Origin of the sequence: Kitasatospora sp. NPDC057015, from assembly GCF_042673745.1 — a bacterium.
Lineage (GTDB): Bacteria > Actinomycetota > Actinomycetes > Streptomycetales > Streptomycetaceae > Kitasatospora.
Genome location: NZ_JBHUSG010000010.1, coordinates 2976 through 118318, shown reverse-complemented (window position 1 = coordinate 118318; position 115343 = coordinate 2976). Strand labels below are relative to the sequence as shown.

The window sequence follows — 115343 nt, the reverse complement described above, 5'->3', positions numbered from 1 at the left end:
GGGCAGACCCCGTACGGGACGAAGTGGTGCTCGGCCAGCCAGACGGCGTCCAGGCCCGCGCGTTCGGCCGCCACGGTGGCGCTGACGGTGCGCTCCAGCACCTCGCCGTGGGCCTGCCCGGGGAACTGCGCGGACAGCAGGAAGGCGCCGACCCGCAGGGCCTCGGTGGCCGACGGGTGGCTGCCGCCGCGCTCGGCCGCGGGCAGCGGTCCGGCGCCGGGCCGCTGCCCCCCGGCCCGGCCGGACGGCGGCGCGGCGCCGGCCGTGGTCGCGGCGGTCGGCCGGACACCGACGGGCGGCTGGGCCTCGGTGCGGGCGCTGGTCTGGGTCATGGACGGCCTCCTCGGGTGCGCGCAGGGTCTGCGGGCCCCGCCTTCTCACCTCGTGAGTAACCCATGTCATGTGCCAATGGCACGCAGAATCACCAATTTCGACGAAGAACGGGTGGATCTCCCCGGAAACACCGGAGCGCCGGGTGCAGCCGTGGTAAGGCCACGGAGGACCTGGCGCGGCCCTTGGACCGTCCGGCGAGTGGTGGGCGGCGTCGCGCCGCCCGGGCTCCCTCCCCCAGCCTTCGGCCGGGAGGCCCCCACGGACTGCGTCGTCGTCAGTCGTCGCGGCTCCGCGGCCACTCCGCCCGGGGGAGCCGCTCCTCGATCCGCCCACCACTCGCCGGACGCCCCTTACCCTGGAAGGGTTTCCGAGCCCCTGCAGAGAGGTCGCCCACCGTGTCTCCCCGCCGCAACCGGATCAGCAACGCCGACCCCGAGGAGTCCGGCCCCGGGCCGCTCGGCGGCTCCCTGCGGCGTACCGAGAGCTACCAGGGCGAGGAGTGGGTGGTGCAGACGGTGGCCGGCACCGCCGGGCGCTACTACCGCTGCCCGGGCTGCGACCAGGAGATCCCGCCGGGGGTCGGGCACGTGGTGGCCTGGCCGGAGTTCGGCGCCGGGGTGGACGACCGGCGGCACTGGCACCGGGCCTGCTGGGGCGCGCGCGAGCGGCGGGCCTCCAACATCCAGCGCGGGCGCGGCGCCCCCCGGTACTGAGGGCGCCGCGCCGGCCGCGGGCCGCCGGTACCGGGCGGGTGCGCCGGGTGCCGGCCGGTCCCGGGCCTTGCGGCCCGTCGGTCTCAGGCGTCCCGGTTCTTGAGCACCAGGGCGCCGCCGACCAGGGCCGCCAGGGTCCACACCAGGCAGATCAGGAAGCCGGCCCACGGCCCGTACGGCTGGCCGCCCTGCTCGTACACCAGCAGCATCCGGGAGCCCGCGTAGTCGGGGAAGTAGTGCGCCAGGGTCTTGACCTTCGGCACGGCCGAGAGGATCGGCGAGAGCAGGAAGAAGAACGGCACCAGCACGCCGAGGGCCAGCGTCTGGTTGTGCAGCATCGCGGTGACGCCGGCCGAGAAGAGGCAGAGCATCGTCAGGTAGAGGGCGGCGCCGATCACCGCGCGCAGCACGTGCGGTTCGCCCAGGCTGGTGGAGTGGTCGCCGAGCAGGGACTGGCCGAGGAAGAAGGTGACGAAGGCGGTCACCAGGGCCACCGCGAAGGCCAGCGCGCCGAGCACGACGGCCTTGCCGGTGAGCAGGGTGCCGCGCTGCGGCACGGCGGCCAGGGTCACCCGGATCATGCCGGTGCTGTACTCGTTGCCGACGGCCAGGACGCCGAAGACGATGATGGCGAGCTCGCCGAGCATGATGCCCGAGAACGAGGTGCCGGTGGCGTCGAAGGGGGTGTCGTCGCCCCGGGTGAACTCCTCGAAGTTGTTGTTGGTCAGCAGGGACAGCAGTGCGCCGAGGCCGACCGTGACCACGAAGGTCAGCGCCAGGGTCCAGATCGTCGAGCGGACGCTGCGGACCTTCGTCCACTCGGACCGCAGGATCGCGGGGAAGGACGCCATCTCAGTCACCCTCCTTGGGCTGCGTGCCGGGGGTCGGTGCGCCCTTCGCGGCCTGCCAGCCGGCGCCCCAGGCGCCCGGTGCGCCCGCCGCGTCCGTTCCCGGCCGTCCGGTGGACCCGCCGGCGTGGTACTCCACCGAGTCGGCGGTCATCTGCATGAAGGCCTCCTCCAGCGAGGCCTGCTGCGGGCTCAGCTCGTGCAGCACGACGCCGCTCGCGGCGGCGAGTTCACCGAGCTTGGCGAGGTCGCCGTCGACCACCTCGTACGAGCCCTCCGGCCCGCCCTCGACCCGGATGCCCGCGCTGTCGAGCGCGTCCAGCAGCCGCTCGGGCTGCGGGGTGCGCAGCCGGACGGCGGTGCGGGAGTTCTGCCGGATGAACTCGGGCATGGAGAGGTCGGCCAGCAGCCGGCCCCGGCCGATCACCACCAGGTGGTCGGCGGTCAGGGCCATCTCGCTCATCAGGTGGGAGGAGACGAAGACCGTCCGGCCCTCGGAGGCGAGGCGCTTCATCAGGTTGCGGATCCAGAGGATGCCCTCGGGGTCGAGGCCGTTGACGGGTTCGTCGAACATCACGATCTCGGGGTCGCCGAGCAGTGCCGAGGCGATGCCCAGCCGTTGGCCCATGCCCAGCGAGAAGCCGCGGGAGCGCTTGCGGGCGACGGAGGTGAGGCCGACGAGGTCCAGCACCTCGCTGACCCGGGCGGCCGGGATGCGGTTGCTCTGGGCCAGCCAGAGCAGGTGGTCGTGGGCGGTGCGGCCGGGGTGGACGGCCTTGGCCTCCAGCAGGGCTCCGATGTACTTCAGCGGCTCCTTCAGGTGCCCGTACCGCTTGCCGTCGATGGTGACGGTGCCGCCGGTCGGCCGGTCCAGGTCGAGGATCATGCGCATGGTGGTGGACTTGCCGGCGCCGTTGGGGCCGAGGAACCCGGTCACCACGCCCTGGGGCACCTGGAAGCTCAGGCGGTCGACGGCGAGCGTGTCGCCGTACCGCTTCGTCAGCTCGTGCAGCTCGATCATCTGTACTCCCTCACTCTCAGTCAGATTATGACAAATCAGACATAAGGGCGCATCGATCGCACCTGCCCGGTGTGCCGCTACGGTGGGCGTCATGAACCGGCTCCCCACCGCACTGGCCGTCCGCGAGAGCGGCACCGGCACCCCGCTCGTCCTGCTGCACGCCTTCCCGCTGGCCTCCTCGATGTGGAGCGCCCAGCTGGACGCACTGCCCGGCCTGACCGGCGACGAGGCCCGGGTCCTGGCCCCCGACCAGCGGGGCTTCGGCGGCACCGAACTGGGCACCGACGAGCCCTCGCTGGACCTGGTCGCGGACGACCTCGCCCTGCTGCTGGACGCGGCCGAGATCGAGCGCGCCGTGGTCGGCGGGCTCTCCATGGGCGGGTACGTGGCACTGGCCTTCGCCCGGCGCCACCCGGACCGGCTCGCCGGGCTGCTGCTGGCCGACACCAAGGCCACCGCGGACACCGACGCCGCCCGGGCCAACCGCGAGCGGATCGCCACCGTCGTCCTGGCCCGCGACAGCGTCCGGCTGCTGGCCGAGGAGCGGATGGAGGACACCCTGCTCGGCCCGGCCTCCGGCGGTCACGCCGAACGGGTCAGGGCGCTGATCGCCGAGGCGCCGCCGCAGGCCGTCGCCTGGGCCCAGCGCGCGATGGCCGCCCGGACCGACACCCTGGACGTGCTGTCCGCACTGCACGTCCCGGCGGCCGTGGTGGTCGGCGCGGCGGACACCGTCACCCCGCTCGCGGAGGCTCGGCTGATGGCCGACGCGCTCCCGGACGCCGAGCTGACCGTCATCCCCGACGCCGGACACCTCAGCGCGATCGAGGCGCCCTCCGCCTTCAACGCGGCCGTCCGGGCCCTGCTCGCCCGGGTGGCCCGGTGAGCGCCGGCGGCCCGGTGGGCGCGGAGGGGGCGGGCGGCGACAGCAGGGGCGGGGACCGGAGGGGCGGCGACATGCGGGACGGCGACGGCACGCGGGACGGCGGCGGCGAGAGCGGCAGAACGGGCGCCGAGCGGCCGCCCCGGGCCGGGGCGCCGAAGGACGAGGCCGGCTCCTGGGACTTCTCCGCGCTGGAGGTGTCGGGGCGGATGCCGGTCACCAACTGCGGCGACAAGCTGACCGAGCTGACCCTCGAACCGCTGGGCGAGGACTACTGGCTCAGGCCCGGCGAGACCTTCATCGTCACCTCGTACGGCGACCACGGCCTCGGGCACCCCTTCGAGGTGCAGTACTGGCCCGACTCCATCTCGGTCTGGTGCACCTCGTGGTTCGGGACGGTCTCCGACGACGACGGCAACCAGCTGAGCTGCGGACACCAGCGCCCGGACGGCGCGTACCCGATCTGAGGCCCGGCCTTCGGCTCCGGCCGCCGCCCCCGTCGCCCACCGGCCGCGGGGGCGGTGGCCGTTCGGCGGTGGCGGCCGTTCGGCGGTGGTGGGGTGCAGGCACCCCACCACCGCCGTCTACTCGGCGCCGCCGTCTACTCAGCGCCCGAAGGAGACCGTGCCGGCGGGCAGCACGTAGCGGTCCACCCGGGTCACGGCGTTGTTGGGCACCACGGCGCCGTTCTTGAAGCCGTCGACACCGAAGTCGTTGTCGTTGACGAGGAACAGCTCGGCCGTGCCGTGCCCGGCGGGGCGCAGCGCCACGCCCTCCAGCTTGCCGTTGTCCAGGCCCGCCGCGACGGCGTCGAAGACCAGCCGCTTGGTGCCCGGGACGACGCCGGTGGTCCCGGTCGGGGCGACCTCCAGGGAGGGCGTGGTGGCCGGGTCGTCCCAGACCGAGCCGAGCAGGTCGGTGGCCCTGCGCAGGTCGACCTCGAAGAACTTGGTGAAGGCGGTCGGGCGGGCGCCGTCGCGCTCCTCGACCAGCAGGCGGTCGGGGCCCAGCCAGCTGATCGCCGAGGTGGCCCAGCCGCCGTCGGTCGCCGAGTCGGCCTCGCGCACGTTGGCGAACTCGCCGGTGACGACGGGGGTGCGGTGGCCGATGTCGATCCGGAAGATCCGCTGCACCCGGGACTTCTTGGTGCTCTTGGCGTCGGGGTTCGACAGCGAGGTCTGCTGGGCGGCGTAGAGAGTGCGGCCGTCGGCGGAGACGGTCAGCCCCTCCAGGCCCTTGTTGTTCTTCTGCTTGGCCTCGACGGCCGGCAGGATCCGCAGCACCTCGACGCCCGGAGCCTGGTAGGACGAGCCGGCCGGCACCAGGACGCTCTGCAGCACGCCGCGCGCGGAGAAGTGCAGGATCGAGGAGCCGTACTCGCTGCTGACCCAGAACGAGCCGTCGTGGGCCCGGACCAGGCCCTCGCTGTCCAGACCGTACGGGTCGTTGGGCAGTTGCCGGCCGTCGGTGTCGATCGGGCGCTCGGCGGTCAGCGCGGCGGGCGGCAGGCCGGTCAGGAACCGGGTGCCGGTGACCGGGTCCCGCTGCCCCTTGGGGACCTGCAGCGGGATCCGCTTGAGGACGTCCACCGAGCCGTCCCTGCGGAGCTTGATCTTCAGGATCTGCGGGGTGTAGTCGGGCTTGAGGAAGACCTTGTCGGTGTCGGCCGCGGCGTCCGCGTTCGGCCCGCGGTCGGTCAGGGTCCAGAACACGGTGCCGGAGTCGTCGGCGGGGAAGAGGTCGCTGAAGCCGCCCAGCGAGAGGCCCCGGTCACCGCCGAGCGGGGCCGGGTCCCGGTAGGTCCAGGAGCCGTCGTGGACCGGGGCGGAGGTGGCGGCGTCGGCGACCGCGGGCGTCAGCGCGACGAGGGCGGCCGCGGCCAGGGGGAGAAGGCGGGAGATGCGCATGGGCCCACAGTCTCGACCCGGCTCCCGAGCGGCGGCCGGACTCCGGCTGACGGAGCGGTGTCCGCTCGGTGAACGCGGGGCCGGCCGGGGCCGGGCCGGCCGTGCTGCCGGCCACGGCGACCGTGTGCGGCGGACGGCCGACCGGTCGGGGGAGCGGAGAACACGGCGGGCCCGCCACCCCGAAGGGTGCGGGCCCGCCGGTACCGCGTCGGGCGGAGCGTCAGCGCGACTGCTGGGCCGGCACGCCCAGCGTGTCGTCGGCCGGCAGCGTGGCGGCGGCCACGGCCGCGCCGGTCAGCGTGGCGAGCATCTCGCGCACGTTGGTCAGCTGCGCGTTGATGCTGTCGCGGCGGTTGGTGAGCGCCGCCAGCTCGCGCTCGGACTCGCTGCGGATCCGGTCGGCCTTGGCGTTGGCGTCGGCCACGATGTCCTCGGACTGGCGCTGGGCCGTCTCCACCGTCTGGCGGGCGCGGCGCTCGGCGTCGGTGCGGAGCTTCTCGGCCTCCAGGCGCAGCTGCTCCGCCCGGTGCTCGATCTCGGCGAGGCGCTTCTCGGCCTTGGCCTGACGGGCCGCCAGGTCGCGCTCGGACTGCTCGCGGCGCTTGGCCAGGTTGGTCTCGAACTCCAGCGCGGCCTGGGCGGCCTTGGTGCGGGTGTCCTCGAAGAGGGCGTCCGCCTCCTCGCGCTTGGTCGCCGCGTCCTTGTTGGCCTCGTTGCGCAGCTGGGCGCTGTCGCTCTTGGCCTTGTCGACGATCCGCAGACCCTCGTCCTCGGCCTTGGCCTTGCGGTCCTTGGCGTAGTTCTCCGCCTCGGTGCGCACCTGCTGCGAGGCCGCCTCGGCCAGCTCGCGGTGCTGCTCGGCCGCGCGGTGCGCCTCGTTGCGCAGATCGGCGGCCTCCTCCTCGGCGAGACGGAGGATCTTCTCGACCCGGGCGCCGAGACCGGCGTACGAGGGCTCGGACTCGGTGACCGCGGCCTGGGCGCTCTGGGTCTCCAGGTGGAGCTCCTCGATGCGCTTCTCCAGGGCACCGATGCGGGTCAGGGCACTGTCACGGTCGGCCACCAGCTTGGTGATCCGCTCGTCGACCTGGGCACGCTCGTACCCACGGCGCACCAGGTCGAAGCCGTGAGGGGAGTGACTGTCGCTCATGGGTATTTGGGCTTCCTGTCGTCAAACCGCTGAGGTGGTTGAGGGAATCCTGACACGTTACCGGAGTGTCATCGGTGAAATGCCGATGCTTCGCGGACAATGACCGCTCAATCGGGTGGCGCGCCACCGGAGCGATTGCCACCCGAACGGGGAGCGCCCACTCCGGCGCCGGCCTTCGGCGCCGCTTCGCGGCCTCCGGAGCCGCTGTTCTTGCTGTTCGATCCCCCGTTGGCCGTACCCCCGCCGGCAGATCCGCCCGCGGTCGCCTGCGCGACTGGTGACGGTGCCTCGAAGGCCTCCAGGGCGGACAGCACGTCCTGGACCCTGGAGATCTCGGTATTGATGTCCTTGCGGCGCCGGACCAGTTCGTCCAGCTCGCGCCGACCGTCGTCGGTGACCCGCTTCGCCTCGGCGCGGGCCTCGGTCCGCAGCCGCTCGGCCTCCTCGGTCGCCAGCGCGATCTGCTCGTCCGCGCTCTCGTCGGCAGCCCGCAGGCGCTTCTCCGCCTCGGTGGACGCCGCCTCGATCCGCTCCTCGGCCTCCTCCTGGGCTTCCTTCAGCCTGGTCTGGGCCTTGGCGATCAGAGCCTCGGCCCGGTCCGTGGAGTCGGCGAGCTTCTGCTCGGCGCCCTTCAGCAGGCCCTCGGCCTTGCGGACCGCCGAGATCCGGACCTTGCTGGCCTCGGCCGAAGCCTCGGAGGCGAGTTCGGTGGCCCGCTCCTCGGCCGCGGCGACCAGGGCGGCCGCGCGCTCCTCCGCCTCGGCGACGGCCGCGACGGCCAGCTCCTCGGCCTCGGTCAGCTGCTCCTGGGCGGCCGTCACCAGTGCGTCGACCCGCTCGCCGGCCGACTTCATGGCCTGGGCGTTCTCCTTGCGGGCCCGCTCGTGCAGCGCCTCCACCTCGGAGTCGGTCCGCTCGCGCAGCTCCTCGGCGCGCTCGCGGATCGCGGTGGCGTCCCGGCGGGCCTCGGAGAGCAGCGCGTCGGCGTCGGCCCGGGCGCGCTCGACCTCGGCCTGACCGGCCGCCTCGCCGGCCGCCACCAGGCGGTCGGACTCCTTGCGGGCCGCCGCGACCATCGCGTCGGCCTGCTCCTCGGCGGCCGCGGTGGTGGCCAGGGCGGTGGTCCGGGCGTCCTCGCCGAGCGACTCGGCGTCCGCGAAGGCCTTCTCCAGGACGGACTTCGCCTGCTCGCGGGTGGACCGGTCGAACTGCTCCGCCTGGTCGCGGGTCTCGGTGTCGAACACCTCGGCCCGGGCCCGGGTCGAGCTGTCGTAGTCGTCCGCCAGCGAGCGGGTGGCGAGAGCGTACTCCTCCGCCTCGGCCCGCAGGCCGGCCGCGAGCTCCTCGGCCTCCGCCAGGGCGGTGCCGGCCCGCTCGTCGGCCTCCGCGACCGTCCGCCGGGCGAGCGCCTGCGATTCGGCGCGCTGCTGCTCGGCCAGCTCCTGGGCGCCGCGCAGTTCGGCCTGCGCCTCGGCGCGCAGCCGCTCGTCGTAGGCCTGCGCCTCGGCCCGCAGCCGGCCCAGCTCGGCCTCGGCGGCCTCGCGGTCGGCGGCGATCTCCCGCGCGGCCTTCTCGCGCAGCGCCCCGGTCTCGGCCGCGGCGGCGGCCCGCTGCTCGGCGCCGTCCCGCTCGGCGCTCTCGCGCAGGGCGGTGACGGCGCGGTCGGTCTCGGCGCGCAGTGCGGTGGTCTCGCGCTCGGCGATCTCGCGCAGTTCCGCGCTCTCCAGCGCGGCCAGCTCCCTGACGTCGCCGGCTTCGCGCTCGGCGGTCGCCCGCAGCTCGGCGACCTGCTGCGAGGCGGCCTCGTGCATGCCCGCGACCGACTGGCGCACCTCGGCGGCCGCGTCCTCGGCGGTGGCGACCAGCTCGGCTGCGGTGCGGGCGGCCTCGGCGGTCAGCTGCCCGGCCTCGGTGCGGGCCTGCTCCAGCTCGCTCCCGGCCTCGGCCCGCAGGGCTCCGGCGGCGGCCTCGGCCTCGGCGGTCAGCGCGGCCGCCCGCTCGCGGGCCTCGGTGAGGGCCTGCTCGGCGGCGGCCCGGGCCGCGTCGGCCTCGGCGGTCGCCTCCGCGGTCAGCGTCTCGGCCTGCTCCTTGGCCCGGGCGAGCGCCTGCTCGGCCTGCTCGCGCAGGGTGCGGGAGGCGTCCTCGGCCTTGGTGAGCTGCTCGACGGCGGCGCCGCGGGCGGCCTCCAGGGCCTGCTCCGCCTCGGTCCGCAGCCGGGTGGCCTCGGTCTCGGCGGCCTCCCGGACGGCGTCGGCCTCGGCGGCCGTGCGCTGCGCCAGTTCGGCGGCGACGGTCTCGGCCTGCTCGTGCGCGGCGTGCGCGGCGGCGAGCTGCTCGGCGGTGAGCTCGCGCTCGCGCTTCAGCCCGGCGGCGGCGTCCTCGTACGCACGACGGCTCTCCTCGCGGAGGGCTTCGGCGGCGGCCTCGGCCTCGGCGGTGAGTCGGGCCAGCTCGGCGTCGGTCTCGGTCCGCAGCCGCTGTGCCTGCTCCTCGGCGGCGGCCGTGACGGCCTGCGCGGCGCTCTCGGCGGCCTCCCGGACGGCGTCGGCGTCGGCGGTGGCGGAGCTGCGCACCCGCTGGTCGAACTCGGTTGCCTCACGGCGCAGTTCAGCGGTCTCGCGTTCGGCTGCGGCGCGGTTCTCGGCGGCGGCGGCCTTGGCCGCGGCCACCGCGTCCCGGTGCTGCTGCTGGGCGGTGGCGGCGAGCTTCTCGGCCTCGGCGCGGGCCCGGGTGAGCGTCTGCTCGGCGCGCCCCTGCATCTCGGCGGCGCGCTCCTTGGCCTGCTCGCGCAGCCGCTCGACCTCGCCGGCGGCGCCGGCCCGCAGCTCGTCGGCGTCGCTCTTGGCCCGGGTGAGGAGCTCCTCGGCGTTCTTCGCCGACTCCTCGATCTGGACCACGGCCTGCCGGCGGGCCTCGCCGCGCACCCGCTCCGCCTCGGCGGCGGCCTGGGCGCGCAGCTCCTCGGCCTCGGCGCGCAGCCGGGTGGCCTCGTCCTGCATCTGCTGCATCCGCTCGCGGATGCCGGCCGCGTCGTCCAGTGCGGCGTTCTGGGCCTGCTCGACGGCGGCCTTGCCCTGCTCGCGCAGCCGCTCCGCCTCGTCGGCGGCCGCGGTCAGGATCCGCTCGGCCTCGGCGGTGGCCTCGCCGCGGGCGGTCGCGGCGTCGCGGTCGGCCCGGCCGAGCACCTCCTCGGCCGTCCTGGCGGCCTTGGCGAGGTGCACGGTGGCGTCCTTGGCGCCCTCGGCCCGGCCCTGCTCGCGGGCCTCGTTGCGCAGCTGCTCGGCGCGGGCCTCGGCCTGGGCGCGCAGGTCGGCGGCGTCCCGTTCGGCGGCGGCGCGCAGGTCCGCGATGGCGGCCTCGGCCTCCTCGCGCAGCTGGGTCGCGACGCTCTCGGCGGTGGCCCGCAGGCGCTCGCTCTCCTCGGCGGCGGCGGCCTTGGCGGCGTCGGCCTCGGCCTTGGCGTTGGCCGCCTCGGCCTTGATCCGCTCGGTCTCCTTGGTGGCGTTGGCGACCATCCGGGCGATCTCGGCGCGGGCGGTCTGCGAGCGCTGCTCGCTGGCGGCCTCGCCGCCGGCCACCAGCCGCTCGACGGCGGCCTCGGCGTCGGCCTGGAGCTGCTCGGCGGCCTCCTCGGCCCGGGCGCGCAGCTCGGCGGCCTCCTGGCGGGCCCGCTCGGCCTCGGCGAGGGCTTCGGCGCGCAGCCGCTCTATCTCGGCCTGGGCGCGGGCGAGGGTCTCCTCGGCGCGGGCCTGGTCGGCGACGGCCTGCTGCTTGAGCCGGCCGATCTCGGCCTGGGCGGCGGCCAGCTGGTGCTCGGCCGCGGCCTGGGCGCCGGCCAGCTGCTGCTGGGCCTGGTTGGCGGCGGTGCCGCGCAGTTCCTCGGCCTGGGCACTGGCCTGCTGGGCCTGCTCGGAGGCGGCGCGCAGCAGGCGCTCGGCGTCGGTCTGGGCGCGGTGCAGGGCGGCTTCGGCGGCGGCCTGGGCCTCGCCGCGGGCGGCGTCGACGTCGGCGGCGGTCTGCGCGCGGGCCTGGTCGGAGAGGGCGGCGGCCTCGGCGCGGGCGGCGGCGACCAGCCGCTCGGCCTCGGCGCGGGACTCCTGCAGCAGGCGCTGGGCCTCCTGCTCGGTGCCGGCGCGGGTCTGCTCGGCCCAGGAGACGTTCTCGTTGACGTGGCGCTCGGCGCTGCGGCGCAGCTCGGAGAGTTCGGCGTCGAGCTGGCGACGGCGGTCGGCGAGTTCGGCCTCCAGCCGGGCGGTGCGGTCGGCGGCCTCGGCCATCAGGCGCTGGGTGGCCGCCTGGGACTCGCGCAGCTGCCGCTCGGCGTCCGCGCGCAGCTGCTGGGCCTGCATCTCGGCGTTCCGCAGGAGCTGCTCGGCCTGGCTGGAGACGGAGTCGAAGGCGCGCGGCTGCGCGAGCTGCCGCCGCGATTCGTGCAGCTTGGCCCGGAGTACCTCCACCTGGTAGGCGAGGTCCTCGGCATGCTCGACGGCCTTGTCCCGCTCCTTGCGAGTCCGATCCATGTCGGCCTCGAACTGGGAGAGGTGATCGTCAGCCTCGTAGCGGTCGTAGCCCCGCACTCCGCGGTCCCATCCATCTCCTGGTCGCGTCCTCGACCCGGCCGTCCGGCGACCCCGTACTGTCCGGGTGCCGGTTCGGCTGGTCCTTGCATCCGCGGCCGGTGGACGCCCCCTGTCCTGCTGGGACCGCCCGCCACGGTCGGAGTCCTGGCCGGTGGTACGCGGTGTTTCCGCGCTCCCCCGTCCGGGTGGACTCCTGGGCGAACTCTTGCCTTGTGGAGAATGGTGACAGATCCGGACTGCGACTGTTGAGCCGTGCCCGCGTTGTGGACTCCCCTGGCGACGCGACAGGCCGGTCTTGGACCGGCCTGACCCGCTTTCGGCCGTGCCCGTCGGACCTCGTCCTTCCGAGGCCTTCGCGCACCTGGGCATTGTAGTGGTCGCGAACCGGTGCGGAATGGCCACGTAGGGGTTTTCGGCGCCTCCGCCGACGTTACCCGCCGGTCACCCCACTCGGAGGGCGGCCGGATGGTAGGGCGGCCCGGGCCGGCCGCTGTCGCCCGGCCGCTGTCGCCCGGCGACGGTCCGGGTCGGGACGGGGTGGGGACCGGAGTCCGACCGGCGGCGGGCGCGGACCGGGCCCGGGGCGCCGCGGACCCGGGCCGTGGCCCTCGCGGCGCCCCCGGCGCGGTCCCGTTCGGTGGCCGACCGGGGCGCCGCTCAGGACCGGTCACCGGTCGTTCGGCGCCCCGTCAGTGGTCGGTGCCGGCCGAGGTGACCAGCTCGGTGAGGACGCCGCCGCAGTCCTTCGGGTGCAGGAAGGTGATCCGCGAGCCCATCGAGCCGATCCGCGGCTGGTCGTACAGCACCCGCACGCCCTTGTCGCGGATCTCGGCGGAGTCGCCGTCCACGTCGGCGGTGCCGAAGGCGATGTGGTGCACGCCCTCGCCGTTCTTGGCGAGCCACTTGGCGACGGTGGAGTCCTCGCGGGTGGGCTCCAGCAGCTGCAGGTAGGACGCGCCGCCGTCGCCGGTGTCGTTGATCTTCAGCATCGCCTCGCGCACCCCCTGCTCCTCGTTGACCTCGCTGTGGAACACCTCGAAGCCGTACGTGGAGCGGTAGAACTCGACGGTCTTGTCGAGGTCGAAGCAGGCGATGCCGATGTGGTCGATGCGGGTCAGCACTTCGGGCCTCCAGGGCTGGGCGGGCGGGCCGCCGGACAGGATGCCCTCAGTGCAGCGCATCCGGCGGGCGCACGCCAGGGCGGCGGGTGCGAGTCTGCTCACAGTGCGCCGACGCGTCGGCGCCGGCCCGGCCGCGACCGCTCCGGCCGGCGTCCGCGGCGATTCACCCGGACCCTCCTGACACGGTGTTGACTGGACAGTGCCAGTGCGCCTGATCACACCGCCGCTCCGGTGACGGTGGGCTCACGGGTAAGTACATTGAGCGCATCCTCACACCTGGCCACGACGTGCGAAGGGGCCCGTCCCATGACCAACACCACCTCTGTGATCGTCGCAGGCGCACGCACCCCGATGGGCCGCCTGCTCGGCTCGCTCAAGGGCTTCTCGGGCGCGGACCTCGGCGGCTTCGCGATCAAGGCCGCCGTGGAGCGGGCCGGCATCACCGGTGAGCAGGTCCAGTACGTGATCATGGGCCAGGTGCTGCAGGCCGGCGCCGGCCAGATCCCCGCGCGCCAGGCCGCCGTCAAGGCCGGCATCCCGCTGAACGTCCCGGCGCTGACCATCAACAAGGTCTGCCTCTCCGGTCTGGACGCCATCGCGCTCGCCGACCAGCTGATCCGCGCCGGCGAGTTCGACATCGTGGTGGCCGGCGGCCAGGAGTCCATGACCAACGCGCCGCACCTGCTGCCGAAGTCCCGCGAGGGCTACAAGTACGGCGCCATAGAGGTGCTCGACGCGATGGCCCACGACGGCCTCACCGACGCCTACGAGAACATCCCGATGGGCGAGTCGACCGAGAAGCACAACACCCGCCTCGGCATCCCGCGCGAGGTCCAGGACGAGATCGCCGCCCGCTCCCACCAGCGCGCCGCGGCCGCCCAGAAGAACGGCGTCTTCGAGGCCGAGATCGTCCCGGTGGAGATCCCGCAGCGCAAGGGCGAGCCGGTCGTCTTCAGCCAGGACGAGGGCATCCGCGCCGAGACCACCGTCGAGGGCCTGGCCAAGCTGCGGCCGGCCTTCACCCGGGACGGCACGATCACCGCCGGCACCTCCTCGCAGATCTCCGACGGCGCCGCCGCCGTGGTCGTGATGAGCAAGGCCAAGGCGGAGGAGCTGGGCCTGAGCTGGATCGCCGAGATCGGCGCCCACGGCAACGTGGCCGGCCCGGACAACTCGCTGCAGTCGCAGCCGTCCAACGCGATCCTGCACGCCGTCGCCAAGGAGGGCATCGCCGTCGCGGACCTCGACCTGATCGAGATCAACGAGGCCTTCGCCGCCGTCGCGCACCAGTCGATGAAGGACCTCGGCGTCACCGAGGAGAAGGTCAACGTCAACGGCGGCGCCATCGCCCTCGGCCACCCGATCGGCATGTCCGGCGCCCGCGTGGTGCTGCACCTCGCGCTGGAGCTCCAGCGGCGCGGCGGCGGCACCGGTGCCGCGGCGCTGTGCGGTGGCGGCGGCCAGGGTGACGCGCTGATCGTCCGCGTCCCCAGGGCCTGACGGGCCGGGATCACCTGACGTAGCCTCTGGGCTGCGAACCGCGGGCCCGCCCGAAGCGCCCACCGGCGCGGGGCGGGAGCGGTTCGCAGCCCACCCGTCTTCGGCGGCGAGAACCGCAGCCCGATCGAGGAGTGCCCTGATGGTCGATGTGCCGACACTGGTCGAGCAGGCCCGGGCGGGCCGCCCGCGCGCCGTGGCCCGGCTGATCTCGCTGGTCGAGAACGGCGCCCCCCAGCTGCGCGAGGTGATGGCCGCCCTCGCGCCCTACACGGGGCAGGCCTTCACGGTCGGGCTGACCGGCTCGCCCGGCGTCGGCAAGTCGACCTCGACCTCGGCGCTGGTCTCGGCCTACCGCCGGCTCGGCAAGCGGGTCGGGGTGCTGGCGGTGGACCCGTCCTCGCCGTTCTCCGGCGGCGCACTGCTCGGCGACCGGGTCCGGATGCAGGACCACGCGACCGACCCCGAGGTGTTCATCCGCTCGATGGCCACCCGCGGCCACCTCGGCGGGCTCTCCTGGACGGCCCCGCAGGCGCTGCGGGTGCTGGACGCGGCCGGCTGCGAGGTGATCCTGGTCGAGACCGTCGGGGTGGGGCAGTCCGAGGTGGAGATCGCCGCCCAGGCGGACACCACCGTCGTCCTGCTGGCCCCGGGCATGGGGGACGGCATCCAGGCGGCCAAGGCCGGGATCCTGGAGATCGGCGACCTCTTCGTGGTCAACAAGGCCGACCGGGACGGCGCGGACGCCACCGCCCGGGAGCTCAACCACATGCTCGGCCTCGGCGAGAGCCGTGAGCCGGGCGCCTGGCGGCCGCCGATCCTGAAGACCGTCGCGGCCCGCGGCGAGGGCGTGGACGAGGTCGTCGAGGCGCTGGAGAAGCACCGCGCCTGGCTGGAGGAGCACGGCGAACTGGCCGCCCGCCGGCGCCGGCGCGCCTCCGACGAGATCGAGGCGATCGCGCTGACCGCGCTGCGGGCCCGGATCGGCGACCTGCACGGCGACCGCCACCTGGACTCCCTCGCGGAGCGGGTGGCCGCCGGCGAACTGGACCCGTACGGCGCCGCCGACCAGCTGGTCGCGGGGCTCACCGGGGCCTGAGCGGCTGCCGGAGGCCCGTGCGGCCGGAGCTCGGGAGGGCTCTCCCGGCTGATCCGCCGTGTCCCGGACTCCCGGACTCCCGGAACACCGTGCATCTCGCCCACCCCCGCCGGGTCGGTCAGGCCCGTCCGCGCAGGTCGCGCAGGTGTTCGGCGACGGGGCCGAGGGCCGCGTACATGGCGTCGATCTGCTCGGGGGTGAAGCGGTCGATGAAGTGGCTGCGGACGCTGCGCACGTGGTCGGGCGCGACCTTCTGCATGGTCTCCCAGCCCGGCTCGGTGAGGTGGGCGTAGAGGCCGCGGCGGTCGCCCGGGCACTCCTGGCGCAGTACCAGGCCGGCCGTCTCCATCCGGGTGATCTGGTGCGAGAGGCGGCTCTTGGACTGCAGGGTGGCGGTGGCGAGGTCGGTCATCCGCATCCGCCGCTCGGGGGCCTCGGAGAGCACGACCAGGATCTCGTAGTCGTTGATCGCCAGGCCGTGCGGCTGGAGCTCGCGGCCGAGCTGGTAGTCGAGCAGCTTGCTGACCTCCAGGTGGGCACGCCAGAGCCGCTGCTCCCGGGCGGTGAGCCAGGGCGTCCCCTCCTCGGTGTCGGTGGACGGTGAGGAGGGGACGTCGGTGGCATGGGGGTTCTGCGTGTCCATGGGGACAGCATAGCCCGATTGGTTAAATGTTGTACAAAATTAGAGGCCGAACCGGCGTCCCAGGTCACCCAGGTTACCCAGGCCCGGGATGTTCACGTTGGGCAGCTGCTGGCCGCCGCCGTGCGCGCCCGGCTGCTGCGGCACGCCGCCCATCGGGACGCCCGCCTCCGCGTGCACCTGGCCCACCGAGCGGTCCGCCATCAGCGTCTCGGAGGACTGCAGCAGCACCTGGCCGGCCCCGATGAACTCGAACTGGTGCTCCTCGCCGGACGCCCCGCCCAGGCCGGTCAGCCGGCGCAGGCCGCCGATCAGCCCGTGCATGTAGGCCTCGTCGTAGTGGTGGCACGGCGCCGGGCAGTCCGCCCAGCCGACCAGGGCCTGCGGGTCCACCCGGATCGGCGGCTCGACGAAGTGCACCGGCCCGTTGGAGGCCGCCACGAACTTGCCGGTGCCGATCAGGGTCAGGAACCCCGGGATGATCGACTGCTTGAGCTGCAGGGTCGGCTCGAAGGCCAGCAGGTTCCCCGAGCGGACGGTGAGGTTGCCGTTCTCCAGGTCGTACGAGTTGAGGTCGAAGGCCCGGTCGGCCAGCAGCATCTTGCCGCGGCCCTCGGCGACCACCCAGTCCGAGGCGTGCAGCGGCGAGTTGAAGTGCCGCCCGAGCATCCGGTCGATCGCGCCCGCGCCGACGCCCTTGAAGTTGATGTCGCCGTAGTAGGCGATCATCTTCCCCTTCTGCAGGAAGTACGACCCGTTCAGGTCGACCGAGAAGGCGTACGGGTTGACGTTGTCGTTGGCCGGCAGGCTGTGCACGTCGTGCACCACCGGGCCGGAGCCGTCCTGCGCCTTGGGCAGCGGCGCCTGGGCCCCGCCGAACTGCTCCTGCGCGTAGTTCTGCTGGGGCTGCTGGGGCGGGTAGCCCTGCTGCGGGTAGCCCTGCGGAGGCGGCGGGGGGTAGCCCTGCGGGGGCGGCGGCGGGTACCCCTGCTGCCCGTAGCCGGGCGGCGGCGCGTTGTACCCGGGCTGGGTCGGCTGGCCGTAGGGCGACTGCCCGTACGGGTCGGGCTGGCCGTACGGCGGCTGCTGAGGCGGGTAGGACATCAGAGCTTCTCCTCGCTCGCCTGCACGTACACCATGCCGTGGCCGGACAGCTCCAGCTGGAACGCCTCGCCCGAGCCGCGTCCGACCATGTCGCGCCAGCCCAGCGCGGTGGACAGCTTGTTGCGGACGTCGCCGCGGTGCGCGACGTACGCCTGCGGGTCGACGTGGACGGGCTGGTTGGGGGTGATCGGCAGCTCGATGACGCCGCCGTGCGCCATCACGGCCACCGCGCCGCGGCCGTCCAGCTTGGTGGTGAACAGGCCCTGGCCGGTGACCTGGCCGCGGACCATGCCCATCACGCCGCCCTGCTGGCCCATGAACATGGTGGACTGCTGGAGCGAGCCCTCGAAGGCCAGCAGGCGGTCCGCCTCGACGTAGAGGGTGTCGCCGGTCAGGTCGATCACGTGGATGTTGTGGCCGCCGTGGCCGAACATCACGCTGCCGTGGCCCTCGACCGTCATCAGCGGGGTGTCCTCGTTGGCCACCCGTCGACCGATCATCGACATGACGCCGCCCTGGCCGCCGGTGAGGTTCGGCGTGAAGGTGACCTCGCCCCGGTAGGCGAGCATCGCGCCGCGCTGGCTGAAGACCCGCTGGCCGGGCACCATCTGTGCCTCGATCATCTTGTTGTTGATCTTCGTGAACGGCATCAGACGTCACCCCCGACGGTCAGCTTCTCGGACGGCTGGACGTAGACCAGGCCGTCGCCGGCGAACTCCACCTGGACGGCCTCGCCGCCGCCCTCGCCCATCAGCGTGGTCCAGCCCGCGCCGGACTTCAGGCTCCGGTTGAGATTGCCGGTGTGCGCGACGTACGCGCCCGGGTCCACCCGCAGCGGCATGCCCTGGGAGACCCGCAGGATGATCGCCGGACCCTTGGAGGTCACGGCGGCCCAGCCGTGCCCCTCGACCTTGGTGGTGAACAGGCCGTTGCCGGACGAGATTCCGTTGAGGCCGGTGAAGCTGGTTCCGGTGTGCAGGGTCGCCTCGGTGCACAGCAGGTTGTCCGACTCGACGTAGAGCGTCTCGCCGTTCAACCGCACCAGATTGATCTCGGTGGCCGCGTCGGCGAAGTAGCAGGTGCCCTGCCCCTTCGCCTCCATGACCACCATCTGCTCACCGGTGAGCCTGCGGGTGACCATGCCGCGTAGGCCGTCACCGCCACCGGACAGTTTTTTGAAGGCGATCTGGCCGGTGTAAGCGACCATCGAGCCGTTCTTGGCCTTGACGGCGTCGCCCGTCATGTCGACGGCGAGCACCTTGGATCCTTGGAGTCGAAACTGTGCCACCGGCTGAATGTAGCGGGCGGGGGCGCCCGGGTGGGAGTGGGCGGGGCGTTCTGGTACCCAGCTGCGACAAAGTCCGCGCCCCGGCCGCCCCCGCTCAGACGGCGGCCGTCGCCCCGTCGGGGACCGTCCCCGCCGCCTGCTCGACCTCCAGCAGCGAGGCCGAGTGCCGCTCCGCCTCGAAGGCCACCACCCCGCCGCGCAGTCCGAACAGCCGCTTGGAGAGGAGGATCCAGAGCACCGCCAGGATGTTCAGCAGCAGCGTGCCGACCTTCAGCGCGGAGACGTGCTCGGTGAGCTCGTACACCTCCAGCGGCAGGAAGGCGGCGGTGGCCACCACCGTGAGGTACTCGGCCCAGCGCCGGCCCAGCCAGAGCCCGACCGCCTCGACGATCTCCACCAGGGCGTAGACGACCAGCGCGAGCGCGACCACCAGCAGGGTCTTGTGCTCGTAGTCGAAGGTCCTGCGGATGGTGTCGACCACCGGGGAGTGTTCGAGGTCCCAGTGGAAGTGGTCGGTGACCGGCCGGAAGACGGTCAGGTTCTCGTCGAACAGCCGGCGCACCGAGTCCTGGCTGTTCGAGAACTTCCACACCGCCCAGGCCGCGACCACGATCAGCAGTCCGCGCAGGAACCGCTCGACCGCGAGGAAGCGCAGGATGAAGAGGTCCCGCAGGGCCTTGCCGCGCGGCACCAGCGGCGCCTCGTCGGCGGGCCCGGAGCCGTGCGGCTCGCCGAGCGCGAAGTCGCCGCAGCGCAGGCAGCGCCAGGCGTCGCCGACGGCGGTGGCGGTGTGCAGGCGCCGGCGCAGCTCGGGTTCGGTGGGCGCGTAGGTGATGTGCCCGCGCCGTGAGCACGTCCGTCGGTTCCAGTCCGGTCTGAACATCTGCGGTCCCCGTATCCGTCGCGGTCGGCCCTGTTCACGGGCCGTGCGGCAGCAGGATAGAGCCGCCGCGGGCCGGTCCGGCCGGGGCGTCCGGTTCTGTGGCGCGGCTGTGACGTCGGGCACGACGGGGGGTCCGGGCCCGGGTCGGGTGTAAGGCTCGGTGATAATGGACGACGGGCTTGTGAGTCGATTCACAAGAGTTGGTCCGCAGTGGCCGGCTCACCGGAGTCGGCCCGTCGGCCCGCACCCTCGCGCCCCCCGTCGCCCCCGCCGCAATGAGGTACCGATCGTGAAGACCAGCAGCGCCGTCCACCGCCTGCGCCTTGTCTCCGGGCCCGAGGGCCTCTCCTTCATCCTGCTGATGGTCTGCTCGGTGCTGAAGCGCACCACCAGCTTCAACGGCGTGCCGGTGATGGGGATGATCCACGGGATCCTCTTCGTCCTGTACGTGGTCTTCCTGATCCTGGCCTGGCAGCAGCAGAAGTGGGACCTGAAGCGCGGCGCCGTGCTGTTCGTGCTCTCGGTCCTGCCGACCGGCGGCTTCTTCGCGGAGCGGATGCTCGCCAAGGAGGAGCGCGGCGAGTACCCGCCCGCCCCCGCGGCCGACCGCGAGCCCGCCGCGGCCTGAACCGCGCGCGACATGTGACAGTGCCGGGCACCTTCCGCAGGTGCCCGGCACTGTCCGTTCGGGGGAGCGTCAGTTGACGTTGACGGCGCTCCAGGCCGCCGCCACCGCGTTGTACTCGGTGGAGGAGGCGCCGTACAGGTCGGTCGCCGCCTTCAGGCTCGCCGTGCGGGCGGCCTTGTAGTTGGTGGTGGAGGTGAAGTACACGGTCAGCGAGCGGTACCAGATCGCCGCGGCCTTGTTGCGGCCGATGCCGGTCACCGTGCTGCCGTTGGAGGTCGGGCTGTTGTAGCTGACGCCGTTGATGGTCTTCGCGCCGCTGCCCTCGGACAGCAGGTAGAAGAAGTGGTTGGCGACGCCCGAGGAGTAGTGGACGTCGAGGTTGCCCACCCCGGAGTACCAGGAGTCGGCGGACCCGCCGTCCTTGGAGGGCTTGTCCAGGTAGCGCAGCGGGGTGCCGTTCCCGTTGATGTTGATCTTCTCGCCGATGAGGTAGTCCGGCACGTCCGAGGGCAGGTTGGCGTACCACTCGACCAGGGTGCCGAAGATGTCCGAGGTCGCCTCGTTGAGGCCGCCGGACTCACCGGAGTAGTTCAGGCCGGCCGTCGCCGCGGTGACGCCGTGGCTCATCTCGTGCCCGGCCACGTCCAGCGCGGTCAGCGGGTGGGTGTTGCTGGCGCCGTCGCCGTACGTCATGCAGAAGCAGGAGTCGTCCCAGAAGGCGTTCACGTAGTTGTTGCCGTAGTGGACCCGGCTGTAGGCGCCGACACCGTTGTTCTTGATGCCGTTGCGGCCGAAGGTGTTCTTGTAGTAGTCCCAGGTCGCGGCCACGCCGTACTGGGCGTCCACGGCGGCCGACTGGCCGTTGGAGACCGTGCCGTCACCCCACGCGTTGTCGGCGTCGGTGTAGAGGGTGCCGGTGCCGGACGTCTTGTGCTTGAGGTCGGTGGTGTACTGGCCGCCGCGGGTGGCGTCCTTCAGCTGGTACGTCGAGCCGCTCAGCGTGGTGGTCAGCGGGACGGAGCCGACGAAGACGCCCTTGCCGGTGCCGCTCGCGGTCTGGATGTCCTCGTGGGTGGCGAGCACCTCGCCGCTGGCCGCGTCGGTGACCAGGGTCTGGCGGCTCGGGGTGCCGTCGGCCCGCACGCCCTCTACCACGGTCTGGTAGGCGAGACGCGGGTTGCCGGACGCGGCCCACACCACCAGCTTCGCGGCGCCGGCCTGGCCGACCTCCTTCAGCGGCTGCTCGTCCTTGTCGGCGGCGACGCCCACCGTGGCGGCGACGGCGCCGGCGGCCTGCGCGGAGGCCTTGTCGGCGGACAGCTTCGGGCTCAGGCTCGGCAGCGACAGCTGGCCCTCCACGGCCTTGTCGACCGAGGTCACCGAACCGTCGGCGCGCTGGTGCACGATCAGGTCGCCGCCGAGCACGGGCAGTCCGCCGAGGGTGCGCTCGTAGCGCAGGTGGCGGGCGCCGTCGGCGTCCACCACGGCGTCCTTGGCGACCAGCTGCTCCTGGCCGCCGAGCGTCAGGGCCTTGGCCAGCTGAACGGACTGGCCGTTCGCCAGGGCGATCAGGCTGGCGCGCTGCTGGGCGGCCTGGGCCTGCGGGGCGGGGACGGGGCCGGCCTGGGCCGTGGCGCTCACCTGGATGACACCGGTGAGCAGGGCGGTGGCGGAGAGTACGGCGCCGGCTGCGAGCTTTCGCTTCACGTACGGATTCCTTCCGGAGACAACCGCTTGTGCGCGGTCGCGCGCCTCGCTCCGGGGCACCGGGGTTAGTGCCTTGGGGCGGAACGGGCGCTGACGTGCTGCTCCGTGCGGTCATGCGGCGGCTGCCGCTGGGGTGGGCGGCAACTGTCGAAACGGGGCTGGCCAGAAGCATGACAATGCAGGACCTGAAATGACAGGTCTTGCTCAGCGAATGGCCACAGCTCGCCACCCGGCGGGGCCCCGTCGTGGCCGGTGGACGGCCCGCAACGGGTACCCGGAGGCGGGTTTCGCCCCTGATGGCGGCTCAGTCCCGCGGGTTCCGGGGAACCACTCCCGGCCGCTCCGCAGTTGGCGTCAGTTCACATCCTTGTAATGTCCCGGTATGTGCCTGAACGAGGGCTTGGCGAGATCTCGCCAAGCCCTCGGGCTTGTCCACCATCAGGGACGCCTGGTACTCCGCCCCGCCCCCGCCGGTACGGTAAGAACGTGGCCAAGCCCCTCGCACTCGACTTCGACCCGATCGCCCGCGCAGACGAGCTCTGGACCCGCCGCTGGGGCGGCGTCCCCTCGATGGCGGCGATCACCTCGGTCATGCGCGCCCATCAGATCCTGCTCGCCAGGGTCGACGCCGTGCTCAAGCCGTACGGGCTGACGTTCGCCCGCTACGAGGCGCTGGTGCTGCTCACCTTCAGCCGCACCGGCGAGCTCTCGCTCTCCAAGATCGGCGAGCGGTTGATGGTCCACCCGACCAGCGTCACCAACACCGTCGACCGCCTGGAGCGGGCCGGCCTGGTGGCCCGACGGCCCAATCCGCTGGACGGCCGCGGGGTGCTCGCCTCGATCACCGGTCGGGGGCGGCAGGTCGTCGAGGAGGCGACCCGCGAGCTGGTGGCGATGGAGTTCGGCATGGAGGACTACGACGCCGACCAGTGCCGGCAGGTGTTCGACCTGCTCCGGCCGCTGCGGGTGTCGGCGGGCGACTTCGTCGTGCCCGAGGAGCACGAGGGCCGGTAGGACCTGTCCGGCGGCTTCCCGCCCGAGGGGGCGCGGTCCGTCCGGGCGGAGCGCGGCCCGTGGGCCGGGCGCCCGCGGCGGCGGGGGCGCGCGCGGGGCGCGGCCGGGCGGCGGCTACCCTCGGGGGAGCGGTGCGCAGATCCGGACGTACCAACCGATCTTGCCAAGCGAGGCGATGAAGGAATGAAGGCGACCCCCCTGCTGGGCTGGTACCGGGTGCTGGCCGTGGCGACCGGCTGTGCGCTGCTGGTCTTCTGCGGGTTCATGGTGGCGAAGTACGGCTTCGACACCGGCGAGGACGTCACCACCTACGTGGCGATGCTCCACGGCTACCTCTACATCGGGTACTTCGTGGTCACCTTCCTGCTCGGCCAGAAGCTGAAGTGGCCGCTGGGCCGGCTGGTCTTCACGCTCGCGGCGGGCTGCATCCCGTTCGCCTCGTTCGTGGCCGAGCGGCGCGTGGTGCGCGAGGCGGCCGAGCAGGCCGCGCCCGCGGCGCCCCGGCAGCCCGCCGAGGTCTGACCGGACCGCCGGCACGCCGGCGTTCGGCGAAGGCGCCCCTTCCCTGGCGGGGAGGGGCGCCTTCGCGTGTGCCCGGCGCCTCTGCCCGGCGCCTTTGCGCGGGCGTGTGCCCGGCGCCTTCGTCCGGCGGCGCGCGTCCGACCGGGTACGCCCGGCCCTCCGCGGGCGACCGGCTCGTCCGCGGGGCCCTGCGACGTCCGGAACCTCGCGTTCCCGGCCGTCGCGTCGCAGGTCGGCGGGTGCTCCGCCCGAGGTCCGGCCACCTGGTGGGCGTGGTGCCATCGACAAGTACTAGGACATCCTAGTAAATTAGCAGGACGTCCTAACAGTTTCGCCGCCCCGACGCCGAGGCGGCCGCACGGAGCGGAGTTCGGCTCAATGGACGCCGAAGACATCGAGCGCGGCAGGCAGCGCTGGCAGCAGCGGTACGACAGTGCCCGCAAGCGTGACGCGGACTTCAGCACGCTCTCCGGCGACGAGGTCGCGCCGATGTACGGCCCGCCCGCGGGGCAGCCCTACGAGGGCTTCGAGCGGATCGGCTGGCCCGGGGAGTACCCCTACACCCGGGGCCTGCACGCCACCGGCTACCGCGGCCGGACGTGGACCATCCGCCAGTTCGCCGGCTTCGGCAACGCCGAGCAGACCAACGAGCGCTACCGGATGATCCTGGAGGCGGGCGGCGGCGGCCTCTCGGTCGCCTTCGACATGCCGACCCTGATGGGCTACGACTCCGACGACGCCAAGTCGCTCGGCGAGGTCGGCCACTGCGGTGTGGCCATCGACTCGGCCGCCGACATGGAGGTGCTCTTCAGGGGCATCCCGCTCGGCGAGGTCACCACCTCGATGACGATCAGCGGCCCGGCCGTGCCGATCTTCTGCATGTACCTGGTCGCCGCCGAGCGCCAGGGCGTCGACCCGGCGGTGCTCAACGGCACCCTGCAGACCGACATCTTCAAGGAGTACATCGCCCAGAAGGAGTGGCTCTTCGCCCCCGAGCCGCACCTGCGGCTGATCGGCGACCTGATGGCGTACTGCGCCGAGGGCATCCCCGCGTACAAGCCGCTGTCGGTCTCCGGCTACCACATCCGCGAGGCCGGGGCGACGGCCGCGCAGGAGCTCGCCTACACGCTGGCGGACGGCTTCGCGTACGTCGAGCTGGGCCTCTCGCGCGGGCTGGACGTGGACGTCTTCGCGCCCGGCCTGTCCTTCTTCTTCGACGCCCACCTGGACTTCTTCGAGGAGATCGCCAAGTTCCGCGCAGCCCGGCGGATCTGGGCCCGCTGGATGCGCGACCGCTTCGGCGCCAGGACCGACAAGGCGCAGTGGCTGCGGTTCCACACCCAGACCGCCGGCGTCTCGCTGACCGCCCAGCAGCCGTACAACAACGTGGTGCGGACCGCCGTCGAGGCGCTCTCGGCGGTGCTCGGCGGCACCAACTCGCTGCACACCAACGCCCTGGACGAGACCCTGGCGCTGCCCTCCGAGCAGGCCGCCGAGATCGCCCTGCGCACCCAGCAGGTGCTGATGGAGGAGACCGGCGTCGCCAACGTGGCCGACCCGCTCGGCGGTTCCTGGTACGTCGAGGCGCTGACCGACCGGATCGAGGCGCAGGCGGAGGAGATCTTCGCCCAGATCCTGCGCAAGGCGAGCCTGGCGAGGGGCGGGGAGCGGGCGAAGGGCGAGGACGAGCACGAGATCGGGCCGATCACCACCGGCATCCTGCGCGGCATCGAGGACGGCTGGTTCACCGGCGAGATCGCCGAGGCCGCCTTCGCGTACCAGCAGGCGGTGGAGAAGGGCGACAAGCGCGTCGTCGGCGTCAACTGCCACCCCAGGAGCGTCACCCCCGAGCTGGAGATCCTCCGGGTCAGCCACGAGGTGGAGCGCGAGCAGGTCCGGGTGCTGGGCGCCCGGCGGGCCGCGCGCGACGAGGCGGCCGTCAAGGCCGGGCTGGACGCGATGCTGGCCGCGGCCCGCTCCGGCGAGTCGATGATCCCGCCGATGCTGGACGCCGTCCGGGCCGAGGCGACGCTCGGGGAGATCTGCAACCTGCTGCGCGAGGAGTGGGGGACCTACCGGGAGACCGCCAGGTTCTGAGTTCCGCCACGGGACCTCCGTCACGGGAGTTCCACGACCGGCCCGGGTCGGCCCGCCTGCCGACCCGGGCTTCGGCGTGCCCGCGGCCGTACCCGCCCGTGCCGGCGCCCGGTGCGCCCGTGCCGCCCGGTCAGCCCTGCCCGGGTCAGCGCGGGTCGGTCAGCCCCGGTCGGTCAGCGCGGGCCGGTGCCGGTCAGGTGCGGGAAGGGTCCGAGCAGCAGGGTGGTGAAGCGCCGGATCCACTCGGGGGTGACCGGCTCGCCGCTGACCAGGATCCGGTGCTCGACGGTGCCGGCGACGGTGTCGAAGATGATGTCGATCTCCTCGGCCGCCGCCTCCTCGTCGAGGTCCGGGCCCAGTTCGCCGCGCGCCTGGGCGTAGGCCCGGCCCTGGCGGACGAGTTGCTTCTGCGGGTCGACGATGGCCTCGCGGATCCGTCGCCGCAGCAGCGGGTCGCGGGTGCCCTCGGCGAACAGGGCGAGCAGCGCGGCCTGGGTCTCCGGGCGGGCCAGCAGTTCGGCGAACTCCCGTACCACCGCCTCGATGTCGGCCTGGAGACTGCCCAGGTCGGCCAGCACCAGCTCGTCGAAGAGGGTGGCGACGGCATCGACCACCAGCTCGTTCTTCGAGGGCCACCGGCGGTACAGGGTGGTCTTGGCGACCCCGGCGCGGGTGGCGACGTGGCCCATGGTGAGCCCGCCCCAGCCGAGCTCGGCGAGGGTCTCGCGGGTGGCGTCCAGGATCGCCCGGTCGGCGGCGGCGCTGCGCGGGCGGCCCTTGGCCCGGATGGCGCTCTCGGGGGCGACGGCCGTCGCCGGCGCGGTGTCCTCGGGGGCGGTGGCCGCCGCCGCGGGGCCGGCCGCGGGCAAGGGGGTCTGGGCGGTGGACACCGGGCCTCCTTGCGTTCTACCAGTAAGTAACTTGGGTGGGGGTCGTAACGGTAGCGACTGATCCTCCCCGTCCGCAGCCGGGCGGGTGGCGAAAGTGGGGCAGCTCACGTCCCGCGTTGGTGAGATGGGCTTGCGGCGGGGGGCCTCGGTGCAGTTACGCTACGACTCGTAGCGATAAGAGTGACGACCGAGCGCCGACGCCCCTCTGCCGGGGGCTCTCGTGGGACGAGACGGCGCACGGTGCGGGTGGGGATCCGCACCGGAGGGGTTGGGTTTCACCGGGGGAGAGGTGTTCCCGCCCGGGCGGCTCGGGCCACGCGGACCAGCGCGGCACGACTTTCCCGGCGGATGGCGCCCGCCACCAGCACGGACGGGGGAGGATAGTGCCATGCAGCCACGGAATTCGCATCTGAACAGCTCCGCCCTGCGCGGTGCGGTCGACCTCGCCGCAGTGAAGGCGGCCGGTGAGGCCGCCCAGAAGGCCGAGCAGGCCCGGGCCGAGCGGGCCCGTCAGGCGGCGGCCGCCGAGGAGTCCGGGATCGCCCCGGCCGGCCCGGCCTACCCGCTCGTCATCGATGTCACCGAGGAGACCTTCGAGGCCGAGGTCGTCCAGCTCTCCTCCGAGGTCCCGGTGGTCATCGACTTCTGGTCCGGCCGCAGCGGGCTCAGCGCCCAGCTCAGCCCGGTCCTGGAGAGCCTGGTCGAGGAGTACGCCGGCCGGTTCGTGCTCGCCAGGGTCGACGTGGACGCCAGCCCCGTGATCGCCCAGCAGTTCGGCCTGCAGGCCATCCCGACCGTGATGGCCGTGGTGGCGGGCCAGCTGGTGCCGCTGTTCCAGGGCGCCGAGAGCGAGTCCAACATCCGCAAGGTGCTGGACCAGCTGATCCTGGTGGCCGAGCAGCGTTTCGGCGTGGTCGGCGGCGCGGGTGCGCCCGCCGCCGGCGAGCAGCAGCCGTTCGCCCCGGAGGACCCGGCGCTCGCCGCCGCGCACGACGCGCTGGACCGCGGCGACCTGGGCGGCGCGATCCAGGCCTACCAGAACGTGCTGCTCGACCAGCCCGGCAACACCGAGGCCAAGCTGGGCCTGGCCCAGGCGCAGCTGCTGCGCCGGGTGGAGGCCTTCGATCCGCAGGCCGTCCGGACGGCGGCCGCCGCCGATCCGAAGGACGTCGCGGCCCAGCTGGACGCGGCGGACCTCGACCTGGTGGGCGGGCACGTCGAGGACGCCTTCGGGCGCCTGGTGGACACCGTGGGCCGGACCTTCGGGGAGGACCGCGACCGGGCCCGGCTGCGCCTGCTGGAGCTGTTCGAGGTGATCGGCGCGGACGACCCGAGGGTGACGGCGGCGCGCGGCGCGCTGGCCCGGGTGCTGTTCTGACCTGGTGCTGACCCCCGGCCCGGGCGGCTCGGACCCCGGCTCCGGGGCGGATCCGGCGGTCCGACCCTGGCACGGTGGGTGACCTGCGGTGTCGCTGGCGATTTGGCGACATTCCGGTCACCGGCGCCCAGGTTTACCAAATCTTGACAACGCCCGTGGGCGGTCACCGATGGTGACCGCCCACGGGTGTTTCCTCGGTGTTTCTGGGGGATTTCCCCGGCACGAATCCTTCATTTCGTCACACTGGGTGCACGGCGGGTCAGAACCATGATCAACGTCTCCTGTTGTTGGATTACCCGTCAGTAACGAACCTCTTGTGCTTCGCCCGGGATTCGAGCACGATCGGCGACGCCTGGTCCCCACACTTCACCTCCCGGCAGCCGGCCGGCGAAGCGGAGCTCGGGATCCCCACCGGGCAAGCCGACGACTCCGGTCGCCGGCGGGGAGGGCAGGGGGGTATCCGCGGTCCCACGGCGGTTCCTGTCCTTCGTACGGCCGCGCAGCCCGCGCGGTCGCTGGTTGTCGCTCGGGGGTGATCGCCGATGTCGTCGGTCGTACCCGCCATCCCACAGGTGGCCGGTGCAGGAACGGGAGTGCCGTCACGCACGGCCGCACCCGGTCCCGACGGCACTCACGGCGCTCTCCGCTACCGAGGACGTAGCTCTCTCCCATCCCAGGCCACCGCCGGTGCGGCACGCACCGGGAGGTGCCGGAGATGTACGTCCTAGAAGGAGGACTCGCATGTCCCAGACTTATGGCAAGACCCGCTGGAAGCGCTTCGCCCTGGTGATGCTCCCGAGCCTGGCGGCCACCGGCGCCATCGGTGTCGGCCTGGCGAACAGCGCGCTGGCCGCGTCGTTCAGCATCTCCGGCCAGAGCTTCAAGGTCACCGCCGAGGAGCTGCACGGCGAGAAGTTCGCCCAGTTCGGCACGATCGACGTGCAGAAGAACAACACCACGGTGCCGGTCGCGGTCTCCGCGTTCGACAGCGCGACCATCAAGAAGATGTGCCAGTCGGTCGTCACCGACCCCAACATCATCCCGCTGCCGTTCAAGCTCCCGGTCATCACCCTGCGCCTGGAGGCGGGTGACAGCGCCGACCCGAAGAAGCAGGTCGTCGCCAGCAACCTGCTGATCGACCTGGACGAGCTGTACGCGGACGCCGAGTTCACCAACATCAACATCGGCCAGGACGCGTCCACCCTCACCGGCACGGCCACCAAGGACTGGAAGTCCGCCCTGGGCAGCGGCAAGCCCACCGGCGGCGTCGGCTTCGCCCAGGCCGCCGACAAGGCCGACCTGTACAACGTGAAGCAGCGTGCCTGGGCCACCTCGGCCGGCAACTTCAAGCTGAACGGTCTGAGCCTCAAGCTCTACACCGACAGCGGCCACGAGTGCTACTGAGCCGATGACCGCGGGCGCGCCTGACGGCGCGGCCGGGTAACAGGCCCGGCGGCCGGGAGCGGCGTGCACACGCCGCTCCCGGCCGCGTCATCGAGTGATTTCCTACCTCGTTCACATCATCGAGGAGCTGCATCATGTCCAGCGCAACGGCCGACACGTGGTCCGACGGCGAGAACCTCTTCACCCGGTTGCGGCTGCGGTTCCGTAGCTGGCGCCGCACCCGGCCGTTCTGGGCCGGGCTGCTGGCCATGATCGCCGGCGTTCCGATCATGTACCTCCCCTACGCACACCTGTCCCTCGGCGGCATGACGGTGGCGATGTCCACCACGGCCGGCGCGGGCTCACTGATCATCGGCATCCTGCTGATCGTGCTCGGCCTCACCGCCTGGTACCAGCCGGCCGTCCGGATCTTCGCGGGCGTGGCGACCACCCTGCTGACCCTGGTCTCCATCCCGGTCTCCAACCTCGCCGGTTTCGGCCTCGCGCTGATCCCGGGCCTGGTCGGCGGAGGCCTGATGGTCTCCTGGGCGCCGCTGAAGGAGCCGAAGGCCGTCGACCTGCCGGCCGCCGACGACGCGGCGGGCGAGACCCCGACCGCCGAGTACGCGACCACCGAGTACGCGACCACCGAGGCGCAGACCGCCGAGTACGCGACCGCCGAGGACGCCGCCGCGACGACGGCCCCCGTCGAGCAGGGCGCCGAGCAGGCGCCCGGGGCCAAGCACGCCAAGCCCGCCGAGCCCACCACCCGGGGCGGCATCCCCGCACAGGCCGGGGAACCGGAGGAGGCGCGGTGACCACGGAGGACCGCACGCAGGACCCGATCCCGGGGCAGCGCGCCGGAGCCCGGCACGCGGCCCCGCGGGTCTCGGCCCGCGGCCGGCTGCGCGGTCGCGCGCTCGCCATGGCCGCGGTGCCGACCGCCCTGCTGATGGGCGCCGTCTACACGCCGTCGATAGCCTCCGCCGACACCCCGGCGGGCAAGGCCTGCGCGAGCGCGCCGGACCTCGCCCCGGAGAGCCAGGCGCCGGAGCCGGCCCAGGACACCGTCCTGGCGGAGACGCCCGTCCCCAAGAACGAGATCACGCCGCTGCCCGGCCCGTCCCTGCCGGGCGCCGAGGCGCCCGCGACGCCCACCGCCCCGGCCCCGCAGGGCACCGCCACGCAGAGCCCCGCCGCCCTGCCGCCGGCCGCCAAGAGCGGCACCGCCACGGGCGGCCAGGTGGTCGGCGCGGCGTACGTGGTGCCGGTCGCGGGTGCGGCGGGCGCCCCGGCGGTGGCCCCCGCCGGTCTCATCGGCGACATCGTCGGCGGCATCGGCGATCTGCTGACCCCCGGCGGCAAGGCGTCGCCGTCCGCGTCCCCCTCTCCCTCGGCCTCGCCCGCCGCGGCCGCTCCGGCGGCCCGGGCCGCGGCGGCTCCCGCCCTGCCGGCGGCCGGCGCCGCGTCCACCGCCGCCGGTACGGCCTCGCCCGCCGCCAAGCCCACCGGCACGGCCGCGCCCAAGGCCGGCGCCGGCTCCAAGCCGGCGGCGAGCCCCACCGCGGGCGCCGCGAGCGCCTCGCCGAAGCCCACCGCCTCGCCGACCGCGAACCCGAACTGCGCCGTGGACACCAGCTCGGTGGCCGCCCGCGCGGCGGCCGGCGGTGACGTCGTCCCCGAGCAGAACTGGACGCTGCGCAGCAGCCGCCTGGGCCTGCACGGCGCCGTGTTCAACGGCGTGTACGACGTCCGGACGGTCACCGGTACCAAGCGCGTGCTGAAGTTCACCGTCTCCAGCGTCGACATCGAGAACCTCGACATGTCGACCCTGGAGGGCAACGGCAAGACCTTCCACGTCAAGGGCGGTCCCGGCACCACGTCGACGATGCGTAACGGCCCGGTCACCATGTACGTCGAGCGGCTCTCCGGCCACCTCTCGAAGCTGCTGGGCCTGCCGATCCCGATCGACCTGGGCGAGATCACCCTCACCCCGGACACCCTGCCGCGCTGGCTCTGGGACCTGATCGGCGCCGTCCCGATCCCGCTCGACATCGAGCTCACCAAGGTCGAGGCGGTCCAGGCCGGCCAGTTCCGGGGGACGCTCAAGATCCCGGGCATGCACCTCTACAAGGACGACGAGCCCTACACCAACTGACGGCTCCGCCCGCTCCGCGCGCAACCCCCAGGCCCGACCGGTCCGCCCGGTCGGGCCGGCGGCTTGTCCGGCCCTCGGCTCCGGCCCGTACGGCCCGTCCGCGGGCCGTACGGGGCCCGGCGGCGCCGCCCGGCCGGGGAAGGCCGGGGAACGCCGCAGGGCGGCCCCTCCGGTGTGGAGGAGCCGCCCTGCGGTGCGTGCGACGGGATCAGGCCTCGCCGCGCGTGCCCAGGTGGTGCACCTGGACCATGTTGGTGTTGCCGGGCACGCCGGGGGGCGAACCGGCGGTGACGATCACGGTGTCGCCCTCGCCGAGGTCGCCCATCCGGAGCAGCTCGCGGTCGACCTGGAGCACCATCTCGTCGGTCGAGCCGACCTGCTCGGTCACGTGCGACTCGACGCCCCAGCTCAGGGTGAGCTGGTTGCGGGTGGCGGCGTCCGGGGTGAACGCGACCACCGGGATCGGCGAGCGGTAGCGCGAGAGTCGGCGGGCGGTGTCACCGGACTTGGTGAACGCGACCAGCGACTTGGCGTTGAGGAAGTCGCCCAGCTCGCACGCGGCGCGGGCGATCGAGCCGCCCTGGGTGCGCGGCTTGCGGCCCGGGTTCAGCGGCTGCAGGCCCTGCTCCAGGAGCTGCTCCTCGGCGGTCTCGGCGATCCGGCTCATGGTGCGCACGGTCTCGACCGGGAACTTGCCGACGCTCGACTCGGCCGACAGCATGACCGCGTCGGCGCCGTCCAGGATGGCGTTGGCGACGTCCGAGGCCTCGGCGCGGGTCGGGCGCGAGGCGTGGATCATCGACTCCATCATCTGGGTCGCGACGATGACCGGCTTCGCGTTGCGGCGGGCCAGGGTGATCAGCTGCTTCTGCACCAGCGGCACCCGCTCCAGCGGGTACTCGACGGCGAGGTCGCCACGGGCCACCATGATCGCGTCGAAGGCGAGGACGATCTCCTCCATTGCCTCGACGGCCTGCGGCTTCTCGATCTTGGCGATGACCGGGACGCGGATGCCGACCTCGTCCATCACCTTGTGCACGTCGTCGATGTCCGCGGCGTTGCGGACGAAGGACAGCGCGACCATGTCGACGCCCAGCTCCAGCGCGAAGCGCAGGTCGTCCTTGTCCTTCTCGGACAGGGCGGGGACGTTGACGGCGGCACCGGGGAGGTTGATCCCCTTGTTGTTCGAGAGCACGCCGCCCTCGACGACGACGGTCTTCACGCGGGGGCCGTCGACGCTGACGACCTCCAGGGCGATGACGCCGTCGTTGATCAGGACCGGGTCGCCGGGCTTCACGTCGCCGGGCAGGCCCTTGTAGGTGGTACCGCAGATGTGCTGGTCACCGGGGACGTCCTCGGTGGTGATGGTGAACTCGTCGCCGTTGTCGACGGTCACCGGTCCGTTGGCGAAGGTCGCCAGCCGGATCTTCGGACCCTGCAGGTCGGCGAGGATGCCGATCGGGCGTCCGATGTCCTCGGACACCTGGCGGACCTTGCGGTACCGCTCCTCGTGCTCCGGGTGGGAGCCGTGGCTCATGTTGAGTCGGGCGACGTTCATGCCCGCCTCGACGATGGCCTTCAGCTGTTCGTAGGAGTCCGTCGCCGGACCCAGGGTGCAGACAATTTTCGCTCGGCGCATATGGGTCAGTCTATCCGTTCGTGTTATGGGGGCATTCGGCCCGAATGATGAGGGATCGCCAACGAAGCATTCCGAGGGGTGGGACGCGGCGTGGACCGGCCGCCTTCTCACGCCTCCGAGTGCACCAGTGCGAAGGTCTGCCGGGCGATCTCCAACTCCTCGTCGGTGGGCACCACGGCCACGGTCACCCGGGGGGTCCCCCCGGCGCGCAGGAACTCCGGCGAGATCACCCGCGGCCGGTCCGAGCGGACGGAGTTCAGTGCCGGGTCCACCTCGATGCCCAGGGCCTCCAGCCCGGCGGTCGCCGCGGCCCGCACCGGCGCGGCGTTCTCGCCCACGCCGGCGGTGAACGCGATCGCGTCCACCCGGCCGAGCACCGCGTAGTACGCGCCGATGTACTTGCGCAGCCGGTGGACGTACACCTGGAACGCCAGCCGCGCGTCGGCGTCGCCCTCGTCCGCGCGGCGCATGATCTCGCGCATGTCGTTGTCGCCGCACAGGCCGAGCAGGCCGCTGCGGCGGTTCAGCAGGTCGTCGATCTCGTCGATCGACAGGCCGCCGACCCGGTGCAGGTGGAAGACCACGCCCGGATCGACGTCGCCGGACCGGGTGCCCATCACCAGGCCCTCCAGCGGGGTGAGCCCCATGGAGGTCTCGACGCACCTGCCGCCGGCCACCGCCGAGGCGGAGCCGCCGTTGCCCAGGTGCAGCACGATCACGTTGACCTCGGCCGGGTCCCTGCCGAGCAGCCGGGCGGTCTCCCGCGAGACGTACTGGTGGGAGGTGCCGTGGAAGCCGTAGCGGCGGACCCGGTGCTCGTCGGCCACCCGCCGGTCGATCGCGTAGCGGGCCGCGTGCTCGGGCATCCCGGTGTGGAACGCGGTGTCGAAGACGGCCACCTGCGGCAGGTCGGGGCGCAGCGCGCGGGCCACCTCGATGCCGGTGATGTTCGCCGGGTTGTGCAGCGGCGCGACCGGGATCAGCCGGCGGATCTCGGCCAGCACCTCGTCGGTGATCACGGTCGGCTCGGTGAACCGCTGCCCGCCGTGCACCACCCGGTGGCCGATCGCGGCGAGCTCGGGGGAGTCCAGCGCGAGGCCGTCGGCGGCGAGCTCCTCGGCGACCGCCTTCAGCGCGGCGCCGTGGTCGGGGAAGGCCTGCGGGGACTCGCGCCGCTCCCCGCCGAGCGGGGTGTGCACGAGCCGGCCGCCCGCCTCGCCGATCCGCTCGACCAGACCGGTGGCCCGGCGGGAGCCGTCGAGCATGTCGATCAGCTGGTACTTCACCGAGGAGGAGCCCGCGTTCAGCACGAGGACCCGGGTGCCTTCGCTCAACTCTGCTGCGCTCCTTCGGGGTTGTCCATGGTCTGGCCGGTCTGCGCCTGGATCGCGGTGATCGCCACGGTGATGACGATGTCCTCGACGAGCGCACCGCGCGAGAGGTCGTTGATGGGCTTGCGCAGGCCCTGCAGCACCGGGCCGACCGCCACGGCGCCGGCCGAGCGCTGGACGGCCTTGTAGGTGTTGTTGCCGGTGTTGAGGTCCGGGAAGATCAGGACCGTCGCGTGCCCGGCCACCGGGGAGCCCGGCAGCTTGGTGGCCGCGACGCGGGCGTCCACCGCCGCGTCGTACTGGATCGGCCCCTCGACCAGCAGGTCCGGACGCAGCTCGCGGACCAGGTCGGTGGCCTTGCGGACCTTGTCCACGTCGGCGCCGGAGCCCGAGGTGCCGGTGGAGTAGGAGAGCATCGCCACCCGCGGCTCGACGCCGAACTGGGCGGCCGTCCCGGCGGACTGGATCGCGATGTCGGCGAGCTGCTGGGCGTCCGGGTCGGGGTTGACCGCGCAGTCGCCGTACACCAGCACCTTGTCCGCCAGGCACATGAAGAAGACCGAGGAGACGATCGCGGCGCCCGGGGAGGTCTTGATCACCTCGAAGGCGGGCCGGATGGTCGCCGCGGTGGAGTGCGCGGCGCCGGAGACCATGCCGTCGGCGATGCCCTCCTGGACCATCAGGGTGCCGAAGTACGAGACGTCGGTGACCACGTCCAGGGCCAGCTCCACCGTCATGCCCTTGTGGGCGCGCAGCTTCGTGTAGAGCTCGGCGAACTGCTGGCGCAGCGGGCTGGTGGCCGGGTCGACGATCCGCAGCCGGGCGCGGTCCGCGGCGCCCCCGGTCGGCAGGTCCAGGCCGAGCGAGGCGGCCCTGCGGCGGATCGCGTCGGGCTCGCCGAGCAGGGTCAGGTCGCAGATGTTGCGGCGCAGCAGCACCTCCGCGGCGCGCAGCACCCGCTCCTCGGTGCCTTCGGGAAGGACGACGTGCCGGCGGTCGGAGCGGGCCCGCTCCAGCAGCTCGTGCTCGAACATCATCGGGGTGACCCGCTCGGAGCGGCTCAGCTCGATCCGCCGGGTGAGCTCGGCGGTGTCCACGTGCAGTTCGAACAGTCCGAGGGCGATCGCGGCCTTGCGCGGGCCGGCCGTGGTGAGCCGGCCCTCCAGGTGGGTCAGCGCGGCGGCGGTGAGCCAGCTGCCCTCGGGGACCACCGCGACCGGCGTGCCGGGGGCGAGCCGGGCGGCCAGGGCCATCACGTTCGGGCCGGGGTGCTGGCCGAGGGTGAGCAGGACGCCGGCGATCGGCGGGGCGCCCGCGGCGTGCGCGGCCAGCGAGCCGATCACCAGGTCGGCGCGGTCCCCGGGGGTGACGACCAGGGCGCCCTCGGTCAGCGCGGTGAGGAAGGTCGGCAGCATGGCGCCGCCGAAGACGAAGCCGCGGACGTCCCGGGCCAGGCCGGCGGCGTCGCCGAGCAGCAGCTCCGCGCCGGTGGCCTCGACCAGCTGGGCGACCGTCGGCGCGGCCAGCGCGGGCTCCTCGGGGATCACGTACGCCGGGATCGGCAGCTTCTCGCCGAGGGCCTGGAGGACCGGCTCCACGGCGGCCGGGTCGACCCGGTTGGCGATCATCGCCAGGGTGGCGCAGCCCAGGTCGCGGTACGCGCGGTAGGCGTTGCGGACCTCGGCCACCACGGCCTGCGGGCTCTCGGAGTGGCCGCCGACCACCGGGAGCACGGCGGCGCCGAACTCGTTGGCGAGCCGGGCGTTGAAGGCCAGCTCGTCGGGGATGTTGGTGTCGGCGAAGTCGGTGCCCAGCACCAGGACGGCCTGGCACTCGCGCTCCAGCGCCCGGAACCGCTCCACCAGGGCGCCGACCAGTTCGTCCTGCCCCTGGGCGGCCTGCAGGGCGGCGGCCTGTTCGTAGGTGAGGCCGTACATCTCGTCGGCGGGCAGGTCCAGCCGGTACCGGTCGCGGAGCAGCTCGACCACGTGGTCACCGCCGGTCCCGCCGGGCGTCCGCGGGTGCACCAGCGGGCGGAAGACGCCGACGCGGTCCACCTGACGGGTGAGCAGTTCCATGACCCCGAGTTCGACGGCCTGCCGGCCGTCTCCCCGGTCGATCCCGGTCACGTACACGCTGCGCGCCACGCGGATGCCTCCGATTCCCACACACTCAGATGGTCATATTGACCCTACCTTCGCATTTGGGACGCGCGTTTGCACTCAGGTGAATTCCCGGGGCCGGGGCCGGGCCCGGAGTCTCAGTGATAGAGGTCGGCGCCGACCAGTTCGACCTGTACGACGGCCTCGCCGGGCGAGATCCGGACCTGCACCGTCCGGTCGTCCAGCAGCCAGCCGTGCGGGTGCTGGAGGCATCCGCCGGGGCCCGGGGTCCAGCCCCGGCCGGCGAGCCCGGCCCGCAGCCGCTCGGCGGCCTCCGCGGGTGACTGGCCGGCGGGCGCGGCGAGGGCCAGCGTCCGGCTGCAGCCGCCGAGCGCGCAGCCGGGGGAGGTGCCGCTGTCCGAGGCGATCCGCAGGCCGGGAGGCAGCGGCAGTTCGGCGAGGCTCGGGTAGTACGGCTCGCCGAGGAACATCGTCCAGGCCGTCACGCCGGCGGCGGCCGCCAGGGTGTGGGCGGCCAGGGCCGCCGCCACCGCTCCGGCCCGGCTGCCGTACGCGGATCTCGGCCGCGGCCCGCGCAGCCGGCGCTCGTTCAGGGCGCCCGCCGCGATCACCGCCGCCGCCGCGACCGGGTAGCCGGCGTGCGCCTCGACCGCGGCCCGGCTGAAGAACAGGTCGTGGTCCAGGGCCAGCAGGGCGGCCGCGAGGCCGGCCAGCACGACCCCGACGGCCGCCCCGACGAGGCGGGTGCGGGCCAGCAGTGCCCAGCAGAGCGGCGGCGTCAGGGCGAACAGCCAGAGCAGCAGGACGAACACGACAGCGCCCCCCCGCACTGTTGACGATCAGTCTCGCAACCCTAGGGCCGGGCCGGTCCGCACACAACGGCCGCGGCCGGGCGGAGCGGTCCTGGCCGGGCGGTCGTGGCCCGCGGCCGGACGCACCGCAGCACCGGGACGTCGGGCGTCCCGGTGCTGCCTGCAGTCCTGCCTGCGGTGTGGTGCGGTGCTGCCTGCGGGTGCGGTGCGTTGCGTTGCGCGTGCGGTGCGCGCGCGGTCAGGCCGGGCGCAGCCAGACGGTGGCCAGCGGCGGCAGGACGAGCTCCGCGCTGCGGTCCTGGCCGTTCCAGGAGACCTTCTCGGCCTTCACCGGGCTGGAGTTGGCGATGCCGCTGCCGCCGTACGCCTCGGCGTCGGTGTTGAGGACCTCCTCCCAGAGCTGCTCCGCGCCGCCCAGGGCGGGCAGGCCGACCCGGTAGGCGTGGCGCACCACGGGGGAGAAGTTGCAGACGGCCACCAGCGGCGTGCCGTCGGCCGCGTACCGGACGAAGGAGAGCAGGTTGTCCTCGGCGGCGCCGCCGTCCAGCCAGCGGAACCCGTCGGGGGTGGTGTCCTGCTCCCACAGGGCGGGGGCGTCCAGGTACTCCCGGTTGAGGTCGCGCACCAGCTCGCGCACGCCGCGGTGGTCGGCGGCGGCCGGCCAGTCGTCGGCGAGCACCCACCACTGCGGGCCGTGCTCGTGGTCCCATTCGGCGCCCTGCGCGAACTCCTGCCCCATGAAGAGCAGTTGCTTGCCCGGGTGGGCCCACATGAAGCCCAGGTAGGCGCGGTGGTTGGCACGCTGCTGCCACCAGTCGCCCGGCATCTTGGAGACGAGTGCCTGCTTGCCGTGCACCACCTCGTCGTGCGAGATCGGCAGGACGTAGTTCTCCGAGTACGCGTAGACCATCGAGAAGGTGATCTCGTTGTGGTGGTACTTGCGGTGCACCGGCTCCTTGGAGATGTACACCAGCGAGTCGTGCATCCAGCCCATGTTCCACTTCAGGCCGAAGCCGAGGCCCCCGCTGTCGGTGGGCCGGGTGACGCCGTCCCAGGCGGTGGACTCCTCGGCGATGGTGATCACGCCCGGGCAGCGCCGGTAGACGGTGGCGTTCATCTCCTGGAGGAAGGCCGCGGCGTCGAGGTTCTCCCGGCCGCCGTACTGGTTCGGGGTCCAGGCGCCGCCCTCGCGGGAGTAGTCGAGGTAGAGCATCGAGGCGACGGCGTCGACCCGCAGGCCGTCGATGTGGAACTCCTCGCACCAGTACACCGCGTTGGCGACCAGGAAGTTGCGGACCTCGGTGCGGCCGTAGTCGAACTCCAGCGTGCCCCAGTCCGGGTGCTCGGCGCGCAGCGGGTCGGCGGGCTCGTAGAGCGGCTCGCCGTCGAAGCGGGCGAGCGCGAAGTCGTCCTTGGGGAAGTGCGCGGGCACCCAGTCGACGATCACGCCGATCCCGTGCCGGTGCAGGGTGTCGACCAGGTACCGGAAGTCGTCCGGGCTGCCGAGCCGGGCGGTCGGCGCGTAGAAGCCGGAGACCTGGTAGCCCCAGGAGCCGCCGAAGGGGTGCTCCATCACCGGCATGAACTCCACGTGGGTGAAGTTCAACTCCTTGAGATAGCCGGGGAGTTCCTCGGCGATCTCGCGGTAGCCGGTGAGGTCGGGCCGCCAGGAGGCCAGGTGCAGCTCGTACACCGACATCGGCGCGCGGTGGTGCACGGACCGGGCCCGGCGGGCCATCCAGTCGGCGTCCTCCCAGACGTGGGTGGAGGAGGTGACGACGGAGGCGGTGCCGGGCGGGCACTGGGTGGCGCGGGCCAGCGGGTCGGCCTTGTCGAGGATGCGGCCGTCCCGGGTGCGGATCTCGTACTTGTAGTGGGTGCCCTCGGCCAGGCCCGGGACGAACAGCTCCCAGATGCCGGAGGAGCCGAGCGAGCGCATCGGGTGGCCGGTGCCGTCCCAGTGGTTGAAGTCGCCGATCAGCCGCACGCCGGCGGCGTTCGGCGCCCAGACGGCGAAGGCGGTGCCCTCGACGCCGTCCACGGTGCGCAGGTGCGAGCCGAGTGCCCGCCAGAGCTGCTCGTGGCGGCCCTCGGAGATCAGGTGCAGGTCGAGCTCGCCGAGGGTCGGGCGGGCGCGGTAGCCGTCGTACTGCGGCAGCGGCCCGCCGCCGGGGTAGGTGACCAGCAGCCGGTGCCCGGCCAGGGTGGCGCTGTTCGGGCCGCTGCCCGGCAGCAGGCCGGTGAAGAGGCCGCTCTGCTGGTGGGTCAGTTCGGCCGGGCCCTGGGCGGTCTCGACCACCACCCGCTCGGCGAAGGGGCGCAGCACCCGGATCGCGGTGCCGCCGTTGGTGGGGTGGGCGCCCAGCAGGGCGTGCGGGTCGTGGTGCGCGCCCGAGACCAGCCGGTCGACCTCGGACGGCGGCAGCGGGGCCTCCGGCAGGCGCAGCGCGCCCGCCGGCGTGGCTGCCGTGGTGGCCGTCGTGGTGGCGACGCGGGCCGCGCGGGGGCCGGCGGCCCGGCCGGCGACGGCCGTGTCCCCGGGGGCGGCCGGGGCCGGGGCCGTGCGGGCGCGGTCGGTCGGGCCGGTGCGGGCGGCGCCGGAGTCGGCAGCGGTCGGGGCGGCCGGGGCGGCGTGCTCCGGCTCGGCCCGCCGGGGCACCACGGGCTCTCGCCTCGGTGAGTCCTTGCCCGCGAGGAAGGTCGCGGGCACGGCGGGGGTGGTGGTGCGGCCTGGCAGGTCGAGCGGAGTCACGACGGGGTCCTCCTGCGGGGTCGGTGGAGCCGGTGGAGCGGGGTCCTGTGGACGGGGTGGGGCGGGGTCAGACGGTCAGCGCCAGCCGGTTGATGGCGGCGAGCGGGATGGGCAGCCAGCTGGGCCGGTGCCGGGCCTCGTACACCACCTCGTACACCGCCTTGTCGATCTCCAGTGCGCGCATCAGCTCCGGGGAGGCCGCCGGGTCGGTGCCGCCGCCGGCCGTGTACCCCGCGCAGTACGCCGTCCGGTTGCGGGCGGCCCAGGCCGCCGCGAGGTGGGCCAGCTCCGGGTCGACCGGGCCGCCCGCGAGCAGGTGCGCGGCGGCGTAGTCGAAGGAGCGCAGCATCGCCGCCACGTCCCGCAGGGCGGTCTGCGGCTCCCGGCGCTCGGCCACCGACTTGGCGGGCTCGCCCTCGAAGTCCAGCAGCACCCAGCCCTGCGGCGTGCGCATCGCCTGACCGAGGTGCAGGTCGCCGTGGATCCGCTGGACGGGCAGGCCGTCCGGGTGGGCGTCGGCGAGCTGCTGGAAGGCGCCCCGCAGCGCGGAGCGGTAGCGCAGCAGTCCGGGCACGGCCGAGACGGCGCTGTCCAGCCGGTCGGCCATCGCGGTGGCCAGCTGCCGGGTCTGGGTGCGGTCCAGGCGTGCCACCGGCATCGAGCGGGCGAGCACCCGGTGCACCTCGGCGGTGGCCCGGCCGAGCCGGTGCGCCTCGATCGCGAAGTTGCCGGGGGACGGGTCGCCCTTGAGCCGCCCGACCTGGTCCAGGGCGAGCTCCCAGCCGTCCTCGGCGTCCGGCAGGTAGCGCTGGAGCAGGCCGAGGGTGGCCGGCTCGGCGCGCTCCAGCCGGCTCTCGAACCAGGCGGCCACCCGCGGGATGCGGGTGGATCCGGCGCGGGAGAGGGCGAGCGAGAGTTCGAGGTCCGGGTTGGTGCCGGGGCTGATCCGGCGGAACAGCTTGAGGATCAGCGAGGTCCCGTAGATCACCGAGCTGTTGCTCTGCTCGGCGGTGCTGGCCCGGCCCGGCAGGTTGGCGGGCAGGCCGGGCCCGGGGGTGCGGCGGAAGGACAGCGAGCCGAAGCGGTCGCCGGTGGCCAGGTGCTCCAGCAGCCGGCCGGTCAGCTCCGGGTCGTGCACCGCGTCGTAGAGCACGGCGCCGTCGTGCGGGCCCTGGTTGAGCCGGCCCAGCACGGCGCCCGGGCCGATGCCGACCGGCGCCTCCGAGCGGGTGCCGAGCAGCAGCTGGTAGATGTCGCCGTGGGGGCTGCCGCCGACGGCGGAGTGCTCGACCCGCAGCAGCAGGTGCAGCAGCGAGGGGTCGCCAACCTGGAGCGGGGTGCCGACCACCGGGGTGAGGCCGGTGATCGCACGGCCCTTCCCGGCGTACCAGCGCTGGGTGGGGAGCCAATCGGCGATCAGCGGCAGCGCTGCGTGGATCAGCTCGCTGACTCCCAGGGCGGTCCTGCGTACCCCGGGGCTCCGCGGTCCGGCCGGCACGGCCGTGCCGGTAGGGGTGTCGCGGTGCACATGGGCTTGAGACCGGGAGGTTTCGGACATGACTCCCTTTCCCCGGAAGCGGGCCGACTGCCCGACGGGTCTGGCCGGGCCCGTCAGTCTTCCGGATTTCGGCGGCGCGGCGGCGGAGGCACGCGAGCGGGGCTCGGGTGTCACGCCATAGTGTGGTGGGCCGTTGGGCTGTTCTCCGTACGTGGTGGTGCAGGCGCAGTCGGGGGGCGCGGGCGCGAAGTCCCGCGCGCCCCGAAGCGCTTGGGCCCGGGGGCCCGGAGGGAACCGTTACTTCAGACCCGGGGGGCGCGCCCCGTCGGGGCGGGGCGGCTTGCGGAGCTGGAACCAGTAGAAGCCGTGGCCTGCGAGGGTGAGCAGGTACGGCCACTCGCCGATCGAGGGGAAGCGCACCCCGCCGATCAGCTCGACCGGGTACCGGCCCCCGTACCGGCGGAGGTCCAACTCGGTCGGCTGCGCGAACCGCGAGAAGTTGTTCACGCACATGACCAGGTCGCCCTCGTACTCACGTACGAAGGCCAGGACGGCCGGGTTGCTGGAGGGGAGCTCGGTGTACGTGCCGAGGCCGAACGCGGGGTTGAGCTTGCGGATTTCGATCATGCGCCGCGTCCAGTGCAGCAGCGAACTCGAACTGCTCTGCTGCGCTTCGACGTTGGTCACCTGGTATCCGTAGACCGGATCCATGATGGGCGGCAGACTGAGCCTGCCCGGGTCGGCGGAGGAGAAACCCGCGTTCCGGTCGGGCGTCCACTGCATGGGAGTGCGCACGCCGTCACGGTCGCCCAGCCAGATGTTGTCGCCCATGCCGATCTCGTCCCCGTAGTACAGCACCGGGGAGCCGGGAAGTGAGAGCAGCAGGGCCGTGAAGAGCTCGATCTGGTTTCGGTCGTTCTCCAGCAGCGGGGCCAGGCGCCGGCGGATGCCCACGTTGGCACGCATCCGCGGGTCCTTGGCGTACTCCGCGTACATGTAGTCGCGCTCCTCGTCGGTGACCATCTCCAGGGTCAGCTCGTCGTGGTTGCGCAGGAAGATGCCCCACTGGCAGTTGCCGGGGATGGTCGGCGTCTTGGCGAGGATCTCCGAGACCGGGTAGCGGGACTCCCGCCGCACCGCCATGAAGATCCGCGGCATCACCGGGAAGTGGAACGCCATGTGGCACTCGTCGCCGCCGGAGGAGAAGTCGCCGAAGTAGTCGACCACGTCCTCGGGCCACTGGTTGGCCTCGGCGAGCAGCACGGTGTCCGGGTAGTCCGCGTCGATCTCCTTGCGGACCCGCTGGAGGAACTCGTGGGTCTCCGGGAGGTTCTCGCAGTTGGTGCCCTTCCGGGCGAACAGGTACGGCACGGCGTCGAGCCGGAACCCGTCGATCCCGAGGTCCAGCCAGAACCGGAGCCCCGCGATCATCTCCTCCTGCACCCGCGGGTTGTCGTAGTTGAGGTCCGGCTGGTGCGAGAAGAACCGGTGCCAGAAGTACTGCTTGCGGACCGGGTCGTAGGTCCAGTTCGAGGTCTCGGTGTCGACGAAGATGATCCGGGCGTCCGGGTACTGCTTGTCGTCGTCGGCCCACATGTAGAAGTCGCCGTACGGGCCGTCCGGGTCCTCCCGGGAGGCCTGGAACCACGGGTGCTGGTCGCTGGTGTGGTTCATCACGAAGTCGATGATCACGCGCATGCCGCGGGCGTGCGCGGCGTCCACGAACTCCATGAAGTCGGCCAGGTCGCCGAACTCGGGGAGCACCGCCTTGTAGTCGGCGACGTCGTAGCCGCCGTCACGCAGCGGCGAGGCGAAGAAGGGCGGCAGCCAGAGGCAGTCGACCCCCAGCCACTGCAGGTAGTCGAGTTTGGACGTGAGCCCCTTGAGGTCGCCGACGCCGTCGCCGTTGCTGTCCTGGAAGGACCGCACCAGGACCTCGTAGAACACCGCACGTTTGAACCACTCCGGGTCCAGGTCCTTCTTCGAGGTCTCGGCGAAGGTGTCGGGGACGGGCTCGTTCACTGTCACGCTGGGTTCCTCCGAACCGTGAGGAGGTGGGCCGGCTCCGCGGAGGGGTCGAGCCGGACGTAGTTGTGCCGGCCCCAGGTGAAGGCGGCGCCGGTGAGCTCGTCGTGGACGGTGTACGGGCCGTCGCCGTCGAGCGTGACGGTGGCCTCCTGGACGTGCTGCGGGTCCAGGTTGACCACGGTGATCACGCGATCGGTGAGGCCGTCCTCGGTGCTCGCGGTCTTGGAGAAGGCCAGCACCTGGTCGTTGTCCGTCGGGTGGAAGCGCAGGTCGCGCAGCTGCTGGAGGGCCGGGTGCCGCCGGCGCAGCCGGTTCAGCACCGTCAGCAGCGGGGCGAGGGTGTCGGCGCGGCTCCAGTCCCGCGGGCGCAGCTCGTACTTCTCCGAGTGCAGGTACTCCTCGGAGCCCGGCTCGGCCGGCTCGTTCTCGAACAGCTCGAAACCGGCGTACACGCCGTAGCTGGGGGACAGCGTGGCGGCCAGGACCGCCCGGATCGCGAAGGCGGCCCTGCCGCCGGTCTGCAGGTGCTCGGGCAGGATGTCCGGGGTGTTGGCGAAGAAGTTGGGCCGCATGTACGCGGCCGGCTCGCCGGACAGCTCGGTGAGGTACTCGGTGAGCTCCTGCTTGGTGGTGCGCCAGGTGAAGTAGGTGTAGGACTGGTGGAAGCCGACCTTGCCCAGGGTGTGCATCATGGCCGGCCGGGTGAACGCCTCGGCCAGGAACACCACGTCGGGGTCGGTGCGGGCGATCTCGCCGAGCACCTTCTCCCAGAACACCACCGGCTTGGTGTGCGGGTTGTCCACCCGGAAGATCCGCACCCCGTGGCCCATCCAGAACCGCAGGATGCGCAGGGTCTCCTTGACGATGCCGTCGAAGTCCTGGTCGAAGTTGACGGGGTAGATGTCCTGGTACTTCTTCGGCGGGTTCTCGGCGTAGGCGATGGTGCCGTCGACCCGGTGGGTGAACCACTCCGGGTGCTTGTTCACCCAGGGGTGGTCGGGGGAGCACTGGAGGGCGAAGTCCAGCGCCACCTCCAGGTGCAGGGCGGTGGCCTCGGCGACGAAGTGGTCGAAGTCCTCGATGGTGCCGAGGTCGGGGTGGACGGCGTCGTGGCCGCCCTCCGGCGAGCCGATGGCCCACGGGGAGCCGACGTCGTGCCGACCGGCCGTCAGGGTGTTGTCGGGGCCCTTGCGGAAGGCCCGGCCGATCGGGTGCACCGGCGGCAGGTACACCACGTCGAAGCCCATCGCGGCGACGGCCGGCAGGCGTTCGGCGGCGGTCCGCAGGGTGCCGGAGCGCGGCGGCTCGACCCCGGACGGGTCGACGACCGCGCCCTCCGAGCGGGGGAAGAACTCGTACCAGGAGCCGAACAGCGCCCGCTCGCGGTCCACCTGCAGGGGCATCGGCCGGGTGGAGCTGACCAGCTCGCGCAGCGGGTAGCGGGCCAGCAGCGCGGTCACGTCGGGGACGAGCGAGGCGGCCAGCCGGGACAGCGGCGGCAGACCGGGGTCGCGCAGCGCGTCCACGGCGGCCAGCACGTGCGAGCGGCCCTCCTTCTTGGGCACGCCCGCGGCGGCGCGCTCCAGCAGCTGCGCGCCCTCCTCCAGGACCAGCGCGGTGTCGATGCCGGCCGGCAGCTTCACCGCGGCGGCCTTGCGCCAGGTGGCCACCGGGTCGCTCCACGCCTCGACCAGGAAGGACCAGCGTCCGGCCGAGGTCGGGGTGACGCTGGCCCCCCAGCGGTCGGTGCCGGGAGCCAGCTCCCGCATCGGCGTCCAGGGGCCGCTGCGGCCGCGCGGGTCGCGCAGCACCACGTTGGCGTTGACGGCGTCGTGGCCCTCGCGGAACACGGTCGCGGTGACCTCGAAGGCCTCGCCGACCACCGCCTTGGCGGGCCTTCGGCCGGCGTCGACGAGGGGGCTGACGTCCAGGACGGGGATGCGGCCGATCACGGTGTCGCTCTCTGTCGTCTTGCGGGCGGAGGTCTTCCGGGTGGTGGTCTTCCGGGGCGTGCCCGCGCTCGGCGCGGTGCTCCGGGCGGTGCCGGCCCCGACGACGGTCCGCGCGACCGGCCGGCCCGGTGCGGCCGGGCCTTCGGCCGGTGCCGCCGCGCGGGCGGCGCGCTTGCGCGGGGCCGCGGGCCGGTCGTCCTCGGCCGCGGGTTCTCGGCCGGTGGCCGTCCGCCGGGGCCGGGGCGCCGCGGCGGCCCGGGGTTTGGGCATCGCCGGATCCGACTGGCCGTCGGGTTCCACCCGTTCGGCGGATTCCGCGAGTGCCGCGTCGAGTGTGTCGGCCACCGGTGTGGACTGGTCCCGCGTGTCGCCGTGCATGCCAAACTCCTGCCCGAGATCGGCGGCAGCTCCCGCCGGCCGGTCCGGGGCCAGGGGAGTACCGGGAGAACTACTGGGTGGGGGAGGTCGTGCCGAGACCGGAGCCTGCCCACGTCGCCGCACCCGGCAACCTGCCCGACTCCGGTCGTGCCGCGGCCGCGAGTCCGAGAGCCCGCGTGCGTCCCGGCGCGCGCCCCCCGGGCGCGCCCCAGTGCGACCCAACCCACCCGTGAACGAGCGGGGGCAGCACGAGGACACGCGCCGGAAACACGGCGAGGGCCGAATGGGCTAAGGAAGGTGAGGGTTTGTCGACGAGGAAGGATTCGGACGTGCTGCAGTCGGGGGGCGCCACCCGTCGCCGCACACCCCGCAGCATCAACGACCTTTGTTCATAGTGACACCGTCGACAAGACCTACGCAGCGGTAGCGCGTTACTTTCCGACCGTCCGGGGGGTATCTCGGCCAGCGGAAATCAAGCTGTTCCACAGTGTTCACGCACTGGTGGTGCGGGACTTGGAAAAGTGCGCCGCGCGCGCCCCCTGTGCAGTCCAATGCGCTGAATGCGATCTCATCAATAGGCCGAACGGATCACCAATAGGTCCGGTGACACACCCTCACACCCATTACCGGGTCTACGCTTCACGCCGTGAAGGCAATCCGCAGATTCACCGTCCGCACCGTCCTGCCCGAACAACTCCAGCCGTTGCACGAGCTCGCGCTCAACCTGCGCTGGTCATGGCATTCGGAGACCAGAGACCTCTTCCGCTCCGTCGACCCCGAGGTCTGGGCCGCCACCGGGGAGGACCCGGTACGCCTGCTCGGCGAGGTCCCGGCCGCCCGGCTCGCCGCCCTCGCCGCGGACCGGCGCTTCCTGCGCAGGCTCGGCGACCTCGCCGACGACCTGCGCGACTACCTGACCGGCACCCGCTGGTACCAGTCCGCCGAGGACGGCGGCCGGCTGCCCGCCGCGATCGCCTACTTCTCGCCCGAGTACGGCATCGCCGCCGCGCTGCCGCAGTACTCCGGCGGTCTCGGCATCCTGGCCGGCGACCACCTCAAGTCCGCCAGCGACCTCGGCGTGCCGCTGATCGGCGTCGGCCTCTTCTACCGGCACGGCTACTTCCGGCAGTCCCTCAGCCGCGACGGCTGGCAGCAGGAGCGCTACCCCCTGCTCGACCCCGACGAACTCGCCGTCAGCCTGCTCCGCGAGACCGACGGCACCCCGGTGCGGATCGACCTCGCCCTGCCGGCCGGCCGCACGCTCGCCGCGCACCTGTGGAAGGCCCAGGTCGGGCGGGTCCCGCTGCTGCTGCTCGACTCCGACATCGAGGCCAACTCGCCCGCCGAGCGCGATGTGACGGACCGCCTCTACGGCGGCGGCAGCGAGCACCGGCTGCTCCAGGAGATGCTGCTGGGCATCGGCGGCGTCCGCGCGGTCCGCGCCTACTGCCGGCTCACCGGGCACGCCGCCCCCGAGGTCTTCCACACCAACGAGGGCCACGCCGGCTTCCTCGGGGTGGAGCGGATCCGGGAGCTGGTCACCGCCGGCGAGAAGGGCGAGGAGGCCGCGGACGGCCTGGACTTCGCGGCGGCCCTGGAGGCCGTCCGGGCCGGGACGCTCTTCACCACGCACACGCCCGTCCCGGCCGGCATCGACCGCTTCGACCGCGAGCTGGTCGCCCGGCACTTCACCGGCGACGCCGCCCTGGCCGGGGTGCCGGTCGAGCAGGTGCTCGCGCTCGGCGCCGAGTCCTGGCGCGGCGGCGACCCGAAGCTCTTCAACATGGCCGCCATGGGCCTGCGGCTGGCCCAGCGCGCCAACGGCGTCTCCACCCTGCACGGCGCGGTCAGCCGGTCGATGTTCAACGGCCTCTGGCCGGGCTTCGACGAGGCCGAGGTGCCGATCGACTCCGTCACCAACGGCGTGCACGCGCCGACCTGGATCGACCCGGCGGTCGTCCGGCTCGGCGCCGCCGAGATCGGCTCCGAGCGGGCCGAGGACGCCATGACCGTCGGCGACACCAGGCGCTGGACGGGCCTGGAGCGGATCGGCAACTCCGAGATCTGGGAGCTGCGGCGGGCCCTGCGGGCCCAGCTCGTGGACGAGGCCCGGAGCCGGGTGCGCACCTCCTGGCGCCAGCGCGGGGCCGGCGACGCCGAGCTCGGCTGGGTCGGCGCCGTGCTCGACCCCGACGTGCTCACCATCGGCTTCGCCCGCCGGGTGCCCTCCTACAAGCGGCTCACCCTGATGCTCCGCGACCAGGAGCGGCTGCGCGCCCTGCTGCTGCACCCGACCCGCCCGGTCCAGATCGTGGTGGCCGGCAAGGCGCACCCGGCCGACGACGGCGGCAAGCGGCTGATCCAGCAGATGGTCGCCTTCGCCGACGACCCGGCGGTGCGCCACCGGATCGTCTTCCTGCCCGACTACGACATGGCCATGGCCCAGCGGCTCTACCCGGGCTGCGACGTCTGGCTGAACAACCCGCTCCGGCCGTTGGAGGCCTGCGGCACGTCGGGCATGAAGGCCGCGCTGAACGGCTGCCTCAACCTCTCCGTCCTCGACGGCTGGTGGGACGAGTGGTACGACGGCCAGAACGGCTGGGCGATCCCCACCGCCGACGGCGTCGGCAGCGTGCTGGACCCGGAGAGCGCCGAGGCCGAGCGCCGCGACGACATCGAGTCCGCCGCGCTCTACGACCTGATCGAGCACCAGGTGGCGGCGCGCTTCTACGACCGGGGCGCGGACGGGCTGCCGCACCGCTGGATCGCGATGGTCCGGCACACCCTGGTCACCCTCGGGCCCAAGGTGCTGGCCGGCCGGATGGTCCGGGAGTACGTGGAGCGGCTCTACGCGCCGGCGGCGCTGGCCCAGCGCGAGCTGGCGGAGCCCGCACCGGGCGGGGCCGGCTACGCCGGCGCCCGGGCGCTCGCCGCCTGGAAGGCCGGGGTCCGGCAGGCCTGGCCGGCCGTCCGGGTCGAGCACGTCGAGGCCGAGTGCCCGGACGAGGCGCAGGAGCTGGGCAGCGCGCTGTCCCTGCGGGTCCAGGTCTCGCTCGGCCCGCTGCAGCCGACCGACGTCGAGGTCCAGGTGGTCTCCGGCCGGGTGGACGAGTCGGACGGCATCTCGGACGCCGCGCTGCTCGCCCTCAAGCCGGCCGGCGGGCCCGACCTCGACGGGCGGACCCGCTACGAGGGCCGGCTCGAACTGAGCCGCACCGGCCCCTTCGGCTACACCGTCCGGGTGCTGCCGGCCCATCCGCTGCTGGCCTCCCCGGCCGAGCTGGGCCTGGTGGCGCTGCCGGCGGAGTCGGCCGGGATGGACGGGGGCCTGCTGCGCTGACCGCGCGGCCGGCCGCAACGACCGGAGGGCGCCGGGCCCCGAACGGGGGCCCGGCGCCCTCCGGCGCGTGCGGGGCGGATCGGACCGGCCGGCTCAGGGCCGGGTCGGACCCCGGTCGGCTCAGACCAGGCTGTCCCGCCAGGCCTGGTGCAGGTCGGCGAACCGGCCCGCCCCGCCGATCAGTTCCTCCGGCGTGCCGTCCTCCACGATCCGGCCCTGCTCCATCACCAGGACCCGGTCGGCGATCTCCACGGTGGAGAGCCGGTGGGCGATGATCACGGCCGTCCGGCCGGCCAGCACCGTCCGCATGGCGCGCTGCACGGCCTGCTCGCCCGGGACGTCCAGCGAGGACGTCGCCTCGTCCAGGATCAGCACCGCCGGGTCGGCGAGCAGCGCCCGGGCGAAGGCCACCAGCTGCCGCTGGCCCGCCGAGATCCGCCCGCCGCGCTTGCGCACGTCGGTGTCGAAGCCCTCGGGCAGCGCCGCCACGAACTCGTACGCGCCGATCTCCCGGGCCGCCCGCTCGACCTCCTCGCGGGTCGCCCCGGGCTTGCCGATGGCGATGTTCTCGGCGACCGTCCCGGAGAACAGGAAGGACTCCTGGGTGACCATCACCACCCCGCGCCGCAGGTCGGCGGTGGCGAGGTCGCGCAGGTCCACGCCGTCCAGGGTGATCCGGCCCTCGGTCGGGTCGTAGAACCGGGCCAGCAGCTTGGCCAGCGTCGACTTGCCGGCGCCGGTGGCGCCGACCACGGCCGTGGTCTGCCCGGCCGGGAGCACCAGGTCGAAGGCGGGCAGCACCTCCTTGCCCGTCCGGTACGCGAACCGGGTGCCGGTGAAGGCCACCTCCCGGCCGATCACCGGGCTGGCCGGCAGCGGCAGCGGAGTGCTCGGCTCGGCCACCGTCGGCTCGTGGGCCAGCAGGCCGGCGATCTTCTCCAGGGCGGCGGCCGCCGACTGGTAGCTGTTCAGGAACATCGCCAGCTGGTCGATCGGGTCGTACAGCCGGCGCAGGTAGAGCACGAAGCCGGTGAGCACGCCGAGCTCCAGGCTGCCGTCGGTGACCAGGAACGCGCCCAGCACCACGATCCCGGTGATCCAGACGTTGGCGGTCGTCCGGGACAGCCCGACGAAGCGGGCCAGCTCGCGGAAGCCGTCCGCCTGGGAGGCCGCCGCCCGGCCGTTGAGCACCCCGAAGGCCGCGTCGTTGGCGGCCTCCCGGCGGAAGGCCTGGACCGGGCGGATGCCGTTCATGGTCTCGGTGAACTTGACGATCAGGCTGGCCGTGGCGGTGCGCGAGCGGCGGTAGACCCGGCGCGAGCGCGCCTGGAAGGACCGCGTGATGAGGTACAGCGGCAGGATCGAGGCCAGTGACACCAGGCCCAGGCGCCAGTCCATCACCAGCAGCAGCACCGAGATGTAGAACACCGAGAGGAAGACCGTCAGCAGCTCCTGGAGGCCCTCGGAGAGCAGCTCTCGCAGGGCGTCCACGTCGCTGGTCGCCCGCGAGGTGATCCGGCCGGAGGTGTAGCGCTCGTGGAAGTCCAGGCTGAGCCGCTGGGCGTGCCGGAAGATCCGGCCGCGCAGCTCCAGCAGGATGTCCTGGTTGATCCGCGCGCTCAGCCGGATGAACGTCCGCTGCAGCACGGTGCTCAGCGCGGCGCAGCCCAGGTACGCGGAGATGACCGCGATCAGCGGGCCGCTGTCGTGGTCGCGCAGCGCCGGGACGGCCCGGTCCATGGTGATGGCCACCAGCAGCGGCCCGGCCTGCAGGGCGGCCTGCTGGACCAGGATGACCAGCATCGCCACGGTGATCCGGGCGCGGTGCGGGCCGAGCAGCGCGCCCAGCAGGGTGCGTGCCGCGCCGGGCGGGACGGGGATGTCCTCGTCCTCCACGGCCGACGGGAGCCGTTCGTCCTCCGGCGGCTCCGGCTGCTGCTGCGCCTCCTTCGCCGGTTCGACGGTGGTGGTGCTCATCGGGCGGGGCTCCCTTCCAGGACGGGGGCGGCCTCGCCCGACATGAGTTCGCGGTAGACGGCGCTGGACCGCAGCAGCTCCTGGTGCGTCCCGACGGCGGCGATCCGGCCGTCGGCCAGCACCGCGACCCGGTCGGCCAGCAGGACGGTGCTCGGCCGGTGCGCCACCACCAGGGCGGTGGTGGAGCCGAGCACCTCGCGCAGGGCCCGCTCGACCAGGGCCTCGGTGTGCACGTCCAGGGCGGACAGCGGGTCGTCCAGGACGAGGAAGGCCGGGTCGCCGACCACGGCCCTGGCCAGGGCCAGGCGCTGGCGCTGACCGCCCGACAGGCTGAGGCCCTGCTCGCCGACCTGGGTCTCGGTGCCGGCCGGGAGCAGCTCCACGAATCCGGCCTGGGCGGTGCCCAGCGCGCGGCGCAGCTGCTCCCGGGAGGCGTCGGGGGCGCCCATCAGCACGTTCTCCGCGACCGAGGCGGAGAACAGGGTGGGCTCCTCGAAGGCGACCGAGACCAGCTCGCGCAGCCGGTCCCGGGGGATGTCGCGGATGTCGCGGCCGTCCAGCGTGATGGTGCCGCCGGTGGCCTCGTACAGGCGGGGGAGCAGCGCCGTCAGGGTGGTCTTGCCGCTGCCGGTCGCGCCGACCAGGGCCATCGTCTCGCCGCGCCGCACGTGCAGGTCGATCCCGCACAGCAGGTCGGGGGTGTCGGCCGGCGCGTCCGGGTAGCGGAACCGCACGCCGGTGAGGCGGATGCCCTCGCCGTCCGCGGCGTTGTCGGCGGCGCTCCCGCCCTTGGCCGGGGTGTCCGCTCCGGCCGCGGGCGCGTCGGGCCCGGCCCCGCCCTCGGGCTCGTCCATGACCTCGAAGTAGCGGTCGGTGGCGGTCGCCGCCTCGTTCGCGTAGGCGAGCAGCCAGCCGAGCGACTCGACCGGCCAGCGCAGGGCGAGCGCGGTGGAGAGGAAGGCCACCAGGGTGCCGGTGGTCAGGTCGTCGTGGGCGACCAGGTAGGCGCCGACGGCGAGGGCGCAGCCGAGCGCCAGCTCCGGCAGGCCGACGATGACGGCCCACAGGTTGGCCAGCATGCCGGCCTTGTGGAGCTCGGTCTCGCGCAGCTCGTGGGTCTGGCGGCGGAACCGCTCGGCCATCGTCCGGTGCCGGCCGAAGGCCTTGAGGATCCGGATGCCGAGGACGGACTCCTCGATCACGGTGGCGAGGTCACCGGTCTGGTCCTGGGCGCGGCGGGCCGCCAGCGAGTAGCCGGACTCGAAGTGCCGGCTCAGCAGGATCAGCGGGATCGCGGGCAGCAGGGTGATCAGCGCCAGGCGCCAGTCCAGGACGAACATCACGGCGGTGCCGGCCGCGAACATCACCGAGTTGACGATCAGGAAGACCAGCGGGAAGGCCAGGAACAGCCGCATGGTGAACATGTCGGAGGTGGCCCGGGAGAGCAGCTGGCCGGAGGCCCAGCGGTCGTGGAAGGAGACCGGCAGCCGCTGGAGCTTGGCGTAGAGGTCGCCGCGCATGGCGGTCTCCAGGCCGGCCAGCGGGCCGGCCAGCACCACCCGTCTGGTGTAGAAGAGTCCGGCCTCGATCAGGCCGAGCACGAGCAGCAGCCCGGCGAGCGGCCAGAGGGCGGGCAGGTCGTGGTGGGCGATCGGGCCGTCCACGATCCGGCCGAGGACCAGCGGGACGATCAGCACGCTCAGGGTGGCGACGAGCGCCGCGCCGATGGAGGCGGCCAGCCGCCAGCGGATCACCCGCGCGTACGGCCACAGGCGCAGCAGGGACCGCACCGTCGACCTGTGCTCGGTCGCGGTGGCGGGTGTGCCGCGGGGGGTGGTTCCGGGCTCCGGTGCGGGTGGGTCCGGATCCTCCTGCTTCGGTCGGGGTGTCGACTGCGGCAGCGTGGTCTCTTGGTTCTCGGCCATCGCCGAGAGGATAAGTCGGTGCACCGTCATTTCTCACCAGGTTTTTTGCTCCTGTCGGCGAGAATCGGCCACGCGGTGGCCGGCCACGCGGCCGGGCGGTGCCGAGGCGGGGCCGCGCGCAGGCCGCGCCGCCCCGCCCGCGCCGCCCGGGCCCGGCACTGCGCCGCTGCCCGGCCGGGGCCGCCGCCCGGCCGGTACCGCGTCAGTGCGGCCGGCCGCCGTTGGCCGCCACCGGCAGCAGCCGCAGCAGGTGCAGCGAGCGGGCCGCCAGCGGCAGCGCCGCCGCCGCCGGGCGGTGGACACCGGGCGCGGCCGACTGGTCGGGCAGCGAGGTGTCCAGGACGCTCTCGTAGCCGGCCGTCCGCGGCCCGCCGGGGAGGGTGAAGGGGAGCTCGCGGTCCCCGGCGTTGAGCAGCAGCAGGAAGCTGTCGTCGCGCAGCGGCAGGCCGTGCTGGTCGCGCTCGGACATCGCCGCCCCCGAGAGCAGCATGCCGAGGCCGGTGGTGGGCGCGAACCAGTCCGCCTCGGTCATCTCCCGCCCGCGCGGGGTGAACCAGGCCAGGTCCGGCTGGCCGCCGGGGGCGGCGGCCCGGCCGGAGAAGAAGGCCCGCTGGCGCAGCACGGGGTGCCGGCGGCGCAGCCGTACGAGCCGGGCGGTGAGGTCGCGCAGCGAGCGCCAGCCGGGGTCGTCCAGCAGTGACCAGTCGAGCCAGCTGATCTCGTTGTCCTGGCAGTAGGCGTTGTTGTTGCCGCCCTGGGTGCGGCCGAGCTCGTCGCCGGCGGTGAGCATCGGGACGCCGGTGGAGAGCAGCAGGGTGGCCAGCAGGTTGCGCAGCTGGCGCCGGCGCAGTTCCTGGACCGCCGGGTCGTCGGTCTCGCCCTCGGTGCCGCAGTTCCAGGACCGGTTGTCGTTGGTGCCGTCCCGGTTGTCCTCGCCGTTGGCCCGGTTCTGCTTGTCCTGGTAGCTGACCAGGTCGCGCAGGGTGAAGCCGTCGTGGGCGGTGACGAAGTTGACGGAGGCGTAGGGGCGCCGGCCGCCGCGCTGGTAGAGGTCGGAGGAGCCGGAGAGCCGGTAGCCGAGCTCGCGCACGTCCGGGCGGGCGCCGCGCCAGAAGTCCCGGACGGTGTCGCGGTACTTGTCGTTCCACTCGGCCCACAGCGGCGGGAACCCGCCGACCTGGTAGCCGCCGGCGCCGACGTCCCAGGGCTCGGCGATCAGCTTGACCCGGCTGAGCACCGGGTCCTGGGAGACGGCGGCGAGGAAGGGGTGGTGCATCTCCACGCCGTCGCTGCCCCGGGCCAGCGCCGCCGCGAGGTCGAAGCGGAACCCGTCGACGCCCATCTCGGTGACCCAGTAGCGCAGCGAGTCGGTGATCAGCCGGACGGTCTGCGGCTGGCGGGTGTCGAGGGTGTTGCCGCAGCCGGTGTAGTCGGCGTAGCCGCGCCGGCGGTGCAGCGGCAGGCGGTAGTAGCCGGCGTTGTCGATGCCGCGCAGTGACAGGGTGGGGCCCAGCTCGCCGCCCTCGGCGGTGTGGTTGTAGACCACGTCGAGGATGACCTCGATGCCGGCCGCGTGCAGGGCCCGGACCATCCGCTTGAACTCGCCCACCTGCTGGCCGCGGCTGCCGGAGGCGCTGTAGCCGGCGTGCGGCGCGAAGTAGCCGATGCTGTTGTAGCCCCAGTAGTTGGTGAGCCCGCGGGACTGCAGGTGGTCCTCGTCGGCGAACTGGTGGACGGGCAGCAGCTCGACGGCGGTGACGCCGAGGCCGGTGAGGTGCTCGATCGCGGCGGGGTGGGCGAGGCCGGCGTAGGTGCCGCGCAGCTCGGGCGGGACGCCGGGGTGGCGCATGGTGAAGCCGCGGACGTGCACCTCGTAGAGCACGGTCTCGGCCCAGGGGGTCTTCGGCCGCTGGTCGTCGTACCAGTCGTCGTCGTCGTGCACGACCACGCCCTTGGGCACGTAGGGGGCGGAGTCGCGGTTGTCGCGGACGGTGTCGGCGACCTCGCGCTCGGGCCAGTCGCGGACCGACCCGCAGGTGGCGTCGTGGGCGGTGTAGCGGCCGTCGACGGCGCGGGCGTACGGGTCCAGCAGCAGTTTCGCCGGGTTCCAGCGGGCGCCGGTCCACGGGTCCCAGCGGCCGTGCACCCGGAAGCCGTAGCGGGTGCCGGGCAGCACGCCGGGCAGGTAGCCGTGCCAGGTCTGGAAGTCCTGCTCGGTGAGGCGGTGGCGGCTCTCCTGCCCGTCCTCGTCGAACAGGCAGAGGTCGACGGCCTCGGCGCCGGCGGCCCACAGCGCGAAGTTGGTGCCCCGGGCGCCTCGGGGGCCGGTCCGGAAGCGGGCGCCGAGCGGCTGCCAGCTGCCCGGCCAGGGGGTGTCGGGGCGGGCGGCCCCGGTCGGTTCCGCACGTGCTCCGGCCACGTCCCGGTCGGCGGCTCCGTCCGGTCGCGCGCCTGGTCCCAGCTCCTGCCAAGCCGTCATGGCCGCACCCTCCCAGCACGGGGCGTCCCGTACCCCCGTCCCACACTTGTTCCCTGATCGGATGCCGCTGTCACGTGGTGGATCGCCTCGTGACGGACCGTGATCGATCGTGCCACCTCCGGCGGCGCGGATGCGGCTTCCCGGCCGGGGTCCCTCGTTCGTGTCCGGCCGGTGGCGCGGTCGTTATGCCCGGTATCGGGGGATCGGCCCCTTAGGCTGGCGATCGGACGGTCGGTGAGGGTCCGTCAGTGGACCTCCGCCGGCCGACGGCGGCAGGCGGACGACGGACACAGCGGGAGGCCGGATGCGCCCCGGACTGCGGGTTTGGGCACGGCGGGCGGCGGTCTTCGGGCTGTTCCTGATCACCGGCTGCGACGGCAGCGGGCCGCTGGGCGGCGGGGACGCGCCGGCGCCGCCGCCCGCGTCGCGGCCGGCGATCCAGGTGACGCCGGGGGACGGCAGCCGCGAAATCCCCCCGGAGGGGCCGGTGCGGGTGACGGTGGCGCAGGGCGGGCGGCTGGAGTCCGTCCGGTTCCGGGACAACAAGGGGGCCGAGCTGCCCGGCACGGTGTCCGAGGACGGCGGCTCCTGGACCCCGGACGGCCTGCTCGCGGTGGGCGGCACCTACTCCCTGGACGCCTCGGCGGTGGACCGCGACGGCGCCCGGGCCACCCGGCACAGCGTGTTCAGCACGGTGGCCAGGGCGCGTACCTTCGTCGCCTTCTTCACCCCCGAGGACGGCAGCACGGTCGGTGTCGGCATGCCGGTGTCGCTGCGCTTCAGCCGCCCGATCGCGGACCGTGCGGCGGTGGAGCGGGCCGTCCGGGTCACCGCGGTGCCGGCGGTGCCGGTGGCCGCGCACTGGTTCGGCGACCAGCGGCTGGACTTCCGCCCGGAGCGGTACTGGGCGCCGGGGACGAAGGTCAGCCTCGCGCTGCGCTTCAAGGGCGTGGAGGGCGCGCCGGGCGAGCTCGGGACGCAGACCAAGGACGTCCGCTTCACCGTCGGCCGCTCCCAGATCAGCGTGGTGGACCTGGACGAGCACACCCTCACCGTCCGGCAGGGGTCGGCGGTGGTGCGGCGGCTGAAGATCTCCGGCGGCACCCCCGAGCACAGCACCTACCTCGGTGCGATGGTCGTCTCGGAGAAGTTCAAGGTCACCCGGATGAACTCGCAGACGGTCGGCCTCGGTGACGAGTACGACATCAAGGACGTCCCGCACGCGATGCGGCTGACCACCTCCGGCACCTTCATCCACGGCAACTACTGGGCGGACCCGGAGGTCTTCGGCAACGACAACACCAGCCACGGCTGCATCGGCCTGGCCGACGCCAAGGGCGGCGGGACGACCGAGACCCCGGCGGGCTGGCTGTTCGAGCACACCCTCACCGGGGACGTGATCGAGGTCCGCGGCTCCAGCGGGGAGGCGGTGCCGCCGCACAACGGGCTGAACGGCTGGAACCTCCCGTGGGCGCAGTGGCTGGCCGGGAGCGCGCTCCTCCCCGGCGGGCCGGCCACGCCGTCGCCGGTGCCCACGGCATCGTCCGGGCCGTCGCCGTCACCCTCGTACGCTCCCTCGTCCCCGCCCGCACCCGCGCCCACGTCCGCGCGCGGGTCGGGGCCCGCCGCGCCGGGTACGACCGGCGCGGGGGCCGCCCCGCGCGGTACGGCACCGGCCGCCGCACCGGCGGAAGGCGCGCCGGCGCTTCACTGAGGATGCACCGCGCGGGCACCGGCCTCCCGCCGAGGATTCACTCATCCTGCCCGGTTATCCTGCTCCTCGCCCCCGGGGCCGAGTAGGGAGAACATCCGCTCCCGGTGCAACCCTTCCGGGCACCAGCGCGTGTATTCAGGGTGGATACCGGGAGGGGAGAGACCGAGTGAAGCCGGTTCAGGCGGACAACGCCGCGATACGTAGGGCAGACCGCCGGGGGCGCCGCAGCGCCGTCGCGGTCATGATGGGCGGGGTGCTGCTGTTGGGCGCGGCCTGCTCGTCGAACGGCGGCGGGGGCACCGGCGGCAGTGCCGGCACCGCCGGCAACGACACCGCGGCGACCGGGGGTGCCAGCAGCGCCGCGTCCGCGCCGGCCACGGAGACCCCCAAGGTCTCGGCGGCGGTGCTGAACGTCGAGCCGAAGGACGGCGCCGTCGACGTCAACCCGACCAACGGCGTCAAGGTCGGCGTCACGGGCGGCAAGCTGACCGCGGTCGAGGTGACCGACAAGGACGGCAAGGCCGTACCGGGCGCGATCAGCGCGGACGGCCTGGGCTGGACGCCCTCCGCGCCGCTGACCGTGGGCATGGCGTACAAGGTGAACGTGCAGGCGGCCGACCCGGCCGGCCTGGTCTCCGCGTCCACCACGACCTTCACCACGCTCACCCCGGCGAAGACGGTCTCCACCAACGACAACATCGCCGACAACGGCACCTACGGTGTCGGCATGATCGTCTCGGTGAAGTTCAACAAGGCGATCAAGAACCAGGACGCCGTGGAGAAGGGCATCACCTTCGTCGCCAGCGACGGCACCACCGTCAAGGGCCACTGGTTCGGCAGCCAGCGGCTGGACTTCCGGCCGGAGAAGTACTGGAACCCCGGCACCAAGGTCACCATCAAGTACCGCCTCAAGAACGTCGAGGTCGCGCCCGGTGTCTACGGTGACGTGGACAAGGACGAGCCGTTCGTGATCGGCCGCTCGCAGGTCTCCACCGCCGACTCCGCCACGCACCAGATGACCGTGGTGCGCGACGGCAAGTCGACCGTCCTGCCGGTGACCCTGGGCGACGCCAAGAACCCGTCCTGGAACGGCACCATGGTGATCTCCAGCAAGGAGAAGGTCACCCGGATGAACTCCCAGACCGTCGGCCTGGGCGCGGAGTACGACATCCAGGACGTCCCGCACGCGATGCGGCTGACCGACTCCGGCACCTTCGTGCACGGCAACTACTGGGCCAACCCGTTCGGCAAGAGCAACGCCAGCCACGGCTGCGTCTCCATGCAGGACGTCCAGGGCGGCAGCGACACCTCGGTGGCGGGCAAGTTCTTCAACGACTCGATGATCGGCGACCCGGTCACGATCAAGAACTCCACCAGCGCCACCGTGAAGCCGGACAACGGCCTCAGCGGCTGGACGATGGACTACAAGAACTGGTAACCCCCCCTCCGCGACGACCGGCCCGGCTCCCTGCCCGCAGGGTGCCGGGCCGCTCGCGTTCCCGCTGGTAACGGTCGGGAGACGGCCGCAACTTTCCGCTCCCCGGACGCGTGTTCTCAGCTGGGTAACGAGGGAGGGAGTCGGCCGTGGAGTCGATACGCAGGCCCGTCGGGTCGATACGCAGGGCGTCGGCCGCCGTGGTGCTCGGCGGTCTGCTGGTGCTGACCACCGCGTGCGGGGGCGGCACGGGCGGTAAGCAGCCGCCCGCGGGGGCGGCCCTGGGCGGCGCCGGCGGGGGAGCCTCGGCTCCGGCCGGCGCGCGATCGGAACAGCCGCAGCCGAAGGTCTCCGCGGCCGTCCTGGACATCACCCCGAAGAACGGCGCCGAGGGCGTGGCGCCGGGAGCGCTGAAGGTCTCGGTGGCGGGCGGGAAGCTCACCACCGTCAAGGTCACCGACAAGGACGGCCGGGAGATACCGGGGGCGGCCACCGCCGACGGCGCGGCCTGGACCCCGAACGCTCCGCTGGCCGTCGGCACGGCGTACCGGGTCAGCGCGCAGGCCGCCGACGCCGCGGGGGTGCAGGCCACGGCGGAGAGCGGCTTCACCACGCTGACCCCGCAGCACGAGGCCGAGCCGTCGGACAACATCACCGACGGAGCCGCCTACGGGGTCGGGATGATCCTCTCGGTGGCCTTCGACAAGGACGTGCAGAACAAGGCCGAGGTGGCGAAGGGCATCACCTTCGAGACCGACAACGGCACCGTGGTCAAGGGCCACTGGTTCGGTGACCGCCGGCTCGACCTGCGCCCGGAGGCGTACTGGAAGCCCGGCACCAAGGTGACCGTGCACTACCGGCTGAAGAGCGTGGAGATCTCGCCCGGCGTCTACGGCGGGGTGGACCGCGACGAGCCGTTCACCATCGGCCGCTCGCAGGTCTCCACGGTGGACGCGAACACCCACGAGATGACCGTGGTGAGCGACGGCCAGACCTCCGTCATCCCGATCACCTCCGGCTCGCCCGAGCACCCGACCTGGAACGGGACGATGGTGATCTCGGCCAAGGAGGGCGTGGTCAACATGCGCTCCAGCACCCTGCCGGGGATGACCGGCGAGCCGTACGACCTGATGGTGCCGCACTCGATGCGGCTCACCGACACCGGCACCTACGTGCACGGCAACTACTGGGGCCACTCCTTCGGCGAGGACAACACCAGCCACGGCTGCGTCGGCCTGCAGGACGTGAAGGGCGGCGGATCCGGCACCGTGGCGGGGAAGTTCTACGACTCCTCGCTGGTCGGTGACGTGGTCACGGTGCAGAACTCCAAGCGCGGACAGGTGGAGCCGGACAACGGCCTCAGCGGCTGGAACCTGCCCTGGGGCTCCTGGTAGCGGACGGCGTACGGCGACCCTGCCGGGCACCCCTCGCGGGGTGCCCGGCAGTGCTGTTTCGGACGGTTGCTGTCGGCATATGCCTGCCGAATAGTGATTGTTTGCTCATTGTCCGTACGCGGCCGCATGCGTTCCGCAATGATGGGGCGCATGGCGGGATGGGGCGAAGCGGAACAGTCATCACATCCTGGGGCCGGTCTGCTGGGTGACGCCGCGTCGAACGACCGCCCCCTGGCGTTGGCGGCCTTGGAGCGGCTCGGCCCCGAGGAGCTCGAACAGGTCTACTTCGGGCGGATGTGCGAGCGGGACGGATCCGACGAGGTGGTGCTGCCCTCCCGGCCGCAGTCCGCGTCGGTGGCCCGGAGACTGGTCCTGTCCGTCCTGCAGTCCTGGGGCCTGCACCAGCTGCTGGAGGTCGGGGAGTTACTGGCCGGCGAGCTCGTCGCCAACGCCGTCCGGCACGCCGCCGGCCGCACCGTCGGCCTCCAGGTGCAGCGGCGGCCGGGCTGGCTGCGGGTGGAGGTCAGGGACTCCTCGCGGGCGCTGCCCTGCCGGATCGTGGCCGAGCCCGGCGGCGAGGCCGGCTACGGCCTGCTGCTGGTCGACGACCTCTCCGACCGCTGGGGGGCGGACCTGCTCCCGCGCGGCAAGGGCGTCTGGTTCGAGCTGAAGATCCGCGAGCGCGGCTGACGGCGTCGGCGGAAGCGTTCGTCCCATTCCGGAAAACACGCAGGGCCCCCGTCGCCGTGGTGCGGCGTGGAGGCCCGTGCAGGTCATCGCGCCGGTCAAGGGGGTGCGTACCGCGCGATGGGGACGGCCGCGCCAGGTCGGGGGCGGCCGTGGTTCGCGTCCGGGGCGTCGTCACGCCCCGGACTGCTTCGACTATCGCATGCGTCTCAGGATGTGAGCAAACCGGACAGCTTGGATTGGAAGGTTTGTAACCTAGTTCACCTTTGCTGCGCGCATGAATTCGCATGAAGGCCTTTGATTATTCACCTTGTCTGGGGTGGCTCGACGGTCGGTGGGCGGCTGCTCTTCCCCGGCGCGGTGGCGTGGTCCGTGCGGTCCGCGGAGGCGGTCCGGTGGGCCGGTCACCGCATGGGGTGCGTCGTCGGCCGGGGTGGGCCCGATCGCCCTCGGCGGGGTGGATCCGGACGGAGTGCAGGCGGCCGTCCATTCGGAGGGTGAGGGTGAGCGAGCCGTCCCGGACGAGGAATTCGCGGACCCGGTCGGCGGCCTCGCGCCGGGTGAGGAAGTACTCGAAGGCGTCGGACTGGTCTGCGCCGAGCGGGAGTTCGCGCAGCGAGCGCCAGAGCGCGGCGAGGGCGTCGGGGAGGTGCTGGAACCGGGCGGGGGCGGTCACGTCCTCGATCTCGACGGCGACGGCTCCGTCGGCGCTGGGGCCGGGGCAGGAGGTCACGCGGCGCTCCTGCGGGTGGCGGCGGGCGTACCGGCGGGCGCGACGCTGCACCAGACGGCCTTGCCGACGCCGCCCGTCCGGGCCTGGCAGCCCCAGCCGAGGTCGGTGGCCCGGCGGCCGGGGAGGCCGTCGGCGCCTCGACGCCTGGCGGGCCGGCCTGGGAACACTCCGGGCCGGCCTGCCACGGGCTGCGGCTACCGTTGGTCGGATTGCCTTGCGATCACCACTCGATGGCGCTGTCCTTTGCATCTCAGTTCAACTGCACGGCGGTTGGGCACAACACTGACCTGTTCGGTTCGGCCCGAGCAGCCGGAGCTGCATTCGCGTCGTGGACAAGTCGCCCGCCCGCTGTCGCGGTCAGGTGAAACGGCATCCTCGGCTCGCTCGGACCAGCCGTCGACGGTCGGAGCGATCGCTCGCTGCCGGGGCGCTTGACGGTGGCAGTGGCTATGTTCATGCCTTAGCCAGGTTGCCCCTGCTGGGAGTTGAAGGTGAGTGGCGTGACTTCGCTGCTGTTCGGAGTGTTTCCGGGAGTCCTCGGAGCTGGACTTGCCACCGTCCTCGCGTTGGCCGGCGCCACTTCCGGCGTGTTGGCGGGCCACGTTCGGCGGAAGGGCTTCTGGCTCGTCCGCCGTAGCGGGTTCCAGCAGCGGGCGCGTCGGCGCTCGGAGCAACTGTACGAGCAGGCGACCAGGGCCACCGATGCCGCCGGTGTGGCAGCCCCTGACCGATCCGTGCTGGTCCAACTCGACGCGTGGGCCCTTGCCGTGAAGGAACAGGTGCTGCTCGGTGTGCCGGTGGCGGTGCTGGCGTTCGCGGCGCTTGCCATGGGCGTTGCCGAGGCATTGGCTGCCGGTGTATCCGAGGCGGCATTCCTGTGGGCGGTACTGCCCGCGGTCGCGCTGGCCGTACTGTCCACCCTGCCCATGCGGCTGGACGACATAGCGCTTCGCCGTGGTCACAGCGCTGATCTCGTAGCTCTGGCGGCGATGCAACTCCTGGCAGCCTGCGACCAGCACCGTGAGCACCCCAGTCCTGAGTCGACCATCAGGCTGGATGACGGTGTCGGCCGATTGAGCAGTGCTTTGGGGATGTTCGCGCGATTCGGAGTGACACGCTCTGTTTCGCGGAGGCGTCGTCTGGTCGGGCAGGTGGCCGGGATGAGTGCCGAGCTGAACGAGGCCCTGGAAGCGGTGTATCGCGACCGCTCGCAACTCACGGTGCTGGTGGAGAAGGTCGCCCGTCTTCTCGCGTCGATGAAGGACCAGTGCATCCTGGCCCTGGTGAGTGAGGAGGTCGGACGGAGTCTGGAGCGGGACGAGGCGGAGGGAGTTTCCCCCTGGGGCTATGTCGCCGCGCACGTCATGTCATTCGGGATCGGATGCGGGTTGTTGGCCGTGGTGAGGTCGCTCGATCTCGGCAGCGAGTTGGTGACCGTCGTGGTGCTTCCGGTGGTGGTACTGCTCATGCAGATTCCGTACGGGTTGGTTCGCCGATCGGCGGGACTGCGGCGGCTGCCACGCTTCGCGCTGGGGACTGACCGCCCTGTGCCGGGTGAGCAGGCGACCGAAGCGACGGACTCGGCGATGTCCAGGAGTCCCAACGCCGGCTGAGGACGGTCCCGACCGGCACAGTGCTGCGACCGCTGTCGCTCGGCTGCAACCGCTGGCCGAATGTCCGACGGTGTCGGCCGCGCTCGCAAGCGGCCCGGACGGCGCCATGAAACCCGGCGTCCCGGGCCGCCGCTTGGCAGGCCCGGGACGCCGGATCTTCAGAACGGCCGGCAGGTCACGTTCGTGGAGTGGTCAGCACTCGATGACGTTGACCGCGAGTCCTCCGCGCGAGGTCTCCTTGTACTTGACCTTCATGTCGGCGCCGGTCTCCTTCATGGTCTTGATCGCCTTGTCGAGGGAGACGTGGTGGCGGCCGTCGCCGCGCAGTGCCATCCGGGCCGCCGTGATGGCCTTGACCGAGGCCATGCCGTTGCGCTCGATGCAGGGGATCTGGACCAGGCCGCCGACCGGGTCGCAGGTGAGGCCGAGGTTGTGCTCGATGCCGATCTCGGCGGCGTTCTCGACCTGCTCGGGGGAGCCGCCCAGCACCTCGGCGAGGCCGCCGGCCGCCATCGAGCAGGCGGAGCCGACCTCGCCCTGGCAGCCGACCTCGGCGCCGGAGATCGAGGCGTTCTCCTTGAAGAGCATGCCGATCGCGCCGGCCGCGAGCAGGAAGCGGACGATGCCGTCCTCGTCCGCGCCGGGGATGAAGTTCAGGAAGTAGTGCAGGACGGCGGGGATGATGCCGGCCGCGCCGTTGGTGGGCGCGGTGACCACGCGCTGTCCGGAGGCGTTCTCCTCGTTGACCGCCATCGCGTAGAGGGTCACCCACTCCATCGCGTTGGCGGGCCCTATGCCCTCGGCCCGCAGGGCGCGGGCGCCGCTGGCGGCCCGGCGGCGGACCTTCAGGCCGCCCGGCAGGATGCCCTCGCGGGACATGCCGGCGGCCACGCACTCCTGCATGACCCGCCAGATCTCCAGCAGGCCGGTGCGGATCTCGGCCTCGCTGCGCCAGGCCTTCTCGTTCTCCAGCATCAGGCCGGAGATCGACAGTCCGGTCTCCCGGGTGAGGCGCAGCAGCTCCTCGCCGGTGCGGAACGGGTAGCGCAGCACGGTGTCGTCCGGCTTCACGCGGTCCGCGCCGATGGCGTCCTCGTCGACCACGAAGCCGCCGCCGACCGAGTAGTAGGTCTTCTCCAGCACGGGTACGCCGTCGGCGTCGTACGCGGCCAGGGTCATGCCGTTGGCGTGGTACGGCAGCGAGCGGCGGCGGTGCAGGATCAGCTGGGTGTCGGTGTCGAAGGCGATCTGGTGGGCGTCGGCCAGGTCGTGGCCGAGCAGCCGCAGCTGCTTGGTCGCCTTGATCCGCTCCACGTCCAGGTCGGCCTGGTCGACGTCGACGGTCCGGGGGGAGTTGCCCTCCAGGCCGAGCAGGACGGCCTTGGGGGTGCCGTGGCCGTGGCCGGTCGCGCCGAGCGAGCCGAAGAGCTCCGCGCGGACGGCGGCGGTCTGGGCCAGCAGCCCCTCGGACTTCAGGCGGCGGGCGAACATCCGGGCGGCCCGCATCGGGCCGACGGTGTGGGAACTCGAAGGGCCGATGCCGATGGAGAAGAGGTCGAAGACGCTGATGGCCACGGGGGACGTCCTTGTCTGGTCTCGTGGAAGGACAAGCAGGTACACGGGTCGGGGCACCGCGCTCCACGTTCCAGTGTGCGCGGTGCCCCGGGGATTCGGGAGGCCGGCGGGTGTGTGCCGGCCTCCCGAGGGAGGAAGCGTCCTGCGGGGTCAGGCGGTCCCGCAGGGGTCGGGCGGGTGTTACAGGTTCGGGTACAGCGGGTACTTCGCGGCCAGCGCGCTGACGCGGGCCTTGAGGGCGGCGGCCTTGGCCTCGTCGAAGGTCGGCAGCAGCGTCTCGGCGATGACGTCGGCGACCTCGCGGAAGTCCTCGGCCTGGAAGCCGCGGGTGGCGAGCGCCGGGGTGCCGATCCGCAGGCCGGAGGTGACCATCGGCGGGCGCGGGTCGTTCGGGACGGCGTTGCGGTTGACCGTGATGCCGACCTCGTGGAGGCGGTCCTCGGCCTGCTGGCCGTCCAGCTCGCTGTGGCGCAGGTCCACCAGGACGAGGTGGACGTCGGTGCCGCCGGACAGGACGGAGACGCCGGCCGCGGTCGCGTCGTCCTTGAGGAGGCGCTCGGCGAGGATCTTGGCGCCGGCCAGGGTGCGCTGCTGGCGCTCCTTGAACTCCTCGGACGCGGCGACCTTGAAGGCGACGGCCTTGGCGGCGATGACGTGCTCCAGCGGGCCGCCCTGCTGGCCGGGGAAGACCGCGGAGTTGATCTTCTTGGCGTACTCGGCCTTGGAGAGGATCACGCCGCCGCGCGGGCCGCCGAGGGTCTTGTGGGTCGTGGTGGTCACCACGTCCGCGTACGGCACCGGGTTCGGGTGCAGGCCCGCGGCCACCAGGCCGGCGAAGTGCGCCATGTCGACCATGAGCAGGGCGCCGACCTCGTCCGCGATGCGGCGGAACGCGGCGAAGTCCAGCTGGCGCGGGTAGGCGGACCAGCCGGCGATGATCAGCTTGGGCTGGTGCTCCTTGGCGAGGCGCTCGACCTCGGCCATGTCGACCTGGTTGGTCTTCTCGTCCACGTGGTACGCGGCCACGTTGTAGAGCTTGCCGGAGAAGTTGATCTTCATGCCGTGGGTGAGGTGGCCGCCGTGGGCCAGGCTCAGGCCCAGGATGGTGTCGCCCGGCTGGATCAGCGCGAACATCGCGGCGGCGTTCGCCTGCGCACCGGAGTGCGGCTGCACGTTCGCGTGCTCGGCGCCGAACAGCGCCTTCACCCGGTCGATCGCGATCTGCTCGGCCACGTCGACGTGCTCGCAGCCGCCGTAGTAGCGACGGCCGGGGTAGCCCTCGGCGTACTTGTTGGTCAGCACCGAGCCCTGGGCCTCCATGACCGCCACCGGGGCGAAGTTCTCGGAGGCGATCATTTCCAGGGTGGTCTGCTGACGGTGCAGCTCCGCGTCGACCGCCGCGGCGATCTCCGGGTCGAGGGCGTGCAGGGACTGGTTGAGAACCGTCATGGTGTGGTCTTCCCGTCATGGGGCAGCCGCGCGCAGCTCGTCGGCCGCGGGGACGGCCGGGCGGCGGGCGGGAGCGGGCAAGGGGCCGGGCGGGGGCGGCCGCCGCGCTGCGGCCGCCCCGTCGGGGGACTCAGCCGCCGGTGAGGGCGGTGTACTCGTCGGCGCTCAGCAGGTCCTCGGGCTCACCGTCGAGCCGGACCTTGAACAGCCAGCCACCCTCGAAGGGGGCGGAGTTCACCAGGGCCGGCTCGTCGATGACGGCCTGGTTGACCTCGACGACCTCGCCGGTGGCGGGGGAGTACAGGTCGCTGACCGACTTGGTGGACTCAAGCTCGCCACAGGTCTCACCTGCGGTGACGGTGTCGCCGACCTCGGGCAGCTGCACGTAGACGATGTCACCGAGGGCGTCCGCCGCGTGGGCGGTGATGCCGATCGTCGAGACACCGCCCTCGGCGGCCGTCAGCCACTCGTGCTCCTTGCTGAACTGCAGGTGCTGGGGGTTGCTCATGGCGTCATTCTCCAGGATGGGAAGCAGTCGGTGGAAATGCGGGGTCGCCGGACCGGCCGGGCGACCCGGACAGGGGTGACGGTGGGTGACCGCGCTCACGCGGGCGGATGCCCGCGGCGGGGTCGGCGGGCGCGCCGGGCGCTAGCGGGCGCGCTTGTAGAACGGCAGCGCGACGACCTGGACGGGCTCCTGCTTGCCCCGCACGTCCACCGCCACGGTGGCGCCCGGCGTCGCGTGCGCCGCGTCCACGTACGCGATCGCGATCGGCTTGCCCAGCGTCGGCGACGGCGCACCCGAGGTGATCCGGCCGATCGCGGTGCCCTCGGCGTCCACCACGGCGTACTCCGCGCGCGGCACCCGCCGGCCCTCGGAGACCAGGCCGACCAGGACCCGCGGCGGGTTGGACTCGGCCTCGGCGGCCGCCTGCTCCAGCGCCTTGCGGCCCACGAACGCGCCGCCGTTCGTGGTCTTGTCGAAACGCACCACCCGGCCCAGGCCCGCGTCGAACGGGGTCAGGTCGGTGTTCAGCTCGTGCCCGTACAGCGGCATGCCCGCCTCCAGGCGCAGCGTGTCCCGGCAGGACAGGCCGCACGGGACCAGACCGGCGTCCCGGCCCGCCTCGGTCAGCGCGTTCCACAGGTGCTCGGCGTCGGCGGGGGCCGAGAAGATCTCGAAGCCGTCCTCGCCGGTGTAGCCCGTCCGGGCCAGCCAGACCTGCTTGCCGGCCACCGTCGCGGGCAGCAGCGCGTAGTACTTCAGCCCCGGCAGGTCCGCGTCCGTGACCGAGGCCAGGATGCCGTTCGCCTCCGGACCCTGCACGGCGATCAGCGCGTACGCGTCGCGGTCGTCGCGGACCACCGCGTCGAAGCCCTCGGCGCGGGCGGTCAGCGCGTCCAGCACCACCTGCGCGTTGGAGGCGTTCGCCACCACCATGTACTCGTCCTCGGCGGTCCGGTAGACGATCAGGTCGTCCAGGATCCCGCCGTCCTCGGCGCAGATCATCGTGTAGCGGGCGCGCAGCACGCCCAGCGCCGAGATGAAACCGACCAGCGCGTGGTCCAGCAGCTCGCCGGCCTGCGGGCCGGACACGGTGATCTCGCCCATGTGCGAGAGGTCGAACAGGCCGGCCTTCGTGCGGACGGCGAGGTGCTCCTCGCGCTCGCTGCCGTAGCGCAGCGGCATGTCCCAGCCGGCGAAGTCGGTCATGGTGGCGCCGAGGGCGCGGTGCAGCGCGTCGAGCGCGGTGAGACGGGGGGACGACATGGCCTGTACTCCTTGGGCTGGGCACTCAGGTGTGCGCACGCCGGACCGGCCCCGACGGGGACCCGACCCGCGCGCGGGCATGCGGCGGCTGGGTCTCCCCATCTGTCGTCACAACCTGAGAGCTTCACCGCGCACTGCCCTTGGGGACAGCATGGCGGCTTGCACCGTGGGTGGGCGCACGGCAGGGCCGTGTCCGCTTTCCAGATGTGCCTCGCCCGTGCGGTAGGGGTGCCTGAGAGATTCCGGGGAGGACTTGCTCCTTCGGCGCCGGCCGTACCCCCAGGGGCACTCCGGACTCTCCCGCGCGGGTTCGAGCGGCCTGTATGGAGTTGGCGCCCCGCCGAAGCACTCACGAGGACGGGCACATCATGGCATAGGTGGGGGGAGTTTCATCAGGCTGGCGGCCTCCCGCAGGTCACCGCGCAGTGGGGTGGCCCGTGCGCGAGGGGTGGCTCCGGCGGCCCGTGCGCGGAGGCTTTCGGTCCGTCCCGAGACGGTCCGACCCGCGACCCGGTCCGGCCGATAGGCTTGGTGGCCAGGCGAGAGATGGGGCGGTACAGGGGCGTATGGGTTACCCGGTGGAGGAGACGCAGGCGTGGGGCGAGCCCGGGGTGGCGCCGCCGGGCGGGAGCTGGCCGGCCAACGAGCTGGAGCAGGTGCTCTCCGCCGCGCTCGGTGACCCGGGGGCCACGCCGCGGGTGATCGAGGTGCTGGCGCGCAGCCAGGTGTGGATCCCGCTGCCGGCCGGCGCCGACCCGCAGGGGCAGTCGCTGGACCTGCCGACCATCGAACTGGCCGGCGCCCCGTACGTACCGGTGTTCTCCTCCCAGGAGCAGTTCCTCCAGCAGGCGCCGGGGCTGGCCTTCGCGGTCGCCCCGATGTGGGAGTTCGCGCGCGGGCTGCCGCTCGGGCTGGGCATCGCGGTCAACCCGGACGCGCCGGTGGGGATCCCGGTGCCCCCGGCGGGGGTCGCCGAGCTGCGGCGCGGGCCGCGCGAGGACCGCTGGGACGCTCCCGCGGAGGCCGCTGCCGGTGGCCGGGTGGCGCTGCGGGAGCCGGCCCCGGAGGAGGAGCCGTTCGCCTTCCTCGCCGCGGCCGGCGGCGAACTGTCCGCGCTGCCCGGAGTGCTGACGGCGCGTCGGGCGCTGGCGAGCGTGGAGGGCGAGCCGACCGTGCTCTTCGTCGGGGTCCAGCTCGACCCCGCCTGGCCCGCCGACGCGGCCGCGGTGAACGAGGCCCTCGGCCGGGCGCTCGGAACCGCGCCGCTGCCGGGCGGCGTCCACCTCGTGCTGCTCGACCTGGCGGACGACCCGGTGGTGGAGTGGCTGCTCACCCGGGTACAGCCGTTCTACACAAGGATGTGACCGGTGGAGTTGGGGCACGTCGGCATGGCGACTGTCCGCAGCGCCCCATAGGCTGCGTCCGGACATCCCGGGACGGACATCCCTGCCACACCGGCGGCGGCAGACGAGGAAGAGGACTCGAAGTGGGCGAGCGGGGCGAGCGCGCCGGCAGAAGGTGCGTGTTTCGCGTGACGGCCATCGAGGTGGGCGCATGAACGCGGCAGCCGGCGGCGGAGCACCGGGCCCCTGGGGGCCGCCGCTCGCGGCGCGCCCCGGGCCCGACCCGGGGGCGTTGGAACGCGCCCTGCGCGAGGTCGCGCCGGAGCGGTACGAGGCCTACGAGGGCATGCTGCGGGCGCTGGCCGAGGGCCAGGTCTGGATGCTGCTCTGGCACGGCTCGGCGGGGAGCCCGGACGCGCAGTACGGGAACATGGACGTCTCCGGGCACGGCTACGCGCCCGCCGTCACCTCGCCCGAGCAGCTCGCGGCCAGCGGCTGGGCCCGCGGCCACGAGGTGATCACCGGGCAGGAGATCGCCGCCTCGCTGTACCGCACCCGATGGGGCCTGTGGCTGAATCCGCACGCCCCCGGCGGCGGTGTCGGGGTGCCCTGGGCGGACCTGCGGCGGATCGCGGCGGGCCTGGACCGACTGCCGGCCGGGCCGCTGCAACTGAGTGAACCCCAGGTCCAGGCACCGCAGTTCTACGGGCTGCTGGAGCATCAGGCGCTGGAGGTGCGGGCGGTCCGCGCGCTGCGCCGGGCCTGGGTGCGCCCCGCGGTGGGGGAGCCGTACCTGGCGATCGGACTGGAACTGTACGACACCTCGCCGCCGGCCGTGGAGGCGGTGCGGGCCCTGATGCAGCGGGCGATCGCGGTGGCCCCGGAGGGGCTCGCGGTCTCGACGGTGGCGATGGCCGACGAGTACGACCCGGTGGCGATGTGGATGCGGGCCAACGCGCGCCCGTTCTTCGACCGCGAGGCGGCCGGCCGCCCGCCGGTGGCGCCGTACCCGCCCGTCCCGTACCAGCCGCAGGCCTCGTACCCGTACGGCACGCAGCAGCCGCCGGCGGGCCCCGGGTGGCCGCAGCAGCCGTGGCCGGGCTACCCGGGTCGCTGACCCGCCCGCCGCCGCGGACCGCGCCCCAGGGGGCCGCGGAGGCCTTCGCACGTCCGACCGGTCTGACCTCGGGTCAGGCCGGTTTCGGCGTTTTCCGGGGCCTCGGCGTCCACTTCTGTGAGAGATCTTGACATGCATGTAACAGCTGGGTGAAGAAGGCTATGCGTCCTCCCGGGGTGTGCATGCCGACAGATCACAGTTGGGCATCCTTCGGTTGTCAGGGCTGGCGCAAGCGCGTCCGGATGACACAGAGTTCTGCGCAATGCAGTGCACGCACGGTGCCCCACAAGGGTGAACGCGCACGCAGACCGCATGATCCGCGCGATGCCCAAACCCGCGCGGGTATCTGAGCACCCCCGTTCCGCTGTCTTCCGCACCGCCGTACCGCCGATCCGGCGACCAGCACCACCGCACCGTTGCAACACGCACCAGTAGCGCCACCCGCTCACGCAGTCCTGGCCCGGATCGGGCCGGAACACCTCGCGCGACCGGGCACCGTGGGCCGGCCACCGTCGGCGAGGGGACCGAACTGACTCATGACCACACCCATCGACACCACCGGATCAGCCGGCCCGGTCGAGACCGGACCGGCCGCCGCAGCGGCGCCGGCCAAGAAGATCGAAGGCCGTTCTCCGGGCCGAATCGCCTGGGACCGCCTCAAACGCGACAAGGTCGCCCTCGCGGGCGGCGTCGTGGTGGTGCTGCTGATCCTCGCCGCGATCTTCGCGCCCGTGCTCAGCTCGCTCTTCGGGCACCCGGTCGACGAACCGCACCCGGATCAGATCAACCCTGACCTGGGCCTTCCCAAGGGTGCATGGGGCGGCATGAGCGGGGACTTCCTGCTCGGTGTCGACCCGACCTTCGGACGCGACGTCTTCAGCCGCATCCTCTACGGCGCCCGGATCTCCCTCACCGTGGCCCTGCTCGCCGCCGCCGTCTCGGTGGTGATCGGCGTCGTGTTCGGCGCCGCGGCCGGCTACTTCGGCGGCTGGGTGGACTCCGCGATCAGCCGCGTGATGGACGTCCTGCTGGCCTTCCCCCAGCTGCTCTTCTCCATCGCCCTCGTCTCCGTGATGCCCAACGAGATCTTCGGTCTGAGCGGCAGCGGCGTCCGGATGGCGATCCTGGTTCTGGTGATCGGCTTCTTCGGCTGGCCCTACATCGGGCGCATCGTCAGAGGCCAGGCCCTGTCACTGCGCCACCGCGAGTTCGTCGACGCGGCCCGCAGCCTGGGCGCCGGCAGCGGGCACATCCTCTTCCGGGAGCTGCTGCCGAACCTCGTCGCCCCGATCCTCGTCTACGCGACGCTGATCATCCCGACCAACATCCTCAGCGAGGCGGCCCTCAGCTTCCTCGGTGCGGGCGTCAAGCCCCCGACGCCGTCCTGGGGCCAGATGCTGTCGGAGGCCACCAAGATCTACCAGGTGGACCCGACCTACATGGTCATCCCCGGCATCGCCATCTTCGTCACGGTGCTCGCCTTCAACCTCTTCGGTGACGGCCTGCGTGACGCGCTCGACCCCAAGGGCAACTAGCCCGCCAAGCCCCCCAGTCCAGGCAGGTCTCTCTCAGCCTGCCCCCTCGGCGGACCGTTCGTGCCCGCACATCACCAGGAGGATCAGTACCGATGAAGCGCAACAGGACACTGGCCGCAGCAGCCCTCGTGGCCGCGCTTGCCCTCACCACCTCCGCCTGTGGCGGGTCCAAGGGCGGCGGCACCAGCGACGACGCGGGCAAGGGCGCGTCCGCCGGTTTCAACGCGGCCGTGGACAAGGTGCTGAACGCCTCCGACAAGACGGGCGGCACGCTCAACCTCTGGACGAGCACCGACGCCGACTCGTTCGACCCGGCCCGCGGCTACTACGCCTGGGTCTGGAACATGCAGCGCTTCTACGCCCGCACCCTGCTCTCCTTCGACGGCAAGCCGGGCAAGGCCGGTCTGGAGCTCGTTCCCGACCTCGCCGCCGAGAAGCCGGTGGTGTCCGCGGACGGCAAGACCTACACCTTCAAGCTGAAGCAGGGGCTGAAGTACGAGGACGGCTCCGCGATCACCTCGAAGGACATCAAGTACGGCATCGAGCGCGTCTTCGCGCAGGACGTCATCTCCGGCGGCCCGACCTACCTGATCAACTCCCTCGACCAGGGCCAGGACTACACGGGCCCCTACACCGACACCGACCCGAACAAGCTGGGTCTGAAGACGGTCGAGACCCCGGACGACGGCACCATCGTCTTCCACCTGGCCAAGGCGGACTCCTCCTTCCCGTACCTGCTGGCGATGGGCACCGCCTCGCCCGTCCCGCAGAAGGCGGACACCGGCGCCAAGTACGGCGACAAGCCGCTCTCCTCGGGCCCGTACAAGTTCAAGAGCCTGGAGCCCGGCAAGAGCTACGAGCTGGTCCGCAACGACCAGTGGGACCCGAAGAGCGACCCGTTCCGCAAGGCGCTGCCGGACGCGATCAAGCTGACGGTCACCACCAACGCGGACGACATGGACTCCCGTCTGCTCGCCGGCACCGCCGACATCGACGCGGGCCAGACCGGCCTCTCGCAGGCCGCCCAGGTGAAGGTCCTCCAGGACGCGAAGCTGAAGGCGAACACGGACGACCCGTACAACGGCTTCATCCGCTTCATCGCGCTCAACCAGCAGGTCGCCCCCTTCGACAACATCCACTGCCGCAAGGCGGTCCTGTACGCGGCCGACACCACGGCCCTGCAGACGGCCCGCGGCGGCTCGGTGGCCGGCTCGCCGTTCGGCAGCATGCTGCCCCCGAACATCCTCGGCTCGGACGACTACGACCCGTTCGGCCTGACCAAGGGCAAGCCCGACCTGGAGAAGGCCAAGGCCGAGCTCAAGGAGTGCGGCAAGGCCGACGGCTTCACCACCACCATCGCCGTCCGTGGCAACAAGGCCAAGGAGGTCAACTCGGCCGTCGCGCTGCAGACCGCCCTCAAGGCCATCAACGTCACGGTGAACGTCGACCAGTACGACGGCAAGCTGCTCAGCTCCGTCGCCGGTGCGCCGGACGTCGTCCACAGCAAGGGCTACGGCCTGCTCGTCGTCGGCTGGGGCGCGGACTACCCGAACGGCGCCGGCTACATGCAGCCCCTGATGGACAGCCGCTTCATCGCCAAGAACGGCAACAACAACTACCCGGAGACCAACCTCCCCGAGGTGGACGCGCTGTTCGACGAGGCCGCCGCGCAGACCGACCCGGCGAAGGCCGCCGAGCTGTACAAGAAGATCAACCACACCGTCACCGACACCGCGGTGTACCTGCCGGTCGTCGCCGACAAGGCGCTCAACTACCGCAACCCGCGCCTGACCAACGTCTTCATCACCGACGCGTTCGGCATGGTGGACTTCCAGGCCCTGGGCACCTCCGACGGCAAGTGACCTGACCCGTCCGCACCCGTAGTTCGCAAAGCTAGCCCAGAAGGGCAGGTGAAGGTCCTCGCCCGGGCGGCGGTGTCCCCTACAGGGGAGCCGCCGCCCGGGGCGGGGCCCGACCGCAGTGCTCGTGTATCTCATTCGACGGCTCGTCAACGTCGTCGCCATGCTGCTGGTGGTCTCCGTGGTCACCTTCGGCATCTTCTTCATGGTGCCGAAACTGACCGGGACCGATCCGGCGCTGCTCTACGTCGGCAAGATCGCCGACAAGGTGGCCGTCGAGGGCATCCGTCACAAGATGGGCCTCGACAAGTCCATCCTCGAGCAGTACCTGCTCTTCCTGAAGGGCCTGTTCGTCGGGCGTGACTACAGCACGGGCGTGGACGTCACCCACTGCTCCGCGCCGTGCTTCGGCTACTCCTTCAAGACCGAGCAGGAGGTGTGGCCCGTCCTCCTCGACCGCCTGGGCGTCACCGCCTCCCTCGCCGCCGGCGCCTCCATCCTCTGGCTGGTGTTCGGTACCGCGACGGGCGTCGTCTCCGCCCTGCGCCGCCGCACCGTCATCGACCGGACGGTCATGATCACCGCCCTGGCCGGTGTGTCGCTGCCGATCTACTTCACCGGCATGCTCGCCAGCGCGGTCTTCGTCTACCAGCTCGGCTGGTTCCCGCACGACTACGTGAACCTGGGCGACGACCCGGTCGCCTGGATGCAGAACCTCGTGCTGCCGTGGATCACCCTGGCGTTCCTCTACGCCGCGACCTACGCCCGGCTCACCCGCGCCACCCTGCTGGAGGTGCTCGGCGAGGACTACATCCGGACCGCCCGCGCCAAGGGCCTGGGCGAGCGGACGGTCATCGGCAAGCACGCCATGCGCTCCACGCTCACGCCGATCCTGACCGTCTTCGGCATGGACCTCGGCGCCCTGATCGGCGGCGCGGTGCTGACCGAGTCGACGTTCAACTTCCGTGGCCTCGGCTACGAGGCGGTCGCCGCGGTCAGCTCCAGCGACCTGCCGGTGATCATGGGCGTGACGCTGTTCGCCGGCTTCTTCATCATCCTGGCCAACCTGCTGGTTGACGTGTTGTACGCCGTTGTCGATCCCCGGGTGAGGCTGGCATGAGCAAGACCCTGAACACCCCCGAGCAGGTGACCGCCGGGCCGAAGCCCTCGGGCTTCCTGTCCGTGCGCGACCTGCGCGTGCACTTCCCCACCGAGGACGGCCTGGTCAAGTCGGTCGACGGCCTGACCTTCGACCTGGAGAAGGGCAAGACCCTCGGCATCGTCGGCGAGTCCGGCTCCGGCAAGTCCGTCACGTCGCTCTCGATCATGGGTCTGCACCGCACCGGCACCAAGCGCGGCGCCCCGCAGATCTCCGGCGAGGTCTGGCTGGACGGCGAGGAGCTGATCGGCGCCGGCCCGGACCGGGTCCGGCAGCTGCGCGGCCAGAAGATGGCCATGATCTTCCAGGACCCGCTCACCGCGATGCACCCCTACTACACGGTGGGTGCGCAGATCGTTGAGGGCTACCGGGCGCACCACCCCGGCGCGAGCAAGAAGGAGGCGCGCAAGCGCGCCGTCGAGATGCTCGACCGGGTCGGCATCCCGCAGCCCGACAAGCGCGTCGACGCCTACCCGCACGAGTTCTCCGGCGGTATGCGCCAGCGCGCGATGATCGCGATGGCCCTGGTCAACGACCCGTCCCTGCTGATCGCCGACGAGCCCACCACCGCCCTGGACGTCACCGTCCAGGCGCAGATCCTGGACCTCATCCGCGACCTCCAGCAGGAGTTCGGCTCGGCCGTCATCATCATCACCCACGACCTCGGGGTGGTCGCCGAGCTCGCCGACGACATCCTGGTCATGTACGGCGGCAAGTGCATCGAGCGCGGGCCCGCCGACACCCTCTTCGACAGCCCCGAACACCCCTACACCTGGGGCCTGCTGGGCTCGATGCCGCGACTGGACCGCGAACTCCAGGACCGGCTGATCCCGGTCAAGGGCACCCCGCCCAGCCTGATCAACGTGCCCAGCGGCTGCGCCTTCCACCCGCGCTGCCCGTACGCCGGCCTCACCGGCGGACGGTCGACGACCGAGGTGCCCGTGCTCGCGGAGGCGGCCCCCGGCCACCACGCCGCCTGCCACATCCCGGCCGCCGAGCGGCACCGGATCTTCACCGACGAGATCGCGCCCCGGCTGTGAGCACGTACCACCCTTCAGGAGAGACTTCATGACGGACACTCAGGTAGCGGCGATCCCGTCACCGACGCCCGCGTCCGACCGCGAACCGCTGCTCAGGGTCACCGGGCTCACCAGGCACTTCCCGATCACCAAGGGCCTGCTGCGGCGCCAGGCCGGCGCCGTGCGGGCCGTCGACGGCATCGACTTCACCGTCAACGCCGGCGAGACCCTGGGCGTGGTCGGCGAGTCCGGCTGCGGCAAGTCCACGATGGGCCGTCTGGTCACCCGCCTCGACGAGCCGACCGCCGGCACCATCGAGTTCGAGGGCACCGACATCACGCACCTGGGCACCGGGGCGATGCGGCCGTTGCGCCGCGACATCCAGATGATCTTCCAGGACCCGTACTCCTCGCTGAACCCGAGGCACACGGTCGGCACCATCGTCGGCGCACCGTTCCGGCTCCAGAACGTGAAGAGCGAGGGCGGCACCAAGAAGGCCGTCCAGGAGCTCCTGGAGCTCTGCGGGCTCAGCCCCGAGCACTACAACCGGTACCCGCACGAGTTCTCCGGCGGCCAGCGCCAGCGCATCGGCATCGCCCGCGCCCTGGCCCTGCGACCGCGGATGATCGTGGCCGACGAGCCGGTCTCCGCCCTGGACGTCTCGATCCAGGCCCAGGTGGTGAACCTGCTGGACGACCTCCAGAAGGAGCTCGGGCTCACCTACCTGATCATCGCGCACGACCTCTCGGTGGTCCGGCACGTCTCGGACCGGGTCGCGGTCATGTATCTCGGCAAGATCGTCGAGATCGCCGACCGGGACTCCCTCTACAAGACGCCGATGCACCCCTACACCACGGCCCTGATGTCGGCCGTGCCGGTGCCCGACCCCCGGCGCAAGGAGCAGCGCGAGCGGATCCGCCTCACCGGCGACGTCCCCTCCCCGATCAACCCGCCCAGCGGCTGCCGGTTCCGCACCCGCTGCTGGAAGGCCCAGGACGTCTGCGCCACCCAGGAGCCGCCGCTGGTCGCGCTCAAGACCGGGCACCAGGTGGCCTGCCACTTCCCGGAGAACAGCCCCGAGCAGGCGAAGACGCTCGCGGGCGGCTGAACCGACCCGCCCGGCGGTCTCCGGGCGGGTGAAGGGCGGTGCGGCCCCGACCTCCCGGTCGGGGCCGCACCGCCTTCGCGCTTCGCGATGGGCGTCGCCGGGCGGGCTCAGTGCCGGGCGCTCAGCACGCAGAACTCGTTGCCCTCGGGGTCGGCGAGCACCGTCCAGGACTGCTCGCCCTGGCCCACGTCGGCGCGCCGGGCGCCCAGCGCCAGCAGGCGCTCCACCTCGGCGGCCTGTCCGGTCTCCGGGCGGAAGTCCAGGTGGAGGCGGTTCTTCACGACCCGGGGATCGTCCACGCGGATGAAGAGGAGGCTCGGCAGCCGGTCCGGAGCGGCCCGGATCTCGTACTCGTCGGGGTCGTCGTCCACGGTCACCCAGCCGAGTGCCTCGGCCCACCAACGTCCCAGCGTGACGGGGTCGTTCGCGTCGACCACCACTTGCTCCCAGTGCAGTGCCATGTCCCGCACCCTACTGTGCGGCGGCCCGGCCCCGGGGGAGCGGCGCCCCGGTCGGTGCGGCCCGCAACCGGCTGCCCCCGGCCGTCCGCCCGGCTGCTCCCGGCCGTCGGCGCGGCTGCTCCCGGCCGTCCGGGCGGCCGGCGCCGCGCGGGCATCCGGAGGCCCCCGGTCCGGATCGCGCCGGGCGCCGTGGAGACTGGTGCGGTGACCTCGCAGATCTTCCCCTCCGACGTGCAGCAGACCCTGGACCTGGTCGGCATCTTCGTCTTCGCCCTGTCCGGCGGCCTGCTGGCCGTGCGCAAGAACATGGACATCTTCGGCATCTGCGTACTGGCGGAGGTCACGGCGCTCGGCGGCGGGGTGATGCGCGACCTGGTGATCGGGGCGACGCCGGTGGCCGCGTTCACCAACCTCGGCTACTTCTCCACGCCGCTGGTGGCCGGGCTGGTGGTGTTCTTCCTGCACCCGCAGGTCGAGCGGATCAACCGCAGCGTGCAGACCCTGGACGCGCTCGGGCTCGGCCTGTTCTGCGTGACCGGCACCGTCAAGGCACACGACTACGGCCTCGACTCGGTGGCCTCGGTGGCGCTCGGGATGGTCACCGCCACCGGCGGCGGCGTGATGCGCGACATGCTGGCGCAGGAGATCCCCTCGCTGCTGCGCTGGGACCGCGAGATCTACGCCGTGCCGGCGCTGATCGGCTCCGCGATGGTGGCCGCGCTGATCGCCGCCGACGACCTCACCGCGGCCACCGGCACGACGGCCGCGCTCACCGCCTTCCTGCTGCGGATGTTCGCGCTCAGGTTCGGCTGGCGGGCACCTCGTGCTTGGCACCGCAACGGTTCTCGCACCAGCGAGGAGTAGGCGAGCCGCCGTACGCCAGCGAGATCGCCTCCACCGTGCAGAGCAGTTCCGGCAGCAGCCGGGTGAGCACGGTGGCGGGGGCGACGTCGGCGGGCGCCGAGATGGCGCACGCCGCGACCGCCCGGCCGCCGCTGCCGGAGATCGGCGCGGCCACGCTGGTGACGGCCTCCTTGTTCTCGCCCCGGTCCATCGCCCAGCCCAGCCGGCGGACGGCCGCCAGGTCGGCGAGCAGCTCCTCGGAGTGCGACCGGTCGCCGTGCGGGGTGCCGGCGGCCGCCCGCCCGGGGGAGCGGGCCTCGAACTCCCGGGTCACCGGCAGCGCCGTCAGCTGCTCCTCGGGCAGGTCCGCCAGCAGGACCCGGCCGAGCGCGGTCGCGCTGGCCGGTACCCGGCGCCCGATCCGCGAGGCGGGGCCGAGCCAGGAGCCGGGGCTGACGGGGTACCGGCTCTCCACCTTGTCCAGGTAGATCACCTCGCCGCCCTCCAGCACCGCCAGGTGCACGGTGTGGCCGTACCGCTCGTTGAGCGAGGCCAGGTACGGCGCCGCGACCTGGCGGACGTCGACCTCCTCCAGCGCCTGCTGGGCGAGCGAGATGAGCCGGCCGCCGAGCCGGTAGCGGTGGTCGGACTGGCGGTGCACGAAGCCGTGCGACTCCAGGGTGCGCAGCAGTCGCAGGGCCGTGGACTTGTGGACGTCGATGGAGCTCGCGGCCTGCTCCAGGGAGGTCGGGCCGTCGCCGAGCGAGGCGAGGATGGTCAGTGCGCGGTCGACCGACTGTGACATGGCGCCCCCCGGAGCGTCGTGCTGGGTTGAGTCGTGCTGGGTCGTGCTGAGTCGTACTGATCCGTGCCGAGTTGGGCTGCGGCGGGGCCTTGGGCGGCGTTCCGTCCGGGCGTCCCTCTGGACGCCCCTCCGGGCCTCCGTCCGGGCGTCGGCCCGGGCCTCCGGACGGACTGCGGAAGGAAGTTGGGCCCGGCGTCCGGTCGACGGCGAGGTCCCGGTCCGGGCCGGTTCCGGTTCGGTCCGGTTTGTTGCGCCAGGCTAACGACGCGTTGCAGAGGGTGCAATGGCCGAATCGTGACCCGGCCGCCTCTACAATCGACGGGTTATGCCATACCTGGACCATGCGGCGACTACGCCGATGCTGCCCGAGGCGATCGCCGCGATGACGGCGCACCTCGGTGTCGTCGGCAACGCCTCCTCCCTGCACGCCGCGGGCCGGCGCGCCCGCCGAGTGGTCGAGGAGTCCCGCGAGTCACTGGCGGAGGCGCTCGGCGCCCGGCCGAGCGAGATCGTCCTCACCGGCGGCGGCACCGAGTCCGACAACCTCGCGGTCAAGGGCCTCTACTGGGCCCGCCGCGGCGCCGACCCGGCCCGCGTCCGGGTGTTGAGCAGCCCGGTCGAGCACCACGCGGTGCTGGACGCCGTCCACTGGCTCGCCGAGCACGAGGGCGCCCGGGTCGAGTACCTGCCGGTCGACGGCTACGGCCGGGTGCACCCCGAGGCGCTGCGCGAGGCCATCGAGGCGGACCCGGACTCGGTGGCGCTGGTCACCGTCATGTGGGCCAACAACGAGGTGGGCACCGTCCAGCCGGTCGCCGAACTCGCCGCCGTCGCACGGGAGTACGGCATCCCGATGCACGCCGACGCGGTGCAGGCGCTCGGTCAGGTGCCGGTGTCCTTCGCCGAGTCGGGCCTCACCGCGCTGACCGTCACCGGCCACAAGATCGGCGGTCCGTACGGGATCGGCGCGCTGCTGCTGTCCCGCGGCGCGACGCCGGTACCGCTGCTGCACGGCGGCGGCCAGGAGCGGGACGTACGCTCCGGCACCCTGGACGCGCCCGCCGCGGCGGGCTTCGCCGCCGCCGCCCGGGTCGCCGTCGGGCGCCGGGCCGAGCACGCCGCGACCGTGGCCGCGCTGCGCGACGACCTGGTGGCCGCCGTGCTCACCGCCGTCCCCGACGCGCTGCTCAACGGCGACCCGGCCGCCGCGGGCCGGCTGCCGGCCAACGCGCACTTCTCCTTCCCCGGCTGCGAGGGCGACGCCCTGCTGATGCTGCTGGACGCCCAGGGCATCGAGTGCTCGACCGGCTCGGCCTGCTCGGCCGGGGTGCCGCAGCCCAGCCACGTCCTGCTGGCGATGGGCGTGGACCCGCTGCTGGCCCGCGCCTCGCTGCGGTTCTCGCTCGGCCACACCTCGATCCGGGCGGACGTCGAGGCGCTGGCCGAGGCGATCGGGCCGGCCGTGCTGCGGGCCCGCAACGCCGGCCTCGCGGCGGCGGCCCGCCGGTAGCCCGGGGCCGTCCCCGCGGGCCGGGGCGGGGCCGGGAGTGCCGGGGCGGGCCGCCCGGCGCCGGTGCCGGTAATCCCCGTCGGGGTACCGGGAGGCACCCCGTACTCTTGGAGGCATCATGACTGACTTCCCGGGTGCCCCCACTGGTCCGAGCCCGATCGACGCCGCGGGCGGCCGTCGCCTGCGCGTGCTGGCGGCGATGTCCGGCGGCGTCGACTCAGCGGTCGCCGCCGCCCGCGCCGTCGAGGCCGGCCACGAGGTGACCGGCGTGCACCTCGCGCTCTCCGCCAATCCGCAGTCCTTCCGGACCGGCGCCCGCGGCTGCTGCACCATCGAGGACTCCCGCGACGCCCGGCGGGCCGCCGACGTGATCGGCATCCCGTTCTACGTCTGGGACCTCGCCGAGCGCTTCCGCGAGGACGTCATCGACGACTTCGTCGCCGAGTACGCGGCCGGCCGCACGCCCAACCCGTGCCTGCGCTGCAACGAGAAGATCAAGTTCGCGGCGCTGCTGGACAAGGCGATCGCGCTCGGCTTCGACGCCGTCTGCACCGGCCACTACGCCCGGATCGTCGACCTCCCCACCGGCGAGCGCGAGCTGCACCGCGCCGTCGACCCGGCCAAGGACCAGAGCTACGTGCTCGGCGTGCTCGACGCCGAGCAGCTCGCCCACTCGCTCTTCCCGCTCGGCGACACCACCAAGGACGCCATCCGCGAGGAGGCCGAGCGCCGCGGCCTGGCCGTCGCCAGGAAGCCCGACAGCCACGACATCTGCTTCATCGCGGACGGCGACACCCAGGGCTTCCTGGCCAGGCACCTGGGCACCGCCGCCGGCGACATCGTCGACGCGGACGGCACCAAGCTCGGCGAGCACGACGGCGCCTACGGCTTCACCATCGGCCAGCGCAAGGGCCTGCGGATCGGCCGGCCGGCCGCCGACGGCAAGCCGCGCTACGTGCTGGACATCTCGCCGGTGAACAACACCGTCACGGTCGGCCCGGTCGAGGGCCTGGACGTGCTGTCGCTCACCGCCATCCGCCCGCGCTGGTGCTCCGCCGAGGCCGCCGCCGACGGTCGCTACACCGCCCAGCTGCGCGCCCACGGCGAGGAGGTCCCGGTGACCGCGGCCGTCGTCGACGGCGAGCTGCGGGTCGAGCTGGACACCCCCGTCCGGGGCATCGCGCCCGGCCAGGCCGTGGTGCTCTACGACGGCACCCGGGTGGTCGGCTCGGCCACCATCGCGGCCACTGAGCGGCGGGCCGTCAGCGCCTGAGCCCGGCGCGGCCCCGGACCACCGGGACCGCCGTCCCGAGCCACCACGACCACGGCCTCGCGGCCGCCGCCGACCTGGGGAACCACGTGAACATCACCGTCTTCTGCTCCGCGTACTCGCTCGACGAGCGCTACACCGAGCCCGCCGCCGCCTTCGCCCGCCTGCTGGGCGAGCGGGGCCACACCCTGGTCTGGGGCGGCTCGCACGCCGGGCTGATGGGCCTGCTCGCCGACGGCGTCCAGGAGGCGGGCGGGCGGCTGGTCGGGATCTCCGTCGAGTTCCTCGCCCACAAGACCTACGAGGGCGCCGACGAGATCGTGATGACCCGCGACCTGGCCGAGCGCAAGGCCCGGCTGCTGGAGCGCGCGGACGCCGTGGTCGTCCTGGTCGGCGGCCTCGGCACGCTGGACGAGGTCACCGAGGTGCTGGAGCTCAAGAAGCACGCCCTGCACGACAAGCCGGTCGTGGTGCTCGACACCGACGGCTTCTACGAGGGCCTGCGGACCCAGCTGCGGCGGATGGACCAGGAGGGCTTCCTGCCCCGGCCGCTGGCCGAGCTGATCACCTTCACGGCGGACCCGGCCGAGGTGTTCACCCACCTCGAAGCCCGCGCCTGAGACCGACCGAGACCGATCGAGACCGACCTGAGAGGCTGTCGATCATGGCAAACCATCTGATCACCGGCGCGGGCTCGGGCATCGGCGCCGTCGTCGCCGAGCGGCTGACCGAACGCGGCGAGAACCTCTGGCTCTTCGCCCGCAACGCCCGCCGCGCCGCCGAACTGCGCGAGCGCTTCCCCGCCGCCCGCACCCTGGTCGCCGACCTCGCGGACCCGGCCAAGCTCTCCTGGACCCTCGGCCAGCAGGAGCTGCCGGTCGAGATCGACTCCCTGCTGCACATCGCGGGCACCGTCCAGCTCGGCGAGATCGGCGACCTGCCGGTCAAGGCCTGGCAGGAGCAGCTGAACGTCAACCTGGTGGCCCCGGCGGAGCTGACCCGCCTGGTGCTGCCCTCCGTCCGGCTGGTCCGCGGCCACGTCGTCTTCGTCAACTCCGGCGCCGGCCTCACCGCGCACGCCAACTGGGGTGGCTACGCGGCGAGCAAGTTCGGCCTGCGCGCGCTCGCCGACGCGCTGCGCGCCGAGGAGCACGCCAACGGGGTCCGGGTCACCTCGGTGTACCCCGGCCGCACCGCCACCAAGATGCAGGTCAAGGTGCACCAGCAGGAGGGCGCGGAGTACGACCCGGAGCGCTGGATCGACCCCGAGTCGGTGGCCAAGGCCATCCTGACCGCGCTCGACCTGCCGCGCGACGCCGAGATCACCGACATCACCGTCCGCCCGGGGCGCTAGGCCGTGGGCCCGGGGCCACCGGGGCCGCCCAGGCCGGTGGCCCCGGTGGCCGGCGGCCCCGGCCGGTCGTCCGGCCCGGCGCCCGGACGCCGTAGGCTCGGCGGCGTGACCACCGAAGACGCCCTCCCCGACCCGAAGGCCCTCCCCGAACTGCCCGGCGCCGCGACCGGCGTCGGCTCGATGCCCGGCACCGACGCGCGGGAGGCGGCCAAGACCGCCGTCGGCGCCCTGGAGCACCTGCCGTTCCTGCCGGAGCTGCCCGCGCGCGGGCCCGGCGCCGACATGATCGGCCGCGGCGCCGGCCTGCTGGTCGAACTGTTCGCCCAGACCGAGCCCAGCGGCTGGCGGTTCGCCGACCGGCCCGGGCGGGACACCCGGCGCGCCCGCTCCTGGCTCGGCGAGGACCTCGACGCCCTGGAGGAGTTCACCCAGGGGTACCGGGGCGCGCTCAAGGTGCAGGCCGTCGGCCCGTGGACGCTGGCCGCCTCGATCGAGCTGCGCAACGGCGAGAAGGCGCTGCGCGACCGCGGCGCCTGCCGGGGCATCGCCGACTCGCTCACCGAGGGCCTGCGCCGTCACCTGGAGGACGTCCGCCGCCGCGTCCCCGGCGCGCAGGTCGTGCTGCAGCTGGACGAGCCGTCGCTGCCCGCCGTCCTGGCCGGGGCGGTGAGGACCGCCAGCGGGTTCCAACGACTGCGTTCCGTCGACCGGCAGGTCGCCGAGGAACTGCTGCGCGACGTGATCTCCCGGCTGGACGCCCCGGTGCTGGTGCACTGCTGCGCCCCGCAGGTGCCGATCCCGTTGCTGCGCAGGGCCGGAGCGGCCGGAGTCTCCCTGGACTTCTCCCTCCTGACGGAGCGTGAGGACGACGTCCTCGGCGAGGCGGTCGAGGCCGGCACCCGGATCCTGGCCGGGGTGGTGCCCGCCACCGAACCGGTCGCCGCCCCGCCGGCACCCGGCGCCGGTCGGGGGGCCGCCGCTCAATCAGCCGCGGTGTCAGACCCTGCCGGTAGTGTCCAGGGTGTCAGGACGTTGTGGCGCAGGCTCGGGCTGGACCCGGAACTCCTGGGCCGCCGGGTGCTGGTGACACCGACCTGCGGGCTGGCGGGGGCGAGCCCCGCGTACGCGCGCACCGCGCTGTCACACAGTGTGAGGGCGGCGCGGAGTCTGGCGGACAACCCGGAGTGAGCCGGAAGAGACGGTAGGAGGCGGACGGTGGCGGCTGTCGAGGGCTGGGAGGAGATCCCGGCGGAGGTGCGCGGGCGGCACGCCGAACTGGCGGCCGAGATCGAGGACCACCGCACCCGGTACTACGAGCAGGACGCGCCGGTCGTCACCGACGCCGAGTTCGACGCGCTGATGCGCGAACTGGAGGCGGCCGAGGCCGAGCACCCGGCGCTGCGCACGCCCGATTCGCCCACCCAGAAGGTCGGCGGCGCGCCCACCGAGCTGTTCGCCGCGGTCGAGCACCGCGAGCGGCTGCTCAGCCTGGACAACGCGATGGACGACGAGGAGCTGTCCGCCTGGGCCGAGCGCGTCGCCCGCGAGCTCGACGGGATCGAGTACCACTACCTCTGCGAGCTCAAGGTGGACGGCCTGGCCGTCAACCTCACCTACGAGCGCGGCCGGCTGGTGCAGGCCGCCACCCGCGGCGACGGCCGGGTCGGGGAGGACATCACCGCCAACGTCCGCACCATCAAGGAGATCCCGCACCAGCTCAAGGGGGAGAACATCCCCGAGCTGGTGGAGATCCGCGGCGAGGTGTTCTTCCCCACCGAGGCCTTCGAGGCGCTCAACGCCTCCTTCGCGGCGGAGAACGAGCGCCGCGCGGAGGAGAACGAGCGTCGCGCCGCGGAGGGCAGGCGCCCGCACGCGATGATCCGGCTGTTCATGAACCCGCGCAACGCCGCCGCCGGTTCGCTGCGCCAGAAGGACCCGCTGGTCACCGCCTCCCGCCCGCTGCACATGGTGGTGCACGGCATCGGCGCCCGCTCCGGCTTCGACATCGACTGCCAGTCGCACGCCTACCGGCTGCTGCACGACTGGGGTCTGCCCACCGCCCGGCACAACCGGGTGGTCGGCACACTGGCGGAGGTCCGGGACTTCATCCGGCAGTTCGGCGAGCAGCGGCACTCCGTCGAGCACGAGATCGACGGCGTGGTCGTGAAGGTGGACGAGATCGCCCTGCAGGGCCGGCTCGGCGCCACCTCCAAGTCGCCGCGCTGGGCCATCGCCTGGAAGTACCCGCCGGAGGAGGTCACCGCCAAGCTGGCCTCGATCAAGGTCGGCATCGGCCGCACCGGCCGGGCCACCCCGTACGCGGTGCTCGCCGAGCCGGTGAAGGTGGCCGGGTCGATGGTGCAGTACGCGACGCTGCACAACCAGCAGGTGGTGAAGGCCAAGGGCGTGCTGCTCGGCGACACCGTGGTGCTGCGCAAGGCCGGCGACGTCATCCCGGAGATCCTCGGCCCGGTCGAGGACGTGCGCGACGGCACCGAGCGGGAGTTCGTGATGCCCTCGCACTGCCACGAGTGCGACGCCGAGCTGCGGCCGATGGCCGAGGGCGACATCGACCTGCGCTGCCCGAACGCCCGGTACTGCCCGGCGCAGATCCGGGAGCGGATCGCCTTCCTCGGCGGCCGCTCGTCGCTGGACATCGAGGGCCTGGGCTACGTGGCCGCCACCGCGCTGACCCAGCCGCTGGAGCCGGCCGAGGCCCCGGTCAGGGACGAGGGCGACATCTTCGGCCTCTCGCAGGAGCAGCTGCTCCCGATCAGGGTGCTGGTCCGCGACCAGAAGACCGGCATGCCCAAGCTGGACGACGCCACCGGCGAGGAGAAGGAGGTGTTCTTCTTCGCCACCACCGCGGGTGAGCCGAAGAAGACCACCGGAATGCTCCTGGAGAACCTCGACCGGGCGAAGGACCGGCCGCTCTGGCGCTTCCTCAACGGCCTGTCGATCCGCCACGTCGGCCCGGTCGCCGCCCAGGCGCTGGCCCGCGAGTTCCGCGACCTGGACGCGATCTTCGCCGCCGACGAGGAGCGGCTGGCCGCCACCGAGGGCGTCGGCCCGGGCACCGCCCGCGCGGTCGTCGAGTGGTACGAGGAGGAGTGGCACCGCGAGATCCTGGAGAAGTGGCGGGCCGCCGGCGTGGTCTTCACCGAGGCCGCCGCCGAGGACGAGGGCCCGCGCCCGCTGGAGGGCCTCACCCTGGTGGTCACCGGCACGCTGGCCGGCCACACCCGGGACGGCGCCAAGGAGGCGCTGACCTCGCGCGGCGCCAAGGTCACCGGCTCGGTGTCGAAGAAGACCGACTTCGTGGTGGCCGGCGACAATCCCGGCTCCAAGTACGACAAGGCCGTCCAGCTGGGCCTGCCGGTGCTGGACGACGCGGGCTTCGCCGTCCTGCTGGAGAGCGGTCCGCAGGCGGCCCGCGCCCACCTCGGCCTGCCCGAGCCCGAGGCGGTTGCCGAGCCCGCGGTGAAGCCGGCGGCCAAGCGGGCCTCCAAGGCCGCCGCGAAGAAGGCGGCCGCCGCCGAGGAGCAGGCCGCCGACCAGGGCGCCCACGTGGAGTCGGCCGCCGAGGAGCTGCCCGCCGCCGAGCCGGCGGAGGGCGCCGGGGAGGGCGAGGAGCGGCCCGCCGAGGGCTGACGGCCGCCCGGCCCGCCGCCCCTGAGGCAGCGTCAGCCCCGCTGTACAGCGGTGGCGGCGGGCATTCTGTCACTGTGCCTTTGCGCACATCCCGAGGACGCCCCCGGTTGACCGAAACTCTGCCCTTCCGGTGGGCACCGGCTTACCCTGGTGCCCAACAGAGTGTCAGCAGGGGTGGGGGCACCGGCTGAGCCGGTCTCCGCGGGGTCGCTCCATGCCCGGCAGCTGCCGGCACCGGCGAGGTGCCTCACCGTAAGGCGGCCTGAAACGGGGCGGGCCCGACGGAGGACAGGGCTTATGGATCGTACGACCGGCGGCGCGCCCACACGTCCGCCGCAGGGGGTGGCGGGTGCGGTCCTGCTGCTCGGCGTGCTGCTGGCCGGGGCCGCGCCGCTCATCCCGCTGGCCGTCCTGGTCTACCGCTACGAGCCCGAGCTGCTGCCGCTGTTCGCGGTGCCGCTGGCCGTCCTGGTCGCGGCCTGGCGGATCGCGAGGGACCGCGCGCGCGACCAGCTCACCGACCCGCTGACCGACCTGCCCAACCGACAGGCCCTGCTGCTGGCGGCCCAGGAGGCGATCGCCGACCACGGCGACGACTACAGCGTCGGGCTGATCCTGCTGGACCTCGACCGGTTCCGCTCGCTCAACGACACCCTCGGGCACACGGCCGGCGACCGGCTGCTCGTGCACATCGCCCGCCGGCTGCACCGGGCACTGCGCCCCGGCGCGGCGAGCGGCCACGGCGGTGAGTCCGTCGACGACGTGTTCGCCGCCCTGTCGCCGCCCGAGCGCGGCGGCGGCCGGCCGGTGGTGGCCCGGATGGGCGGTGACGAGTTCGCCGTCCTGATGCCCGGCATCGGCTGCCCGGACACCCTGGAGCGGGTGGCCAAGACGCTGATCGCCGAGCTGGCCGCGCCGATCCGGCTGGACGGCCTGCTGCTCGTGCTGGAGGCCAGCGCCGGCGTCTGCGTCTACCCGGAGCACGCCCAGGACGCCGAGTCGCTGCTGCGCCGGGCGGACGTGGCGATGGGCCACGCGCAGCGCGGCCGCAGCGGAGTGGAGTGCTACGACGAGACCCAGGACGCCGACACGCCGTACCGGATCGGACTGCTGGGTGATCTGCGCCGCGCCCTGGAGACCCGCGAGGTGCAGCTGCACTACCAGCCGAAGGTGGCGTTCGACGGCCGGGTGGTCGGCCTGGAGGCACTGCTGCGCTGGGAGCGGCCGGGCCAGGGCCGGGTCTCCCCGGACGAGTTCGTCGGGCTGGCCGAGTCCAGCGGGCTGATGCCCCGGCTCACCGACTACGTCCTGGAGGCGGCGGTCGGCCAGCTGGCGCTCTGGCGCGGGCAGGGCCTTCAGGTGCAGGTGGCCGTCAACGTCTCACCGCGCGACGTGCTCAACCCCGGCTTCGCCCAGCGGGTCGCCGGGCACCTGGTGCGGCACGCCGTCCCGGCCCACGCCCTGCAGCTGGAGATCACCGAACGGCTGCTGCTGGACGACTCCCGGCTGGCCGCGGCGACCCTCGCCGAGCTGCGCGAGTACGGGGTCGGGATGTCCCTGGACGACTTCGGCACCGGGTACTCCTCGCTGGTCAGGCTGCGCAGCCTGCCGGTGGGCGAGCTGAAGATAGACCGTTCCTTCGTGTCCCGGATGGTCGCCGACGACCACGACGCGGCGGTGGTGCGGTGCTCCGTGGAGCTGGCCCACTCGCTCGGGCTGACCGTGGTGGCCGAGGGCGTCGAGGACGACGAGACCTGGGAGCGGCTGCACTCGATGGGGGTGGACGCCGTCCAGGGCTGGCTGGTGTCCGCGGCGCTGCCGGCCGACCAGGCGACCGCCTGGCTGCTCGTCCACCGCACCGGCGCGCCGCCGGTCGAGCGGATGGCCCCGCAGGTGGCGCTGCCCGCGCCGGTGCCCGCCGTGCTGCCCCCGCAGCTCGCCCCAGGCCTGTCCGCCGCGGTGCCGGCGGCGCTGTCGCCGTCCCTGCCGCCGGCCTGCTGGCCGCCGGCCGGGCAGCCCGTCCAGGCGGCGCCGGCGGAGATCGCGGCGGCCGTCCCGCCGCCGGCGAAACGGGCGCGCCCGTATTGACGTGGCCGGTGCCCGGGCGGCGCCCCATAGGATGGGGCGCACAGACCACCAGGACGGGTAGGTCGGGCGGCGGTGCCGCCGGGCCCCGTCCGGCCGGAGGCCGTCTCGACACGGCACCCGGTCCACCAGAACTCACCTTGAGGATCGCTGCATGCCTGGCATCACGCGCGAGGAGGTCGCCCACCTCGCCCGGCTGTCGCGTCTTGAGTTGCAGGCCGAAGAGCTGGACCACTTCGCCGAGCAGCTCGACGTGATCATCGGCGCGGTCGCCCGCGTTTCCGAGGTCGCCGGACAGGACGTCCCGCCGACCTCCCACCCGCTGCCGCTGACCAACGTCATGCGCGCGGACGAGGTACGGCCGTCGCTCACCCCCGACGAGGCCCTGGCCGGCGCCCCGGCCGCCGAGGAGCAGCGTTTCCGCGTGCCGCAGATCCTGGGGGAGGACTAACACCCATGACCGACCTCATCCGCAGCACCGCCGCCGAGACGGCCGCCGCCATCGCCAAGGGCGACGTCAGCGCCGTCGAGGTGGCCCAGGCGCACCTGGACCGCATCGAGGCCGTCGACAAGAAGGTCAATGCCTTCCTGCACGTGGACACCGAGGGCGCGCTGAGCGCCGCCCGCGCGGTCGACGAGAAGCGCGCCAGGGGCGAGGAGCTCGGCCCGCTGGCCGGCGTCCCGCTCGCGCTCAAGGACGTCTTCACCACCAAGGGCGTCCCGACCACGGCCGGCTCCAAGATCCTCGAAGGCTGGGTGCCGCCGTACGACGCGACGCTGACCGGCCGTCTGAAGGACGCCGGCATCGTCATCCTCGGCAAGACCAACATGGACGAGTTCGCCATGGGGTCCTCCACCGAGAACAGCGCCTTCGGCCCGACCGGCAACCCGTGGGACCTCTCGCGGATCCCCGGCGGCTCCGGCGGCGGCTCCGCCGCGGCGCTGGCCGCCTTCGAGGCGCCGCTCGCGATCGGCACCGACACCGGCGGCTCGATCCGCCAGCCCGGCGCCGTCACCGGCACGGTCGGCGTCAAGCCGACCTACGGCTCGGTCTCGCGCTACGGCCTGATCGCCTTCTCCTCCTCGCTGGACCAGGGCGGCCCGTGCGCCCGCACGGTGCTCGACACCGCGCTGCTGCACGAGGCCATCGCCGGGTACGACCCGCTGGACTCCACCTCGATCAACGCGCCCGTCCCGGCCGTGGTCGAGGCCGCCAAGCGGCGCGACGTGCGCGGCATGCGGATCGGCGTGGTCAAGGAGTTCGCCGGCGAGGGCTACCAGGCCGGCGTCATGCAGCGCTTCAACGAGTCGGTGGAGCTGCTGCGCGAGCTGGGCGCGGAGGTCGTCGAGGTCTCCTGCCCGTCCTTCACCCTGGCGATGCCCGCCTACTACCTGATCGCGCCCAGCGAGGCCTCCTCCAACCTGGCCCGCTTCGACGCGATGCGCTACGGCCTGCGGGTCGGCGACGACGGCACCCGCTCCGCCGAGGACGTCACCGCGCTCACCCGCGAGGCCGGCTTCGGCCCCGAGGTCAAGCGCCGCATCATCCTCGGCACCTACGCCCTCTCCTCGGGCTACTACGACGCGTACTACGGCTCGGCCCAGAAGGTCCGCACGCTGATCTCGCGCGACTTCGACGCAGCCTTCGCCGGCGTGGACGTGCTGGTCTCCCCGACCACGCCGACCACGGCCTTCCCGATCGGCGAGCGCGCGGACGACCCGCTGGCGATGTACCTCGCCGACCTCTGCACGATTCCGTCGAACCTCGCGGGCAACGCGGCCATGTCGCTGCCCTGCGGGCTCGCCCCGGAGGACAATCTCCCGGTCGGCCTGCAGATCATCGCACCCGCGATGGCGGACGACCGCCTGTACCGCGTGGGCGGCGCCGTCGAGGCCGCGCTCAACGACAAGTGGGGGCACACCCTGCTGGAGGAGGCACCGGCACTGTGAGCAGCATCGCGAAGGCCAAGGGTTTCAAGCACTCGAAGCCCGGTCTCTGGCTCTCCCTCGGGACGACCGCGTTCGGTGCGATCTCGATCGCGAAGGACGTCCGGAAGGCCCAGGACGAGCACGACAACCTGAAGCTGATCAACGCCGTGGTCGGCGCGCTGGCCCTGGTGACCGGCGCCGCGCTGCTGATCCGTGAGCTCAAGCAGCTCGGCGACGACGACGTACTGCTGGGCTGAGAGCCCGCCCGGGCCCGGCCCCCGACACCCGGGGGCCGGGCCCGTACCTCCGAAGACTTTTTAGTGAAGGGGACGCTGTGAGCGTCAGTAACCTGGTCTCCTACGAGGACGCTCTCGCGTCGTACGACCCGGTCATGGGCCTTGAGGTCCACGTCGAGCTCGGCACCAAGACCAAGATGTTCTGCGGCTGCTCGACCGAGCTCGGCGCCGAGCCGAACAGCCAGGTCTGCCCGACCTGCCTGGGCCTGCCCGGCTCGCTGCCGGTGGTCAACGCGATCGGCGTGGAGTCGGCCGTCAAGATCGGCCTGGCGCTGAACTGCGAGATCGCCGAGTGGTGCCGGTTCGCCCGGAAGAACTACTTCTACCCGGACATGCCGAAGAACTTCCAGACCTCGCAGTACGACGAGCCGATCGCCTTCAACGGCTACCTCGACGTGCAGCTGGAGGACGGCGAGATCTTCCGGGTGGAGATCGAGCGCGCCCACATGGAGGAGGACACCGGCAAGTCCTCGCACATCGGCGGCGCGACCGGCCGCATCCACGGCGCCTCGCACTCGCTGCTCGACTACAACCGGGCCGGCATCCCGCTGATCGAGATCGTCACCAAGCCGATCGAGGGCGCCGGCGTCCGCGCCCCCGAGGTCGCCAAGGCGTACGTCGCCGAGCTGCGCGAGCTGATCAAGGCGCTCGGCGTCTCCGAGGCCCGGATGGACAAGGGCCAGATGCGCTGCGACGTCAACCTGTCGCTGCGCCCCAACGGCACCGAGAAGTTCGGCACCCGCTCGGAGACCAAGAACGTCAACTCGCTGCGCAGCGTCGAGCGGGCCGCCCGGTTCGAGATCATGCGGCACGCCACCGTCCTGACCGACGGCGGCACGATCGTGCAGGAGACCCGGCACTTCCACGAGGAGGACGGCTCCACCACGGCCGGCCGGATCAAGGACAACGCCGAGGACTACCGCTACTTCCCCGAGCCGGACCTCGTCCCGATCGCCCCGGCCCGGGCGTGGGTCGAGGAGCTGCGCGCCGCGCTGCCCGAGCTCCCGCGGGTGCGCCGGGCCCGGCTGCAGGGCGAGTGGGGCCTCTCGGACAAGGACATGCAGTCGGTGCTGAACGCCGGCGCCGTCCAGCCGATCCTGGAGACCATCGCGGCCGGCGCCCCCGCCGACCAGGCCCGCAAGTGGTGGATGGGCGAGCTGGCGCGCCGCGCCAACGAGACCGGCACCGACCTGGCCGAGCAGCCGATCACCCCGGCGCAGGTCGCCCGGGTCACCGCGCTGGTCGCCGAGGGCAAGCTGAACGACAAGCTGGCCCGCCAGGTCATCGAGGCCGTGCTGGCCGGCGAGGGCGAGCCGGACGAGGTCGTGGCGGCCCGCGGTCTCGCGGTCGTCTCGGACGACTCCGCGCTGGGCGCGGCCGTCGACCAGGCCATCGCGGACAACGCCGCCATCGCCGACAAGATCCGCGACGGCAAGGTCGCCGCGGTCGGCGCCCTGGTCGGCGCGGTCATGAAGGCCACCCGCGGCCAGGCCGACGCCGCCCGCGTGAAGGACCTGATCCTGGCGAAGCTGGGCGTCGAGGGCCAGTAGTCGACGGCCGGGTCCGACCGGTCGGTCTAAGGCCCCCTTAGGCCGGACTAGGCCCGACTGGGCCCGACCCGGGCATCCGGAGCCCGTACGCACCCCCGTTCCACGGGTGCGTACGGGCTTTCGGCGTCCCCGGGCACCCCGGGCTAAGGCCCGCCGGGCCCGGAAGATGAGGCAGGCTGCCGATGTGGCGTACCCCGCTGGGAGAGGAGGCTTTACCCAGGACGACGAAGCGAGCGGGTCGAGGGGAACACATCATGATCGAGTACGAGCTCATCCAGCAGCGGCTGCGGGAACTCCAGGCGCGGGCCGAGCGCGAGCGGCAGGTCCGCGAGGCCGCCGAGGCCAACGCCGACCGCCGGGCCCGGAGGGTAGGGCCGCAGGGACTGCGCGGCCGGCTCGCCGCCGCGGCCCGTCGCGGCGCCACCGCCGGGCCGGGCCCGGCCCGGCTGGCCCGCACCGCGCCCGCCGAAGGATGCTGACGGACCGGCACCCACCGCGTGCCACCGCGCAGAACGAGGGGGAGGACGCCACGGCGCCTCCCCCTCGGGCCGTTCCGCGACCCGTACGGCGACGCGGACGGCGGTGCGGTCGGCGGTTCGGCGGGTGACGCGGTCGGCGGTGCGCGGACCTGCCGTGGAAGGCGCGATAACTGCTCGGCCGACACCGGGGCCCTGTGGCATGCTCGGGCCCATGCAGCAGATATCGGTGAGTCCCGTCTTCGTCGGCCGCGACCCCGAGATCACCACGCTGACGGCGGCGCTGCGCAGGGCGGGGGAGGGCCACCCGCAGGCCGTGCTGATCGGCGGCGAGGCCGGCGTCGGCAAGACCCGACTGCTGGAGGAGTTCCTCGACCAGGCCTGCGACGGCGGCCCCGGCCGACCCGGCACCGTGGTCACCACCCTCGGCAGCTGCCCCGAGATCGGCGCCGAGGGCCTGCCGTACGCGCCGCTCGCCACCGCGCTGCGCCGGCTGCACCGGTCGCTGGGCGGCGAGTTGGAGGCCGCCGCGGCCGGGATGGAGGGCCACCTCGCCCGGCTGTTCCCCGAGATCGGCGAGCCCGACGGCGAACCCAACGACGAGCACGGCCGCGCGCACCTCTTCGAGCACACCGCCCGCCTCTTCGAGCGGCTCGGCGCCGAACGCACCCTGGTGCTCGCCGTCGAGGACCTGCACTGGTCCGACCGCTCGACCCGCGAACTGCTCGCCTACCTGCTGCGCACCCTGCACCGCGCCCGGGTCCTGATCGTCGCCACCTACCGCACCGACGACCTGCACCGCCGCCACCCGCTGCGGCCCTTCCTGGCCGAGCTGGAGCGGCTGCGTACCATCCAGCGGCTGGAACTGGAACGCTTCGGTCGCGGCGAGGTGGCCGAGCAGCTGGCCGGCATCCTCGGCACCACCGCTCCCGACCGCGAGCTGGTCGACCGCATCCACCGCCGCTCCGAGGGCAACCCGTTCTTCGTCGAGGAGCTCGCCACCTCCTTCCAGAGCGGCTGTTCGGCCGGCCTCACCGACTCCCTGCGCGACATCCTGCTGGTCCGCGTCGAGGCGCTGCCGGAGGACGCCCAGCGGGTGGTCCGGATCGCCGCCGAGGGCGGCTCCTACGTCGAGCACGCGCTGCTCGCGGCGGTGCTGGACGACGGCGAGGAGGAGCTCATCGAGGCCCTGCGGACGGCCGTCGGCGCCAACATCCTGCGCCCGGACACCGACGGCGACGGCTACCGGTTCCGGCACGCCCTCGTCCGGGAGGCCGTCTCCGACGACCTGCTGCCCGGCGAGCGCCACCGGATCAACCGCCGGTACGCGACCGCCCTGGAGGCGCAGCCCGAGCTGGTCGGCCGCGAGGTCCGCCCGGCCCGGCTGGCCAACTACTGGTACCACGCGCACGACAGCGCCCGGGCCCTGCCGAGCGCCCTGGACGCCGCCCGCGCGGCCCGCCGCCGCAATGCCTTCGCCGAGCAACTGCGCATGCTGGAAAGGGCCCTGGAGCTCTGGGAACAGGTCTCCGCCGAAGTCCTGCAGAACACCCTGCGCCCCTACGACTGGGCCGAGACCTACCCGCCGTGCACCTGCGACCCGGGCACCCACGACGCCTCCTGCGACCAGCTCCAACTGGTCGACGTCCTGGCCGAGGCGGTGGTCGCGGCCCGCCGCAGCGGCGACCGCGACCGCGGCCTGAGCCTCGCCAAGCGGGCGCTCAAGCTGGTGGACGAGGACGCCAACCCGGCCCGCGCCGCCTGGTTCCGGATGTACCGCTCCCGGATGCTCGGCCACCTGAACCGCCCCGGCGAGGAGGAGGAGATCGCGTACGCGCGGCGGCTGGTCGAGGGCCTGCGACCGTCGGCGGTACAGGCCGAGGTGCTGGCCAGGGACGCGGCGGCCGGCATGCTCAAGAACCCCACCCAGGAGCACATCGCGCTGGCCGAGCGGGCGGTGGAGATCGCCCGCCGGGTCGGCGCCTCCGAGGTCGAGCAGCACGCGCTGATGACCCTCGGCACCATGCGCAGCGAGCTCGGGGAGGACCCGGAGGCGGCCGTCGCGCTGCTCACCGAGGCGGTGGCCGCGACCAGGACCGCGGGCGCCGCCCCCGACCTGCTGCTGCGCGGGCTCAACAACCTGGCCAGCCTGCTGCACTCGCAGGGCCGCTCGCGGGAGGCCGCCGAGTACGCGCGCGAGGGGCTGGAGGCGGCCGGCGGCACCGGGCTGCTGCGCAACACCGGCGCCCTGCTGACCGGGAACCTCGCCGAGGCCCTGATCGCCGTCGGCCGCACGCAGGAGGCGGCCGAGCTGCTGGAGGCCTCGGAGGCCGCGCGCCCCAGCGGCACCCAGGCCGAGTTCCTCGACCGGGTGCGCGCCGACCTCGCCCTGCTGCGCGACGACGTCCGGGGCGCCGCCGGGCTGCTCGCCCAGGCCCGCGCCTCGCACCGGGTCGGCCAGCTCCAGCACACCGTGCCGATCGCCGCCCTGGCCGTCCAGGTGGCCACCCGCAGCGGGCGGCCACTGGTCGCCAGGGCCGAGCTGCTCTCGGTGCTGGACGGCGAACTCCCGGCCGGGGGAGAGGCGATGATGCTCCCGCTGCTGGCCCTGGCGGCCGCGGCGGAGGCCGACTCGCGCGGACTTCCGGCGGCGGACCAGGAGCGCCCGGCGGTGCTGGCCAGGATCGCCGAAGCCGCCGCCCGGCTGTCGCCGAAGGTGCCGCTGCACCTCGGCTGGGCCCGGCTGCTGGAGGCCGAGCTGGCCCGCGCCGCGGGCGCCGACACGCCCGGGCACTGGGCGGCCGCGCTCGGGCCGCTGCGGCTGACCGGCCTGCCCCACCCGCTGGGGCTGGCGCTGCTGCGGGCGGCCGGCGCAGAGGCCGCCGCCGGCCGGCGGGACGCGGCCGCCGCACTGCTCCGGGAGGCCGCGGAGCCGGCCCGCCGGCGCGGCGACCTCCACCTGCTCGGCGAGATCGGGCGCCTCGCGGCCCTGGCCGGCATCGACCGGGCCGGGATCACCGCGGGCGCGGGGCCCGCCGAGGGCGGCCCGGCCGCGCCCGCCGCCGCGGCGCCGGCCGGCACCCAGGCGTTCGGCCTCACCCCCCGTGAGCGGGACGTGCTCCGACTGCTGGCGCTCGGCCGTACCAACCGGCAGATCGCCGAGGAGCTGTTCATCTCGCCGAAGACGGCCAGCGTGCACGTCTCCAACATCCTGGCGAAGCTGGCGGTGGCCGGCCGTGGTGAGGCCGCCGCGATGGCCCACCGGCTGCGGCTGTTCCCGGACGAGCTCACCCAGGCGGCGGGCTGACGCCCGCTCCGGAGCGCAGGCCCCGGCGCTCCGTGCTCCCGTGCGCGCCGCGTGAGCCCCTGCGCGGGCGCCGCCGCCGAATGGGGTGGATCCGCCCGAAGTGGGCCCGTTTCACCACCTCCTGACCATTATTCTAAGTTGAATGTGCGTGTCATTGAGTGACGGAAGTGGTGTAGTGTCCCGGGTGGGAACATCGGTGCGGCGCGGCGGTCCCAGGGCCGCCGGCACCCTGGGCCACCGCCCTGACGGGGTGCCGGGTCGCTCTGCGCGGCGGGTGGCCCGTGGCCACACCGGTCGGCGGCGCGGCCCACGCCCGGGTGCTGCCAGGCCCCGGGCCGGAGGGGGAGATGTCGAGTGAGCTCCACCGATGCGGTGCTGCCCGGGCCGGCCGGACCGGACTCCCCCGAGGACCGTCCCCCCACCGCCGGCTGGGAGTACCCGCCCGCCGCCGCGGCCCCCGCCCGCCCCGCCGACGCCCCGCCGGCCACCCACGCCCCGGCGGCCCCGACCGGGCTGCTGTGCAACCCCCGGCTGCCGGGCGTCCTGCTGGTGGGCCTCTGCCTGGCGTACGCGCTGGGCGCCGCCCTCGGCTGGGGCTCGCCGGGGCTCGCGCTGTTCATGGGTGACTTCGGCCTGGCCGCCGCCGCCCTGGCCGCCGCGCTCTCCTGCCTGGTGCACGGCTGCACCGTCGGCGGCCACCTGCGCCAGGCCTGGCTGCTGTTCGGCCTCTCCTCCGCCATGGTGGCCTTCGGCAACGGCACCTGGGGCTGGTACGAGGTGGTGCTCGGCACCACGCTCCCGGAGGACTCGCTCGCCGAGTACGCCTTCCTGCTGTTCGCCCCGCTCGCCATCACCGGCCTGCTGGTGCTCGCCCAGCGCCCCCGGACCGCCGCCGGCTGGGTCTACCTGGTGCTCGACGGCTGGCTGGTGGCCGGCTCGCTGTTCACCCTCAGCTGGAGCCTGGCGCTCGGGCGCACCGCCGAGGGCGAGACCGGCGAGCCGTTGCGCCTTGCGCTGGGCCTCGCCTACCCGGTGCTGGACATCCTGCTGGTCAGCCTGGTGGTCGGCCTGCGCTTCCGGAGCCGGGACGGCAACCGGGCGGCGGTGCACACCGCGATGGTGGGCCTGGCGGTCACGGTCGTCTGCGACGCCCTGTTCACCTCGCCCGAGCTGCGCAGCTCCTACCACTCGGGCGAGTTGCTGGACGCCGGCTGGTTCGCCGGCAGCCTGCTGCTGGCCTGGGCGCCCTGGTCGCCGCGCTGGCGCCGGCCGAGCCGCGAGCACCCGTCCGCCGCCGGCGCCCCGCTGCGCCGGGTCTCCACCACCTTCAGCGCGCTCACCCCGTACGTTGCGGCGGCCGTCTGCACCGCGGGGATCCTGTACAACGCGCTCGGCGGGCACGCGCTGGACCGGGTGGTCGCCTCGGCGGCCTGCACGGTGGGGCTGGCGCTGATCCTGCGTCAGGGCGTGATGCTGCTGGACAACCTCTCGCTGGCGCAGGAACTCGCCCAGAAGGAGGCGCACTTCCGCTCCCTGGTGCAGGGCTCCAGCGACGTCATCATGATCGCCGGGGCGAACGGCGTGCTCTCCTACGTCAGCCCGGCGGCGCTCCGCGTCTACAGCCGCGACCCGGCCGAGCTGGTCGGCGGGAACCTGCTGAACCTGGTCCACCCCGACGACGTGGACCGGGTGCTGCTGGAGGTCCGCCGCCTGCTCGTCAGGTGCCAGCACACCGCCCACCGCACCCCCGGCGCCCCCGAGCCCTCGGCCCGGGTCGAGTGCCGGATCCGCTCCGGCGGCGGCGAGTGGCTGCACGTGGAGTCCACCGTCAACCGCTACCGCGAGGGCCTGATCCTCAACAGCCGGGACGTCACCGAGCGGGTGATACTCCAGGCCCAGCTCCAGCACAACGCCTTCCACGACCCGCTCACCGACCTGCCCAACCGGGCCCTGTTCGCCCAGCGGGTGCGGGCCGCGCTGGGCGAGCGCGGGGAGGAGCGGCCGCGTGGGCCGCGACCGCAGGACAACGCCACCGTCGCGGTGCTCTTCCTCGACCTGGACGGCTTCAAGGCGGTCAACGACACCGCCGGGCACCAGGTCGGCGACGAGCTGCTGGTGCAGGCCGCGCGCCGGCTGCAGAGCGTGGTCCGCTCCGGCGACACCGTGGCCCGTTTCGGCGGCGACGAGTTCGCCGCCCTGGTCTGCGGGCGGCTGGGCCGGGTCCAGGTGCAGGAGCTCGCCGAGCGGCTGCGCTCGGCACTCTCCGAGCCCTACTGGATCGCCGGCGCGGAGCTGGGCGTGGCGGCCAGCATCGGCATCGCCTTCGCCACCCCCTCCCGGGCGGCGGCCACCGACCCGAAGTCCGCCACCGACGAGCTGATGCGCAACGCCGACCTGGCGATGTACCGGGCGAAGTCCGAGGGCAAGGGCCGGGTGGTGCTCTACTCCCCGGGCATGCGGGCCGACCTGGAGCGCCGCACCGAGCTGGAGGAGCGGCTGCGGGTCGCGGTGCGCGAGGGCGGCTTCACGCTGCTCCACCAGCCGGTGGTGGACCTCACCACCGGCGCCGTCGCGATGGTGGAGGCACAGGCCCGCTGGCGCTCGGCGCAGGGCCTGCTGCTCACCCCGGCGGAGTTCCTGCGCAGCGCCGAGCACGGCGACGGCGCCACCCGGTTCTCCCGCTGGCTGGTGCAGGAGGTGGTGGCGGCCGCCGCCCTGCGCGGCGCGGCCCTGGCGCGCCCGCGGTCGGTGGCCGTCCCGGTGTCGGTGCGGCTGTCCGCCGAGCGGCTCTGCGCCCCCGGGATGTACGAGACGATCGCCTCGGCGCTGCGGGACTCGGGCCTGCCGGCGGCCCAGCTGGTGATCGAGGTGGCCAGGACGGGCCCGGACGAGACCGCGGACGAGCTGGGCCGCCGGCTGACGGCCCTGCGCCGGCTGGGGGTGTCCACCGCGATCGCGGGCTTCGGCGCCGGCGCCGGTTCACTGGGTGCGCTCGCCCGGCTCCCGTTCGACTCGCTCAAGCTCGACCGCGCGCTCGTCCAGGACCTCGCGGAGTCCTCGCTCAGCCGCGCCCTGGCCGGGCACGCCCTGCGGCTGGGCCGGGACCTGGGCCTGGTCACCGCCGCCGAGGGGGTGGACCTGCCGCGCCAGGTGGTGGTGCTGCAGGAGCTGGGGTGCCGCCAGGGGCAGGGCGCCGCGTTCGCGCAGCCGATGGAGGAGCAGCGACTGCGCCGGGCGCTGGGCCGGCGGGTCTACCCGCTGCCCAGACCGCTGGGAGCCCTGTCGGCCCGCCGGGCGTACCTGGCCGCAGAGGCCCGTTCGGGTGGCCGGCCGGAGCCGGGGCAGGGGCGTGTCGTGCATCACCAGGTGGCCTCCGACCTGCCGGAACGCCGCTCGGTGGGCGGTCCGGGACACGGTCCGCATGGTGAGACCGCCGTCCCACCCGCTTGACACTCGACACCGCCCGGGAGGAAGGTCGTTGCCATGCGCACCCGAATTCTCGTACTTGGCGGGCGCGTCGGCTGAGCGGGCAGATACGCCCCGCTCGTGACAGACCGACGCGCCACCCCTCGCATGCCCTGGGCACGAGGGGTTTTTTGTTGCACTGACACTGTTGCACCACAGCTGTTGAAACACTGCAAGACCACTGACCGTGACGTCCGACCCTCCCGTTCCGAGGGGAACAGGCGGACGATTGAGGCAGAGCCGGCGACCGGCCCACCCAGGCAGCCCTCCACTGGGAGGGCACACCACCGGGGCCGGCAGAACCCGAGAAGAGACAGGCAGATGACTGAGCACGCCGCATCCCCCCGCCGCGGGGACACCCCGGCCGCCCACGCGCCGGGTCCCCAGCACGTCGTCGAGACCATGACCGGCGCGCAGTCGCTCATCCGCTCGCTGGAGGCCGTGGGCGCGGACACCGTCTTCGGCATCCCGGGCGGGGCCATCCTTCCGGCGTACGACCCGCTGATGGACTCGCAGAAGGTCCGTCACATCCTGGTCCGCCACGAGCAGGGCGCCGGACACGCCGCCACCGGGTACGCGCAGGCCACCGGCCGGGTCGGCGTCTGCATGGCCACCTCCGGCCCGGGTGCGACCAACCTGGTCACCCCGATCGCCGACGCCTACATGGACTCCGTCCCGATGGTCGCGATCACCGGCCAGGTCGCCTCCAAGGCGATCGGCACCGACGCCTTCCAGGAGGCGGACATCTGCGGCATCACGATGCCGATCACCAAGCACAACTTCCTGGTGACCGACCCCGCCGAGATCCCCCGGGTGATCGCCGAGGCCTTCCACATCGCCGCCACCGGCCGCCCCGGCCCCGTCCTCGTCGACATCGCCAAGGACGCCCTGCAGGCCACCACCACCTTCCGCTGGCCGGTGGAGACCTCGCTGCCCGGCTACCGCCCGGTCACCAAGCCGCACGCCAAGCAGATCCGCGAGGCCGCGAGGATGCTGGTCGGCGCGCGGAAGCCGGTGCTGTACGTCGGCGGCGGCGTGCTCAAGGCGAACGCCACGGCCGAGCTGCGGATCCTCGCGGAGCTGACCGGCGCCCCCGTCGTCACCACCCTGATGGCGCTCGGCGCGTTCCCCGACAGCCACCCGCAGCACCTGGGCATGCCCGGCATGCACGGCAGCGTCCCGGCCGTCACCGCCCTGCAGAAGTCGGACCTGCTGTTCACCCTCGGCGCCCGCTTCGACGACCGCGTCACCGGCAAGCTGGACAGCTTCGCGCCGTACGCCAAGGTCGTGCACGCCGACATCGACCCCGCCGAGATCGGCAAGAACCGCCCGGCCGACGTGCCGATCGTCGGCGACGCCCGCGAGGTGCTGGCCGACCTGATCGTCGCCGTCCAGGCCGAGTTCGACGCCGGCCACAAGGCCGACTACGCCGACTGGTGGGTCAAGCTCAACGAGTGGAAGACCACCTACCCGCTGGGCTACGAGCCGGCTCCGGCCGGCGGGCTCGCCCCGCAGCAGGTCATCGAGCGGATCGGCCAGCTGGTCGGCTCGGACGCGATCTACGCGGCGGGCGTCGGCCAGCACCAGATGTGGGCCTCGCAGTTCATCAGCTACGAGAAGCCGGCCACCTGGCTGAACTCGGGCGGCGCGGGCACCATGGGGTACGCGGTCCCGGCCGCGATGGGCGCCAAGGCCGGCCGCCCGGACGTCGCGGTCTGGGCGATCGACGGTGACGGCTGCTTCCAGATGACCAACCAGGAGCTGGTCACCTGCGCGCTGAACAACATCCCGATCAAGGTCGCGGTCATCAACAACGGCTCGCTGGGCATGGTCCGCCAGTGGCAGACGCTGTTCTACAACCAGCGCTACTCCAACACCGTGCTGCACTCCGGCCCGGAGCACGACGGCATCGAGGCCCCCGCCCAGGGCACCCGCATCCCGGACTTCGTGCTGCTCTCCGAGGCGATGGGCTGCGTCGGCCTGCGCTGCGAGCGCCCGGAGGACCTGGACGCGGTGATCAAGCAGGCGATGGAGATCAACGACCGCCCGGTCGTGATCGACTTCATCGTGCACCAGGACGCCATGGTCTGGCCGATGGTCGCGGCCGGCACCAGCAACGACGAGATCCTCGCCGCCCGGGACGTGCGCCCGGACTTCGGCGACGACCTCGACTGACCCGCCCGACCATCCAGAGAGAGTTACGACATGTCCAAGCACACCCTCTCCGTCCTGGTCGAGAACAAGCCCGGCGTGCTCGCCCGCATCGCCGCCCTGTTCTCCCGTCGGGGTTTCAACATCGACTCCCTCGCGGTCGGCCCGACCGAGCACCCGGACATCTCCCGGATGACCATCGTGGTCAACGTCGAGGACCTCCCGCTGGAGCAGGTCACCAAGCAGCTCAACAAGCTGGTCAACGTGATAAAGATCGTCGAGCTCGACCAGGCCGCTGCGATCCAGCGGGAACTGGTCCTGGTGAAGGTCCGCGCCGACAACGACTCCCGGTCGCAGATCGTCGAGATCGTCCAGCTGTTCCGCGCCAAGACGGTCGACGTGTCACCCGATGCGGTGACCATCGAGGCCACCGGCAGCTCCGACAAGCTGGAGGCGATGCTCCGGATGCTGGAGCCCTTCGGCATCAAGGAGCTCGTGCAGTCCGGCCTGGTGGCCATCGGGCGCGGCGCCCGTTCGATCACCGACCGCTCGCTGCGCGCCCTCGACCGCAGCGCGTAGTGACGGGCGGTCGCCCCGGCGACGCGACCCGTCTCACCACCTGAAGCAACGCCCCACACCCCCGCCGGGTCCACGTACCGTGGGTACCGCACCACCCGGCATCACCATCACGCAAGGAGATGTGCCCCCGTGGCCGAGCTGTTCTACGAAGACGACGCCGACCTGTCCATCATCCAGGGCCGCAAGGTCGCGGTCATCGGCTACGGCAGCCAGGGCCACGCCCACGCGCTGTCGCTGCGCGACTCGGGCGTGGACGTCCGTGTCGGCCTCCTGGAGGGCTCGAAGTCCCGTGCCAAGGCGGAGGAGGCCGGCCTGCGCGTCGTCTCCCCGTCCGAGGCCGCCGCCGAGGCCGACGTCATCATGATCCTGGTTCCGGACCCGATCCAGGGCGACGTGTACAAGGAGGCCATCGAGCCGAACCTGAAGGCGGGCGACGCCCTCTTCTTCGGCCACGGCCTCAACATCCGCTTCGGCTTCATCACCCCGCCGGCCGACGTCGACGTCTGCATGGTCGCCCCGAAGGGCCCGGGCCACCTCGTCCGCCGCCAGTACGTCGAGGGCCGCGGTGTCCCCGCGATCGTCGCCGTCGAGCAGGACGCCACCGGCAAGGGCTTCGAGCTGGCGCTCTCGTACGCCAAGGGCATCGGCGCCACCAAGGCCGGCGTCATCAAGACCACCTTCACCGAGGAGACCGAGACCGACCTGTTCGGTGAGCAGGCCGTCCTCTGCGGTGGCACCGCCGCCCTGGTCAAGGCCGGTTTCGAGACCCTGGTCGAGGCCGGCTACCAGCCGGAGATCGCCTACTTCGAGTGCCTGCACGAGCTGAAGCTCATCGTCGACCTCATGTACGAGGGCGGCCTGGAGAAGATGCGCTGGTCCATCTCGGAGACCGCCGAGTGGGGCGACTACGTCACCGGCCCGCGCATCATCACCGCCGACACCAAGGCCGAGATGAAGAAGGTCCTCGCCGAGATCCAGGACGGCACCTTCGCCAACACCTGGATCGCCGAGTACAAGGCGGGCCTGCCCAAGTACAACGAGTACAAGACCGCCGACTCCGAGCACCTGCTGGAGACCACCGGCAAGAAGCTCCGCAAGCTGATGAGCTGGGTCAAGGAAGAGGCGTAAGCCTCCGGCCGCCCCGGCGCGCCCCCGCGGCGCGCCGGGCGCGGCGTACTCCTGCGCCGGGGCGGGCCCGGGCCGGGTCCGCCCCCGCCCTGTACATCTGGTTGATCCCGTGCGGGTGATTTCGCCGTACGGGAGCAGCCCGGCCCCCCGCCCGTCGATACACTTCCGAGTGCGCGTCAGGCCCACAGCGTCGTGCGTCTATCTACGCGGCATGCCACCTTCCCCCGCTGGTCACGCCACCTTCGTGCCATGGACCGGGGAGAACCGGACAGTTAAGGACACACTGTCGTGAGCACTGTGACTTCCAAAAACGCCGTCGTACTGATCGCCGAAGAGCTGTCGCCCGCCACCGTTGACGCGCTCGGTCCTGACTTCGAGATCCGCCACTGCAACGGCGCCGACCGCGCCGAGCTGCTGGCCGCCATCGCCGACGTGGACGCGATCCTGATCCGCAGCGCCACCAAGGTGGACGCCGAGGCGCTGGCCGTGGCCAAGAAGCTGAAGGTCGTCGCCCGGGCCGGCGTCGGCCTGGACAACGTCGACGTCGCCGCCTCCACCAAGGCCGGCGTGATGGTCGTCAACGCGCCGACCTCGAACATCGTCACCGCCGCCGAGCTGGCCTGCGGCCTGCTCATCTCGGTCGCCCGCAACATCGCGCCCGCCAACGCCGCCCTCAAGCAGGGCGAGTGGAAGCGCAACAAGTACACCGGCGTCGAGCTCTCCGAGAAGGTGCTCGGCGTGGTCGGCCTCGGCCGCATCGGCGTGCTGGTCGCCCAGCGGATGTCCGCCTTCGGCATGAAGATCGTCGCGTACGACCCCTACATCCAGGCCGCCCGCGCGGCCCAGATGGGCGTCAAGCTGCTCACGCTGGAGGAGCTGCTGGAGGTGTCGGACTTCATCACCGTCCACCTCCCGAAGACCCCCGAGACCATCGGCCTGATCGGCGACGAGGCCCTGCACAAGGTCAAGCCGACCGTGCGCATCGTCAACGCCGCCCGCGGCGGCATCGTGGACGAGGCCGCGCTCGCCAGCGCCCTGCGCGACGGCCGGGTGGCCGGCGCCGGCCTGGACGTGTACGCCAAGGAGCCCTGCACCGACTCCCCGCTGTTCGGCTTCGACAACGTGGTCGCCACCCCGCACCTGGGCGCCTCCACCGACGAGGCGCAGGAGAAGGCCGGTATCGCGGTCGCCAAGTCGGTGCGCCTCGCACTGGCCGGCGAGCTCGTACCGGACGCGGTCAACGTCCAGGGCGGCGTGATCGCCGAGGACGTGCGCCCGGGCCTGCCGCTCGCCGAGAAGCTCGGCCGGATCTTCACCGCCCTGGCCGGCGAGGTGGCCGTCCGCCTCGACGTCGAGGTCCGTGGCGAGATCACCCAGCACGACGTGAAGGTGCTCGAACTCTCCGCCCTCAAGGGTGTGTTCGAGGACGTCGTCGCCGAGACGGTCAGCTACGTCAACGCCCCGCTGTTCGCGCAGGAGCGCGGCGTCGAGGTCCGCCTGACCACCAGCAGCGAGAGCCCCGAGCACCGCAACGTCATCACCGTGCGCGGCACGCTGTCCGACGGTGGCGAGATCGCCATCTCCGGCACGCTGTCCGGTCCGAAGCAGACCCAGAAGATCGTCGGCGTCGACGCCTTCGACGTGGACGTGGCGCTCACCGACCACATGGCCTTCTTCAAGTACGAGGACCGCCCCGGCGTGGTCGGCATCCTCGGCCGCCACCTCGGTGACGCGGGCATCAACATCGCGGGCATGCAGGTCGCCCGTGACGGTGAGGGCGCGCTCGCCTCGATCACCGTCGACAGCCAGATCCCGCAGGAGGTCCTGTCGGCGATCGCGGCCGAGATCGGCGCCAAGTTCGCCCGCTCGGTCGACCTGCGCTGACCCGCCGCGCCGGACCTCCTCCGGCGCCCGCCCGCGGCCCTCCCGTCCTCGTGACGGGAGGGCCGCGGGCGTTCCCGGGCCGCCGCGCGCACCCGCCCGCGGGCGGGCCCCCGGCCGCCCGGGCGAGGCCCGTCTCAGATAGTAGGAAATCCAAGTAGTTGTGCAGACAGCGACGGGTGGGGCGTCGTACCGTGGAAGAGCCATACGGTCAGCCACCCCTGGCTCCTACCTTCCGGTCAGGGCGCGTGGGCCCGTGTGTGCCGTACGCGCTACGGCAGGAGACCCCTGCTCGGCGTACCAACCCTCCCCACCCTCAGCACCTTCGCGTGCACTGAACCGAGGAGCCCGGTATGCCCCCCACCGCAGACCTGCTCACCCACCGTGACCACCGCGCCGCCCAGGCGCCCGCCCGCCCGGCCCCCCGCCGCCGGCACCGGACCGAGCCCAACCCGCACGCCGCCGCCGCGCTGCAGCGTGCGCTCGACCGCCGGGACAACGGCGGCGAGACCGGCCACCTGGCCTAGGCCGTCCGCCCCGGTCGAACGGCCCCCCGCGGCCCGGGTCGTCCGGGCCCCGGTACGGGTCGGACTGACCCGGATGGCCTGACGTGATGTCACTCCGGAGAGTGCAAGTAGCCCCCGTACGAGGGATGTTGCTCGCACTCTCCGGCGCGATGATCGTAATTTGAGGCCTCCGGAGGGGAGATCGACGTCCGCACGAGGCGGACGTCAGCGGCACGCGTGCGGATCAGACCCCCGCCGGGGGAGAGGGCCCAGTGCTCAAGCAATCCGTCCGCCGTCCGCTCAGCAGACTGGGTGTCGCGCTCGCCCTGGTGGCGGGGTCCGCGGCCGCCCTCGGCGTCGCCCCGGCGGCCCGGACCGGGCCCGTCGCGGGGCAGGTCCGGGCCGCCGGGCCCGCCACCGTCCTGCTGGAACTCGGCACCGAGCCGGCCGCACCCGCCTGGCAGCGGGCCGCCGGACAGGCCAGGCGCGCGCTGCGGTCCCCGCAGGAGGTGCGTCGGGAGGCCGCCCGGGCGGGCGCCGACCAGCGCCGGGAGGCCGTCCGCGCCCTCGACCGGCTGGCCCGGGACGTCCACGCGGCCGCCCCCGAGGCCCGCGAGCTCTACCGGACCCAGGCCCTGCTGGCCGGACTGGCCGTCACCGCACCCGCCGAACGCCTGCCCGCCCTGCGCGCGCTGCCGGGCGTCCGGGCCGTGCACCCGATCGCCCGCAAGAGCCGGGTGAACGCCCACTCCGTCCCGCTCACCGGGGCGCCGACCGTCTGGGCCGGCGCACCCGGCGGGTCCGCCGACGCCGAGCACCCCGACACCGAGCACCCCGACACCGGCCAGGGCGTGCGGATCGGCATCATCGACAGCGGGATCGACTACACCCACGCCGACTTCGGCGGCCCCGGCACCGAGGCGGCCTTCCGGGCGGTGGACGGGGCGAAGCCCGCGCCGGCCGGCCTGTTCCCGAACGCCAAGGTCACCGGCGGGAAGGACCTGGTCGGCGACGACTACGACCCCGACCCCGCCTCGCCGACCTTCCAGCCGCTGCCGCGCCCTGACGGCAACCCGATCGACTGCGCCCGCAACGGCCACGGCACCCACGTCGCCGGCACCGCGGCCGGCCTCGGCGTGGGCGCCGACGGCCGCCCCTACCCCGGCCCCTACCGCCCGGGTCTGGATCCGGCGGCCTTCCTGGTCGGGCCGGGCGCCGCGCCGGGCGCGCAGCTGTACGCGATCCGGGTGTTCGGCTGCGACGGCTCCACCGACCAGCTCACCCAGGCCCTCGACGTGGCCGCGGACCCGGACGGCGACGGCGATCTGACGGACCGCCTGGACGTCGTCAACCTCTCGCTGGGCAGCCGCTTCGGCAACACCGACGACGCCGACTCGATCGCCGCCGACCGGCTCGCCGCGCTCGGCACCGTGGTGGTCGCCTCCGCCGGCAACGAGGGTGACGTCTACGGCATCGGCGGCAGCCCCGGCACCGCCCCCCGGGCGCTCACCGTGGCCGCGTCGGTGGACGCGCACAGCGACGCGGACGGCCTGCGGGTGCTCGCCCCCGACACCCTGGCCGGCGTCGTCCCGGCGCACTGGAGCTCCCGCTACCAGGACTGGGCCGTCAAGGACGTCAGCGGTGAACTGGCCCTGCCCGTCGACCAGTCGGACGGCTGCACGGCCTTCGACGAGGGCGACCGGGCCCGGCTGGCCGGCCGGATCGCCGTCCTCGGCTGGCAGACCAAGGAGTCCGAGCGGGCCTGCGGGTCCGGTGCCCGGGCCGACCACGCGGCCGACGCGGGCGCCATCGGCATGATCCTCGCGGCCGTCGACGACCACCTCGCCGAGATCGCCGGCAACGACCGGATCCCCGCCGTCCTGCTCGCCCGCGCCGACGGGGAGCGGCTGCGGGCCGGCGCCGTCGGCGGCGCCGTCACCGTCCGGCTCGCCACGCCCGGCAACGAGCTGCACGGCGTGGTCGCCCAGGAGCAGCCGCAACGCACCGACACCCTCACCGACTTCACCTCGCGCGGCATCGGCGTCCCCGGCGTGGTCAAGCCCGACCTCGCGGCGCCCGGCGAGACCATCTGGTCCGCGAAGGCGGGCAGCGGCGCGGGCGGCATGCGCGAGAGCGGCACCTCGATGGCGGCCCCGCACATGGCGGGCCTGGCCGCCCTCGTCCGAGCCGCCCACCCGGAGTGGAGCGTGGAGCAGGTCAAGGCGGCGCTGATGAACACCGCCACCGACACCTGGTCGGGCGACGACCACGGCGGCCCGGCGTACGGGCCGGAGCGCACCGGCGCCGGGCGGGTCCGGGTGGACCTCGCCGTCCGCACGCCGGCCGTCGCGCACGCGGCCGGTGAGGGGGCCGTCGAGGGTTCGGTCGGCGTCTCCTTCGGCCCCGTCCCGGTCGGCGGGCCGCTGGAGCTGACCCGCGAGGTCGAGGTCCGCAACCTCTCCGGCGGCCCGCTGGCCTACCGCACCGGCTACCGGACCGCGACCGAACTGCCCGGCGCCGCCTTCGCCCTGGCACCGGACCGGGTCGTCGTGCCGGCGGGCGGCGCCGCGCGGGTGACGGTCACCCTGAAGGTCCCCGGGCAGCTGGACCGCACCCCGGACCCGACCCTGGACACCGCCCAGGCCGGCCGGGCCCGCAGCTACCGCGGCGAGCTCTCCGGACTGCTGCTGCTCACCCCCGACGCCGGCGACACCCCGGCCGCGGATGCCCCGGCGGGCCCGCCGGAGCTGCGGGTGCCCCTGTTCGCCGCCCCCCGGCCGGCCTCCGACATCACCGCCGGTGTCCAGGCCCGGATGCCGCGCACCGGCACCCTGCTGGCCCTGACCGGCACCGCCGCGCCCGCCCGGGTCGGCGGCCTGGTCAGCGCCTTCGCCCTGGCGGGCGAGGGGGAGCGCTGGCCGGACTGCCCGTCCGAGGAGATCTGCGTCGACCGCCCGGGCGACCGCGCCGCCGACCTGCGGGCCGCCGGCGCCGCCACCGACGCGCCGGGCGTGCCCGGCGGCCCGGCCGAGCAGCTCGGCCAGGGGATGCTCTACCTCGCCGCGAACCTCTGGGCGCCGGCCACCACCCCGGTCGGCGTGCACGCCGTGCGGGCCTCGCTCGACACCGACGGGGACGGCGTCACCGACGCCGTGGTGGCGGCCGACCGGCTGCGCGGCAGCGACGTCCTGGTGGCCCGGACCCTGGACGCGCGCACCGGACGGGAGTTGGACGTCCAGCCGCTCAACGGCCGCTGGGGCGACACCGACACCGACCTGCTGGACAGCGACACCGTCGTCCTGCCGGTGCGGCTGGCCGCCCTGCCGGGGCTGCGCGAGGGCGCGACCGTGGTCCACTACGGGATCTGGACCGGCCTGGCGTCGCCCGGCCTGCCCGAGGCGGCGGAGGCCTACGCCGCGATCGGCCTCGACGGCGTGCGTCCGACCGCGGTGCTGGACGTGCTGCACCCGGCCCTGGACGTGCGCAGCGGCATCGGCGGTCCGGTCGCCGCCCTGGCGCCCGAACGGCCGGCCGGCGTCCTGGAGGTCCGCCGGGCCGCGGACGACCGGACCAGGCTGCTGCTCGTCCACCACCTCAACCCGGACGGGCGGCGGGCGCAGATCGTCGACCTCGGCTGATCCGCCCGCCCGGGCCCCGGCGCGACGGCCGGCCCGGCACCACCGCCTCAGGCGGCCGGTGCCGGGCCGGCCTTCTCGTCCCCTCCGGTCGCCGGGCCGGCGCTCTCGTCCCCTGCCACCGCCGCCCGCCCGGTGGCCCGGCCGCCGGTCGCCCGCCGGCGGTACCACCGCCCGGCCGCCACCAGCGCCACCACGCCCGCCGCGACCAGGCCCACCAACGTGCCGGCGGCGAGCCCCGGCACCCGGTACGAGCAGCTCACCCGGGACGCCCCGGCCTCCAGCGGGACCCCGATCAGCCCGAGGACGGGCCGCGGCGCGGCGTACGGCCCGCCGGACGAGCAGGTCCAGCCCCGCACGGCGGGCACCGACAGCACGGCCGTCCCGGTGCTGCCGGCGGGCAGGACGGCGCTGACGCTGTGGCCCCCGGTCGTCACCGCCGCGCCGCCGCCCGCCGTCAGTCGCGCCACGGCGGCCTCCAGCGCACCGGGGCGCAGGCAGCCCACCGGACGGGCCGGCACCGGGCCGGTGGCCGAGGCCCGCAGCACCACCTCGACCCTGCCGTCGGCGGGCACCGGGCCCAGCAGCCGCACGCCCACGGCGGTGACCGGCTGGCTGCCGGCACTGCGGTACGTGGTGCCGAGCCCCGAGACGGTGCCGTCGAACCACAGGCTGTGGAAGTACGCCGTGCTGCCGGGGGTGCACGTCCCGGCCAGCACCGTGCCGGCCGAGCCCGGCGGGGTGGCGGGCACGGACCAGCCGCTGCCGCCGTGCGGGGTCGGCGCCGGCCCGCCGACCGGGGTCAGCGCCGGGACGTCGTAGACCGCGCTGCCGAGCAGGGCCTCCCGCCGGCTCCACACCGAGGCGGTGTCGGTCGGCCCGACCGGGTGCACGGTGACCAGCGGGGGAGCGGGCGCGTGCCGGGGCGTGAACCCGTCCGGGGCCGGGCCGTCGTCCAGGTGGGTGCCCACCCCGAACAGCGCCCGACCGACCGGGTCCTCCGGGCTCAGGGTGCGCCGCCCGGCGAGGCTCCAGCCCGCGCCCAGGTCGTGCAGGGCCTGCGCGGTGGCGGCCGGCACCTGCTCGGAGGCGTACCCGCCGCCCTGCCCGCCGAGCAGCAGCGCGTCGTTCGCGGTGAAGGCGTGCGGCCCCGGGTCCGCCCGGCTGCGGGGCCAGTCGTCCGCGGCGCGCAGCGCCCGGTGGGCGGCGCCGACGGCGGACCGGTCGGCGCCGCCGGCCTGCGCCGGACCACCCGCGGTGTACGCCGACCGGACGGCGCCGCCGAACACCGCACAGGCCAGCGCGAGGGTGACCAGGGCGGTCGCGCGCGGGCGCGCGTGCAGCCGTTCCAGGGCCCACAGGGCGGCCGTCGCCACCGCCAGGGCGGCCAGCGTGCCCGGCCAGCCGGCCGCCCGGAGCGCGGGCCGGCCGTGGGCGACGGCGGCGAGCAGCAGGACCAGCCCGGCCCCGCCGAGCAGGGCGGGTGGCCGGGGCCGGTGCGAGAGGCAGACCCAGGCGGCGAGCACCAGCAGGCCGCTGAGCACGAAGCCGGCGCGGTACGGGCCGGCCACTGGGAGGACCAGCCCGTGCCAGCGCAGCACGTCCGGCCGCGAGGCCAGGGCCAGCCCGGCCAGTGCCGGCAGGACGCACCAGGCGATCCGCTCCCGGGCCCGTACCCGGGCGTTGAACGGCAGGCTCGCCACGAGCAGCAGTCCGAGCATCCCGACCGCGACGTCCGGCAGCGCGGGCGCGCCCGGCGCCCCGGGCAGCAGCTGGGCGAACCGGTCGAGCGGGCCGGGCGGCTCGCCGGTCACGGTGGAGAGCAGGGCAGGCTGCGCGTCCTCGGCCGCCCGGAGGGCGACGAACAGCACCGGCGCGGCGATCAGCACGCCGGCCGCCGTCATGGTGACCGCCCGTCCGAGCACCCGGGCCCAGGTCCGCAGGGCGGGAGCTGTCCTGGCGGGTGCCCGCTCCCCGGCCGCCAGCCGGATCAGCAGCACCAGTCCGGCCGCCAGGGTGGCCGCGGCGGCGGTGTGCAGGTTGCCCGCCCAGGCCGCCGCCACGCAGAGGGCGCCGGTCGCCCAGCGGCGCTCGTGCAGGCACCAGTCGGCCGCCAGCAGCAGCAGCGGCAGCGAGACCGGGCCCCAGAGCCAGGCCGGGTTCGCGACCCCCTCGTCCAGTACCCAGGCGCAGAGCGCGTACCCGACCGCGAGCAGCGCCCGCAGCCGGGCCGGCCCCGGGTGCAACCGGCCCAGGGCGTGGGTCATCAGCGCGCCGGCGGCGGCGATGCCGAGCAGGGTGGTCAGCAGGACGGACAGCTCGCCGGCGGACCGGGGGAGCAGCACGGTCGGCCAGTAGAAGGGGTTCGCCAGATAGCCGAAGAAGTCCGGCAGGAAGGGCGCACCGTAGCCGCTGTTCCAGTTGAACAGCAGGTCACCGGGGGTGGTGCCGTGCGCCAGGTCCCACAGGTGGGTCCGGAACGGCACCGCCACGTCCCGCACGCCGGCCGCCGCCGGGCCCGCGCCGGGCAGGGTGCCGCGCGCGGCGGCCGCCAGGGCGTAGGCGCCCGCGGCCAGCGCGGCGGCGGCCCCGGCCGCGGTGGCCTCCCGGCGGCGCCGGGGGTGGGTGTCGCTCAACGCGCCGTGGTCCGTTCTGCGATGGATGTCCGGGTCCGGCCGGATCGAGCATAGGGCGCGGGGGCGCGCGCCCGGGCGATGCGCTCGCTCGTCGGAGTGGCTCGCCCACGGTACGGAGCCACTAGCCTGGGAGCACCCGCCAGACTCGCCGCGTGGGAGCAATCATGAGCATCGATCCGTACCCCGACTGGATCCGGCCGCCGGCCGGCGGCTACACCGCCGACGATCTCGACCGGCTGCCGGATCTCCCGCCGCACACAGAGTTGATCGACGGGAGCCTGGTCTTCGTGAGCCCTCGGACGAAGTTTCACGTGCGGACGATCCGCGCCCTGGAACACGCCCTGCTGGCTGCGGTGCCGGTCGGCTGGGAGGTGTGGCGGGAGATGACGGTGAAGCTGGACGCGCGTAACCGTCCGGAGCCCGACCTGGTGGTGGTGGACGAGCGCTCGGACACCAGGCCCGACCAGACCTTCTTCCTCCCCGGCGACGTGCTGCTCGCCGTCGAGGTGGTCTCCGAGGAGTCCAGGGAGCGCGACCGCGACACCAAGCCCCGCAAGTACGCCGCCGCCGGCATCCCGCACTTCTGGCGGGTGGAGAGCGACGAGGGCCGCCCGGTCGTCTACGTGTACGAGCTCGACCCGGCGACGGGCGGGTACGGCGTCGCCGGCATCCACCACAAGGTGCTGAAGCTGGACCGGCCCTTCCCGGTCGACGTGGAACTCGCCTGACGGCCGGCCCGGTGGGCGGGCGACACGACGCGTCCGGATAGTGGACATCAGGTGTCAGCACGTGGACGCCGGAGTAGGGTCCCCTACATGTCTCGCAGCCTTCGTCTCGCAGTGATCCCCGGTGACGGCATCGGCCAGGAAGTGGTGGCCGAAGGCCTCAAGGTCCTCACCGCCGCCCTCCCCGCGGACGTCAAGGTGGAGGCGACCGAGTACGACCTCGGCGCCCGCCGCTACCACCGCACCGGGGAGACCCTCCCCGACAGCGTGCTGGAGGAGCTCAAGACCCACGACGCGATCCTGCTCGGCGCCATCGGCGACCCCAGCGTCCCGTCCGGCGTCCTGGAGCGCGGGCTGCTGCTCAAGCTGCGCTTCGCGTTCGACCACCACATCAACCTCCGCCCGGGCAAGCTCTTCCCCGGCGTGAAGTCGCCGCTGGCCGGCGAGCCGGACATCGACTTCGTCGTCGTCCGCGAGGGCACCGAGGGCCCGTACGTCGGCAACGGCGGCACGCTGCGCACCGGCACCGAGCACGAGGTGGCCACCGAGGTCAGCCTCAACACCGCGTTCGGCATCGAGCGCGTGGTGCGCGACGCGTACCGCCGCGCCGACGCCCGCCCGCGCAAGAAGCTGACCCTCGTCCACAAGAACAACGTGCTGGTGCACGCCGGCCACCTGTGGACCCGGATCTTCCAGCAGGTCGGCCAGGAGTTCCCCGAGGTCACCACCGACTACCTGCACGTCGACGCCGCGACGATCTTCTTCGTCACCCAGCCCGAGCGCTTCGACGTGATCGTCACCGACAACCTGTTCGGCGACATCCTCACCGACCTGGCCGCCGCCGTCACCGGCGGCATCGGCCTGGCGGCGAGCGGCAACATCAACCCGTCCGGCGACTTCCCGTCGATGTTCGAGCCCGTGCACGGCTCGGCGCCCGACATCGCGGGCCAGGGCAAGGCCGACCCGACCGCCACCGTGCTGTCCGTCGCCATGCTGCTGGAGCACCTCGGCTTCACCGTCGAGGCGGCCAAGGTCGAGGCCGCCGTGGCCGCGGACCTGGCCGAGCGCGCGGGCACCCGCAGCACCTCGCAGGTCGGCGACGCGCTCGCCGCCCGAGTATCCGGCTGACGGGCCGGCGACACCTTCACAGCTGCTTGCCAGCTGTTCGGCACGGCCCTCTAGATGCGACTATCAACAGTGGGCCGTGCCGTGGTGCGTTCGAACACCGGCGGGCATGGCCCTGACCAACCCCACGGTGAAGGACAGACAGCCATGAGCACGCCCACCCAGGCGCCCATCACGTTCGACCTCAAGCCCTCCGCCCACCCGCTGGACGACGCGGAGCGAGCGGCCCGGCTGGCCAACCCCGGTTTCGGCCGGGTCTTCACCGACCACATGGTCACCATCCGCTGGACCGAGGGCCGGGGTTGGCACGACGCCCAGCTGACGCCGTACGCGCCGCTGGAGATCGACCCGGCGAACATGACGCTGCACTACGGGCAGGCGATCTTCGAGGGCCTGAAGGCCTACCGCCAGGCCGACGGCTCCATCGCCACCTTCCGTCCGACCGCCAACGCCGAGCGCTTCCAGGCCTCCGCCCGCCGCCTCGCGATGCCCGAGCTGCCCGTCGAGGCCTTCGTCGAGGCGGTCGAGCTGCTCGTCCAGCAGGACCGCGCCTGGGTGCCGAGCGAGCCCGAGCAGAGCCTCTACCTGCGGCCGTTCATGTTCGCCACCGAGGTCGGCCTGGGTGTCCGCCCGGCGAACGAGTACCTGTTCATGATCATCGCCTCGCCGGCCGGCGCGTACTTCCCCGGCGGCGTCAAGCCGGTCTCCGTCTGGCTCTCCGAGGAGTACGTCCGGGCGGCCCCCGGCGGCACCGGCACCGCGAAGTGCGCCGGCAACTACGCCGCCTCGCTGATCGCCCAGGCCCAGGCCGCCGAGAAGGGCTGCGACCAGGTCGTCTGGCTCGACGCCGCCGAGCACCGGTGGATCGAGGAGATGGGCGGGATGAACCTGTACTTCGTCTTCGGCGAGGGCGCCGACGCGAAGATCGTCACCCCCGAGCTCTCCGGCGCGCTGCTCCCCGGCATCACCCGTGACTCGCTGCTGTCGATGGCCGCCGACCTCGGCTACGCCGTCGAGGAGCGCCGGATCTCCACCGACGAGTGGAAGCAGGGCAACGCCGACGGCACCCTGACCGAGGTCTTCGCCTGCGGCACCGCCGCCGTCATCACCCCGGTCGGCTCGGTCAAGTCGGCCCGCGCCGACTGGACGGTCGGCGCCGGCGAGCCCGGCCCGATCACCCTGGAGCTGCGCAAGGCCCTGCTGGCGGTCCAGGGCGGCCAGGCCCCCGACACCCACGGCTGGCTGCACAAGATCGTCTGATCCCCGCGCCGGGGGCCCCCCCCCCGCGGGGGGCCCCGCTGGGTAACCTAGTCCCGTTACCGTGGTGTGGGCGTGCGGGACCCGCCGGTGGGGGCAAGAACGCGGTGTGGACGCAGTGAGCCCCAG

82 protein-coding genes, 1 pseudogene and 1 riboswitch (1 of these 84 only partly in view) are annotated in these 115343 nt (G+C 73.3%); of the genes and pseudogenes, 50 read left to right on the top strand and 33 right to left on the bottom strand.

The genetic code is table 11. From position 1 onward, the window contains the following. On the bottom strand, nucleotides 1–158 hold the start of the coding sequence (locus tag ACFTWP_RS12735; RefSeq protein WP_380264587.1) for an LLM class flavin-dependent oxidoreductase. It extends 1015 nt beyond the left edge of the window; only the first 158 of its 1173 coding nucleotides appear in the window; the start codon lies at nucleotides 156–158; its stop codon lies beyond the left edge, outside the window. Nucleotides 159–728: 570 nt separating this feature from the next. Between ACFTWP_RS12735 and ACFTWP_RS12730 the strand changes: the two genes are divergently transcribed. Continuing rightward, nucleotides 729–1046 carry an ATP/GTP-binding protein gene (locus ACFTWP_RS12730; protein WP_380264495.1) on the top strand — a complete coding sequence of 106 codons (318 nt, stop codon included), beginning with the start codon at nucleotides 729–731 and terminating at the stop codon, nucleotides 1044–1046. A gap of 83 nt (nucleotides 1047–1129) precedes the next feature. On the opposite strand, the gene ACFTWP_RS12725 is transcribed toward ACFTWP_RS12730, so the two are convergent. Continuing rightward, nucleotides 1130–1897, bottom strand: a complete 768-nt coding sequence (locus ACFTWP_RS12725) for an ABC transporter permease subunit (RefSeq protein WP_380264494.1) — start codon at nucleotides 1895–1897, stop codon at nucleotides 1130–1132. Between the two features lies 1 nt (nucleotide 1898). After that, nucleotides 1899–2915: an ATP-binding cassette domain-containing protein gene (locus tag ACFTWP_RS12720; RefSeq protein WP_380264493.1), complete on the bottom strand. Its 1017-nt coding sequence runs from the start codon at nucleotides 2913–2915 to the stop codon at nucleotides 1899–1901. 91 nt (nucleotides 2916–3006) lie between these two features. Between ACFTWP_RS12720 and ACFTWP_RS12715 the strand changes: the two genes are divergently transcribed. Together ACFTWP_RS12715 and ACFTWP_RS12710 are read left to right on the top strand one after the other, a co-directional pair. Then, complete coding sequence (locus ACFTWP_RS12715; protein WP_380264492.1) at nucleotides 3007–3801, top strand: alpha/beta fold hydrolase; 795 nt, start codon at nucleotides 3007–3009, stop codon at nucleotides 3799–3801. Between the two features lie 71 nt (nucleotides 3802–3872). Beyond that, on the top strand, nucleotides 3873–4265 hold the full coding sequence (locus tag ACFTWP_RS12710; RefSeq protein WP_380264491.1) for a hypothetical protein: 393 nt from the start codon (nucleotides 3873–3875) through the stop codon (nucleotides 4263–4265). 138 nt (nucleotides 4266–4403) lie between these two features. Here ACFTWP_RS12710 and ACFTWP_RS12705 read toward each other — a convergent pair whose 3' ends face one another. The 4 genes from ACFTWP_RS12705 to mce all read right to left on the bottom strand — a co-directional run bounded on the left by ACFTWP_RS12705 (nucleotide 4404) and on the right by mce (nucleotide 12556). Then, nucleotides 4404–5705 (bottom strand): esterase-like activity of phytase family protein, encoded by a 1302-nt coding sequence (locus tag ACFTWP_RS12705; RefSeq protein ID WP_380264490.1) that lies wholly within the window; start codon nucleotides 5703–5705, stop codon nucleotides 4404–4406. Between the two features lie 220 nt (nucleotides 5706–5925). Beyond that, nucleotides 5926–6855: a cellulose-binding protein gene (locus ACFTWP_RS12700; RefSeq protein ID WP_190209396.1), complete on the bottom strand. Its 930-nt coding sequence runs from the start codon at nucleotides 6853–6855 to the stop codon at nucleotides 5926–5928. A 107-nt stretch (nucleotides 6856–6962) separates the two neighbouring features. Next, nucleotides 6963–11432, bottom strand: coding sequence for a hypothetical protein (locus ACFTWP_RS12695; RefSeq protein ID WP_380264489.1), 4470 nt, complete (start codon nucleotides 11430–11432; stop codon nucleotides 6963–6965). Nucleotides 11433–12124: 692 nt separating this feature from the next. Further along, nucleotides 12125–12556: a methylmalonyl-CoA epimerase gene (gene mce, locus ACFTWP_RS12690; protein WP_380264488.1), complete on the bottom strand. Its 432-nt coding sequence runs from the start codon at nucleotides 12554–12556 to the stop codon at nucleotides 12125–12127. Nucleotides 12557–12862: 306 nt separating this feature from the next. Between mce and ACFTWP_RS12685 the strand changes: the two genes are divergently transcribed. Then, the gene (locus tag ACFTWP_RS12685) at nucleotides 12863–14056 is read left to right on the top strand and encodes an acetyl-CoA C-acetyltransferase (RefSeq protein WP_380264487.1); all 1194 of its coding nucleotides are present in this window, start codon (nucleotides 12863–12865) and stop codon (nucleotides 14054–14056) included. Nucleotides 14057–14195: 139 nt separating this feature from the next. After that, nucleotides 14196–15152, top strand: coding sequence for a methylmalonyl Co-A mutase-associated GTPase MeaB (gene meaB, locus ACFTWP_RS12680; RefSeq protein ID WP_380264486.1), 957 nt, complete (start codon nucleotides 14196–14198; stop codon nucleotides 15150–15152). Nucleotides 15153–15270: 118 nt separating this feature from the next. Here the strand turns inward: meaB and ACFTWP_RS12675 are convergent, their stop codons facing one another. The 5 genes from ACFTWP_RS12675 to ACFTWP_RS12655 all read right to left on the bottom strand — a co-directional run bounded on the left by ACFTWP_RS12675 (nucleotide 15271) and on the right by ACFTWP_RS12655 (nucleotide 19067). Continuing rightward, nucleotides 15271–15795 (bottom strand): MarR family winged helix-turn-helix transcriptional regulator, encoded by a 525-nt coding sequence (locus tag ACFTWP_RS12675; protein WP_380264485.1) that lies wholly within the window; start codon nucleotides 15793–15795, stop codon nucleotides 15271–15273. Between the two features lie 39 nt (nucleotides 15796–15834). Further along, entirely contained in the window at nucleotides 15835–16650 is an 816-nt protein-coding gene (locus ACFTWP_RS12670) for an AIM24 family protein (protein ID WP_380264586.1), read from the bottom strand. 245 nt (nucleotides 16651–16895) lie between these two features. Next, nucleotides 16896–17546 (bottom strand): AIM24 family protein, encoded by a 651-nt coding sequence (locus ACFTWP_RS12665; RefSeq protein ID WP_380264483.1) that lies wholly within the window; start codon nucleotides 17544–17546, stop codon nucleotides 16896–16898. Continuing rightward, nucleotides 17546–18184 carry an AIM24 family protein gene (locus ACFTWP_RS12660; RefSeq protein ID WP_073926094.1) on the bottom strand — a complete coding sequence of 213 codons (639 nt, stop codon included), beginning with the start codon at nucleotides 18182–18184 and terminating at the stop codon, nucleotides 17546–17548. The genes ACFTWP_RS12665 and ACFTWP_RS12660 overlap by 1 nt, the downstream gene beginning before the upstream one ends. A 94-nt stretch (nucleotides 18185–18278) precedes the next feature. After that, on the bottom strand, nucleotides 18279–19067 hold the full coding sequence (locus ACFTWP_RS12655) for a DUF2127 domain-containing protein (protein ID WP_380264482.1): 789 nt from the start codon (nucleotides 19065–19067) through the stop codon (nucleotides 18279–18281). A gap of 289 nt (nucleotides 19068–19356) precedes the next feature. Here ACFTWP_RS12655 and ACFTWP_RS12650 point away from each other — a divergent pair, with 289 nt between their 5' ends. Continuing rightward, nucleotides 19357–19695, top strand: coding sequence for a DUF3817 domain-containing protein (locus ACFTWP_RS12650; protein ID WP_380264481.1), 339 nt, complete (start codon nucleotides 19357–19359; stop codon nucleotides 19693–19695). 69 nt (nucleotides 19696–19764) lie between these two features. Here the strand turns inward: ACFTWP_RS12650 and ACFTWP_RS12645 are convergent, their stop codons facing one another. Then, nucleotides 19765–21402, bottom strand: coding sequence for a M4 family metallopeptidase (locus ACFTWP_RS12645; protein WP_380264480.1), 1638 nt, complete (start codon nucleotides 21400–21402; stop codon nucleotides 19765–19767). 486 nt (nucleotides 21403–21888) lie between these two features. On the opposite strand from ACFTWP_RS12645, the gene ACFTWP_RS12640 reads away from it, so the two are divergent. From ACFTWP_RS12640 to ACFTWP_RS12630, 3 genes are all read left to right on the top strand, one after another. Beyond that, a complete protein-coding gene (locus ACFTWP_RS12640) occupies nucleotides 21889–22416 on the top strand; it encodes a MarR family winged helix-turn-helix transcriptional regulator (protein WP_380264479.1) in 528 nt (175 codons plus the stop codon). 183 nt (nucleotides 22417–22599) lie between these two features. Beyond that, complete coding sequence (locus tag ACFTWP_RS12635; RefSeq protein ID WP_380264478.1) at nucleotides 22600–22938, top strand: DUF3817 domain-containing protein; 339 nt, start codon at nucleotides 22600–22602, stop codon at nucleotides 22936–22938. A gap of 378 nt (nucleotides 22939–23316) precedes the next feature. Then, on the top strand, nucleotides 23317–25035 hold the full coding sequence (locus ACFTWP_RS12630) for a methylmalonyl-CoA mutase (RefSeq protein WP_380264477.1): 1719 nt from the start codon (nucleotides 23317–23319) through the stop codon (nucleotides 25033–25035). A gap of 173 nt (nucleotides 25036–25208) precedes the next feature. Here the strand turns inward: ACFTWP_RS12630 and ACFTWP_RS12625 are convergent, their stop codons facing one another. After that, entirely contained in the window at nucleotides 25209–25823 is a 615-nt protein-coding gene (locus ACFTWP_RS12625; RefSeq protein ID WP_380264585.1) for a TetR/AcrR family transcriptional regulator, read from the bottom strand. A gap of 490 nt (nucleotides 25824–26313) precedes the next feature. Here ACFTWP_RS12625 and ACFTWP_RS12620 point away from each other — a divergent pair, with 490 nt between their 5' ends. The 4 genes from ACFTWP_RS12620 to ACFTWP_RS12605 all read left to right on the top strand — a co-directional run bounded on the left by ACFTWP_RS12620 (nucleotide 26314) and on the right by ACFTWP_RS12605 (nucleotide 30844). Next, nucleotides 26314–27303: a tetratricopeptide repeat protein gene (locus ACFTWP_RS12620; RefSeq protein WP_380264476.1), complete on the top strand. Its 990-nt coding sequence runs from the start codon at nucleotides 26314–26316 to the stop codon at nucleotides 27301–27303. A gap of 741 nt (nucleotides 27304–28044) precedes the next feature. Further along, complete coding sequence (locus tag ACFTWP_RS12615) at nucleotides 28045–28707, top strand: DUF6230 family protein (protein ID WP_380264475.1); 663 nt, start codon at nucleotides 28045–28047, stop codon at nucleotides 28705–28707. A 134-nt stretch (nucleotides 28708–28841) separates the two neighbouring features. Next, entirely contained in the window at nucleotides 28842–29504 is a 663-nt protein-coding gene (locus ACFTWP_RS12610; RefSeq protein ID WP_380264474.1) for a DUF6114 domain-containing protein, read from the top strand. Beyond that, nucleotides 29501–30844: a hypothetical protein gene (locus ACFTWP_RS12605; protein ID WP_380264473.1), complete on the top strand. Its 1344-nt coding sequence runs from the start codon at nucleotides 29501–29503 to the stop codon at nucleotides 30842–30844. Before ACFTWP_RS12610 ends, ACFTWP_RS12605 begins: the two co-directional genes overlap by 4 nt. A gap of 208 nt (nucleotides 30845–31052) precedes the next feature. Here ACFTWP_RS12605 and pyk read toward each other — a convergent pair whose 3' ends face one another. The 8 genes from pyk to ACFTWP_RS12565 all read right to left on the bottom strand — a co-directional run bounded on the left by pyk (nucleotide 31053) and on the right by ACFTWP_RS12565 (nucleotide 44979). Then, entirely contained in the window at nucleotides 31053–32483 is a 1431-nt protein-coding gene (pyk, locus tag ACFTWP_RS12600; RefSeq protein ID WP_380264472.1) for a pyruvate kinase, read from the bottom strand. A gap of 107 nt (nucleotides 32484–32590) precedes the next feature. Then, the gene (locus tag ACFTWP_RS12595) at nucleotides 32591–33817 is read right to left on the bottom strand and encodes an acetate kinase (RefSeq protein WP_380264471.1); all 1227 of its coding nucleotides are present in this window, start codon (nucleotides 33815–33817) and stop codon (nucleotides 32591–32593) included. After that, nucleotides 33814–35961 carry a phosphate acetyltransferase gene (gene pta, locus ACFTWP_RS12590; RefSeq protein ID WP_380264470.1) on the bottom strand — a complete coding sequence of 716 codons (2148 nt, stop codon included), beginning with the start codon at nucleotides 35959–35961 and terminating at the stop codon, nucleotides 33814–33816. Before pta ends, ACFTWP_RS12595 begins: the two co-directional genes overlap by 4 nt. A 113-nt stretch (nucleotides 35962–36074) precedes the next feature. Then, the gene (locus ACFTWP_RS12585) at nucleotides 36075–36749 is read right to left on the bottom strand and encodes a hypothetical protein (protein WP_380264469.1); all 675 of its coding nucleotides are present in this window, start codon (nucleotides 36747–36749) and stop codon (nucleotides 36075–36077) included. Nucleotides 36750–36987: 238 nt separating this feature from the next. Continuing rightward, nucleotides 36988–39501 carry a 1,4-alpha-glucan branching enzyme gene (gene glgB / locus ACFTWP_RS12580; RefSeq protein ID WP_380264468.1) on the bottom strand — a complete coding sequence of 838 codons (2514 nt, stop codon included), beginning with the start codon at nucleotides 39499–39501 and terminating at the stop codon, nucleotides 36988–36990. A 67-nt stretch (nucleotides 39502–39568) separates the two neighbouring features. Then, entirely contained in the window at nucleotides 39569–41059 is a 1491-nt protein-coding gene (locus tag ACFTWP_RS12575) for a phosphotransferase (protein ID WP_380264467.1), read from the bottom strand. A 237-nt stretch (nucleotides 41060–41296) separates the two neighbouring features. Next, entirely contained in the window at nucleotides 41297–43027 is a 1731-nt protein-coding gene (gene treS / locus ACFTWP_RS12570; RefSeq protein WP_380264466.1) for a maltose alpha-D-glucosyltransferase, read from the bottom strand. Continuing rightward, nucleotides 43024–44979, bottom strand: coding sequence for an alpha-1,4-glucan--maltose-1-phosphate maltosyltransferase (locus ACFTWP_RS12565; RefSeq protein WP_380264584.1), 1956 nt, complete (start codon nucleotides 44977–44979; stop codon nucleotides 43024–43026). Before ACFTWP_RS12565 ends, treS begins: the two co-directional genes overlap by 4 nt. Before the next feature lie 1024 nt (nucleotides 44980–46003). Between ACFTWP_RS12565 and glgP the strand changes: the two genes are divergently transcribed. Then, nucleotides 46004–48697 carry an alpha-glucan family phosphorylase gene (glgP, locus tag ACFTWP_RS12560; RefSeq protein WP_380264465.1) on the top strand — a complete coding sequence of 898 codons (2694 nt, stop codon included), beginning with the start codon at nucleotides 46004–46006 and terminating at the stop codon, nucleotides 48695–48697. Nucleotides 48698–48817: 120 nt separating this feature from the next. On the opposite strand, the gene ACFTWP_RS12555 is transcribed toward glgP, so the two are convergent. The 3 genes from ACFTWP_RS12555 to glgX form a co-directional block, all read right to left on the bottom strand. Further along, complete coding sequence (locus ACFTWP_RS12555; protein WP_380264464.1) at nucleotides 48818–50674, bottom strand: ABC transporter ATP-binding protein; 1857 nt, start codon at nucleotides 50672–50674, stop codon at nucleotides 48818–48820. Then, complete coding sequence (locus tag ACFTWP_RS12550) at nucleotides 50671–52599, bottom strand: ABC transporter ATP-binding protein (RefSeq protein WP_380264463.1); 1929 nt, start codon at nucleotides 52597–52599, stop codon at nucleotides 50671–50673. The genes ACFTWP_RS12555 and ACFTWP_RS12550 overlap by 4 nt, the downstream gene beginning before the upstream one ends. Before the next feature lie 202 nt (nucleotides 52600–52801). Then, the gene (gene glgX / locus ACFTWP_RS12545) at nucleotides 52802–55078 is read right to left on the bottom strand and encodes a glycogen debranching protein GlgX (RefSeq protein WP_380264462.1); all 2277 of its coding nucleotides are present in this window, start codon (nucleotides 55076–55078) and stop codon (nucleotides 52802–52804) included. 304 nt (nucleotides 55079–55382) lie between these two features. Here glgX and ACFTWP_RS12540 point away from each other — a divergent pair, with 304 nt between their 5' ends. The 4 genes from ACFTWP_RS12540 to ACFTWP_RS12525 all read left to right on the top strand — a co-directional run bounded on the left by ACFTWP_RS12540 (nucleotide 55383) and on the right by ACFTWP_RS12525 (nucleotide 60311). After that, nucleotides 55383–56792: an Ig-like domain-containing protein gene (locus tag ACFTWP_RS12540; RefSeq protein ID WP_380264461.1), complete on the top strand. Its 1410-nt coding sequence runs from the start codon at nucleotides 55383–55385 to the stop codon at nucleotides 56790–56792. A 166-nt stretch (nucleotides 56793–56958) separates the two neighbouring features. Beyond that, complete coding sequence (locus ACFTWP_RS12535; protein WP_380264460.1) at nucleotides 56959–58230, top strand: Ig-like domain-containing protein; 1272 nt, start codon at nucleotides 56959–56961, stop codon at nucleotides 58228–58230. A gap of 146 nt (nucleotides 58231–58376) precedes the next feature. Beyond that, entirely contained in the window at nucleotides 58377–59621 is a 1245-nt protein-coding gene (locus ACFTWP_RS12530) for an Ig-like domain-containing protein (RefSeq protein ID WP_380264459.1), read from the top strand. Nucleotides 59622–59771: 150 nt separating this feature from the next. Then, the gene (locus ACFTWP_RS12525) at nucleotides 59772–60311 is read left to right on the top strand and encodes an ATP-binding protein (protein WP_380264458.1); all 540 of its coding nucleotides are present in this window, start codon (nucleotides 59772–59774) and stop codon (nucleotides 60309–60311) included. Nucleotides 60312–60609: 298 nt separating this feature from the next. Here the strand turns inward: ACFTWP_RS12525 and ACFTWP_RS12520 are convergent, their stop codons facing one another. Further along, complete coding sequence (locus ACFTWP_RS12520) at nucleotides 60610–61041, bottom strand: hypothetical protein (protein WP_380264457.1); 432 nt, start codon at nucleotides 61039–61041, stop codon at nucleotides 60610–60612. 500 nt (nucleotides 61042–61541) lie between these two features. On the opposite strand from ACFTWP_RS12520, the gene ACFTWP_RS12515 reads away from it, so the two are divergent. Then, nucleotides 61542–62654, top strand: coding sequence for a hypothetical protein (locus ACFTWP_RS12515; RefSeq protein WP_380264456.1), 1113 nt, complete (start codon nucleotides 61542–61544; stop codon nucleotides 62652–62654). A 192-nt stretch (nucleotides 62655–62846) separates the two neighbouring features. Here ACFTWP_RS12515 and ACFTWP_RS12510 read toward each other — a convergent pair whose 3' ends face one another. From ACFTWP_RS12510 to gcvT, 4 genes are all read right to left on the bottom strand, one after another. Continuing rightward, nucleotides 62847–64229: an L-serine ammonia-lyase gene (locus ACFTWP_RS12510; RefSeq protein WP_380264455.1), complete on the bottom strand. Its 1383-nt coding sequence runs from the start codon at nucleotides 64227–64229 to the stop codon at nucleotides 62847–62849. A gap of 180 nt (nucleotides 64230–64409) precedes the next feature. Next, entirely contained in the window at nucleotides 64410–65678 is a 1269-nt protein-coding gene (gene glyA / locus ACFTWP_RS12505) for a serine hydroxymethyltransferase (RefSeq protein WP_380264454.1), read from the bottom strand. 130 nt (nucleotides 65679–65808) lie between these two features. Continuing rightward, on the bottom strand, nucleotides 65809–66186 hold the full coding sequence (gene gcvH, locus ACFTWP_RS12500) for a glycine cleavage system protein GcvH (RefSeq protein WP_380264453.1): 378 nt from the start codon (nucleotides 66184–66186) through the stop codon (nucleotides 65809–65811). Between the two features lie 141 nt (nucleotides 66187–66327). After that, nucleotides 66328–67449 (bottom strand): glycine cleavage system aminomethyltransferase GcvT, encoded by a 1122-nt coding sequence (gene gcvT, locus ACFTWP_RS12495; RefSeq protein WP_380264452.1) that lies wholly within the window; start codon nucleotides 67447–67449, stop codon nucleotides 66328–66330. Nucleotides 67450–67659: 210 nt separating this feature from the next. Continuing rightward, a riboswitch (glycine riboswitch) is annotated at nucleotides 67660–67762 on the bottom strand. A gap of 253 nt (nucleotides 67763–68015) precedes the next feature. Between gcvT and ACFTWP_RS12490 the strand changes: the two genes are divergently transcribed. From ACFTWP_RS12490 to ACFTWP_RS12460, 7 genes are all read left to right on the top strand, one after another. Beyond that, on the top strand, nucleotides 68016–68813 hold the full coding sequence (locus tag ACFTWP_RS12490; protein WP_380264451.1) for an enhanced serine sensitivity protein SseB: 798 nt from the start codon (nucleotides 68016–68018) through the stop codon (nucleotides 68811–68813). 190 nt (nucleotides 68814–69003) lie between these two features. After that, nucleotides 69004–69909 carry an enhanced serine sensitivity protein SseB C-terminal domain-containing protein gene (locus ACFTWP_RS12485; protein WP_380264450.1) on the top strand — a complete coding sequence of 302 codons (906 nt, stop codon included), beginning with the start codon at nucleotides 69004–69006 and terminating at the stop codon, nucleotides 69907–69909. A gap of 536 nt (nucleotides 69910–70445) precedes the next feature. Next, nucleotides 70446–71444 (top strand): ABC transporter permease, encoded by a 999-nt coding sequence (locus ACFTWP_RS12480; protein ID WP_380264449.1) that lies wholly within the window; start codon nucleotides 70446–70448, stop codon nucleotides 71442–71444. A gap of 92 nt (nucleotides 71445–71536) precedes the next feature. Further along, complete coding sequence (locus tag ACFTWP_RS12475) at nucleotides 71537–73306, top strand: ABC transporter substrate-binding protein (RefSeq protein WP_380264448.1); 1770 nt, start codon at nucleotides 71537–71539, stop codon at nucleotides 73304–73306. A 118-nt stretch (nucleotides 73307–73424) separates the two neighbouring features. Beyond that, nucleotides 73425–74423 carry an ABC transporter permease gene (locus ACFTWP_RS12470; RefSeq protein ID WP_380264447.1) on the top strand — a complete coding sequence of 333 codons (999 nt, stop codon included), beginning with the start codon at nucleotides 73425–73427 and terminating at the stop codon, nucleotides 74421–74423. Continuing rightward, nucleotides 74420–75502: an ABC transporter ATP-binding protein gene (locus tag ACFTWP_RS12465; protein ID WP_380264446.1), complete on the top strand. Its 1083-nt coding sequence runs from the start codon at nucleotides 74420–74422 to the stop codon at nucleotides 75500–75502. The genes ACFTWP_RS12470 and ACFTWP_RS12465 overlap by 4 nt, the downstream gene beginning before the upstream one ends. A gap of 28 nt (nucleotides 75503–75530) precedes the next feature. Beyond that, the gene (locus ACFTWP_RS12460; RefSeq protein WP_380264445.1) at nucleotides 75531–76589 is read left to right on the top strand and encodes an ABC transporter ATP-binding protein; all 1059 of its coding nucleotides are present in this window, start codon (nucleotides 75531–75533) and stop codon (nucleotides 76587–76589) included. A gap of 107 nt (nucleotides 76590–76696) precedes the next feature. On the opposite strand, the gene ACFTWP_RS12455 is transcribed toward ACFTWP_RS12460, so the two are convergent. Next, nucleotides 76697–77050 (bottom strand): VOC family protein, encoded by a 354-nt coding sequence (locus tag ACFTWP_RS12455; protein WP_380264444.1) that lies wholly within the window; start codon nucleotides 77048–77050, stop codon nucleotides 76697–76699. 204 nt (nucleotides 77051–77254) lie between these two features. Here ACFTWP_RS12455 and ACFTWP_RS12450 point away from each other — a divergent pair, with 204 nt between their 5' ends. Continuing rightward, a complete protein-coding gene (locus ACFTWP_RS12450) occupies nucleotides 77255–77914 on the top strand; it encodes a trimeric intracellular cation channel family protein (RefSeq protein ID WP_380264443.1) in 660 nt (219 codons plus the stop codon). Here the strand turns inward: ACFTWP_RS12450 and ACFTWP_RS12445 are convergent. Then, nucleotides 77850–78698 (bottom strand): IclR family transcriptional regulator, encoded by an 849-nt coding sequence (locus ACFTWP_RS12445; RefSeq protein ID WP_380264442.1) that lies wholly within the window; start codon nucleotides 78696–78698, stop codon nucleotides 77850–77852. The genes ACFTWP_RS12450 and ACFTWP_RS12445 overlap by 65 nt on opposite strands. 325 nt (nucleotides 78699–79023) lie before the next feature. On the opposite strand from ACFTWP_RS12445, the gene ACFTWP_RS12440 reads away from it, so the two are divergent. The 20 genes and pseudogenes from ACFTWP_RS12440 (at nucleotide 79024) to ACFTWP_RS12345 (ending at nucleotide 109474) form a co-directional block, all read left to right on the top strand. Continuing rightward, nucleotides 79024–80208: a cysteine desulfurase family protein gene (locus ACFTWP_RS12440; protein WP_380264441.1), complete on the top strand. Its 1185-nt coding sequence runs from the start codon at nucleotides 79024–79026 to the stop codon at nucleotides 80206–80208. Between the two features lie 118 nt (nucleotides 80209–80326). Further along, on the top strand, nucleotides 80327–81481 hold the full coding sequence (gene mnmA, locus ACFTWP_RS12435; RefSeq protein ID WP_380264440.1) for a tRNA 2-thiouridine(34) synthase MnmA: 1155 nt from the start codon (nucleotides 80327–80329) through the stop codon (nucleotides 81479–81481). 86 nt (nucleotides 81482–81567) lie between these two features. Then, on the top strand, nucleotides 81568–82098 hold the full coding sequence (locus ACFTWP_RS12430) for a TIGR00730 family Rossman fold protein (RefSeq protein WP_380264439.1): 531 nt from the start codon (nucleotides 81568–81570) through the stop codon (nucleotides 82096–82098). A 44-nt stretch (nucleotides 82099–82142) separates the two neighbouring features. Continuing rightward, complete coding sequence (locus ACFTWP_RS12425) at nucleotides 82143–82832, top strand: SDR family oxidoreductase (RefSeq protein ID WP_380264438.1); 690 nt, start codon at nucleotides 82143–82145, stop codon at nucleotides 82830–82832. Nucleotides 82833–83012: 180 nt separating this feature from the next. Further along, complete coding sequence (locus ACFTWP_RS12420; protein ID WP_380264583.1) at nucleotides 83013–84020, top strand: methionine synthase; 1008 nt, start codon at nucleotides 83013–83015, stop codon at nucleotides 84018–84020. A 27-nt stretch (nucleotides 84021–84047) separates the two neighbouring features. Beyond that, nucleotides 84048–86483 (top strand): NAD-dependent DNA ligase LigA, encoded by a 2436-nt coding sequence (gene ligA, locus ACFTWP_RS12415; RefSeq protein WP_380264437.1) that lies wholly within the window; start codon nucleotides 84048–84050, stop codon nucleotides 86481–86483. A 333-nt stretch (nucleotides 86484–86816) separates the two neighbouring features. Next, a pseudogene (locus tag ACFTWP_RS12410) lies at nucleotides 86817–88571 on the top strand (putative bifunctional diguanylate cyclase/phosphodiesterase); the annotation flags it as partial. A 151-nt stretch (nucleotides 88572–88722) separates the two neighbouring features. Then, a complete protein-coding gene (gene gatC / locus ACFTWP_RS12405; protein WP_073926050.1) occupies nucleotides 88723–89019 on the top strand; it encodes an Asp-tRNA(Asn)/Glu-tRNA(Gln) amidotransferase subunit GatC in 297 nt (98 codons plus the stop codon). A 5-nt stretch (nucleotides 89020–89024) separates the two neighbouring features. Continuing rightward, a complete protein-coding gene (gene gatA / locus ACFTWP_RS12400) occupies nucleotides 89025–90518 on the top strand; it encodes an Asp-tRNA(Asn)/Glu-tRNA(Gln) amidotransferase subunit GatA (RefSeq protein ID WP_380264436.1) in 1494 nt (497 codons plus the stop codon). Beyond that, entirely contained in the window at nucleotides 90515–90754 is a 240-nt protein-coding gene (locus ACFTWP_RS12395) for a hypothetical protein (protein ID WP_079198072.1), read from the top strand. Before gatA ends, ACFTWP_RS12395 begins: the two co-directional genes overlap by 4 nt. A gap of 77 nt (nucleotides 90755–90831) precedes the next feature. Further along, nucleotides 90832–92343 (top strand): Asp-tRNA(Asn)/Glu-tRNA(Gln) amidotransferase subunit GatB, encoded by a 1512-nt coding sequence (gene gatB / locus ACFTWP_RS12390; protein WP_380264435.1) that lies wholly within the window; start codon nucleotides 90832–90834, stop codon nucleotides 92341–92343. A gap of 254 nt (nucleotides 92344–92597) precedes the next feature. After that, nucleotides 92598–92822 carry a hypothetical protein gene (locus tag ACFTWP_RS12385; RefSeq protein WP_380264434.1) on the top strand — a complete coding sequence of 75 codons (225 nt, stop codon included), beginning with the start codon at nucleotides 92598–92600 and terminating at the stop codon, nucleotides 92820–92822. Nucleotides 92823–93033: 211 nt separating this feature from the next. Then, complete coding sequence (locus tag ACFTWP_RS12380; RefSeq protein ID WP_380264433.1) at nucleotides 93034–96126, top strand: AAA family ATPase; 3093 nt, start codon at nucleotides 93034–93036, stop codon at nucleotides 96124–96126. 513 nt (nucleotides 96127–96639) lie between these two features. Beyond that, nucleotides 96640–99576 carry a putative bifunctional diguanylate cyclase/phosphodiesterase gene (locus ACFTWP_RS12375; protein ID WP_380264582.1) on the top strand — a complete coding sequence of 979 codons (2937 nt, stop codon included), beginning with the start codon at nucleotides 96640–96642 and terminating at the stop codon, nucleotides 99574–99576. 336 nt (nucleotides 99577–99912) lie between these two features. Then, a complete protein-coding gene (locus ACFTWP_RS12370; RefSeq protein WP_380264432.1) occupies nucleotides 99913–101766 on the top strand; it encodes an acetolactate synthase large subunit in 1854 nt (617 codons plus the stop codon). A gap of 30 nt (nucleotides 101767–101796) precedes the next feature. Continuing rightward, nucleotides 101797–102321: an acetolactate synthase small subunit gene (gene ilvN / locus ACFTWP_RS12365; protein WP_380264431.1), complete on the top strand. Its 525-nt coding sequence runs from the start codon at nucleotides 101797–101799 to the stop codon at nucleotides 102319–102321. A 129-nt stretch (nucleotides 102322–102450) separates the two neighbouring features. Beyond that, nucleotides 102451–103449: a ketol-acid reductoisomerase gene (gene ilvC / locus ACFTWP_RS12360; protein ID WP_380264430.1), complete on the top strand. Its 999-nt coding sequence runs from the start codon at nucleotides 102451–102453 to the stop codon at nucleotides 103447–103449. Nucleotides 103450–103746: 297 nt separating this feature from the next. After that, nucleotides 103747–105333: a phosphoglycerate dehydrogenase gene (gene serA / locus ACFTWP_RS12355; RefSeq protein WP_380264581.1), complete on the top strand. Its 1587-nt coding sequence runs from the start codon at nucleotides 103747–103749 to the stop codon at nucleotides 105331–105333. Nucleotides 105334–105683: 350 nt separating this feature from the next. Beyond that, a complete protein-coding gene (locus ACFTWP_RS12350; RefSeq protein WP_380264595.1) occupies nucleotides 105684–105857 on the top strand; it encodes a hypothetical protein in 174 nt (57 codons plus the stop codon). Nucleotides 105858–106108: 251 nt separating this feature from the next. After that, a complete protein-coding gene (locus ACFTWP_RS12345; protein WP_380264429.1) occupies nucleotides 106109–109474 on the top strand; it encodes a S8 family serine peptidase in 3366 nt (1121 codons plus the stop codon). A 47-nt stretch (nucleotides 109475–109521) separates the two neighbouring features. Here ACFTWP_RS12345 and ACFTWP_RS12340 read toward each other — a convergent pair whose 3' ends face one another. After that, nucleotides 109522–112107 (bottom strand): YfhO family protein, encoded by a 2586-nt coding sequence (locus ACFTWP_RS12340; protein WP_380264428.1) that lies wholly within the window; start codon nucleotides 112105–112107, stop codon nucleotides 109522–109524. A 164-nt stretch (nucleotides 112108–112271) separates the two neighbouring features. Here ACFTWP_RS12340 and ACFTWP_RS12335 point away from each other — a divergent pair, with 164 nt between their 5' ends. From ACFTWP_RS12335 to ACFTWP_RS12325, 3 genes are all read left to right on the top strand, one after another. After that, on the top strand, nucleotides 112272–112835 hold the full coding sequence (locus ACFTWP_RS12335) for a Uma2 family endonuclease (RefSeq protein WP_380264427.1): 564 nt from the start codon (nucleotides 112272–112274) through the stop codon (nucleotides 112833–112835). A gap of 87 nt (nucleotides 112836–112922) precedes the next feature. Continuing rightward, complete coding sequence (locus ACFTWP_RS12330) at nucleotides 112923–113960, top strand: 3-isopropylmalate dehydrogenase (protein ID WP_380264426.1); 1038 nt, start codon at nucleotides 112923–112925, stop codon at nucleotides 113958–113960. A gap of 144 nt (nucleotides 113961–114104) precedes the next feature. After that, entirely contained in the window at nucleotides 114105–115217 is a 1113-nt protein-coding gene (locus tag ACFTWP_RS12325; RefSeq protein ID WP_380264425.1) for a branched-chain amino acid aminotransferase, read from the top strand. The last annotated feature ends 126 nt before the right edge of the window (nucleotides 115218–115343 follow it).

What these genes read in the sequence shown, in the direction of transcription:
- ACFTWP_RS12330 (WP_380264426.1), top strand. Translation starts at nt 112,923, where the DNA reads ATGTCTCGCAGCCTTCGTCTCGCAGTGATCCCCGGTGACGGCATCGGC.
- ACFTWP_RS12440 (WP_380264441.1), top strand. Translation starts at nt 79,024, where the DNA reads ATGCCATACCTGGACCATGCGGCGACTACGCCGATGCTGCCCGAGGCG.
- gatA (WP_380264436.1), top strand. Translation starts at nt 89,025, where the DNA reads ATGACCGACCTCATCCGCAGCACCGCCGCCGAGACGGCCGCCGCCATC.
- ACFTWP_RS12665 (WP_380264483.1), bottom strand. Translation starts at nt 17,546, where the DNA reads ATGCCGTTCACGAAGATCAACAACAAGATGATCGAGGCACAGATGGTG.
- ACFTWP_RS12525 (WP_380264458.1), top strand. Translation starts at nt 59,772, where the DNA reads ATGGCGGGATGGGGCGAAGCGGAACAGTCATCACATCCTGGGGCCGGT.
- pyk (WP_380264472.1), bottom strand. Translation starts at nt 32,483, where the DNA reads ATGCGCCGAGCGAAAATTGTCTGCACCCTGGGTCCGGCGACGGACTCC.
- ACFTWP_RS12380 (WP_380264433.1), top strand. Translation starts at nt 93,034, where the DNA reads ATGCAGCAGATATCGGTGAGTCCCGTCTTCGTCGGCCGCGACCCCGAG.
- ACFTWP_RS12325 (WP_380264425.1), top strand. Translation starts at nt 114,105, where the DNA reads ATGAGCACGCCCACCCAGGCGCCCATCACGTTCGACCTCAAGCCCTCC.
- glyA (WP_380264454.1), bottom strand. Translation starts at nt 65,678, where the DNA reads ATGACGGTTCTCAACCAGTCCCTGCACGCCCTCGACCCGGAGATCGCC.
- ACFTWP_RS12420 (WP_380264583.1), top strand. Translation starts at nt 83,013, where the DNA reads ATGCCCGGCACCGACGCGCGGGAGGCGGCCAAGACCGCCGTCGGCGCC.
- ACFTWP_RS12475 (WP_380264448.1), top strand. Translation starts at nt 71,537, where the DNA reads ATGAAGCGCAACAGGACACTGGCCGCAGCAGCCCTCGTGGCCGCGCTT.
- gatC (WP_073926050.1), top strand. Translation starts at nt 88,723, where the DNA reads ATGCCTGGCATCACGCGCGAGGAGGTCGCCCACCTCGCCCGGCTGTCG.
- ACFTWP_RS12370 (WP_380264432.1), top strand. Translation starts at nt 99,913, where the DNA reads ATGACTGAGCACGCCGCATCCCCCCGCCGCGGGGACACCCCGGCCGCC.
- ACFTWP_RS12485 (WP_380264450.1), top strand. Translation starts at nt 69,004, where the DNA reads ATGAACGCGGCAGCCGGCGGCGGAGCACCGGGCCCCTGGGGGCCGCCG.
- ACFTWP_RS12445 (WP_380264442.1), bottom strand. Translation starts at nt 78,698, where the DNA reads ATGTCACAGTCGGTCGACCGCGCACTGACCATCCTCGCCTCGCTCGGC.
- ACFTWP_RS12460 (WP_380264445.1), top strand. Translation starts at nt 75,531, where the DNA reads ATGACGGACACTCAGGTAGCGGCGATCCCGTCACCGACGCCCGCGTCC.
- ACFTWP_RS12550 (WP_380264463.1), bottom strand. Translation starts at nt 52,599, where the DNA reads ATGGCCGAGAACCAAGAGACCACGCTGCCGCAGTCGACACCCCGACCG.
- gcvH (WP_380264453.1), bottom strand. Translation starts at nt 66,186, where the DNA reads ATGAGCAACCCCCAGCACCTGCAGTTCAGCAAGGAGCACGAGTGGCTG.
- ACFTWP_RS12615 (WP_380264475.1), top strand. Translation starts at nt 28,045, where the DNA reads ATGTCCCAGACTTATGGCAAGACCCGCTGGAAGCGCTTCGCCCTGGTG.
- ACFTWP_RS12715 (WP_380264492.1), top strand. Translation starts at nt 3,007, where the DNA reads ATGAACCGGCTCCCCACCGCACTGGCCGTCCGCGAGAGCGGCACCGGC.
- mnmA (WP_380264440.1), top strand. Translation starts at nt 80,327, where the DNA reads ATGACTGACTTCCCGGGTGCCCCCACTGGTCCGAGCCCGATCGACGCC.
- ACFTWP_RS12620 (WP_380264476.1), top strand. Translation starts at nt 26,314, where the DNA reads ATGCAGCCACGGAATTCGCATCTGAACAGCTCCGCCCTGCGCGGTGCG.
- ACFTWP_RS12630 (WP_380264477.1), top strand. Translation starts at nt 23,317, where the DNA reads ATGGACGCCGAAGACATCGAGCGCGGCAGGCAGCGCTGGCAGCAGCGG.
- gcvT (WP_380264452.1), bottom strand. Translation starts at nt 67,449, where the DNA reads ATGTCGTCCCCCCGTCTCACCGCGCTCGACGCGCTGCACCGCGCCCTC.
- ACFTWP_RS12655 (WP_380264482.1), bottom strand. Translation starts at nt 19,067, where the DNA reads ATGTTCAGACCGGACTGGAACCGACGGACGTGCTCACGGCGCGGGCAC.
- ACFTWP_RS12685 (WP_380264487.1), top strand. Translation starts at nt 12,863, where the DNA reads ATGACCAACACCACCTCTGTGATCGTCGCAGGCGCACGCACCCCGATG.
- ACFTWP_RS12720 (WP_380264493.1), bottom strand. Translation starts at nt 2,915, where the DNA reads ATGATCGAGCTGCACGAGCTGACGAAGCGGTACGGCGACACGCTCGCC.
- ACFTWP_RS12385 (WP_380264434.1), top strand. Translation starts at nt 92,598, where the DNA reads ATGATCGAGTACGAGCTCATCCAGCAGCGGCTGCGGGAACTCCAGGCG.
- ACFTWP_RS12725 (WP_380264494.1), bottom strand. Translation starts at nt 1,897, where the DNA reads ATGGCGTCCTTCCCCGCGATCCTGCGGTCCGAGTGGACGAAGGTCCGC.
- ACFTWP_RS12555 (WP_380264464.1), bottom strand. Translation starts at nt 50,674, where the DNA reads ATGAGCACCACCACCGTCGAACCGGCGAAGGAGGCGCAGCAGCAGCCG.
- glgX (WP_380264462.1), bottom strand. Translation starts at nt 55,078, where the DNA reads ATGACGGCTTGGCAGGAGCTGGGACCAGGCGCGCGACCGGACGGAGCC.
- ACFTWP_RS12705 (WP_380264490.1), bottom strand. Translation starts at nt 5,705, where the DNA reads ATGCGCATCTCCCGCCTTCTCCCCCTGGCCGCGGCCGCCCTCGTCGCG.
- ACFTWP_RS12675 (WP_380264485.1), bottom strand. Translation starts at nt 15,795, where the DNA reads ATGGACACGCAGAACCCCCATGCCACCGACGTCCCCTCCTCACCGTCC.
- ACFTWP_RS12575 (WP_380264467.1), bottom strand. Translation starts at nt 41,059, where the DNA reads ATGTCCGAAACCTCCCGGTCTCAAGCCCATGTGCACCGCGACACCCCT.
- ACFTWP_RS12480 (WP_380264449.1), top strand. Translation starts at nt 70,446, where the DNA reads ATGACCACACCCATCGACACCACCGGATCAGCCGGCCCGGTCGAGACC.
- ACFTWP_RS12635 (WP_380264478.1), top strand. Translation starts at nt 22,600, where the DNA reads ATGAAGGCGACCCCCCTGCTGGGCTGGTACCGGGTGCTGGCCGTGGCG.
- meaB (WP_380264486.1), top strand. Translation starts at nt 14,196, where the DNA reads ATGGTCGATGTGCCGACACTGGTCGAGCAGGCCCGGGCGGGCCGCCCG.
- ACFTWP_RS12700 (WP_190209396.1), bottom strand. Translation starts at nt 6,855, where the DNA reads ATGAGCGACAGTCACTCCCCTCACGGCTTCGACCTGGTGCGCCGTGGG.
- ilvN (WP_380264431.1), top strand. Translation starts at nt 101,797, where the DNA reads ATGTCCAAGCACACCCTCTCCGTCCTGGTCGAGAACAAGCCCGGCGTG.
- ACFTWP_RS12335 (WP_380264427.1), top strand. Translation starts at nt 112,272, where the DNA reads ATGAGCATCGATCCGTACCCCGACTGGATCCGGCCGCCGGCCGGCGGC.
- ACFTWP_RS12610 (WP_380264474.1), top strand. Translation starts at nt 28,842, where the DNA reads ATGTCCAGCGCAACGGCCGACACGTGGTCCGACGGCGAGAACCTCTTC.
- ACFTWP_RS12710 (WP_380264491.1), top strand. Translation starts at nt 3,873, where the DNA reads ATGCGGGACGGCGACGGCACGCGGGACGGCGGCGGCGAGAGCGGCAGA.
- ACFTWP_RS12350 (WP_380264595.1), top strand. Translation starts at nt 105,684, where the DNA reads ATGCCCCCCACCGCAGACCTGCTCACCCACCGTGACCACCGCGCCGCC.
- ACFTWP_RS12455 (WP_380264444.1), bottom strand. Translation starts at nt 77,050, where the DNA reads ATGGCACTGCACTGGGAGCAAGTGGTGGTCGACGCGAACGACCCCGTC.
- ACFTWP_RS12490 (WP_380264451.1), top strand. Translation starts at nt 68,016, where the DNA reads ATGGGTTACCCGGTGGAGGAGACGCAGGCGTGGGGCGAGCCCGGGGTG.
- ACFTWP_RS12540 (WP_380264461.1), top strand. Translation starts at nt 55,383, where the DNA reads ATGCGCCCCGGACTGCGGGTTTGGGCACGGCGGGCGGCGGTCTTCGGG.
- ACFTWP_RS12425 (WP_380264438.1), top strand. Translation starts at nt 82,143, where the DNA reads ATGGCAAACCATCTGATCACCGGCGCGGGCTCGGGCATCGGCGCCGTC.
- ACFTWP_RS12465 (WP_380264446.1), top strand. Translation starts at nt 74,420, where the DNA reads ATGAGCAAGACCCTGAACACCCCCGAGCAGGTGACCGCCGGGCCGAAG.